At 70.7% G+C, this 115343-nt stretch carries 101 protein-coding genes, 2 tRNA genes and 3 pseudogenes (1 of these 106 running past the window's edge); 80 read left to right on the forward strand and 26 right to left on the reverse strand.

The window, feature by feature from the left end; all coding sequences use genetic code 11:
• The 5 genes and pseudogenes from IE263_RS18215 to IE263_RS18230 all read left to right on the forward strand — a co-directional run.
• Positions 1-585 (forward strand): polymorphic toxin type 27 domain-containing protein (locus IE263_RS18215; RefSeq protein WP_229911038.1); only part of this gene is annotated, 585 nt, incomplete at its 5' end.
• A gap of 13 nt (positions 586-598) precedes the next feature.
• Entirely contained in the window at positions 599-1348 is a 750-nt protein-coding gene (locus IE263_RS48605; protein ID WP_229911039.1) for a DUF6193 family natural product biosynthesis protein, read from the forward strand.
• Between the two features lie 48 nt (positions 1349-1396).
• Positions 1397-1601 (forward strand): annotated as a pseudogene (locus IE263_RS48610) (SurA N-terminal domain-containing protein); the annotation flags it as partial.
• 113 nt (positions 1602-1714) lie between these two features.
• Complete coding sequence (locus IE263_RS50025; RefSeq protein ID WP_189938303.1) at positions 1715-2425, forward strand: polymorphic toxin-type HINT domain-containing protein; 711 nt, start codon at positions 1715-1717, stop codon at positions 2423-2425.
• Positions 2397-2876, forward strand: coding sequence for a DUF4265 domain-containing protein (locus IE263_RS18230; RefSeq protein ID WP_189937693.1), 480 nt, complete (start codon positions 2397-2399; stop codon positions 2874-2876). The genes IE263_RS50025 and IE263_RS18230 overlap by 29 nt, the downstream gene beginning before the upstream one ends.
• Before the next feature lie 114 nt (positions 2877-2990).
• Here IE263_RS18230 and IE263_RS18235 read toward each other — a convergent pair whose 3' ends face one another.
• Entirely contained in the window at positions 2991-3608 is a 618-nt protein-coding gene (locus tag IE263_RS18235; protein ID WP_229911040.1) for a HEAT repeat domain-containing protein, read from the reverse strand.
• A gap of 366 nt (positions 3609-3974) precedes the next feature.
• Between IE263_RS18235 and IE263_RS18240 the strand changes: the two genes are divergently transcribed.
• The 4 genes from IE263_RS18240 (at position 3975) to IE263_RS18250 (ending at position 6394) form a co-directional block, all read left to right on the forward strand.
• Entirely contained in the window at positions 3975-5252 is a 1278-nt protein-coding gene (locus tag IE263_RS18240; RefSeq protein WP_229911041.1) for a Hint domain-containing protein, read from the forward strand.
• Positions 5252-5761 (forward strand): hypothetical protein, encoded by a 510-nt coding sequence (locus IE263_RS48615; protein WP_229911042.1) that lies wholly within the window; start codon positions 5252-5254, stop codon positions 5759-5761. The genes IE263_RS18240 and IE263_RS48615 overlap by 1 nt, the downstream gene beginning before the upstream one ends.
• A complete protein-coding gene (locus IE263_RS49520) occupies positions 5758-6117 on the forward strand; it encodes a barstar family protein (protein WP_308430624.1) in 360 nt (119 codons plus the stop codon). Before IE263_RS48615 ends, IE263_RS49520 begins: the two co-directional genes overlap by 4 nt.
• Before the next feature lie 121 nt (positions 6118-6238).
• Complete coding sequence (locus IE263_RS18250) at positions 6239-6394, forward strand: hypothetical protein (RefSeq protein WP_189937697.1); 156 nt, start codon at positions 6239-6241, stop codon at positions 6392-6394.
• Positions 6395-6663: 269 nt separating this feature from the next.
• Here the strand turns inward: IE263_RS18250 and IE263_RS18255 are convergent.
• Positions 6664-6786: pseudogene (locus tag IE263_RS18255) on the reverse strand (IS5/IS1182 family transposase); the annotation flags it as partial.
• Between the two features lie 217 nt (positions 6787-7003).
• Here IE263_RS18255 and IE263_RS18260 point away from each other — a divergent pair.
• Positions 7004-8128 carry an SMI1/KNR4 family protein gene (locus IE263_RS18260; RefSeq protein ID WP_189937699.1) on the forward strand — a complete coding sequence of 375 codons (1125 nt, stop codon included), beginning with the start codon at positions 7004-7006 and terminating at the stop codon, positions 8126-8128.
• 1037 nt (positions 8129-9165) lie between these two features.
• On the opposite strand, the gene IE263_RS18265 is transcribed toward IE263_RS18260, so the two are convergent.
• Entirely contained in the window at positions 9166-9345 is a 180-nt protein-coding gene (locus IE263_RS18265) for a DUF397 domain-containing protein (protein ID WP_189937701.1), read from the reverse strand.
• Positions 9346-9355: 10 nt separating this feature from the next.
• Entirely contained in the window at positions 9356-10207 is an 852-nt protein-coding gene (locus IE263_RS18270; RefSeq protein WP_189937703.1) for a helix-turn-helix domain-containing protein, read from the reverse strand.
• A 193-nt stretch (positions 10208-10400) separates the two neighbouring features.
• Here IE263_RS18270 and IE263_RS18275 point away from each other — a divergent pair, with 193 nt between their 5' ends.
• The 9 genes from IE263_RS18275 (at position 10401) to IE263_RS18315 (ending at position 21379) form a co-directional block, all read left to right on the forward strand.
• A complete protein-coding gene (locus tag IE263_RS18275; protein WP_189937705.1) occupies positions 10401-10883 on the forward strand; it encodes an ATP-binding protein in 483 nt (160 codons plus the stop codon).
• Positions 10884-11017: 134 nt separating this feature from the next.
• Entirely contained in the window at positions 11018-11575 is a 558-nt protein-coding gene (locus tag IE263_RS18280) for a Uma2 family endonuclease (RefSeq protein WP_229911043.1), read from the forward strand.
• 207 nt (positions 11576-11782) lie between these two features.
• A complete protein-coding gene (gene rplU / locus IE263_RS18285) occupies positions 11783-12103 on the forward strand; it encodes a 50S ribosomal protein L21 (protein ID WP_004931419.1) in 321 nt (106 codons plus the stop codon).
• A gap of 14 nt (positions 12104-12117) precedes the next feature.
• Positions 12118-12372, forward strand: a complete 255-nt coding sequence (gene rpmA, locus IE263_RS18290) for a 50S ribosomal protein L27 (RefSeq protein ID WP_189937709.1) — start codon at positions 12118-12120, stop codon at positions 12370-12372.
• A gap of 151 nt (positions 12373-12523) precedes the next feature.
• On the forward strand, positions 12524-13969 hold the full coding sequence (obgE, locus tag IE263_RS18295; protein WP_189937711.1) for a GTPase ObgE: 1446 nt from the start codon (positions 12524-12526) through the stop codon (positions 13967-13969).
• 162 nt (positions 13970-14131) lie between these two features.
• Positions 14132-15694: an alkaline phosphatase D family protein gene (locus IE263_RS18300; protein ID WP_189937713.1), complete on the forward strand. Its 1563-nt coding sequence runs from the start codon at positions 14132-14134 to the stop codon at positions 15692-15694.
• A gap of 474 nt (positions 15695-16168) precedes the next feature.
• On the forward strand, positions 16169-17668 hold the full coding sequence (locus tag IE263_RS18305) for a bifunctional cytidylyltransferase/SDR family oxidoreductase (protein ID WP_189937715.1): 1500 nt from the start codon (positions 16169-16171) through the stop codon (positions 17666-17668).
• Between the two features lie 178 nt (positions 17669-17846).
• Complete coding sequence (locus IE263_RS18310; protein ID WP_189937716.1) at positions 17847-19919, forward strand: hypothetical protein; 2073 nt, start codon at positions 17847-17849, stop codon at positions 19917-19919.
• A gap of 239 nt (positions 19920-20158) precedes the next feature.
• Positions 20159-21379, forward strand: a complete 1221-nt coding sequence (locus IE263_RS18315) for a glycosyltransferase family 2 protein (protein ID WP_189937718.1) — start codon at positions 20159-20161, stop codon at positions 21377-21379.
• A 203-nt stretch (positions 21380-21582) separates the two neighbouring features.
• Here IE263_RS18315 and IE263_RS18320 read toward each other — a convergent pair whose 3' ends face one another.
• Entirely contained in the window at positions 21583-22974 is a 1392-nt protein-coding gene (locus IE263_RS18320) for a polysaccharide pyruvyl transferase family protein (RefSeq protein ID WP_189937720.1), read from the reverse strand.
• Between the two features lie 238 nt (positions 22975-23212).
• Between IE263_RS18320 and proB the strand changes: the two genes are divergently transcribed.
• The 5 genes from proB (at position 23213) to IE263_RS18345 (ending at position 28438) form a co-directional block, all read left to right on the forward strand.
• The gene (proB, locus tag IE263_RS18325; protein ID WP_189938309.1) at positions 23213-24319 is read left to right on the forward strand and encodes a glutamate 5-kinase; all 1107 of its coding nucleotides are present in this window, start codon (positions 23213-23215) and stop codon (positions 24317-24319) included.
• A gap of 297 nt (positions 24320-24616) precedes the next feature.
• A complete protein-coding gene (locus IE263_RS18330) occupies positions 24617-25144 on the forward strand; it encodes a DUF8830 family protein (protein ID WP_189937722.1) in 528 nt (175 codons plus the stop codon).
• Positions 25145-25239: 95 nt separating this feature from the next.
• Complete coding sequence (locus IE263_RS18335; RefSeq protein ID WP_189937724.1) at positions 25240-26526, forward strand: glutamate-5-semialdehyde dehydrogenase; 1287 nt, start codon at positions 25240-25242, stop codon at positions 26524-26526.
• 122 nt (positions 26527-26648) lie between these two features.
• A complete protein-coding gene (locus IE263_RS18340; protein ID WP_444545098.1) occupies positions 26649-27233 on the forward strand; it encodes an SCO2584 family spore wall biosynthesis protein in 585 nt (194 codons plus the stop codon).
• Between the two features lie 134 nt (positions 27234-27367).
• A complete protein-coding gene (locus IE263_RS18345) occupies positions 27368-28438 on the forward strand; it encodes an SCO2583 family membrane protein (protein WP_189937727.1) in 1071 nt (356 codons plus the stop codon).
• 122 nt (positions 28439-28560) lie between these two features.
• Here the strand turns inward: IE263_RS18345 and IE263_RS18350 are convergent, their stop codons facing one another.
• Positions 28561-29655 (reverse strand): M48 family metallopeptidase, encoded by a 1095-nt coding sequence (locus tag IE263_RS18350; protein ID WP_189937729.1) that lies wholly within the window; start codon positions 29653-29655, stop codon positions 28561-28563.
• A gap of 142 nt (positions 29656-29797) precedes the next feature.
• Between IE263_RS18350 and IE263_RS18355 the strand changes: the two genes are divergently transcribed.
• From IE263_RS18355 to IE263_RS18385, 7 genes are all read left to right on the forward strand, one after another.
• Entirely contained in the window at positions 29798-29959 is a 162-nt protein-coding gene (locus IE263_RS18355; RefSeq protein ID WP_189937731.1) for a hypothetical protein, read from the forward strand.
• 149 nt (positions 29960-30108) lie between these two features.
• A complete protein-coding gene (locus IE263_RS18360; RefSeq protein ID WP_189937733.1) occupies positions 30109-30273 on the forward strand; it encodes a hypothetical protein in 165 nt (54 codons plus the stop codon).
• A 79-nt stretch (positions 30274-30352) separates the two neighbouring features.
• A complete protein-coding gene (gene nadD, locus IE263_RS18365; RefSeq protein WP_189937735.1) occupies positions 30353-30979 on the forward strand; it encodes a nicotinate-nucleotide adenylyltransferase in 627 nt (208 codons plus the stop codon).
• A 16-nt stretch (positions 30980-30995) separates the two neighbouring features.
• Entirely contained in the window at positions 30996-32729 is a 1734-nt protein-coding gene (locus IE263_RS18370; protein ID WP_189937737.1) for an LCP family protein, read from the forward strand.
• A 100-nt stretch (positions 32730-32829) separates the two neighbouring features.
• A complete protein-coding gene (gene rsfS, locus IE263_RS18375) occupies positions 32830-33273 on the forward strand; it encodes a ribosome silencing factor (protein ID WP_189937746.1) in 444 nt (147 codons plus the stop codon).
• Complete coding sequence (locus IE263_RS18380; RefSeq protein WP_189937748.1) at positions 33270-33959, forward strand: histidine phosphatase family protein; 690 nt, start codon at positions 33270-33272, stop codon at positions 33957-33959. The genes rsfS and IE263_RS18380 overlap by 4 nt, the downstream gene beginning before the upstream one ends.
• A 119-nt stretch (positions 33960-34078) precedes the next feature.
• Positions 34079-34151 (forward strand) — tRNA-Ala (locus IE263_RS18385).
• Between the two features lie 70 nt (positions 34152-34221).
• Here the strand turns inward: IE263_RS18385 and IE263_RS18390 are convergent.
• On the reverse strand, positions 34222-35103 hold the full coding sequence (locus IE263_RS18390; RefSeq protein ID WP_189937750.1) for a helix-turn-helix transcriptional regulator: 882 nt from the start codon (positions 35101-35103) through the stop codon (positions 34222-34224).
• A 223-nt stretch (positions 35104-35326) separates the two neighbouring features.
• On the opposite strand from IE263_RS18390, the gene IE263_RS18395 reads away from it, so the two are divergent.
• The 3 genes from IE263_RS18395 to IE263_RS18405 all read left to right on the forward strand — a co-directional run bounded on the left by IE263_RS18395 (position 35327) and on the right by IE263_RS18405 (position 37388).
• The gene (locus tag IE263_RS18395) at positions 35327-36691 is read left to right on the forward strand and encodes an MFS transporter (RefSeq protein ID WP_189937753.1); all 1365 of its coding nucleotides are present in this window, start codon (positions 35327-35329) and stop codon (positions 36689-36691) included.
• A 246-nt stretch (positions 36692-36937) separates the two neighbouring features.
• Positions 36938-37171: a hypothetical protein gene (locus IE263_RS18400; protein ID WP_003976229.1), complete on the forward strand. Its 234-nt coding sequence runs from the start codon at positions 36938-36940 to the stop codon at positions 37169-37171.
• A 144-nt stretch (positions 37172-37315) separates the two neighbouring features.
• Positions 37316-37388 (forward strand) — tRNA-Ala (locus tag IE263_RS18405).
• A gap of 134 nt (positions 37389-37522) precedes the next feature.
• Here the strand turns inward: IE263_RS18405 and IE263_RS18410 are convergent.
• The gene (locus IE263_RS18410; protein ID WP_189937755.1) at positions 37523-39133 is read right to left on the reverse strand and encodes an NADH-quinone oxidoreductase subunit NuoF family protein; all 1611 of its coding nucleotides are present in this window, start codon (positions 39131-39133) and stop codon (positions 37523-37525) included.
• Positions 39130-40422 (reverse strand): ferric reductase-like transmembrane domain-containing protein, encoded by a 1293-nt coding sequence (locus IE263_RS18415; protein WP_373312004.1) that lies wholly within the window; start codon positions 40420-40422, stop codon positions 39130-39132. The genes IE263_RS18410 and IE263_RS18415 overlap by 4 nt, the downstream gene beginning before the upstream one ends.
• A 504-nt stretch (positions 40423-40926) precedes the next feature.
• Between IE263_RS18415 and leuS the strand changes: the two genes are divergently transcribed.
• The 9 genes and pseudogenes from leuS to IE263_RS18460 all read left to right on the forward strand — a co-directional run.
• Positions 40927-43800 carry a leucine--tRNA ligase gene (gene leuS, locus IE263_RS18420; protein ID WP_189937764.1) on the forward strand — a complete coding sequence of 958 codons (2874 nt, stop codon included), beginning with the start codon at positions 40927-40929 and terminating at the stop codon, positions 43798-43800.
• A 164-nt stretch (positions 43801-43964) separates the two neighbouring features.
• Positions 43965-44699 (forward strand): hypothetical protein, encoded by a 735-nt coding sequence (locus IE263_RS18425; protein WP_189937767.1) that lies wholly within the window; start codon positions 43965-43967, stop codon positions 44697-44699.
• A gap of 84 nt (positions 44700-44783) precedes the next feature.
• Positions 44784-45629 carry a DegV family protein gene (locus IE263_RS18430; RefSeq protein ID WP_189937768.1) on the forward strand — a complete coding sequence of 282 codons (846 nt, stop codon included), beginning with the start codon at positions 44784-44786 and terminating at the stop codon, positions 45627-45629.
• A 142-nt stretch (positions 45630-45771) separates the two neighbouring features.
• Positions 45772-46890: a ComEA family DNA-binding protein gene (locus IE263_RS18435; RefSeq protein ID WP_189937770.1), complete on the forward strand. Its 1119-nt coding sequence runs from the start codon at positions 45772-45774 to the stop codon at positions 46888-46890.
• Positions 46887-49589: a ComEC/Rec2 family competence protein gene (locus IE263_RS18440; RefSeq protein WP_189937771.1), complete on the forward strand. Its 2703-nt coding sequence runs from the start codon at positions 46887-46889 to the stop codon at positions 49587-49589. The genes IE263_RS18435 and IE263_RS18440 overlap by 4 nt, the downstream gene beginning before the upstream one ends.
• Before the next feature lie 4 nt (positions 49590-49593).
• On the forward strand, positions 49594-50490 hold the full coding sequence (locus tag IE263_RS18445; protein ID WP_189937772.1) for an arylamine N-acetyltransferase family protein: 897 nt from the start codon (positions 49594-49596) through the stop codon (positions 50488-50490).
• 58 nt (positions 50491-50548) lie between these two features.
• Positions 50549-50794, forward strand: a complete 246-nt coding sequence (locus IE263_RS18450; protein WP_189937774.1) for a hypothetical protein — start codon at positions 50549-50551, stop codon at positions 50792-50794.
• Positions 50795-51142: 348 nt separating this feature from the next.
• Positions 51143-52129, forward strand: a complete 987-nt coding sequence (gene holA / locus IE263_RS18455) for a DNA polymerase III subunit delta (protein WP_189937775.1) — start codon at positions 51143-51145, stop codon at positions 52127-52129.
• Between the two features lie 63 nt (positions 52130-52192).
• A pseudogene (locus IE263_RS18460) lies at positions 52193-52498 on the forward strand (nuclear transport factor 2 family protein); the annotation flags it as partial.
• Positions 52499-52719: 221 nt separating this feature from the next.
• On the opposite strand, the gene rpsT reads toward IE263_RS18460, so the two are convergent.
• On the reverse strand, positions 52720-52986 hold the full coding sequence (gene rpsT, locus IE263_RS18465) for a 30S ribosomal protein S20 (RefSeq protein ID WP_189937777.1): 267 nt from the start codon (positions 52984-52986) through the stop codon (positions 52720-52722).
• 221 nt (positions 52987-53207) lie between these two features.
• Here rpsT and lepA point away from each other — a divergent pair, with 221 nt between their 5' ends.
• Positions 53208-55076, forward strand: a complete 1869-nt coding sequence (gene lepA / locus IE263_RS18470; RefSeq protein ID WP_189937779.1) for a translation elongation factor 4 — start codon at positions 53208-53210, stop codon at positions 55074-55076.
• Between the two features lie 199 nt (positions 55077-55275).
• On the forward strand, positions 55276-57150 hold the full coding sequence (locus IE263_RS18475; RefSeq protein WP_189937781.1) for an AMP-dependent synthetase/ligase: 1875 nt from the start codon (positions 55276-55278) through the stop codon (positions 57148-57150).
• Positions 57151-57248: 98 nt separating this feature from the next.
• Here the strand turns inward: IE263_RS18475 and IE263_RS18480 are convergent, their stop codons facing one another.
• Positions 57249-57704, reverse strand: coding sequence for a response regulator (locus IE263_RS18480; protein WP_189937783.1), 456 nt, complete (start codon positions 57702-57704; stop codon positions 57249-57251).
• Positions 57694-61755, reverse strand: coding sequence for a HAMP domain-containing protein (locus tag IE263_RS18485; RefSeq protein WP_229911063.1), 4062 nt, complete (start codon positions 61753-61755; stop codon positions 57694-57696). Before IE263_RS18485 ends, IE263_RS18480 begins: the two co-directional genes overlap by 11 nt.
• Positions 61756-62042: 287 nt before the next feature.
• Here IE263_RS18485 and IE263_RS18490 point away from each other — a divergent pair, with 287 nt between their 5' ends.
• From IE263_RS18490 to IE263_RS18500, 3 genes are all read left to right on the forward strand, one after another.
• Complete coding sequence (locus IE263_RS18490; protein WP_189937787.1) at positions 62043-63983, forward strand: SpoIIE family protein phosphatase; 1941 nt, start codon at positions 62043-62045, stop codon at positions 63981-63983.
• Positions 63984-64068: 85 nt separating this feature from the next.
• Complete coding sequence (gene hemW, locus IE263_RS18495; RefSeq protein WP_189937789.1) at positions 64069-65301, forward strand: radical SAM family heme chaperone HemW; 1233 nt, start codon at positions 64069-64071, stop codon at positions 65299-65301.
• 67 nt (positions 65302-65368) lie between these two features.
• The gene (locus IE263_RS18500) at positions 65369-65938 is read left to right on the forward strand and encodes a Uma2 family endonuclease (protein ID WP_229911044.1); all 570 of its coding nucleotides are present in this window, start codon (positions 65369-65371) and stop codon (positions 65936-65938) included.
• On the opposite strand, the gene IE263_RS18505 is transcribed toward IE263_RS18500, so the two are convergent.
• Both IE263_RS18505 and IE263_RS18510 read right to left on the reverse strand, forming a co-directional pair.
• Entirely contained in the window at positions 65916-66731 is an 816-nt protein-coding gene (locus IE263_RS18505; protein WP_189937791.1) for a DUF3097 domain-containing protein, read from the reverse strand. The genes IE263_RS18500 and IE263_RS18505 overlap by 23 nt on opposite strands.
• A 31-nt stretch (positions 66732-66762) precedes the next feature.
• Positions 66763-67506, reverse strand: a complete 744-nt coding sequence (locus IE263_RS18510) for an MBL fold metallo-hydrolase (protein ID WP_189937793.1) — start codon at positions 67504-67506, stop codon at positions 66763-66765.
• A gap of 163 nt (positions 67507-67669) precedes the next feature.
• Here IE263_RS18510 and hrcA point away from each other — a divergent pair, with 163 nt between their 5' ends.
• From hrcA to IE263_RS18560, 10 genes are all read left to right on the forward strand, one after another.
• Positions 67670-68686 (forward strand): heat-inducible transcriptional repressor HrcA, encoded by a 1017-nt coding sequence (gene hrcA, locus IE263_RS18515; RefSeq protein WP_189937794.1) that lies wholly within the window; start codon positions 67670-67672, stop codon positions 68684-68686.
• On the forward strand, positions 68687-69823 hold the full coding sequence (gene dnaJ / locus IE263_RS18520) for a molecular chaperone DnaJ (protein ID WP_189937796.1): 1137 nt from the start codon (positions 68687-68689) through the stop codon (positions 69821-69823). It abuts the gene before it with no gap.
• Between the two features lie 136 nt (positions 69824-69959).
• Positions 69960-71096 (forward strand): nitronate monooxygenase, encoded by a 1137-nt coding sequence (locus IE263_RS18525; RefSeq protein ID WP_189937798.1) that lies wholly within the window; start codon positions 69960-69962, stop codon positions 71094-71096.
• Positions 71093-71839 (forward strand): 16S rRNA (uracil(1498)-N(3))-methyltransferase, encoded by a 747-nt coding sequence (locus tag IE263_RS18530; RefSeq protein WP_189937800.1) that lies wholly within the window; start codon positions 71093-71095, stop codon positions 71837-71839. The genes IE263_RS18525 and IE263_RS18530 overlap by 4 nt, the downstream gene beginning before the upstream one ends.
• Positions 71840-71878: 39 nt before the next feature.
• Positions 71879-72271, forward strand: coding sequence for a VOC family protein (locus tag IE263_RS18535; RefSeq protein ID WP_189937803.1), 393 nt, complete (start codon positions 71879-71881; stop codon positions 72269-72271).
• 244 nt (positions 72272-72515) lie between these two features.
• The gene (locus tag IE263_RS18540) at positions 72516-72941 is read left to right on the forward strand and encodes a hypothetical protein (protein WP_373312005.1); all 426 of its coding nucleotides are present in this window, start codon (positions 72516-72518) and stop codon (positions 72939-72941) included.
• 61 nt (positions 72942-73002) lie between these two features.
• On the forward strand, positions 73003-76203 hold the full coding sequence (locus IE263_RS18545) for a S41 family peptidase (RefSeq protein ID WP_189937806.1): 3201 nt from the start codon (positions 73003-73005) through the stop codon (positions 76201-76203).
• A 139-nt stretch (positions 76204-76342) separates the two neighbouring features.
• The gene (locus IE263_RS18550) at positions 76343-76696 is read left to right on the forward strand and encodes a histidine triad nucleotide-binding protein (RefSeq protein WP_189937807.1); all 354 of its coding nucleotides are present in this window, start codon (positions 76343-76345) and stop codon (positions 76694-76696) included.
• 6 nt (positions 76697-76702) lie between these two features.
• On the forward strand, positions 76703-77635 hold the full coding sequence (locus IE263_RS18555) for a ribonuclease Z (protein ID WP_189937808.1): 933 nt from the start codon (positions 76703-76705) through the stop codon (positions 77633-77635).
• A gap of 20 nt (positions 77636-77655) precedes the next feature.
• Positions 77656-78651: an adenosine deaminase gene (locus tag IE263_RS18560; protein WP_189937809.1), complete on the forward strand. Its 996-nt coding sequence runs from the start codon at positions 77656-77658 to the stop codon at positions 78649-78651.
• Here IE263_RS18560 and IE263_RS18565 read toward each other — a convergent pair whose 3' ends face one another.
• Positions 78652-79716, reverse strand: coding sequence for a heme/hemin ABC transporter substrate-binding protein (locus tag IE263_RS18565; RefSeq protein WP_189937810.1), 1065 nt, complete (start codon positions 79714-79716; stop codon positions 78652-78654).
• Between the two features lie 84 nt (positions 79717-79800).
• On the opposite strand from IE263_RS18565, the gene IE263_RS18570 reads away from it, so the two are divergent.
• The 4 genes from IE263_RS18570 (at position 79801) to IE263_RS48625 (ending at position 85032) form a co-directional block, all read left to right on the forward strand.
• Complete coding sequence (locus IE263_RS18570) at positions 79801-80577, forward strand: hypothetical protein (protein ID WP_229911045.1); 777 nt, start codon at positions 79801-79803, stop codon at positions 80575-80577.
• 45 nt (positions 80578-80622) lie between these two features.
• Positions 80623-81564 carry an HtaA domain-containing protein gene (locus tag IE263_RS18575; RefSeq protein ID WP_189937811.1) on the forward strand — a complete coding sequence of 314 codons (942 nt, stop codon included), beginning with the start codon at positions 80623-80625 and terminating at the stop codon, positions 81562-81564.
• A 193-nt stretch (positions 81565-81757) separates the two neighbouring features.
• Positions 81758-82294 carry a hypothetical protein gene (locus IE263_RS18580; protein WP_189937812.1) on the forward strand — a complete coding sequence of 179 codons (537 nt, stop codon included), beginning with the start codon at positions 81758-81760 and terminating at the stop codon, positions 82292-82294.
• An 86-nt stretch (positions 82295-82380) separates the two neighbouring features.
• Positions 82381-85032, forward strand: a complete 2652-nt coding sequence (locus IE263_RS48625; protein WP_229911046.1) for an immunoglobulin domain-containing protein — start codon at positions 82381-82383, stop codon at positions 85030-85032.
• Between the two features lie 86 nt (positions 85033-85118).
• On the opposite strand, the gene IE263_RS18590 is transcribed toward IE263_RS48625, so the two are convergent.
• The gene (locus tag IE263_RS18590; RefSeq protein ID WP_189937818.1) at positions 85119-86468 is read right to left on the reverse strand and encodes an MFS transporter; all 1350 of its coding nucleotides are present in this window, start codon (positions 86466-86468) and stop codon (positions 85119-85121) included.
• Positions 86469-86770: 302 nt separating this feature from the next.
• Here IE263_RS18590 and IE263_RS18595 point away from each other — a divergent pair, with 302 nt between their 5' ends.
• The 10 genes from IE263_RS18595 (at position 86771) to IE263_RS18640 (ending at position 96663) form a co-directional block, all read left to right on the forward strand.
• Positions 86771-88072 (forward strand): glucarate dehydratase family protein, encoded by a 1302-nt coding sequence (locus tag IE263_RS18595; protein ID WP_189937820.1) that lies wholly within the window; start codon positions 86771-86773, stop codon positions 88070-88072.
• A 293-nt stretch (positions 88073-88365) separates the two neighbouring features.
• Entirely contained in the window at positions 88366-89496 is a 1131-nt protein-coding gene (locus IE263_RS18600) for a carbohydrate kinase family protein (protein ID WP_189937822.1), read from the forward strand.
• Between the two features lie 136 nt (positions 89497-89632).
• Entirely contained in the window at positions 89633-90700 is a 1068-nt protein-coding gene (locus tag IE263_RS18605; RefSeq protein ID WP_189937823.1) for a PhoH family protein, read from the forward strand.
• Positions 90701-90712: 12 nt separating this feature from the next.
• Positions 90713-91210 (forward strand): rRNA maturation RNase YbeY, encoded by a 498-nt coding sequence (gene ybeY / locus IE263_RS18610; protein ID WP_189937825.1) that lies wholly within the window; start codon positions 90713-90715, stop codon positions 91208-91210.
• Positions 91207-92502: a hemolysin family protein gene (locus IE263_RS18615; RefSeq protein ID WP_189937828.1), complete on the forward strand. Its 1296-nt coding sequence runs from the start codon at positions 91207-91209 to the stop codon at positions 92500-92502. Before ybeY ends, IE263_RS18615 begins: the two co-directional genes overlap by 4 nt.
• On the forward strand, positions 92499-92858 hold the full coding sequence (locus IE263_RS18620; protein ID WP_189937830.1) for an MmcQ/YjbR family DNA-binding protein: 360 nt from the start codon (positions 92499-92501) through the stop codon (positions 92856-92858). The genes IE263_RS18615 and IE263_RS18620 overlap by 4 nt, the downstream gene beginning before the upstream one ends.
• 36 nt (positions 92859-92894) lie before the next feature.
• A complete protein-coding gene (locus tag IE263_RS18625) occupies positions 92895-93248 on the forward strand; it encodes a cytidine deaminase-like protein (protein ID WP_189937832.1) in 354 nt (117 codons plus the stop codon).
• Between the two features lie 281 nt (positions 93249-93529).
• The gene (locus IE263_RS18630) at positions 93530-94006 is read left to right on the forward strand and encodes a hypothetical protein (RefSeq protein ID WP_189937834.1); all 477 of its coding nucleotides are present in this window, start codon (positions 93530-93532) and stop codon (positions 94004-94006) included.
• Between the two features lie 160 nt (positions 94007-94166).
• Complete coding sequence (locus IE263_RS18635) at positions 94167-95495, forward strand: WxL domain-containing protein (protein ID WP_189937836.1); 1329 nt, start codon at positions 94167-94169, stop codon at positions 95493-95495.
• A 97-nt stretch (positions 95496-95592) separates the two neighbouring features.
• A complete protein-coding gene (locus IE263_RS18640) occupies positions 95593-96663 on the forward strand; it encodes a WxL protein peptidoglycan domain-containing protein (RefSeq protein ID WP_189937837.1) in 1071 nt (356 codons plus the stop codon).
• Here IE263_RS18640 and IE263_RS18645 read toward each other — a convergent pair.
• Both IE263_RS18645 and IE263_RS18650 read right to left on the reverse strand, forming a co-directional pair.
• Positions 96660-96998, reverse strand: coding sequence for a P-II family nitrogen regulator (locus tag IE263_RS18645; protein WP_133926381.1), 339 nt, complete (start codon positions 96996-96998; stop codon positions 96660-96662). The genes IE263_RS18640 and IE263_RS18645 overlap by 4 nt on opposite strands.
• On the reverse strand, positions 96995-98308 hold the full coding sequence (locus IE263_RS18650) for an ammonium transporter (protein ID WP_189937839.1): 1314 nt from the start codon (positions 98306-98308) through the stop codon (positions 96995-96997). Before IE263_RS18650 ends, IE263_RS18645 begins: the two co-directional genes overlap by 4 nt.
• A gap of 173 nt (positions 98309-98481) precedes the next feature.
• On the opposite strand from IE263_RS18650, the gene era reads away from it, so the two are divergent.
• Positions 98482-99435: a GTPase Era gene (gene era, locus IE263_RS18655; RefSeq protein WP_189937841.1), complete on the forward strand. Its 954-nt coding sequence runs from the start codon at positions 98482-98484 to the stop codon at positions 99433-99435.
• Between the two features lie 44 nt (positions 99436-99479).
• On the opposite strand, the gene IE263_RS18660 is transcribed toward era, so the two are convergent.
• A complete protein-coding gene (locus IE263_RS18660) occupies positions 99480-99986 on the reverse strand; it encodes a hypothetical protein (protein ID WP_189937842.1) in 507 nt (168 codons plus the stop codon).
• Between the two features lie 8 nt (positions 99987-99994).
• Positions 99995-100858: a helix-turn-helix transcriptional regulator gene (locus tag IE263_RS18665; RefSeq protein ID WP_189937844.1), complete on the reverse strand. Its 864-nt coding sequence runs from the start codon at positions 100856-100858 to the stop codon at positions 99995-99997.
• A 128-nt stretch (positions 100859-100986) separates the two neighbouring features.
• Here IE263_RS18665 and IE263_RS18670 point away from each other — a divergent pair, with 128 nt between their 5' ends.
• Positions 100987-101841: an NAD-dependent epimerase/dehydratase family protein gene (locus IE263_RS18670; protein WP_189937846.1), complete on the forward strand. Its 855-nt coding sequence runs from the start codon at positions 100987-100989 to the stop codon at positions 101839-101841.
• A gap of 17 nt (positions 101842-101858) precedes the next feature.
• On the opposite strand, the gene IE263_RS18675 is transcribed toward IE263_RS18670, so the two are convergent.
• From IE263_RS18675 to IE263_RS18690, 4 genes are all read right to left on the reverse strand, one after another.
• The gene (locus IE263_RS18675; protein WP_189937848.1) at positions 101859-103115 is read right to left on the reverse strand and encodes an MFS transporter; all 1257 of its coding nucleotides are present in this window, start codon (positions 103113-103115) and stop codon (positions 101859-101861) included.
• Complete coding sequence (locus IE263_RS18680; RefSeq protein ID WP_373312007.1) at positions 103112-104446, reverse strand: GH1 family beta-glucosidase; 1335 nt, start codon at positions 104444-104446, stop codon at positions 103112-103114. Before IE263_RS18680 ends, IE263_RS18675 begins: the two co-directional genes overlap by 4 nt.
• A gap of 82 nt (positions 104447-104528) precedes the next feature.
• The gene (locus tag IE263_RS18685) at positions 104529-104795 is read right to left on the reverse strand and encodes a protealysin inhibitor emfourin (protein WP_189937852.1); all 267 of its coding nucleotides are present in this window, start codon (positions 104793-104795) and stop codon (positions 104529-104531) included.
• A 20-nt stretch (positions 104796-104815) separates the two neighbouring features.
• On the reverse strand, positions 104816-105886 hold the full coding sequence (locus IE263_RS18690; protein WP_189937854.1) for a M4 family metallopeptidase: 1071 nt from the start codon (positions 105884-105886) through the stop codon (positions 104816-104818).
• Between the two features lie 319 nt (positions 105887-106205).
• Here IE263_RS18690 and leuA point away from each other — a divergent pair, with 319 nt between their 5' ends.
• The 6 genes from leuA (at position 106206) to IE263_RS18720 (ending at position 114164) form a co-directional block, all read left to right on the forward strand.
• Positions 106206-107927, forward strand: a complete 1722-nt coding sequence (leuA, locus tag IE263_RS18695) for a 2-isopropylmalate synthase (RefSeq protein WP_189937856.1) — start codon at positions 106206-106208, stop codon at positions 107925-107927.
• A 184-nt stretch (positions 107928-108111) separates the two neighbouring features.
• Positions 108112-108807 (forward strand): TerB family tellurite resistance protein, encoded by a 696-nt coding sequence (locus IE263_RS18700; protein ID WP_189937858.1) that lies wholly within the window; start codon positions 108112-108114, stop codon positions 108805-108807.
• 154 nt (positions 108808-108961) lie between these two features.
• A complete protein-coding gene (locus IE263_RS18705) occupies positions 108962-111031 on the forward strand; it encodes an MMPL family transporter (protein WP_189937860.1) in 2070 nt (689 codons plus the stop codon).
• A gap of 46 nt (positions 111032-111077) precedes the next feature.
• Positions 111078-112265, forward strand: coding sequence for a sensor histidine kinase (locus tag IE263_RS18710; protein WP_189937862.1), 1188 nt, complete (start codon positions 111078-111080; stop codon positions 112263-112265).
• Between the two features lie 16 nt (positions 112266-112281).
• A complete protein-coding gene (locus tag IE263_RS18715) occupies positions 112282-112953 on the forward strand; it encodes a response regulator (protein WP_189937864.1) in 672 nt (223 codons plus the stop codon).
• 26 nt (positions 112954-112979) lie between these two features.
• On the forward strand, positions 112980-114164 hold the full coding sequence (locus tag IE263_RS18720) for a sialidase family protein (RefSeq protein WP_189937866.1): 1185 nt from the start codon (positions 112980-112982) through the stop codon (positions 114162-114164).
• A 43-nt stretch (positions 114165-114207) separates the two neighbouring features.
• Here the strand turns inward: IE263_RS18720 and IE263_RS18725 are convergent, their stop codons facing one another.
• Together IE263_RS18725 and IE263_RS18730 are read right to left on the reverse strand one after the other, a co-directional pair.
• The gene (locus IE263_RS18725; RefSeq protein ID WP_189937868.1) at positions 114208-115134 is read right to left on the reverse strand and encodes a dihydrodipicolinate synthase family protein; all 927 of its coding nucleotides are present in this window, start codon (positions 115132-115134) and stop codon (positions 114208-114210) included.
• Positions 115135-115191: 57 nt separating this feature from the next.
• On the reverse strand, positions 115192-115343 hold the 3' portion of the coding sequence (locus IE263_RS18730) for a hypothetical protein (protein ID WP_189937870.1). 787 nt of this gene lie beyond the right edge of the window; only the last 152 of its 939 coding nucleotides appear in the window; its start codon lies off the right edge, out of view; it ends in the stop codon at positions 115192-115194.

Raw genomic sequence — 115343 nt, forward strand, 5'->3', positions numbered from 1 at the left:
CCCGGCCAGTGGCTCCAGACGGGCTCCGGTACGTGGGTGCAGGTCGACGCGGTCAGCGCCTGGACGCAACAGGCAGCCGTCTACAACCTCACCGTTGACACGGCGCACACGTACTACGTGGCGGCGGGGAACGCGCCTGTCCTGGTCCACAACTGCGATCATGTCGTCCTCGGAGTCGGCAAGCACTCTGACGCGCTGGCAAGGAAGATCGGGGGCCGGACGTTCAACAAGGGCTTCAACCCGGACAACGACTACGACAAGCCGCATCCGGACGGTGACGGCGCCCCGGAGTGGATGGTCGGAGTCAGCAACGCCATCAGGGACAAGAACACGCGCCTGTCGATCTCACTGGACGGTATCGACGGAGCCGAGAGCGGAGACCATGCGCTGTCGATGCTGCTGGAGCGAGGAATCCCGACCTTCCGCAAGGGTTGGAAAGAGGGAGTGAAGAGCGGGTATCAGACGGCCTGGGAGATCGGCAACGTGAGAATGGCAGTTATAACGGGGCAGCGGAAATACGACTCGATCGAGTGGTACTGGAAGGGGAGGAGCTATACCCCCACTCGCCCCGACTGGGCTGACTGACAAGGAGTGTGTGATGGCTGACCGTCGGGCCGAGGGTGCTCCGGCACCAACCGCGATTGACCGAACCCACTACCCTGATGTCGCCGTGGCTGGCGGTCTTGTTCCGGCGCTGCGGCAAGCGGCATCCAGGCAGGGGATTGACATCGGACCTCTGGTCGCTGGCGATGGGCGTGGTGCCCTGATTCGGGCCAAGGCGGTGACGCAACGGGGTGTCTTTCTTGTTTCCGCCGACTCCACCGAGGAGCGAATGTTCGACATCACCATTTGGGCACCCGGTGTCCACCTGGGGACGGGCGGTTCCGGAGACCTGGACGCGGTAGCCGTTGCGGTGCACGACTGGAACTCGGGAAGATCGGTGGGAGAGATGAGTGGTGCCTGGCCGTTCATCGAATTCGACCGGCTTGCGGAGGCCCATCTGGAGGGGCACGCGGTTGCCACTGCGTGGAAGTTGATGCGTGAGCGCGACCCGGGAGTCCGGCTTGCCGACCCGGAGCTGACCGAGGCTGCCTACGCCGAGCCCCGGCTGCGGCAACTGTTCCCTTTCCCCAGCCATGGCTGGCTCCATTTCAGCCGGGCCACGCGCGACCCGTTCACCAACGATCTGCCCATGATCGGCCCCTTGGAGCACGGTTGGCGCGTGTACGCTCCGGACGCCTCCACCCTCGGCGACGTGAGAACGGCGGCAGAGGCGGCAGCGCTTGCGGCGGCACACCTGCCTGACGGCTGCGGTCCGGCGTTCGAGGGGCGCCTACCACAGGAGTGACGTACGACAGGCGAAGTGGGCTGAGGGGCGTACCGCCCTTCACTGCCTTTGCATCGCCGCCGTCGCGCCGTGCTCGCCGTCGCCGCCGCGGCGGCGCCCCTGCTCGCCGCCTGCGGGAACGAGCCGCATCCAGGCGCCGCGGCCGTGGTCGGCGGAACCGGATATCGAGGTGGCCGCGCTGCAGCCTGAGGTGAAGGATGTGCGTGCTGCTCAGGCCTCGCAACAGTTCGCGAAGCTGACCCAGAACACGGGCAGCTGAGCCGGGACAAGTGATCCTCGACCGGGTCCCGTGCTGATGGCCGCAGGCAGCGGCAAACCCATTGAGAGGGTCGAGGAAGGCGACGAGGTCAGAAGGTCACCGACACGATCGAGGGCAAGGGCGAGAAGAAGCTCGTCAAGCTCACGGTCGACACGGACGGCGACCAGGGCGAGGCCACCGACACCATCACCGCGACCGCCGGCCATCCCTTCTGGGTCCCGGACCTGAAGAAGTGGCTCAAGGCGGGTGAACTGAAGCCCGGCCAGTGGCTCCAGACCGGCTCCGGGACGTGGGTGCAGGTCGACGCGGTCAGCGCGTGGACGCAGCAGGCGGCTGTCTACAACCTCACCGTCGACACGGCGCACACGTACTATGTGGAAGCCGGGGACACCTTCGTCCTGGTCCACAACTCCAGTCCGACCAGTGGTACCCCGGCATGCGGCACGCAGCTGCCGTTGTTCATCCTTCGCGATGGCGAGATCGCCTCGCCCGCGCAAATGGCGGCGAGTTCGGGCGGGCCCACTGCCGGTAAGCGAGTTCCCTCGTCCATCCGCAATCAAATGGTCCGGAAGGCGCAGGCGGAGAACGACAGTGTTCTCACGTGCTGGAGGTGTGGCCAGACAACGAAGAATCCCGCCAATGTGCAAATAGGGCATGTCAACGTCCCGCGCTCCAAGGGCGGAAACCTGACGGAGGGAAATCTCTGCATCGAGGGCATGGCCTGCAATGGAAGCGCGCAGGATCGAGGTGCGCCTTCGGTGGGAATGTCGTGCGCTGAGAGAGGAAGCTGTGGAGCCCCGAGAGGAAGATCCGATTAACGGGCGATGTGACACTCTTCTCCTGGATGTCGAGTCCGATGACGGAGTGAAGGCCCAGGAGAGGGTGAAGGTGATGCCACTGGGAGATGACCGGTACAAGGTCTTGCTGTCTCCGGGATTTTTTCAGGGCATTGCTGCCGGCGATGAGATCAAGCTCGCGCACGAGCCCCCGCGAGTTGACATCCTTGCGCGAGGTGGAAACGTTTGCGTGCAGTGTTTCCACCAAAGCGTTTCAATGGAAGCGCTCGACGAACTCAAGCGCGGAATCTCGCAACTCGGTGGTCGAGTTGACGGCGAGCTTGAGAACCTCGTTGTATTGACGATCCCGGTCTCTGCAGGATTCGAAGCCATCGAATCAGTCATGGCAAATTTGCCGGATCAGGGAGTCGAGTGGATGTATGGAAACGTCTACGACCCCGACAGCGGCGAACCGCTTGGATGGTGGGAATAGGGATATTTCTGTTTGTCGTCGGCCATCGGTTCCGAGTAGTACTTATTTCCGATACAGTCGGGCGCCCGGCGCTTTGCCTACGTGGAGCAAATGCGATTTCAAGGCTGAGGAATGCTACAGCGGGCGATACGTCCGGTATTTGCCCTTCAGAGACGAGGCGGCGGCCTCAGCGATGTCGGGGCGGGGGCCTGCGGCGCAGTTCTCGAGGAAAGCGCGTACGCGGTTCCCCGGCCATCCGGCGGCAGCCGCGGCCGGCCAGAAGCGCAAGCCGTCGTGGGCATCGAGCGGGATGAGGAAGTCGAGGATGTGGTCGATGGTCGCGGGGTCGGGAACCGCGCGTTGCATGGCGACGGCGCGCAGGGCGCCGTCAGCGAGTGAAGGGTTCCCGCTGTCGAGGCACCATCGCAGTGGGACGGCAATGCCCTCTACTGGCGCGCGTAGCCGAACGATCGCGTCTCCCACGGCAGTGTGGACCATGGGGACTTCAGTCCGATGCTGGGTGAGTTCGCTCAGGTACGGGACCGCCGGTTGGTAGCCGCATGCCCCGATGGCCATGATGAGCTGATACTGCGTTTCCCAGGCCCCAAGATCTTGCATCTCCCGCTGGAGCGCACGTAGCAGAGGTGAGCCGGCGGCCTCGTCGGCGAGCGCGCGCAAGCGCTTCGCAGCCGTGCGGCGTTTGGCAGCAGAGCTCGCGTCCAGTTGGGTAACCGCCTCGTCCAGTGTCAGCATCCGCAGTCCTCCCGATCTCGATCGGCAGAGTAACGTCCCAGTTCGATATTGGTCAGGTTCCACCCCTCCAAGAAACGTGCGGCGACAGTGAGGCAGGAGTGCTGGCGGCCGGCAGTGCTTCGATGTCGATACCAATGAAGATTTCTCTGATTCTTTGGTAGGTCGTCAACTGCAGGCCGCGTGCGAGGAATACGGTGACCAACCGCTGTCGGCTCTACGCGGGTTCATGGCGGAATGGACTTGGGATGGTCGCCCACGGAGCGGCTGGAGAACAGATCCCGTCTCAATCTCGCCGAAGGCCCTGGCCGCCGACGTTGGCATCGGTTCCGTTGCTCGGCGTGACGAAGGGCAGTCCTGGACGGAGGCGTGCGCTTCGAGGTGGCCCCGCACGTCGTGCAGGTCGGCAGCGCCGTGGAGACCGTCTCCGAGGCGGTGGACCGGGGTGCGCTCTGGGAAGGCGTCAAGACAGTCGGCAACGTCGTCGGCGAGGTCACCGGCTTCAACGACATCAAGAACTGCGTCACCAAGGGCGACATGGAGGCCTGCGCCTGGGCGGCGGCCACGGTCGGCGGAGTCCTGCTCGGCGGCGCCGGCGCGGCGGCCGTGCGGGCGGCGAAGGCCGGCCGGATGGCGGCGAAGGCGGCCAAGTACGCGGACGACATCGCCAAGGCGGCGGAGAAGACCGAGGACATCGCCGACAAGATCGAGACCGCGGTCGAGTGCACGAGCACGGCGATGGACGTGGCCTCGATGACATCCGCCAACAGTTTCGTGCCGGGCACGGAAGTCGTCATGGCCGACGGCAGCCACAAGCCCATCGAACAGGTCGAGGAAGGCGACGAGGTCCTCGCCACCGACCCGACGACGGGCAAGACGTCCAAGCAGAAGGTCACCGACACGATCGAGGGCAAGGGCGAGAAGAAGCTCGTCAAGCTCACGGTCGACACGGACGGCGACCAGGGCGAGGCCACCGACACCATCACTGCGACCGCCGGCCACCCCTTCTGGGTCCCCGACCTGAAGAAGTGGCTCAAGGCCGGCGAACTCAAGCCCGGCCAGTGGCTCCAGACCGGCTCCGGCACGTGGGTCCAGGTCGACGCGGTCAGCGCCTGGACACAGCAGGCAGCCGTCTACAACCTCACCGTCGACACCGCGCACACGTACTACGTGGCGGCGGGCGAGACGTCCACCCTCGTCCACAACTGCGCCGCGGGCAAGGGCACCCGAGGCAACAAGGGCAAGTTCCAGCCCACGATCACGGTTCACCGGGCCCAGGGCAACTGGAACATGGACGACCGCATATCGGAAGCCACCGGCCTGCGGTACGAGGCGGCAGACAGGGCGACGGGCAAGGCGAAGTCCCGTACCTACACGGCCGCCGTGCACAAGAAGACGGGGGACATCGCGGTGGGTTGCTCGGGCAACGGCAGCTGCGCCGAGCCGAACATCCTCGACCACACAGGCTGGGATGCGGACGACGTCATCTTCACCAGGGCGATCCGACGGGAGGACTTCGACGACGGGAACGGCAAGATTCTTCAGGAGAAGGAGATCTGCACGACCTGCCAGGGCAACTATCCCCCGGAGAACTTCGTCCACAGTGTCATCTACGACCCTGAAGGACCATGGATGATCGGGAAGTGATGAGGGCATCGATCCTGGAACTGCGACGCCACGACTGGTCCGCACTGCGCTGCGGCTGCGGGCAGTCGGGTGCGCATCTGACGGAGGCCTTCAGGAGGCTGCTGGACGCCCGGAGCACGCAGGAGACGATCGGGCACACGCTGGAGAACCACCTCGAGGTGCAGAGCATGCTCTTCGAGGTGGCCCCCCATGCCGTTCCGGTGATGCTCACGGCGCTGGGCGAGGACCTGCATGACTCTGTCAGGAGACACTTCCTGGGGATGCTGGAGTACCTCGTGACAGGGGAGTCGCATCGAAGCGAGATCGAGGCCGGTCGCCCCGATCTGGAGGAGCAGTGCGTTGCCGCGGTGCGCGAGGGCATCTTGGTGCTGTACACCGAGGCCGTGTCCGGGGACGCCGAGGCTGCGTTCGACATCCTGGAGTTCGTGGACGAGGACGAGGACCGGCTGGAGTACTACCGACAGGCGCTCTCCCGGAGGGACGGGAAGGCCGGCAAGGGGCAAGGGTGACGGGAACGCGCCCAGACGCAGCTGCTGGCAGGAGCCCGCAAACCGGGCTTGTACTGCATGCGTTTGAGGCGTGTGCGGGTCGGCGTGGCCAGTTCATCGATGCTGCACGGACAGACGGGCGCTTGGTCGGGGACCTCCGGGACTTTCTTTGCGTCATCGGAGAGGCGGTCAACGGTCCCGGCGGATACTTCGGCCGGAGTCTCAGTGCCTTGGCCGACTGCTTGGGCGGAGACTTCGGAGCTACCGCTCCCTTCACCCTCAACTGGCGGTACTCGTCCGAGTCACGTGAGCGTCTGAAAGGGGACTTCGGGAGGGTCATGGACGTTCTGAGCCGCTGCGACGTCCGGCTTCTCTAGCCCCGTCCGCGTGAGTGAGGTCGCTGCCGGACACAGGGAGATCATGAGGACGTCACTGCTTGAGCTCGCACGCCATGACAGGGCAGCACTCCGCTGCGGCTGCGGGCAGTCGGGTGCGCACTTGACAGAGACGTTCGCCAAGCTGCTGGGCGCCCGGAGCGCGCAGGAGACGATTGGGCACCTGCTGGACAACCATCTTGAAGTGCAGAGCTTCGTTGACGCGGACAAGGACCGGCTGGAGTGCTACCGGTCCGCCCTTGCCGCGCGTCTTGGGTGAGGGATGAGGAAGACCTCGGTCCAAGTGTCTCCGCATCAGTGGCCGTGAAGTGGTTCTCCGAGGAAGTCTGTCCGATCGGCCCCTATGCGGTCGAATCGATCCCGGCACAGAGGTCGACGCCGTCAGCGCCTGGACACAACAGGCGGCGGTCTACAACCTCACCGTCGACACAGCGCACACGTAATACGACGTTGTTCCTCTTGGCCCGCTGACCACCGTCGGAGTCTGCTCAATGGGCTATGAACGCGCTCTGTCTGCGTGGCGTGCACTACGAAAACGATCGCCGCCAGCGTCTCCCGGTCGCCGGCACGACGCCGGCCACCTCCCTGCGGGCGCCGGATGACCGTCTCCGGAACCACCCGCCTGAACAGTTCCCACAACTCGTCAGGCACCGTAGGGCAGAACTGGACACGTCGACGCCCGACGGGTAGATAAGCATGCGAAGCCTCTGGTGGATGACGGTTCTCTTGGTCGAAAACCCATCTACCAGGGGCTTCACCACATTGTCAGCCCAACCACCCTGTCACTGTGGCAGGTTGGAAGAAGCTCATGTGCTTTCCCGCACTCCCGGTCAACACCCGTTCGCTCCCGGTAAAGGTCTATAGACCCGTGAATGCTTCAGACCCGCACGTCAACGCCTTCGCCGAGATCTTCGGCGATCCGCCGGCCGACTACGCCGTACCTGTCGACTGGGCGGCAGTCGAGTCCTGGTTGGGGACGAGCCTGCCCGCCGACTACAAGGCCATCGCCGCCGCGTACGGCCCACTCGACATTGGCGCCTGGCTCTGGCTTCACACGCCATGCGTGAACCGCGGCTGGTTCGACTATGGGGCCTGGGTCCAGCAGAGTCGGCGTGACGCCCCCGGCGGCCTTCCCTTCGGCGCCACCCGTACCGCCGATACCCTCTACTGGGACACCACAGCATCCGACGACCCCGACCAGTGGCCGGTCGTCATGCACTGTCAGGACGACGAGAACGCGGGCCGCGACCCCTGGCGGCGCTTCGCGACCCCGCTCGTGCCGACGCTGGCCCGGCTCGTGGCCGACGGCATGCGCCCGGTGGCCGCCCGAAGTGGCATGCAAACCGACCTGGAGCACACCCCGTGGACACCGCCGCCTCGGCGGCCGGAGCCAACTGCTCAGCAGCGGGCGGCGCTCACCACAGGCAGCGGGCTGGAGACTTTGATCGCACTCGTTCCGCCGCCGGAGACACCCGCGCTCGGTAAGCACAACTGGGACTGGCTGTACGAACGGCTGGGTACACGTCTGCCCGGCGAGTACGTACGACTGATGGAGCGGTACGGGGCCGGCACCTGGTGCGGCTGGCTGCGCTTCAGCATCCCCTTCGGCGAGGACCAGTACGCGCTCACACCGTGGGCCGAGTGGTACGCGGAGACCTACCAGGAGCAGCGAGCCGAGTTCCCTGAGTATCATCCCCTGGCTGTCTATCCCGAGCCCGGGGGATTCCTGCCCTTCGCCGACTCCATCGACGGCGACCAACTGTGCTGGCTGACCGAAGGTGCCACGCCGGACGACTGGCCATTGATCGTTGTACCGCGCCATGCCGACCAAGGCCCACCGCTCAACACCGACCTCACCAAAACCCTGCTGGAGTGGCTGCGCGGCCGGTTCGCGACCGAGGGCCTACCCCGGCTCGGACGCCGCGACGAGGACCCCCTCGACTACCTCGAATTCGAGCCCTACGACGCAGAACCAGCCGCTGATGACCAATGATTCAGCGCCGCATCGGTCGAGTTGCGGGATCTGAGGTGTTCCATCATCCGCCTCACCACCCTGGTTCAGGCCGTCCTCACTTGCGTCTGACCAGGTCAGACCAAGGATGAAAAACGATGAGTGAGTCGCTGAGGCGCTGCGGGCCCACGGTGCTCAGTGCGCTCAGCGTTGCCGGGTGGACAGCGGGGCGCCAAATCGCCACTGCGGATTGGACACGGCACTGACAGCGGCGGGGTTCGAGCTCAACGGCGCGGCGCCGGGGATCTGGGCGGAGTTCGGCGGGCTGAGGATCGTGAGCTCCCCGGCTCGCGTCCCCGGCTCGTCACTACACATAGACCCCGTTGACGCCTGCATCGACGCAGTCGCAGAAGCCTCCAGGCTGCGACGTAGATACGCAGAGAATTACAGCCCTCTGGCATGTGGTCGGTCCAGTACAGGTCATACATCGCAGCAAGCGGGCGCGTCATTGCCGTAGGGCCGAATGTCCTCTGGCACCTGGGTGCAACCTTCGCAGAAGCGCTGGTTTACGTAGTGGATGGCGACGGTGGTGCCGATCGTACGGAGCGGGCAGACTGGCTCGCCAACCGTCTGTGAGTCAGTCCCTCGCCTACTGTCTGTAGGCGCTCACCCACGAGTGCGGTGATCTCGCTGTGGCTGGTGTGCTTACGCGTCGGAGCCGTCCTGGACAGGCCCGTTCACCGGGCTGAGCCCGCAGCTGTACGGAGCTTCCCTCGTGCCCACGGGAGGCCGGTCAGGGAGGCGGTGGCGGAAGCTGGCCGACGGAGACCGTCAGCGGCCAGGCCTGGCGACGAATAGACCGTTCTGCCCAGCGCACGAGCGGCTCTCGCTTTCGAGGGAATACTCACCTGGCCTTTGACGCCGTTGGCCGGTGCAGAAGCGTCATTCGCTCCACATCGCGCAGATCTGCCGTCTGGGGCCGCTGATGCATGTGTAATCTGGCAGGAGTTGGTCGGGCCGATCTCCGCAGCACTTCGGAGAAAGCCTCAATGGTGTGACGACGATTGAGGCTTCCGTCCTTAAGCCGGTATCTTCAATGCAGCTATGAGGGCGGCGAGCGGCCCGTCGCCGGTGGTGAGAATGGTTTCCGGGTCATCGCTTTCACGAAGGAAGATCGTTCCGTCGGAGGCGGTGGCGAGGTAGACACAGGCGGAGCCTTCTTCACTGTAGGAGGACTTCTGCCAGTTCTGGTCGGTCACGATTCGTCCCTCAGATATCTAGAGCGATGCGGCGGATGAGGTCGCGGGAGGCGTCCAGCTTCAAAGCGACTGCCTCCATACGGTCCAGCACGAGGCGATACTTCTCCAATTGCCCGGCGGCGTCGACGAGTTCACTACCGTGAGCGGTGTCCACCTCCACGGTGTCGAGTGCTGGCACAGGACCGTGGAAGTAGTCAACGGCGTGGCCTGTGGTGGGAAACGACGTGCCGTTGAACGGGATGATGCGGAGCGTGATGTTGGCCTGCTCGCTGACCTCGGCCAGGTGGTTGAGCTGGGTCTTGGCCACCTCGCGTCCGCCGAACTGCATCCGCAGAGCGGCCTCGTGAACGATCGCCGTGTACGGCGGTGGCTGCTCGCGGAAAAGGATGGCTTGGCGCTTGATGCGGTGGGAGATGCGGTACTCGATCTCATGCGGGCGCAGCGCCGGAACCGCCTCGCGGAACAGTGCGCGGGCGTGTTCTGGTGTTTGGAGCAGGCCGGGGATGTTGATGACCTGAGTGACCCGCAGGGCGGTGGCGTGGTGTTCCAGCTCCGCCAGGTCCAGGAGCCGGGGCGGCAGAGTGTCGCGGTACTCCTCCCACCAGCCGCGTGTGCGGTCCGCCGCCATGCCGGCAAGCGCGTCGACCAGGGGTTGGTCCGTGCAGCCGTAGATGTGCGCCAGTGTGCGCACGCGTTCCGCGCTGACGCCGAAGCGGTTGGCCTCGATGTTGCTGATCTGTGCCTGAGTGGTGCCCAGGGAGCGGGCGGCCTGGGCAGCGGTCATGCCCGCGCGTTCCCTCAGACGGCGCAGCTCGATGCCGATGCGGAGACGGCGTGCGGTGGGGACGTTTCGCGGTGCCATGTCGCTCCATTTCGTACACCTGGTGCGGCTGTCACTCACACGAGGTGAATCCCTGAAGCTTTTGCTGATGTGTGCAAAACCTTCAGGGATTGCAGTCTACGGTGAAGACCAAGCCGCTCACAGCCCCACCGATAAGCCGGAAGCCCTGGCCGGGCCATCGAGCGAACCAAGTCCCCCACCGCAGGAGGCGTTCATGGTCACCGTATCCCCGTCGGAGTGCGAAGGGGTTCCAACTTGGGCGTACGCCCTCCAACTGCCCCACGACCCGCGGGCCGCGCGCATTGCCCGGATCACCGTCCGTGCCGTTCTCGCCGGACACGGCATGGCTCAACTCCAGGACACCGCCGAACTCCTGGCGACCGAGCTGGTCACCAACGCGTACCGGTACTCCAGTGGCCCCGCCGCCCTCCGTCTGCGCGGCCTCGGCGGCAGCCGGCTGCGGGTGAGCGTCTGGGACACCAACCCCTACGTCCCGCCTCCCTTCGACAGGCGGTCCGGGCCCGCCGTCAGCCCCGTACCGGCCGAGGCCGACGGTGGACGCGGGCTGTTCCTCGTATGTCATTACGCGGAGGCCTGGGGTGGTTATGCGCTCGGCGACGACCTTTTCGGGCGGGGCGGGAAGCTGCTGTGGTGTGAGGTTGGGGTACCCGCCGCGCATCGGGCGGCTGCGGCGTGAGCGGGGCGGCTGTCACCGGCCGGCGCTATCGTGGATCAGGCGACACGCTCTGTAACCACTGGAGGATCGTGGTGACCATCATGACCGACCGCCCTCCGGCCATAGACGCACCTCGGACGGGGTCATTCGAGGAGATGCTCCGCATCGTCGAGGAGCTGGACACACCTGCCGGCTACAAGGCCGAGCTCATCCGGGGGAAGATCGTCGTGTCGCCGTGGTCGAAGTTGCGCTACTTGCGTCCCATGCGAAGGCTGCGTGCGCAGGTGGAGGCTCACGCGCCCGACGGGCACATCACGGAGACCTCGCCCTTCCTCTTCGTCTTCCCGCCCTCCGAGCGCGGCTACGGGCCCGACCTCTTCGTCGCCGACGAATCCGCCTTCGACGCCGACGGCCGCCACGCCGACGGTGCCGCCCTCTCCCTCGTCGCCGAGCTGACCTCGGACTCCACCAAGGACGTCGACTGGCTCGACAAGATGGAGACGTACGGGCGGATCGTGCCCGTGTACCTCCTGCTCGACATGCGGGTGGGGGAGATCAACGTTCTCTGGGACCCGTCTCCCAAGGGGTACCGGTCCCGGACCAATGTTCCCTTCGGGCGGCCCGTGCGCATCCCCGCCCCGTTCGACTTCGACCTCGACACGTCCGGGTTCGCCGTCCCGGAGGACGAGAGCGCCGCGGACGAGCAGAGGTGAGGGACGGGGAGGGGTCCGGCCCGGTTTGACCCCCGGAGGGGCGCCCCCGTAACCTTGACCGTCGGCGTGTCCAGAGACGTGCCACATCCCCGTAAACCTCTTCCTCCCGGGTACCGGTCCTTCGGTGGCCGGGAGAGGCCATCCGTGTTCATGCCCGGGTGGCTGGACTGCGGGGGTGCCGTTCCCGAGCGAGAGAGTGAGATCCGCGTGTACGCCATCGTGCGCAGCGGTGGTCGCCAGCACAAGGTTGCTGTCGGCGACATCGTTGAGGTTGACAAGATTTCCACCGCCAAGGTTGGCGACACGGTCGAGCTCTCGACCCTGCTCGTTGTCGACGGCGACGCTGTGACCAGCGACCCGTGGGTGCTGGCCGGCATCAAGGTCCAGGCCGAGGTCGTGGACCACCACAAGGGCCAGAAGATCGACATTCTGCGCTACAAGAACAAGACCGGCTACCGCCGTCGTCAGGGCCACCGCCAGCAGTACACGGCGATCAAGGTCACTGAGATCCCCGCGGCTGCGAAGTAAGGGACTGAGGAGACATGGCACACAAGAAGGGCGCATCGTCCACCCGGAACGGTCGCGACTCCAACGCCCAGCGGCTCGGCGTGAAGCGCTTCGGCGGTCAGGTCGTCAACGCGGGTGAGATCCTGGTCCGTCAGCGCGGCACCCACTTCCACCCGGGCTCCGGCGTGGGCCGCGGCGGCGACGACACGCTGTTCGCGCTGCAGGCCGGTGCGGTGGAGTTCGGTACCCACCGTGGCCGCAAGGTCGTGAACATCGTTCCGGTCGCCTGACCCGAGCGAGTCGTTCGATCTTTTCGCGAGGCGGACCTCACTTCCCGTACGGGAAGGCGGGTCCGCCTTTCGCTTGTTGACCAAGCAGTAACCGAGCAATACCCGTACTCCCCCGGTCTTCGGCCGGGGGGACCCCCAGGAGGCACCCACCATGACCACCTTCGTGGACCGCGTCGAACTCCACGTCGCCGCGGGTAACGGAGGTCACGGCTGTGCCTCCGTCCACCGTGAGAAGTTCAAGCCGCTGGGAGGCCCCGACGGGGGCAACGGCGGGCGCGGCGGGGACGTGATCCTCACCGTCGACCAGTCGATCACCACGCTGCTCGACTACCACCACTCCCCGCACCGCAAGGCCACCAACGGCAAGCCCGGCGAGGGCGGCAACCGGTCCGGCAAGGACGGTCAGGACCTCGTCCTGCCCGTGCCGGACGGCACCGTCGTCCTCGACAAGGCGGGCAATGTGCTGGCCGACCTCGTCGGACACGGCACCTCCTTCGTCGCCGCCCAGGGCGGTCGCGGCGGCCTCGGCAACGCCGCGCTCGCCTCCGCCCGCCGCAAGGCGCCCGGGTTCGCGCTGCTCGGTGAGCCGGGGGACCTGCGGGACGTCGTCCTGGAGCTGAAGACCGTCGCCGACGTGGCGCTGGTCGGCTACCCGAGCGCGGGGAAGTCCTCCCTCATCTCGGTGCTCTCCGCCGCCAAGCCGAAGATCGCCGACTATCCCTTCACCACCCTCGTGCCCAACCTGGGTGTGGTCACCGCCGGGTCGACCGTCTACACCATCGCCGACGTCCCCGGTCTCATCCCGGGCGCCAGCCAGGGCAAGGGGCTCGGCCTCGAGTTCCTGCGGCACGTCGAGCGGTGCAGCGTCCTCGTGCATGTACTGGACACGGCCACGCTGGAGTCCGACCGCGACCCCGTCTCCGACCTCGACGTCATCGAGGAGGAGCTCAAGCAGTACGGCGGGCTCGACAACCGTCCGCGCATCGTCGTCCTGAACAAGATCGACGTACCGGACGGCAAGGACCTGGCGGAGATGGTGCGGCCGGATCTGGAGGCGCGTGGTTACCGCGTCTTCGAGGTGTCCGCCGTCGCGCACATGGGGCTCAAGGAGCTGTCCTTCGCGCTCGCCGACCTCGTCGCCAAGGCGCGGGCCGCCAAGCCGAAGGAGGAGGCGACCCGGATCGTCATCCGGCCCAAGGCCGTGGACGACGCCGGCTTCACCGTCACCCGCGAGGAGATCGGCGGCGAGCCGCTGTTCCGTGTGCGGGGCGAGAAGCCCGAACGCTGGGTGCGGCAGACCGACTTCAACAACGACGAGGCCGTCGGCTATCTCGCCGACCGGCTCAACCGCCTCGGTGTCGAAGAGGAGTTGATGAAGGCGGGCGCCCGGTCCGGTGACGGTGTCGCCATCGGGCCCGAGGACAACGCCGTCGTCTTCGACTGGGAGCCGACCGTGACCGCCGGTGCCGAGATGCTCGGCCGCCGCGGTGAGGACCACCGCTTCGAGGCCCCGCGGCCCGCCGCCCAGCGCCGGCGTGACCGCCAGGCCGAACGGGACGAGGCGGCCCAGGAGTTCGAGGGCTTCGAGCCCTTCTGAGTCGACCGACACCCCTCAGACCCGTTGCGGCACGCCCCGCAACGGGTCTCTCTTTGTCCCCCTGCTTGTCATGCACGCGAGCTGTTGCGTTCAGCCCGCTGACCAGGTGGCCATGCCACCTTCCTTGTGTCCAAGGCCTCGGCGACACAAGGGAGTTCACGGATGGCCACGGCTCCGAAGGGCACCACTTCCCCTGACCGCCGCCGCTTTCTGACCGCCGGTGCCGCCGTCGTGGGCGCCGCCGCCTCCGCCCAGCTGTGGGTGCCCAGCACCGCACGGGCCGCCGGGACCGCGCTGCCCTCCGGGGTGTTCAGCCTCGGCGTCGCCTCCGGGGACCCGCTGCCCGACGGCGTCGTCCTGTGGACCCGGCTCGCCCCGAAGCCGCTGAGTGGCGGCGGTATGCCCAACCAGGTGGTGCAGGTCGAGTGGGAGATCTCGCCCGACGAGCGGTTCCGCAGCGGGGTCCGCCGGGGTGTCGCCCCGGCCCGGCCCGAGTACGGGCACAGCGTTCACGTGGACGTACGCGGGCTGCGCCCGGGCCGTACCTACTGGTACCGCTTCCGCGCCGGCGGGCAGCTGTCCCGCGTCGGCCGGACCCGGACCGCGCCCCCGCCGCTCAGCTCCGGCGGCCCGCTGCGCCTGGCGCTCGCCTCCTGCCAGAACTGGCAGCAGGGCTACTTCACTCCGTACGCCGACATGTACGCGCAGGATCCCGACGTTGTCCTGTTCGTGGGGGACTACATCTACGAGTCCTCGCCCTCCGCCACCGCCCTGCGCAAGCACGAGGGGAGCGGGGAGCCGTACAGCCTCGTCCAGTACCGCAACCGGCACGCGCAGTACCGCACCGACCCCGACCTGCAGCGGATGCATGCGCACGCGCCCTGGGTGGTCACCTTCGACGACCACGAGGTCGACAACGACTTCGCCGGGGAGATCCCGCAGGATCCCTCCAAGCAGTCGCACGACGCGTTCGTGGCCCGGCTGACGGCGGCCTACCAGGCGTACTACGAGCACATGCCGGTCCGGGCGACCGCCATTCCCAACGGGCCGCACATCCGCATGTACCGGCGCTTCCAGTTCGGCCGGCTGGCCCGGCTCAACGTGCTGGACACCCGGCAGTACCGCAGCGACCAGGCCACCAGCCAGGCGGGCGCCCAGAACCCCGCGCTCACCATGCTCGGCGCCGAGCAGAAGCAGTGGCTGCTCGACTCGCTGCACGGGTCCACCGCCCGCTGGAACCTCGTCGCCTCGCAGATCATGATGGCCGAGACCGACCTGCTGGCCGGCCCGGGCAAGCAGTGGTTCTACGACGCCTGGGACGGCTACCAGGTCGAACGCAACGCCCTGCTGGGGGAGTTCGCGAAGGTCCGCAACCCCGTCGTGCTCACCGGCGACCGGCACCTCACCATGATCAGCGACCTGAAGCGGGACTTCGCCGACCCGTCCTCCGCGGTCGTCGGCGCCGAGTTCGTCGGCACGTCCATCTCCAGCAACGGAGACCAGGACCAGGCCGCCTTCCACGCGCAGTGGGACCCGCTGAAGGCCGACAACCCGCACTGGAAGCTCATCGACGCCCACCGCGGCTACCACCTCTTCGACGTGCGCCACGACGCCGTCGACGCGCAGGTCCGCGTCGTGGACACCGTGCTCAAGCCGAAGGCGACGGCCCGCACGCTGGCCAGGCTGCGGGTGACGGACGGCAAGCCGGGCGTTCGGCGCGTCTGACGGAAAACGACGGGAGAACGACAAGAGAACGCTGGAGAACGCGGGAGAACGCGAGAGAACGACGGGAGGACCCTGGGACTCATCAAGTCCCAGGGTCCTCTCAGCGCCACCTCAGGAAATGCACGTAATCCTGATGCGTAATTGTGTGGTAATGGCCTCGCGCATATGAAGAACGCGTGCATCCCCGCGTCGCGGGACGTGAAGATCCTCACTCCCCGGCGGCGCTCGCCGCAGCTCCGACGCCCCTGCGCTGCTTTCCCGTCACTCTCGGCAATCCCATACACCCTGTGGAGTTACTCACAGGATTTAGCGAGAGCATCCGAGGAAGGTTCACCCCGTGTCTCGCAATCAGCAGCAGCGCAAGGTGAATGGCAGGTAGCGCGCACATATGCACTGAAGGGCGCTCACCTTGCATCGCGGTTACCGCAAGTGGGACCATTTCCTCGTTCCCTGTCGCCCCAAGGTAGGTCACCTGTGTCCCAGCACATAGCCAAGCCCCGTACCACCGCAGTGATCCTGGCCGGTGGCACCGGTCAGCGGGTGGGTCTGTCGATCCCCAAGCAGTTGCTGAAGATCGCCGGCAAGGCAGTCATCGAGCACACCCTGACCACCTTCGAGAAGGCCGACTCCGTCGACGACGTCATCGTGCTGATGGCGCCCGGCTATGTGCCGGACGTCGAGAAGATCGTCGCCAAGGCCGGGTTCAGGAAAGTATCGCGGATCATCGAGGGCGGCTCCACTCGGAACGAGACCACCGAGCGCGCCATCGCCGCCCTGGGCGAGGGCCTGGCCGAGGGCGAGGACCTCAACGTCCTCTTCCACGACGCCGTACGCCCCCTGCTCTCGCAGCGCGTCATCGACGACTGTGTGGCCGCGCTGGAGCGTTACCAGGCCGTCGACGTCGCCATCCCCTCCGCGGACACCATCATCGTCACGCGCACGCACGGCGAGGACGGCGAGTTCATCACCGAGATCCCGGACCGCTCCCGGCTGCGCCGCGGACAGACCCCGCAGGCGTTCAAGCTGTCGACGATCCGCCGGGCGTACGAGGTGGCCGCGGGCGACCCCAACTTCCAGGCCACGGACGACTGCACGGTCGTGCTGCGCTACCTGCCGGACGTGCCGATCCACGTCGTCGCGGGTGACGAGTACAACATGAAGGTGACGCAGCCGGTCGACGTCTTCATCGCCGACAAGCTCTTCCAGCTGGGCTCCACCGCCGCACCCGAGCAGGTCGGCGAGGACGCCTACCGCGACCTGCTCACCGGCAGGACCCTGGTGGTCTTCGGCGGTTCGTACGGCATCGGCAAGGACATCGCCGAACTCGCCGAGTCCTACGGCGCGAAGGTCTACGCCCTCGGCCGCTCCACCACCGGCACGCACGTCGAGAACCCGGAGGAGGTCGACGACGCGCTCTCCAAGGCGTACTCCGAGACCGGCCGGATCGACTACGTCGTCAACACCGCGGGCGTGCTGCGCATCGGCAAGCTCGCCGAGACCGACAACGCGACCATCGAGGAAGCGCTGAAGGTCAACTACCTGGCCCCCGTGCAGATCGCCCGTTCGGCCTACAAGTACCTCGCCGAGACCAAGGGGCAGCTGCTGCTGTACACCTCCAGCAGCTACACCCGCGGCCGCGCCGAGTACAGCCTCTACTCCTCGACCAAGGCCGCCATGGTGAACCTCACCCAGGCCCTGTCCGACGAGTGGGCCGGCGACGGCATCCGGGTCAACTGCATCAATCCGGAGCGCACGGCGACGCCGATGCGCACCAAGGCCTTCGGCCAGGAGCCCGCGGGCAGCCTGCTGTCCTCCGAGGCGGTCGCCCGCACCTCCCTCGACGTGCTGCTGTCCGAACTGACCGGGCACGTCATCGACGTCCGTCAGCAGGACCCGACGGCCGACGCCAGCCGCGCCTCCGGATTCGAGCAGGCTCTGGCCGGCGTGCTCGACCGTCAGGACGGCGTGGCATAATCACCCGCAAATAGCCATTGGTATTCAGGCCTCTGTGGCTCCAAGTTTACGGAGTATTCACAGAGGCCTGAATCCGTAAAATTCCCGAAACTTCCCACAAGGGATTTTTCTGGATTTTCCGGACTTTCCGGCTGCTAAGACCTTTATGACCGGCAACCCTCCCAGAGCAGGTTCCTCCGTGATAAGCACCGCTATTCGCGTCGCCCGGGTGGGCAGCGCGGCCGAGCTGGCCGCGGCGGCCCTCATGACGCTGGGCTACCCCGGCCTCATGCTGGCCGCGCTCGTCCCGAGCGTCCCCGCCTTCGCCGCCGCGGCCGCCGTGACCTACCTTGCGGACCTCTATCTCCACCGCAAGGGCAGCTACCTCATCAGCCTCCTGGGCAAGGTGAGAGCCGGTCTGTCGATGCGCTTCCTGCTCCGGGAGCTGCTGCTGATCCTGCTGCTGGCCAGACTCGGCCTCTCACAGGAGCCGGTCTTCTACGCGGCGATCGCCTGCTTCACGATCTTCTTCGGCCTGCAGGCCCCGCACGGCGCGCTGGTGACCCTCATCGGCAACCGCCGTCAGATGCCGGTCGTCACCCGCAACGTCGACCTGGTCTCCCGGCTGCCCATCCCGGACGCCCCGCCGCGCCGCCTGCTGAGCCGGGCCGGTGTGAAGATGCTCCACCTGGACCTCGCGGCCGTCGTGGGCCTGCTCGTCTGCGCCCTCGCGGACCTGGACCTCGCCGGCTTCGTCGGCGTCGGCGTCACCCTGGGCCTGGGCGTGCTGTACGTCGTCGCGCTGGCGCCGTACCTGCGGGCCAAGCGGATCCCGCCGAAGGCCGACAAGGTCCTGAAGACCGTCAGCGCCTGGCTGCGCGAGTACCGTCCGGAGACGGTGCTGTACTTCTCCGGCTCCGCCGACTCCGCGTACCAGGTCAACATGTGGCTGGAGACCATGGAGCAGCTGGACTCCCGTCCGCTGATCATCCTGCGCGAGCGCTACATCCTGGAGAAGATGGCGCCCACCACGGTGCCCGTCATCTGCGTGCCCGGCGGGGTGCACCTGATGAACATGGACCTGTCCATGGTGCGGGTCACGTTGTACCCGGCGAACGTCGGCAAGAACATCCACATGCTGCGCGTCCCCACCATGAAGCACGTCTTCATCGGCCACGGCGACAGCGACAAGCTCGCCAGCGTCAACCCGTTCAGCAAGGTCTACGACGAGGTGTGGACCGCCGGACGCGCGGGCCGCGACCGCTACGCCATCGCCGACGTCGGCATCCGCGACGAGGACATCGTCGAGGTCGGCCGCCCGCAGCTCGCGCCGATCAAGCCCGGGCAGGGCGCGCCCAAGGACAGGATCCCGACGATCCTGTACGCGCCCACCTGGGAGGGCTGGGACGACAACCCGGGCAACACCTCGCTCCTGCTGGCCGGCGAGAACATCGTGAAGAAGCTGGTCGCGGCCGAGCCCCCGGTCCGCGTCCTGTACAAGCCGCACCCCTTCACCGGCACCCGCAGCGCCAAGGCCGGCGCCGCGCACCGCCGGATCACCGCCCTCATCAAGAAGGCCGCCGCCGAGCGCGCAGCCGACTCCCGCTTCACCGCGGACCCGGCCGCCCAGGCCAAGGCCAAGGCCGAGCTGACCCGTCTCAAGGCCCGCCTGGACGCGCTGTCCCTCGCCTTCGACGAGAAGGCCGACGAGGCCGTGACCAGCCGCGACGGCCTGGTCGACATGCGCAAGCACGAGGAGGCCGCCCGGCTGCGCGCCGAGTGGAACGACGCCTACTGGCGTTCCTTCCCCTCCTTCCAGCACCGCGTCATCACGGGCTCCGAACCGCGCCTGTACGACTGCTTCAACGCCTCCGAGGCGATGGTCTCCGACATCTCCAGCGTCGTCTCCGACTTCATCGCCAGCGGCAAGCCGTACGCCGTCACGGACTCGGCGGAGCTGGGCGTGGAGGAGTTCAAGCGGCAGAACACCGCCGTGCGTGCCGCCGTGATCCTCAGCAACAGCGCCGCCGAGCTCGACCAGCTGCTGGACGCCGTGCGCGACCCGGCCGCCGATCCGCTGGCCGAGGACCGCAAGGAGCTCAAGGAGTACCTGCTCGGCCCCGACAAGCCGACCTCCATCGAGCAGTTCAACACCGCGGTCGCCGACCTCGCACTGAAGGCCGAGGCCCGCAACGTCGGCCAGGCCTCCCGGGGCGCCCTGGCGGTCGACGGGACGGAACTGGCGGAAGCGGAAGACGTGACGACGGCGTGACGACGGCCTGATGCCGCCCGGCACAGCACGGGCGTGACCCCCGCAGCTACGCCGTCCGGCTCGGCCCCTCGGCTCGGCTCCCGGAGAGAGATCTCCGGGAGCCGAGCCGTTTCCGTTGCTTGTGATGCGGCACACATGCACGAAGGGCGGTAACGGAGGCAACCCCTTTCTGTAATCCTCCGTCTATCGGAACGTCAGACCATTGACGCGTGGGGAAACGTGCGTTACGAGGGGGAAGAGTGACCCTGGCGGAGCCTGATGTCAGCGTGATCATCGGGGCCTACGAAGCGATGCCGTATCTGGTCGAGTGCCTGGCATCGGTCGAGGCGCAGTCGATGGACCCGGCGCGTATCGAGGTCATCGCGGTGAACGACGGCTCCCGGGACGGCACCGGGGACTGCCTGGACGAGTTCGCCGCCCGCGCCCCCATGCCGGTCACGGTCATCCACCAGGAGAACTCCGGCGGCCCCAGCGGCCCGCGCAACGTCGGCCTGGCCAAGGCCACCGGCCGCTACGTCTTCTTCCTCGACGCCGACGACCGGCTCGGCCCCGAGGCCCTCGAACGCATGGTCGCCATGGCCGACAAGAACGGCACGGACGTGGTCCTCGGCCGCGTCGAGGGCATCAACCGCAAGCCGCCCCAGTCGATGTGGGGCAAGACCCTCGACCGTACGGACGTCTTCTCCTCCAACATCAAGTTCACGCTCAGCGCGCAGAAGCTGTTCCGCCGCGCGCTGCTGGAGCGGCACGGCATGCGCTTCGACGAGTCCCTGTGGACCGGCGAGGACGCGCTGTTCACGATGGAGGCGTATCTGCGGGCCGACGGCGTCTCCGTCCTCGCCGACTACACCTGCTACTACCTGGTGGGCCGTACCGACGGCAAGCACGTGACGAAGAGCGGCAGTTACACCCTGCGCTTCGACTCCGCACGCGCCCTGATGGAACTGCTCGCGCGGATGCTCCCGCCCGGCGCCAAGCGGGACGTCCTCATGGTCCGCCCCTTCCTGGTCACGGTCCTCCCGCAGTTCGGCCCGGTGTTCCTCCGCAACGACGAGGAGATCCGGCGCACCAAGATGGAGCTGGCCAAGCCGCTGATGGACGCCTACTGGAACGAGGGCGTCGCCCACCGCCTCCGCGTCCACGAACGCCTGCGGCTGCACCTGGTGGCCCAGCAGCGCCCCGATCTCCTCGCGGACGTCATCGAGTTCATCAAGGCCAAGACCGCGCCCACCCCCGTCCTGGAGAAGCGCGGCACCCGCCTCTACCTCGCCTACCCCCACTTCCGCTCCAAGCCGGCCGGCATACCCGACCGCGTCTACCTCGCCGAACCCCGCGAAGCCAAGGCCTACCCGGGCTGGCGCCAGGGCTCGACCGAGTCCTTCCTACGACGCGCGACGCGCAAGATACGCCGGACGCTCTCACAGCGCAGGACGACACCGAGAAGCGCGACGGCGGCGTGAGGTGGCGGGCCGGGGCCGCGAGGCCGACCGGCGGCGTGAGCTGACCGACCCGGGCGTGAGACCGGCATGAGCTGACTGACAAAGGGGCGCGGGACTGTATCGATGTGCGGCTCCGCCGCGCGGGCGCGACCAGCCACCCACAACCCGCACCCGGCGACGAACAGCACCCCCTACGGCGCCGCCCCACACCCGCCCGGCGGAGCCTACTTCTTCAGCGCCCGCCGCAGCGGACCCCCCACCACACGCCGGGCCCGCCGATAGATCGACGGAGTCGGCAACGCCGCCTTGGCGGCCGCGGCCTTCGCCACCACCCTGGACTTGGCCAAGTCCCGCTTCAACTGCGCGTTGTGGTTGTCCAGCTCGACGATGCGCTGCTGCAGCCACCCGAACCGGCTCGTCAGGGAGGCCAGATCGACGTCGTTCCACGGCCGCACGCCCGCCGGGAACGACAGCGACCGCAGCTTCTTCTCGAAGGCCTCGCCGCCGTCGCCGTGCGTGAACGTGTTCTCCAGACCGTTCTTGTCCAGGAACGCCGTGAAACGGTCGAAGCGCTCGCGGTGGTTGCCGCTCAGCGCGCTGAAGTCGGCCTCCTCGTACAACTCGGCCGGGTCGAGCTCCGCGGGCACCTCGCTCAGCAACCGGTGCGGGATCTCGAAGTAGCGGCACAGCTCCAGCGTGCGCGAGTCGAAGGCCAGCACGGTCGCGGGCGTTCCCGCCAGCAGCGCCGCGATGTTGCCGTGGATGCGTGAGCCGAACGAGTAGTCGAAGTCCCGCAGGTCGTCGATCCAGGTGACCGGATCGATGTACACGCGGACCTTGTCCTCCCGGTACATCGGGTGGTCGGGGTGGGTCGGCATCTCGGTGATCTTGCCGGCCGGGGAGTCCACGTCCCGCCAGTGCAGCTGCTTGGCGTCGGTGAGGTTCTGGCCGATGTAGCGCAGGTGCGGGTACTGCGCGTGGGCCCGGGTGATGATCTTGTGCAGGCCGCCGCCGCGCACGGCGGTGTGCGAGCCGTTCACCGCGACCCGCGACTGCGGCGTCAGCGCCGCCGCCCGCTTCTCGATGGTGAGCTTGTCGCCGTACATGAACATCGACGGGCAGCCGATGACCTCGACGTCCCGGAAGCCCATGTCGTTGAGGTACTTCTCGGTGAACTCGCCGCGCACGCCGATGGACGCGCTGTGCTCCAGCACCGCCGCGCAGAAGGCGCGCACGCTGGGCTCCATGGGCTTCAGCCGCGCCGGGTCGTAGGTCACCCCGGTCTGCGCGCCGACACCCAGCACCACCACCGGGATCTTCAGCTTGCCGATCAGCCGGGTCAGCCGCTGCAGCGCCGCCTCGAACGACGGCCGGAAGGCGTTGGCGAGCGGGACGACGAAGGCGTCGTACTCCTCGTTGATCCGCCCGGCCGCGGAGACGTCGGTCCGCATGCCGTTCGAGTCGACCTCGGCGTCCGGCGTGGTGAGGATCTTGTGCGCGGCGTCGCTGAAGATCAGGTTGCCGGAATTGGTGGCGATCACGTCGCGGTGGAGGGCTTCCTCGACGGGGATGACGTCGAAGGGGCTCTTCCCCGATCTGAGGAGTATGCGCTTCACAGAGCGAACCTTAAGTGACACAAACTTCAAAATAAATTTTGACTCTCTTCAAGTTCCATGTGAAACCGGCACAACCTTTTTGCCGTATGCAAACGGTCAGCAAACAGCTACGCCGTGTGACTGTCCGGGGACTGAAACCCTCGCGCGGCCTGCGCCCCCGTTCGCGTAGATTGCCTGGTGGGGAGTTCGTGACCTACCTGAGGGGACGAAGAACAAGGTGGCAGGGGCAAGGCAGGCCGTGCGCGAGGCCCGCAGGATCGTCGTCAAGGTGGGTTCTTCGTCACTGACCACCGCCGCGGGCGGCCTGGACGCCGACCGGGTCGACGCGCTCGTCGACGTCCTCGCCAAGAGCCGCAGCGGGGGAGAGAAGGAGATCGTCCTGGTCTCCTCCGGTGCCATCGCCGCCGGCCTCGCCCCCCTGGGCCTGCGCCGCCGCCCCAAGGACCTCGCCCGCCAGCAGGCCGCCGCCAGCGTCGGGCAGGGCCTGCTCGTGGCCCGCTACACCGCCTCCTTCGCCCGCTACGGCGTCCGCGTCGGCCAGGTGCTCCTGACGTCCGACGACATGAGCCGCCGCGCCCACCACCGCAACGCCTCCCGCACCCTCGACAAGCTGCTGGCGATGGGTGCCTTTCCGATCGTGAACGAGAACGACACCGTCGCCACCGACGAGATCCGCTTCGGCGACAACGACCGGCTCGCCGCCCTAGTCGCCCATCTGGTCCATGCCGACCTGCTCGTGCTGCTGTCCGACGTCGACGGCGTCTACGACGGCGACCCCAGCAAGCCGGGGACCTCGCGGATCGCGGAAGTGCGGAGTCCCGAGGATCTCGCGCACGTCGAGATCGGCAGCGCCGGCAAGGCGGGCGTCGGCACCGGCGGCATGGTCACCAAGGTCGAGGCCGCCCGGATCGCGGCCGCAGCCGGCATCCCCGTGGTCCTCACCAGCGCCGTCCACGCAGCCGACGCCCTCTCCGGCGGCGACACCGGCACCTACTTCCACGCCACCGGCAAGCGCTCCGCCGACCGCCTGCTGTGGCTCCAGCACGCGTCCACCCCGCAGGGCTCGCTCACCCTGGACGACGGGGCGGTCCACGCGGTCGTCGAGCGCCGCAAGTCGCTGCTGCCGGCCGGCATCGCCGGAGTCGAGGGCGAGTTCAGCGCGGGCGACCCCGTCGAGCTGCGCGACGGCCAGGGGCGCGCGGTGGCCCGGGGCCTCGTCAACTTCGACGCCAAGGAGATCCCCCAGCTGATCGGGCGGTCCACCCGCGAACTGGCGCGGGAGCTGGGCGCCGAGTACGAGCGGGAGGTTGTCCACCGGGACGATCTGGTGATCCTGCACCCCTAGGTCCAGGGCTCCTGCACCCCTTAGGTCCAGGGCTCCTGCAGCCCTGGGACCAGTGCTTGCGCCCCTGGGGCCAGCGCTCCTGCAGCCCTTGGCAGCGCTCCTGCAGCCCTGGGGGCCAGTGCTCCTGCACCCCTGGGTCCGGTCGAACGACCGCTCCCGGACGGGCTCGAACGTGCCGTACCGGTGGGGGACGTTCCGTGAAACCGCCCCACGGAGCCGTGCGGCCTGCTCAACTTTGTCCTTGGGACACATCCCGCAGGAGACATTCCGCACGAGCGCTGCGTAAAGGAGGCCGTCGTGAGACGAGTGCGCCCTGGGGTGGCAGCGGCCCGTGGGAGTACCGGCGGGACCGGCGAGGCGTCCTCGGCCGGCAAGGCCTCCTCACGCGCGGCCGGCGAGGAGCGCGCCCTGACCAGCGTGGCGGCCGGCGACCAGTACCGGGGACCCGAGAGCGACGGAACGGAGCAGACGCGGCCCGAGGACCTGCCCCGTCTGTGGCACGTCACCCTGAGCGTCTCGGGCGAGGACGCCGATCTGAAGGAGCTGCGGCGCGCCCTCGAACAGCTCGCCCACGACCACCCCTTCCTCCTGACCAGCCGCTACGCCGTCGACCACGCGGAGATCCGCTACTGGGAGGAGGCCCGCGACCTGCACGACGCGGCCGCCGTCGCCCTGCGCCTGTGGGGCGAGCACCGCCAGACGGCCGGGCTGCCGCCCTGGGAGATCGTCGGTCTGGAGGTCATCGACCGCCAGACCTACCACCAGCGCATCGCCGAGGGCCACGGCCCGCGGCCCGCGACCCCTGTCGGAGTTCACCCCTTTTGACCGGCCCGGCGCAGCGCCCCGGATGCGTCTCGGCACGCGTCTCGGGGTGTGGAACGAGCGGTGGACGGGCCGGTCCGGCGCACTACCCTTCCCGTATGACCACGCTCTCGCCGTACGACGCCCTCTCCCCGGTCACCCAGGCCGCCTACCGTGCCAAGGCGGCCGCCGCCGACCTCGCGCCGCTGCCCCGGGCCGCCAAGGACGACGCGCTGCTCGCCATCGCGGACGCGCTGGAGGTCCGTACGAGTGAGATCGTCGAGGCCAACGCCAAGGACATCGCCAAGGCTCGTGAGGCCGGTACCAGCGAGGCGATCGTCGACCGGCTGACCCTGACCCCGGAGCGGGTGCGGGCCATCGCCTCCGACGTACGGGACGTCGTCGCGCTGCCCGACCCCGTCGGCGAGGTCGTGCGCGGCTCGACCCTGCCCAACGGCATCGATCTGCGCCAGGTCCGCGTCCCGCTCGGCGTGGTCGGCATCATCTACGAGGCCCGCCCGAACGTGACGGTGGACGCGGCGGCGTTGTGCCTGAAGTCCGGCAACGCGGTGCTGCTGCGCGGCTCGGCCTCCGCCTACGAGTCGAACACCGCACTCGTCCGGGTGATCCGCGACGCCGTCGGCGGCGCCGGGCTGCCCGCCGACGCCGTGCAGCTCGTGCCGGGGGAGAGCCGGGAGAGCGTGCGCGAGCTGATGCGCGCCCGTGGCCTCGTCGACGTCCTGATCCCGCGCGGCGGCGCCTCTCTCATCCAGACGATCGTCGCCGAGTCCACCGTCCCGGTGATCGAGACCGGCACCGGCAACTGCCACGTCTACGTCGACGCCCACGCGGACCTCGACACGGCGATCGAGATCCTGATCAACTCCAAGGCCCAGCGGGTCAGCGTCTGCAACGCCGCCGAGACCCTCCTGGTCCACCAGGACATCGCCCCCGAGTTCCTGCCCCGCGCCCTCGACGCGCTCGCGGACGCCGGGGTCACCGTCCACGCCGACGAGCGGGTGCTGGCGTACGCCAAGGACTCCAAGGCGACCGTCGTCGAGGCCACGCCCGAGGACTGGGAGACCGAGTACCTCTCCTACGACATCGCCGCCGCCGTCGTGGACTCGCTGGACAAGGCCGTCGAGCACATCCGACTGTGGACCTCCGGCCACACCGAGGCCATCGTCACCACCTCCCAGCAGGCCGCCCGCCGCTTCACCCAGCTGGTCGACTCCACCACGGTCGCCGTCAACGCCTCCACCCGCTTCACGGACGGCGGCCAGTTCGGCTTCGGCGCGGAGATCGGCATCTCCACCCAGAAGCTGCACGCCCGCGGCCCCATGGGCCTGCCGGAACTGACCAGCACGAAGTACATCGTCACGGGCGACGGGCACGTACGGCGCTGACGGAGGCCGCCGGGGCCGTGCGGCGCCCCTGTGCGGGCGGGGCGCCGTGAGAGGCGTCTCATCAGGCGGATGAATTTCCATACCGTCTGCCCAAATTGACCCCCCAGGTCTACTCTGGATCCGTGCCGGAGGACGTGGGGGGCACGCCGTTCCCTGACGGCTGGGAGCCCGACGACGACCACGACCGCGGGGTGTCGGACGAAGAGTTCGCCTCCGTGGTCTTCGACGAGGCCTTCGTACAGGCGGCTCCGGTGCACGAGCCGACCGCCGTCGAACGCCTCCTGGCCGCCGCGCAGGCGAGAGCCGAGGCCTCCGAGGCCGAAGCACGCCGCGCCCGCGCCCGCGGCGACCACTACGACGATCCGTACAGTCCCGACGGCCCCGGCGATTTCGGCCATGATCCGGACTACGACGAGCTGGACGACGCCGACGACCCCGACGCCTGGGACCGCCGCTACGCCACCTTCGGGACGTACGGCAAGCAGGTCCGCTGGCACCGTCCCGTCGCCTGGCTGCTCGCCCTCGTGATGGGCGTCGGCATGGTCGCGCTGGCCTTCGCCGCGGTCTACCGGGGCGCCTCCTCCAGCAGCCGGGAGCAGGTGCCTTCCCCTGCCTCGACCGGGCTGGAACAGGGGGCCGTACCGGTTCCTTCCGCCTCCACCGACTCCTCCCGGCCACCCGTCTCGGCGGTCCCGCGCACACCCTGATCATCCGCGTCAGGGGTGGTCGGGGAGCGGGCTCCGAAGCGGCCGGAAACGGGCCGTCCGGTCGATGAGAAGCTGTCAGAACTTGTCGTGTAGCAGGGCGTTTACCCGAGCTCCGCGCGACCTACTCTGAAAGTATGGGCGGGCCCGGAGACCCACCGGAGGGGACACCCGAGGGAGCTCCCGGTGGAGGAGAGGACGAGTACCGATCCGTCGTCTTCGACGAATCGTTCGTTCGTGCTGCCCGCCTCCAGGAGTACTCCGCCGAGGAGCGCATCGCCGACCACGCCCCCGCCGTCCGCCGCCGCCCGCCCCTGCGCAGGGGCCTTTCCCGGCAGGCGCTCGTCCTGGTCGTCCTGATCGCCCTGGCCTTCGGCACCGCGATCTACATGGGTGTCCGCCACCCGTACCAGAACCCGTCCGCCCGTCGGCCCGCGGAACCCCTGCGGATGACCGTCATCCCGCTCGCCCCACAGGGCGCCGTGCCCGGCGCCGCCGACCCCGAGTACCTGTACGCGCACAGCCCGGCCGCGCAGTTCCGCATCGGCGCCGAGGGCGTCCCGCTGCCGGCCTCCCGTCGCACGGCGCACTTCTCCGACAGCCAGGTCGTCACCGCCCTGACCACCGCCAAGGACTACATCGTGCGCTCCTCCCTCTACCCGGAGGTGCTCACCGGGCAGCAGGTGCGGCCCGTGCGGGTGCTGATCGGCCCCGACCAGCTCGACCAGTTCGACGAGAGCTTCACTCACCCGGCCCCGGACGGGCGGCACGCGCCGACCGGATGGCTGGTCCGCTTCGACCCCGCCCGGGCCGAGCTGGCCGACCGCAAGATCCGCGTCCAGGGCACGCTCCAGGCCGCCGAGGCCGACTCCGCCACCCTCGAGGTCACCGCCGATCACACCTTCGTGTACGCCCTGCGACCGGCCGGCGCCGACGCGAAGACGCCGGCCTCGCTGTTCACCGTCCGCCGTGAGCTGCAGTTCCGCTTCGACCGCGACGACCTGCGGCTGCGCCAGACGCAGCTGATCGTCTCCTATGTCCAGGCCGGCCCGCTGTCCTGTGGCGAGGACTCCACGAACCATCTGCGCCCCCTGCTCGCCGGCCAGACCGCCAAGGAGGGTGGCCCGGCCGGCACGGACCCGTACGCGACGGGTGGGGCGACCGCGCTGTGCGGATCGCTGGCGGGGAGCGCGCAGCCGAAGGTGTGAGCTGAGCCGAACGGCCAGTCGTCCGCACGGTCAGTTGTCCGTCCGCACGGTCAGTTGTCCGTCCGCACGGTCAGTCATCCGTCCGCACGGCCGGTCGTCCGTGCGGTCAGATGTCCGTGCGGTCAGTCGTCGTCGCGCGGGGGTGCGTCCGTCGGACGGTCCTGCGGCGGCGCGGAGCCGGTGAAGCCGTCGAAGCCGCGGCGGACCCGGCCGCCCAGATTGCCCGCCCCGCCCGCTATGTCGCTGACCAGCTTCATCAGCGGGTCCTTGGAGCTCTTGACGTGGTCGGCGTAGTGCGCCGCCGACTCGCGGAAGGAGTCGGTGACCGAGGTCTCCTTGTCCTCGGTGCGCCGCGGGTAGTGACCGTCCATGATCCGCTGGTAGTCGCGGGACTCGGACCACTTCTTCAGCTCGGCCGCGCGCACGGTGGTGAAGGGGTGGGAGCGGGGCAGCACGTTGAGGATCTTCAGGACGGAGTCGCGCAGGTCGCCGCCGGCCTCGTACTCCTCGGCCTGCTGGAGGAACGCGTCCACGTTCATCTCGTGCAGGTGGTTGCCGCCGGCGATCTTCATCAGGCCACGCATCGAGGCCTGGAGGTCCTGGCCCACGAGCAGCCCGGCGCGGTCGGCGGACAGCTCCGACTTGCGGAACCACTCGCGCAGGGCGGTCACGATCGCCATGATCGCGAGGTTGCCGAGGGGGATCCAGGCGACCCGGAGAGCGAGGTTGGTCAGGAACAGCAGAATCGTGCGGTACACGGCGTGGCCGGACAGCGCGTGGCCCACCTCGTGCCCGATGACCGCCCGCATCTCCTCCTCGTCGAGCAGCTCGACGAGGCCCGTGGTGACGACGATGATCGGCTCGTCCAGGCCGATGCACATCGCGTTGGGCTGCGGGTCCTGGTTGACGTACATCGGCGGGACCTTCTCCAGGTCCAGGATGTAACAGGCGTCGCGCAGCATGTCGTTCAGATGCGCGAACTGCTGATCCGAGACGCGCACCGAGTCGGACAGGAACAGCAGCCTCAGGCTCCGCTCGGGCAACAGCCCGCTCAGCGCCTTGAAGACGGTGTCGAAGCCGCTCAGCTTGCGCAGAGCGACAAGTGCGGAACGGTCCGCCGGGTGCTCGTACGCACGCGAGGAGATCGCCGGGAAGCGCCTGCGCTGCCTGCTCGGCACGTTCTCGTGACCGGTCTGCTCGTGGCCGTCGTCGGACATGTCTTCCCCCATGTGCGTGTGTGTGGCCCTCGTATGTCTGGTCCCTTTGCGGACCTTTGTGCAGCCCTTTGCGCCCCCGAAGCGGGGCCCAGCCTAGGCGGAGTTACGGTGGACGGGCACCACACCGAAGGAGTCCCGCGCCATGGAGCACAACCCCGCGGCAGCCTGGTTCACCCAGGCCGCCGGCGCCGCCCAGCAGCAAGGGGCGGGGAACCTGCTCCGGATCGTCCTGATCGTGATGATCCTGGGCTGCGTACTGACCGCCTGGTTCCTGCTGCGGGGCTACAAGCGGAAGGACGACTGAGGGCGCGGGAAGGTTCCCGGGGCGGATGGGGACCGTCGTGAGGCCGCACCGGTCTGCCCAACGGTGGAGTCGGCGTGATGGGCGGCGAGGCGCCCGCTTACGATGGGCCGACATCTTTATCCCGCCCACACCGGATAGGTCCTGCCGAGATGAGCTTCCACAGCGCCGCTGCCCAGTTGGTCACCCTCGCCGCCGAGGGCGAGGAGCACGGTGGCAACCACGAGAGCCTGAGCCCCCTGGTGACCGGTGGTGGCGCGTTCCTGATCCTGATGCTCCTGCTGTGGATCACGACCCGTTTCAACCGCGACCGCTGAGGCACGCCATGTTCATACCGGGGCACTCCAGGCATCGGCCGGCCGGTGCCCTCAGGCCGGGCCGGTAGGGTCTGCACGCATGGGAGAGCAGGACATGCCTACCGGCCCGTCGAACCCGGGCAAGCGCCGCCTCGGCGTCATGGGCGGAACGTTCGATCCGATCCACCACGGGCACCTCGTGGCGGCCAGTGAGGTCGCCGCGCAGTTCCACCTGGACGAGGTCGTGTTCGTCCCCACCGGTGAGCCGTGGCAGAAGAGCCACCGCCGGGTCTCTCCGGCCGAGGACCGCTACCTGATGACGGTCATCGCGACCGCCGAGAACCCGCAGTTCTCGGTCAGCCGCATCGACATCGACCGCGGCGGCCCCACCTACACCGTGGACACCCTGCGCGACCTGCGGGCCCTCAACCCCGACACCGACCTCTTCTTCATCACCGGCGCCGACGCCCTCGGCCAGATCCTCACCTGGCGGGACAGCGAGGAACTGTTCTCCCTCGCTCACTTCATCGGGGTCACCCGTCCGGGACATCACCTCAACGACCCCGGCCTCCCCGAGGGCGGCGTCTCCCTGGTCGAGGTCCCCGCCCTGGCCATCTCCTCCACAGACTGCCGCGCGAGAGTCGCCAAGGGCGACCCCATCTGGTATCTGGTGCCGGACGGAGTCGTGCGCTACATCGACAAGCGCGAGCTGTACCGCGGCGAGTGAGCCGAGAGGGGTACCGGTGAACGACCGATACGACGCGGGCTACGGGGAGACCTCGTACGAACTCGTCGGTTACGACGAGTACGGGCAGCCGATGTACCGGCAGGTCCCGTCCCAGCAGATCCCGCAGCAGGCCTACGACCCGTACGGGCAGCAACAGGGCTACGGCTACGACCCCTATGCCCAGGGCGGGCAGCAGCAGACGCCCGCCTACGACCCGTACGACACCGGTCAGCAAGCGCCCACCGCGGCCTACGACACCGGCCGGCAGGCCCCGGTCCACGACCCCTACGGCACCGGCACCTACGCCCAGCAGGAAGGCGCCGGTACCGCGGCCCCGTACGACCCCTACGGGCAGACCGCCACCAGCGGGCAGCAGCCCCGCGTCGCCGAACAGACCGCGTACATCCCGCAACAGGCCGGACCGCCGGAGGCCGACGAGGAGACGGAAGCCCCTGCGCGGCCCCAACGCGACTACCATACCGAGCAGTTCGCGTTCGTCGAGGAGCCCGACGCGGACTCCGAGGACGTCATCGACTGGCTGAACTTCACCGAGAACCGCACCGAGCGCCGCGAGGAGGCCAAGCGCCGCGCCCGCAGCCGCCTCGTCGCCCTGGTCGTCGTCCTCGCCCTGACCGCGGTCGGCGGAGTGGGCTACCTCTGGTACGCCGGGAAGCTGCCCGGGCTGTCCTCGTCCGACGAGTCCAAGGCCGGCACCACGACGGCCAGTGCCGCCCAGAAGCGTGACGTGATCGTCGTCCACCTGCACGACACCGCGCAGGGCGGCACCTCCACCGTGCTGCTCGTCGACAACACCACCACCAAGCAGGGCACCACCGTCCTGCTGCCCAACTCCCTCGTCGTCACCACCGACGACGGCACCACGACCACCCTCGCCAAGTCCGTCGACGAGGACGGCTCCGAAGGCACCCGCCAGGCGCTGGACACCGTCCTCGGCACCGACATCGAGGGCACCTGGCGGCTGGACACCCCCTACCTGCAGAACCTCGTCGACCTCGTCGGCAACATCGAGGTCGACACCGACACCGCGGTCCCCGACCCGGACGCCAAGAAGAAGGGCCAGGCCCCCCTCGTCAACAAGGGCGAGGACCAGACCCTCAGCGGCAAGATGGCCGTCGCCTACGCCACCTACCGCGCCGAGGGCGAGGCCCAGAACGCCCAGCTGGAGCGGTTCGGCCAGGTCATGCAGGGCGTGCTGCGCAAGGTGTCCTCCGACGCCCAGGGCGCCACGGTCACCGTCCAGACCCTGGCCCAGATCCTCGACCCCTCGCTGACCGAGAAGGACCTCGGCGCCTTCCTCGCCAAGCTCGCCGACCTCGCCAAGGGCGGCGACTACAAGACCGCCCTGCTGCCCGTCCAGGCCGACGGCACGCTCAGCGCCGAGGCCGGCGCGAGCGTGGTCAAGGACGTCCTCGGCGGCACCGCGAAGAGCCCCGACAAGGACGCGGTCGTCAGCGTCTCCGTCCAGAACGCCAGCGGCACCAAGGCCAACACCGAGGACGCGCGCGTGGTGCTCCTCAACGGCGGTTTCACCTTCCTGGAGGCCGGCACGCCGTCCGGTACGCAGTCCACCTCCAAGGTGCTCTACGCGGACGCCGCCGAGAAGGAGAACGCCACCGAGGTCGCCAAGACCCTGGGCCTGCCCACCAGCGCCGTGAAGAAGGGCACGGTCACCGCCAACGCGGACGTGGCGGTCGTCCTGGGCCAGGACTACGAGCCCTCCACGTCCTAGACACAGCCGCACCACCGGCGTGATCGCCCCATCACATGGGGTGCCGTCGGCGGTCCGTGAGACCCTTGAGGGCAAACGACCGCCGACGGAAAGCCATGTAGTGACCGCCACCGACCGCTCTCTCGAGCTCATCAACACCGCCGCCCAGGCGGCCGCCGACAAGCTCGCGCACGACATCATCGCCTACGACGTCAGCGATGTGCTGTCGATCACGGACGCCTTCCTGCTGGCCTCCGCCCCCAGTGACCGCCAGGTCAAGTCGATCGTCGACGAGATCGAGGAGCGCCTCCTCAAGGAGCTCGGCGCCAAGCCGGTACGCCGCGAGGGCGACCGCGAGGCCCGCTGGGTCCTGCTCGACTACGTCGACATCGTCGTGCACGTCCAGCACAGCGAGGAGCGCGTCTTCTACGCCCTCGAGCGGCTGTGGAAGGACTGCCCCGAGCTGGATCTGCCCGAGGACGCCAAGGCGACCCGCGGCAAGGCCGAGGAGCACGCCAAGCTGCAGGCCGCCCAGGACGCGGCCGAGCCGGGCGGTGAGTGGTGACGACCACACCGGGTGCCGAGGCCGCCTCCTCGGCGGCCGGCCGCACGCCGAGCCGCGGCCGCCGCGTCATCCTCTGGCGGCACGGTCAGACCTCCTGGAACGTGGAGCGCCGCTTCCAGGGCACCACGGACGTCCAGCTCACCGAGACCGGCGTGGCCCAGGCCCGCCGCGCCGCCCGGCTGCTCGCCTCCCTCGGGCCCGACGCGATCGTCGCCTCGGACCTGTCGCGGGCCGCGCACACGGCCGCCGAGCTCGCCGCGCTCACCGGCCTGGACGTCACCCACGACGAGGCCCTGCGCGAGACGTACGCGGGCGTGTGGCAGGGGCTGACGCACGAGGAGATCGTCGCCCGGTACGGCGACGAGTACACCGCGTGGAAGCGCGGCGAGCCGGTCCGCCGCGGCGGCGGCGAACTGGAGACCGAGGTCGCCGACCGCGCCGCCCCCGTCGTGCTGCGGCACGCCGAGAAGCTGCCCGAGAACGGCACGCTCGTCGTCGTCAGCCACGGCGGAACGATCCGCACCACCATCGGCCGTCTCCTCGGCCTGGAGGCCCACAACTGGGAGAGCCTCGGTGGCCTCTCCAACTGCTGCTGGTCCGTCCTCGGCGAGGGCGCCCGCGGCTGGCGCCTCCTCGAGCACAACGCCGGCACCCTGCCGGAGCCGGTGCTCGGCGACGACGACTGAGCGTCCCGGGGCGGCCCGGGACCCGGATTTCACTTTCTGGCAGGCCGCAGGCTAAAGTTCTTCTTGTTCGCCCCGCCGAGCGGGGCGAAACACCACACGGTTCCACCGCGTGGGTACAAGGGGCTATAGCTCAGTTGGTAGAGCGCCTGCATGGCATGCAGGAGGTCAGGAGTTCAATTCTCCTTAGCTCCACTGATCGACACTCTGTGGAGTTGTCAAAGATCGGTTGTAGAAGATCCCGTCCCTCTGGGGGCGGGATTTTTCATTGCCTGCGCAGCAGCGCCGCGCGCCGCGCCGTCTCCTCGTCGTCCGGCGTGTAGACCACGATCCGGCACTCCGGCATCCCGTTGACCGACAGCGACACGGACGTCATCCGCAGCTCGCCCACCGTCGCGTGCCGGAAGACCTTCACGCGACGTCCCGGCTCCGCCACGTCACCGGTCTCCCACAGCCGCGCGAACTGCTCGCTCGCCGCGGACAGCCCGCGTATGAAGTCCTCCCACACGGGCTCCCCGGCATGCAGCCCGTACGCCGCGCGCAGGGTCGCCACCATCACCGGCAGCTCCGTCTCCCGGAACAGCAGCGGGCAGTCCTCCTCGTCCGCCGTGAACAGCGCCCACAGCGCGTTGGCCGGCGCCCGGAAGGAGGCCTTCGAGGGGGTCATGAAGAGGTCGCGGTAGACGGCGTTGGCGGCCAGGATGTCGTAACGCGAGTTGTAGACCACCGCCGGACGGGGCACGAGCGCGTCGATGATGCCCTGGATCTCCGGTCCCACGCTCTGCACCAGGGCCTCCGGCTCGGGCGCGTACGGCACCTCCGCCAGGTGGTACAGGTGCTCCCGCTCCGGCGGGTCGAGCCGCAGCGTGCGCGCCACGGCGTCCAGGACCTGCGCCGAGGCGTTGATCGGCCGGCCCTGCTCCAGCCATGTGTACCAGGTCACGCCCACGCCCGAGAGCTGGGCGACCTCCTCGCGCCGCAGCCCGGGCGTCCGCCGTCGCAGCCCCGGCGGCATTCCGACGTCGGCCGGTGTCACCCGCGCCCGCCTGCTGCGCAGAAAGGCGGCCAGCTCCGGCCGGCGTCGCTGTGCCGCCTCCGTCCTCGTCCCCGCCGCTGTCCCCGTCCTCGACGCTGTGCTCGTCCCCATCGTCACGTCCCCCATGGTCGATCCCCCACCCGTCCCCTGCCAGGTGCTGTCAGTACCAGCATCGGCGGGCTCTCGGCACCCGTACCGAAGCCTCGTCAGGCTCGACGGCATGACGACAACACCCCGGACAAGCCCAGATCCCGCCGCCGTACCGCCCGTTCCAACTCCTGCTGCCAGTAAAGACCCTGGCACTGACAATCGGCCTCGCCGGCTGCTCGCGGTCGTGCTCGCCGCCCAGTTCATGGCACTGCTCGACGTCTTCATCGTGAACGTCGCGGCGCCCACGATCGGTTCCGACCTGCACGCCTCCGGCGCCGACCTCCAACTGGTGGTCGCCGGCTACGCCATCACGTACTCCGTGCTGCTGATCACCGGCGCACGGCTCGGCGACCGGTTCGGCCACGGCCGGGTCCACCTTGTCGGGCTCACCCTCTTCACGGCCGCCTCGCTCGCCTGCGGGCTGGCGCAGGGCAGCACCGAGCTGATCGTGTTCCGGCTGGTGCAGGGCGCCGGGTCGGCGGTGATGATCCCTCAGGTGCTGAGCCTGATCCAGCGCACGTTCACCGGTGAGGCCAGGGTGCGGGCGCTCGGCGCGTACGCGGCGGTCCTCGCCGTCGGCGCGGCGGCCGGGCAGGTGGTCGGCGGTGTTCTGGTCAGCGCCGACCTGCTGGGCAGCGGCTGGCGGCCGGTGTTCCTGGTGAACGTACCCGTGGGCCTCGTCCTGCTGGCCGTCGGTCGGCGCGTCCTGCCGCGCGGTGGCGGGAGGGAGCAGGGGAGCGCAGGCGGCCTGGACGGACCCGGCCTGGTCCTGCTCGGGGCGGCCGTCTCCCTGATCACGGTGCCGCTCGTGCTCGGCCAGGAGGAGGACTGGCCGCTGTGGTCCTGGCTGTCGCTGGCGGTCGGCGCGCTGCTGTTCGCCCTGTTCTGCGGCTACGAGGCCCGCCTGGCCCGCCGTGGCGGCGCCCCGCTGATCGCACCCCGTGTGCTGCGTCACCCCGGCATGGGACTCGCCGTCCTGCGGATCACGGCCGTCATGGCGGTCAACGGCGGTTTCCTGTTCGTGCTCACGCTGCACATCCAGGGCGGCCTCGGCTACAGCGCACTGCGCGCCGGCCTCACCTTCGCGCCGAGCACGGTCGTCTTCGGCGTGGTCGGACTGACCTGGCGCACCTGGCCCGCCGCCTGGCAACGGGCGCTGGCCCCGGCCGGATTCGTGCTCACCGCGCTGTCCGTGGCCGGAGTGGGGCTCGCGTTCAGGGGCGGCGACGAGGGCGGCGCCTGGGCGTACGGCGCGTACGCGGGCGTGGGCGCCGGGCTCGCGCTCGCCTTCAGTCCGACGCTCACCCGGGCCCTGGCCGCCGTACGCCCCCAGGACGCGGCGGATGCCAGTGGGCTGCTCGCCACCGTCACCCAGCTCGGGCAGCTGATCGGTGTGGCAGTCTTCGGCACACTGTTCTTGAACCGGCTTGAGTCACTTGGGGCCCCGGAGGCGTATACCTCTTCGGAAGCGCTTCTCACATGCATGTTCGCGCTCGCTGCGACAGCCGCGCTGGGTGCCGTGTCCGGACTGGTACTAAGGCGTCGCTGACCGTATTGGCCCGGCCGTGGCAGAATCAAACGGCCGGAAGGGGGCGCGGCCCGACGGGAGGGAGTAGCGATGCCTGCGAGCATCCTCGGAGAGGTCGGTCACCTCTCCGAAGCAGCGATGACACGGGGACCGGCCACCCGGCTCAGCTGCCCTTCCTGCGGTTCCGCGTTCGTGGCCCAAGTTCTCGGGGACAACGGCGGGATCTCCTACGTGTGCACGGCCTGCGGCCACAGCTGGAGCTGATCGATGGGTGCACACAGGCGAAAGTGTGACTGGTGCGGCAGCGGTACGCCGATCGTCCGCGACATGGAGCCGGTCAACCCCGACTACCAGTACTGGTGCGAGGAATGCGCGCGGGCGCTGATCATAAAGGGCGACCCGATCGAGACGTACCGGGAACTGGAGGGGGAGCCGATCTACGGCCGGCTCCTCGAGGAGCACTGCACGCTCAAGAGGTTCTATTCGTTCGTGACGGCTTGACCTGGTCGGGACCTGACTTTCGCTCCCAAAGCGGACAGAACGGAAACGATTTGGTGGTCCACCCCCTGGACCGTGTAATGTTGGCGTCGCCGCCAGGGAAACCAAACGGCGCGGTCAATATGCGGCTCCGCCGCGTGGCCACAAGGGGCTATAGCTCAGTTGGTAGAGCGCCTGCATGGCATGCAGGAGGTCAGGAGTTCAATTCTCCTTAGCTCCACAGCAGATCCCGCCGGATCGGATTCGATCCGGCGGGATCTTTTTCGTGTTCATACGCAGTCGAGTGACCGGGAATGCACAAGGGGCCGCCTGGAACAGGCGGCCCCTGACGTCGTCCGGTCGCGTCGTGCCGGCTCAGCGGCCGAGCGCGCGGCGGCCGCGGCCCTGGGAGAGGACCGGGAGGTTGCGGGAGGGCGCCTGGCCGCGCGTGTCCTCCTCGATGCGCAGGGCCAGGGCCGGGCAGCGGCGCACGGCGCGCAGGGCCTTCGCCTCCGCGTAACGCGGCACCTTCGCCTGCGCCACGGTGGGGAAGCCGTCGGCGCCGAGCTGGAAGACCTCCGGGAGGATGTCCGCGCACAGGCCGTGGCCGCGGCACAGCGTCCAGTCCACGAAGATCTTCTGACGGCTGTCACCGGTGTCTGCGGGCTCGCCACCGCCCGAGATGCCCGCCGGGCCCATGCCGCCCTCGAAGAGCGGCAGAACGCCCTCCACGGGCCGTCCGCAGCCGTTGCCGAGGACGTGCGCCGCCAGGTCGTCCGTGAACGCCTTGATCGTCGACTCCAGGAACATCGCGGAGCCGTCCGGGTGCGAGCAGGCGCCGCGTCGCTTCACGTTCTTGGCGACCTGCTTGAGCGCCTCCAGGGCGGCCGGGCCACCGCCGTTGAGGATGTCCTCCATGCCGCGCGCCGCGGCCGGCAGACCGAGGTAGCAGGGACCGCACTGTCCCGCGCTCTCCTCCGCCAGCCACTGGGCCACGCGCAGCGACTCGCCCAGCGGGCAGGTCTCCTGACTGATCGGCAGGATCGCGCCGGCGCCGAGCGCTCCGCCCACCGCGTCCAGGGAGTTGCGGGAGACGACCGCCTCGTTGACGGTCGCCGCGTCGATCCACTTGCCGTGGTAGCCGCCGGTCAGCACGCCCTGCGGGACCGGCGGGGCGCCGGCCAGCTGGAGGACGTAGCGCAGCGGGACGCCCGTGGGGACCTCGATCACCATCGGGCGGGCGACGGCGCCGGAGACCGTCAGCATGACGGTGCCGGGCTCGTCGTACAGGCCGGTGTTGCCGTAGCGCTCCGGGCCGATGCGGGCGGCGATGGCCAGTTGGGCGAAGGTCTCGGCGTTGGACAGCAGGGTCGGCGCGCCGCCGACGCCGTTCTGGGAGGCGCTGGTCTTGCGGCCGGGCGGGATCGCCGGGCCGCCGTCGATGGAGCGGATCAGCGACGCGGCGGCGCCGGTGACCATGCGGATCGGGTTGCGCTGGACGAACGCCTTCAGCGCGGAGCGGCGGCCGTTGCTCAGCCCGCGCTCGGCCAGCGCGGCCTCCATGGAGCGCTCCGTCGACTCCCGGGTGACCCCCACCACGAGCGTGCGGGCACCCAGCGCCTCCGCGACCAGCAGCGCGCCGTCCAGGATGAGGTGCGGGGCACGGTTGATCATCACCGTGTCCTTGCGGCAGGCCGGTTCGTCCTCGCTGCCGTTGATGACGACGACCGGCCGTACGCCGCGCTTGATCGCCGCGTCGGCGACCGAGCGGAGCTTCTTGTGGAACGGGAAGCCCGCGCCGCCGCGGCCCTTGAGGTTGATGCGTTCGGAGAGCTGCGCGAGCTTCTCCCCGCCCATCGGCTCAAGGGGCCCATGCACCTTCAGGTGCATGGGCAGGTCGAGTCTCTCCACAAGGTCGAAGCCCGACGTGAGCTGCGGAAGGCCGACCACGCGGACTTCTGGGACGTCGGGCAGGGCCTCGTTCACCTATAGCCTCCGGAAGGCGTGTTCCAAGGTTCGCCCGAACCCGGCGCGTCGAAGGACGCGTCGGGAGATGGTTCATTGGCGGGACCGCTGTTGTACGTGTCGTTCGAGTTGTACGTGCCGTACGGGGTGTTCGTCTCACCGGTGTCGTACACATCACTCCCGCCGTACCCGCCGGTGCCCGAATTGCCATAGACCGGGATGTTGAATCCCGTGTCCTGAAGCGGGTCGTAGGCCGACGGAGGCGCCTCGCCGACCGGCGGCGGGGACGGGATCGGCCAGTTGCCCGAGGTGCTGCCGCCGCTGTCGACGCGCGGTATCGCCTCCGTGGCCTGCATGTCGAACGGCAGGTCCATGCGCGCGGTCTGGTCGGCCGCGAACGGCTGCTGCGCGCGCGGGGGCGTCGAGACGGCGCGGTAGGCGGCCGCGAAGCCGTTCCCGGGCTCCGGCGTGGCGGGGGTGTCGAACAAGGAGGACGACGACGGTGACGGCGGCGTCATGCGCGTGGAGCTCATCGTGTCGGACGACGACGAGCGGCCTTCGTAGCCGGGGAGCGCCGAGGAGCCGCCGCCGGCGCCTCGGGAGGAGGCCTCCGCCACGCGCGCGCGGCTCTCTTCGAGCGCGTCGCGGCCCGCCGGCTCCTCGGTGCCCAGGATCGCGGCGATCCGGTCGGCGAGCTGGCGCTTGACCGGGCGCGGGGCGGCGCGCAGGGCGAGGGCGGCCATGACCATGAGCAGGCAGAGTGCGTACATGTACGTGAAAATGGGGGCCTTCACCGGGCGCCCCGCGTACAGGCCGTGAATCAGCGCGGCGCACCAGGCCGGGTAGGCCAGCATGTGCATCATCCGCCAGCGTGCCGCGACCGGCGCCGGGGAGGCGAACTGGTTGCGCAGCGCGCCGGTGATACCCACGAAGATCATGAGCTGTCCGGCCAGGGTGCCGAAGCCGATGAGGGACGCGGTGCCCTGGATCTCGTCGCCGCCTGCGAACACCAGCCCGAAGGGGATGAGCACGGCGATCCAGCCGACGTGGTCGAGCGCCAGCTTGACTCCGATGTGCAGCAGGAGAAACGCGATCGAGCCCACGGCGGTCACCCGGTGGACGCCCTGCGCGATGATCCGCTGGCGGGTGTCGAGGATCATCCGGTCCTGGGCGACGAGTCCCCAGATCACGGAGCAGGTGAGCAGGACGAGCGACACCACGCCCGCCCCGAAGTTGAGGAAGTCCTGGAGCCAGAAGCCTCCGTACACCACGACCAGGGGGATGGCCAGCAGAAAGACAGCCGTCGCCACCCCATAGGCCGACCGGCCCGGTTTGGGGAGCGAAGCGTTACTACGACGAGGGTTCATGGTGGCAACTCCGAGCAGTTCGGGAAAGGCGGTCCCGCTGCCGCACTCTAAGTGGCTCCATACCGACGGGTACGCCGTTTGAGTTATTGCGTTGTTATCTACGGGCCGCGAGGGGATCGCGATGTCCCTTAGTGGCCGTTACGCCAGGTAATGATTGAATTTCGTTCAGCCTTTCGGGGTCTTCACACCTTTGGGGTACGCAGCCGGATGCGCCGTTGTTCATCGGGGCCCCCTCCAGAAGCCCGTCGCGGCGTCCTCCGGCGCTGCTGTACCCTGGCGCCATGCGTGCCGTACGCCTTCTGCTTAGCGGGCCGCGCTGATCAGTCCCGAACGCCGGTGAACCGGGCGGTTCGGAATCGGCGCGGCGTCCCCTCCTGTGCGAGGGGATTTTTCGTTTCCCGAGTGTGACAGCCGCTGGCAGAGACGATCGATGGAGCTTTGAGGATCATGAGCGAGACGAACCCCGCTGCCGCCGCCGAGGTGGCCGCGCCGCACCGCTACACGGCCGCCATGGCAGCCGAGATCGAGGCACGCTGGCAGGACGTTTGGGACGCCGACGGCACCTACGCGGCGCCGAACCCGAAGGGTGACCTGGCGGGCGACGCCGAGGTCGTCGCGCGGCCCAAGAAGTTCATCATGGACATGTTCCCGTATCCCTCCGGTGCGGGTCTGCACGTCGGCCACCCCCTGGGCTACATCGCCACCGACGTCGTCGCTCGCTACCAGCGGATGACCGGCCACAACGTCCTGCACACCCTGGGCTTCGACGCCTTCGGCCTGCCCGCCGAGCAGCACGCCGTGGCCACGGGCGAGCACCCCCGGATCACCACCGAAGCGGCCATCAACAACATGAAGTCCCAGCTGCGCCGGCTGGGTCTGGGCCACGACAAGCGCCGGTCGTTCGCCACGATCGACCCGGACTACTACAAGTGGACCCAGTGGATCTTCCTGCAGATCTTCAACTCCTGGTACGACGACGAGGCGAAGAAGGCCCGCCCGATCTCCGAGCTGATCGCCCGGTTCGAGTCCGGTGAGCGCGCCGTACCGGGCCACACGCGCGCGTGGAGCGAGCTGACCGCCGCCGAGCGCGCCGACGTCCTGGGCGAGTTCCGCCTGGCCTACGCCTCCGACGCGCCGGTCAACTGGTGCCCCGGCCTGGGCACCGTGCTGGCCAACGAGGAGGTCACCGCCGACGGCCGCTCCGAGCGCGGCAACTACCCGGTCTTCAAGGCCAAGCTGCGCCAGTGGAACATGCGCATCACCGCCTACGCCGACCGGCTGCTGGAGGACCTGGACGCGCTGGACTGGCCCGAGGCCATCAAGCTGCAGCAGCGCAACTGGATCGGCCGCTCCGAGGGCGCCCGCGTCGACTTCCCGATCGACGGCGAGCGCATCACCGTCTTCACCACGCGCCCGGACACCCTGTTCGGCGCGACCTACATGGTGCTGGCGCCCGAGCACCCGATGGTCGAGAAGTTCACCCCGGACACCTGGCCCGAGGGCACCCACGACGTGTGGACCGGCGGCCACGCGAGCCCGGCCGAGGCCGTCGCCGCGTACCGCGCGCAGGCCGCCTCCAAGTCCGACGTAGAGCGCCAGGCCGAGGCCAAGGACAAGACCGGTGTCTTCATCGGCGCGTACGCGACCAACCCGGTCAACGGCGAGCAGATCCCCGTCTTCATCGCCGACTACGTGCTGATGGGCTACGGCACCGGCGCGATCATGGCTGTGCCGGCGGGTGACCAGCGCGACTTCGAGTTCGCGCGCGCCTTCGAGCTGCCGATCCACTGCATCGTCGAGCCGACCGACGGCCGGGGGACGGACACCTCGACCTGGGAGAACGCCTTCGCGTCGTACGAGGCGAAGATCATCAACTCCTCGAACGACGAGATCTCCCTGGACGGCCTGGGCGTCGTCGAGGCCAAGGCGCGCATCACCGAGTGGCTGGAGTCCCAGGGCATCGGCGAGGGCACCGTCAACTTCCGCCTGCGTGACTGGCTGTTCAGCCGCCAGCGCTACTGGGGCGAGCCCTTCCCGATCGTCTACGACGAGGACGGCATCGCCCACCCGCTGCCCGAGTCGATGCTGCCGCTGGAGCTGCCGGAGGTCGAGGACTACTCGCCGCGCACCTTCGACCCGGACGACGCCGACACCCAGCCCGAGACGCCGCTGTCGCGCAACGAGGACTGGGTCAACGTCACCCTGGACCTGGGTGACGGACCGAAGCGGTACCGCCGCGAGACCAACACCATGCCCAACTGGGCCGGTTCCTGCTGGTACGAGCTGCGCTACCTGGACCCGCACAACAGCGAGAAACTGGTCGACCGCGAGATCGAGCAGTACTGGATGGGCCCGCGCGAGGGCCAGCCGCACGGCGGCGTCGACCTGTACGTCGGCGGCGCCGAGCACGCCGTGCTGCACCTGCTGTACGCGCGGTTCTGGTCCAAGGTCCTGTACGACCTGGGGCACGTCTCGTCCGCCGAGCCGTTCCACAAGCTGTTCAACCAGGGCATGATCCAGGCCTACGTCTACCGCGACAGCCGTGGCATCGCGGTGCCGGCCGCCGAGGTGGAGGAGCGCGACGACGCCTACTACTACCAGGGCGAGAAGGTCTCCCGGCTGCTGGGCAAGATGGGCAAGTCCCTGAAGAACGCGGTCACTCCGGACGAGATCTGTGCCGAGTACGGCGCCGACACGCTGCGCCTGTACGAGATGGCCATGGGCCCGCTGGACGTGTCCCGGCCGTGGGACACGCGCGCGGTGGTCGGCCAGTTCCGCCTGCTGCAGCGGCTGTGGCGCAACGTCGTCGACGAGAACACCGGCGAGGTCACCGTCGTCGACACCGAGCCCGACGAGGAGACGCTGCGGGCGCTGCACAAGGCGATCGACGGTGTCCGCGGGGACCTGGAGGGGATGCGGTTCAACACCGCCATCGCCAAGATCACCGAGCTGAACAACCACCTGACCAAGGTGGGCGGTGCGGTGCCGCGCTCCGTCGCCGAGTCCCTGGTGCTGCTGGTCGCGCCGCTGGCCCCGCACATCGCCGAGGAGCTGTGGCGCCGGCTGGGCCACACCGACTCGGTCGTCCACCGGGACTTCCCGGTCGCCGACCCGGCGTACGTCGTGGACGAGACAGTGACCTGCGTCGTGCAGATCAAGGGCAAGGTCAAGGCGCGCCTGGAGGTGTCGCCGGCCATCTCCGACGACGAGCTGGAGAAGGTGGCGCTGGCTGACGAGAACGTCGTCAATGCCCTGGGCGGAGCGGGGATTCGCAAGGTGATCGTGCGGGCGCCGAAGCTGGTGAACATCGTTCCGGCGTGACGCCGCGGGGCTGGCGCGGGGCGGCACATGAGGCCGTGAGCACGGCTCCGGGAGGTCCCCTACGGGCAGGTTCGGGGTTTTTCTGGAACCCCGGACCTGCCCGATGCGTTTACCGTTGAAGAGCGGCGCGTGGTGTGCCGGGACCGCCTTCGGAGGAGAAGTTCGTGGAAGCAGTGATCGCAGTATTCGCTCTGCTCTTCGTGCTCTTCCTGGCGCTCGGTGCCTACGCCACGGTGAAGGCCGTCGGCGCCGCCAAGCGGGGCGTGGACCGCACCCTGAGCACCGCCCGCCGTACGGTCGAGGACCACACGCTGCGGGCCAAGTCCTTCGCCCAGCTCGGACCGGCCGGCGAGCTCGCCCAGCTCCGCCTCAAGCTGCGCACCTCGATGCGGGCCACCCAGGACGCGCTGCACGCGGGCGTGGCCGAGGACGAGTCCCTCAAGGAGTCCCTCAGCCTCTTCCAGCGCCTCAGCGCACACGGACACGAGCTGGACGGGGAGCTCAAGCGTCTGGAGTCCGAGCCCGACCGGGCCGCGCTCGCCGAGCGGCTGCCGTCGCTCCGGGAGCGCACCGAGCGCATCACGGCGTCGGCGGACTCGCTGCGCTGGGCGGCCCGGGACCGGGCCCGCCGCTTCGCGGACGACGACTTGGACACCCTCAGCGCCCAGATCGACGTCGAGGCGGGCGCCCTGCGCCACTGGACCACCTCGGACCCCGCACAGACCCCGCCGCCGTGGCCCGAGGCACCCGCCGCCGACAGCGCGGCCGGACAGCAGACCTGGCCGGAGAGGCCCGGCTCGCGCGCCGCGGAACAGCCGACACGGCCCGCCATCACCCCGTCAGGGCCGCGGCCCACCTACCCCTGGCAGAAGAAGCCCCGGCCCGAGAGCACCACCTGACGTCCTCAGCGATGCGGGTCGGGGCGGGCCGCCCGGGAGGGGCCGGTCTGCCGCCCGGGCACTACGCCAGGTAACCTCCAGCTCATGTCCCGCCATGTCGCGATCGTCACGGATTCAACGGCCTACCTGCCGCAGCGGACGATGGAGCGCCACGGCATCACCGCGGTGCCCCTGACCGTCGTCCTCGGCGACCAGGCACTCGACGAGGGCACCGAGATCTCGACCCGCTCCCTCGCGCAGGCACTGCAGAAGCGACGCTCCGTCACCACCTCGCGCCCCAGCCCCCAGCTGTTCGCGGAGACCTATCGCAAGGTCGCCGAGTCCGGCGCCACCGGCATCGTCTCCCTCCATCTCTCCGCCGAGTTGTCGGGCACGTACGACGCGGCGGTCGTCGCGGCGCGTGAAGCACCGGTGCCGGTGCGGGTGGTGGACACCGGCATGGTCGCGATGGCGCTCGGTTTCTGCGCGCTGGCGGCGGCGGAGGCCGCGGAGACGGGCGGCACGGTGGACGAGGCGGTCACGGCCGCGGAGAAGCGGGCCTCCGGCACCTCGGCCTACTTCTACGTCGACACCCTCGACTATCTGCGCCGCGGCGGCCGGATCGGTGCCGCGCAGGCCCTGTTGGGCTCGGCGCTCGCGGTGAAACCGCTGCTCCAGCTCGACGGGGGGCGCATCGAGCCCCTGGAGAAGGTGCGGACGGCGTCGAAGGCGATCGCCCGTCTGGAGGAGCTGGTCGCCGACCGGGCCGGCAGTGCGCCGGTCGACATCGCCGTCCATCATCTTGCCGCCCCCGACCGGGCATCGGCTCTGGCGGAGCGGCTGCGGGCTCGGGTGCTGGGTCTTGGCGAGCTGCATGTGAGCGAGGTCGGCGCGGTGATCGGGGCGCATACCGGGCCCGGGTTGTTGGGGGCTGTCGTTTCGGCGCGGTGAGCGTGCGAGGCGCGGTGAGCGTCCGAGGGCGGTAAGCCTCTGAGTCACTCGTGTGGGTGGCGGAGTTGTCCACAACCGGGCTGCCGTCCACGGAAATCGAGCAAGATCATCGCGGTGCTGCGAGGTGGCCGATCCTCGTGGCATGGCACTTCGATCACGCTCACGTACGACGACCGCGACCAGTGGACCCGGGCGAGGACCTGGCTCCGACGGACGGATCCGACACCGACGGCCTCCTGCCCGTGGCCGGGTGAGGAACCGTCATGCCTCGGCGGAGGAACTGCGCCGACGGGCAGAGGTGCTGTTCGGCGAACAGGGTGGGGAGCGGGAGGAGTTGGGGATGGGACCACCGCCGGGAGGCGGCGGTGTCGGTCGCGAGGACGAGGCCGCGGCCGTTGAGGTGGATGAGCCGGGCGCCAGGGTCGGTGGGCCGTCTTCCGGGGTCGGTGGGCCGCCTGCCGACGGGGGCGGTGAGTCGTCTGCCGGGGTCGGCGGGCCGTCCGCCGCCGGGGTGGACGAGGCCGGTGCGAGGGCCGCTCGTGGCGCGGGGGACCGGTGGGAGCGGGCCGGGCTCGCACTGCGGGAGCGGATGCCGGTCTGGATGCAGGCGCGCTGTGGGCTGGAGCGCAGGAGTGTGCTCGCGCTCGCCGTCGTCGTGGTCGCCGTCGCGGCCTTCGCCGTGCAGCACTTCTGGGCCGGGCGGACCCAGTCCGTACAGGCGCCGGAGGTGGTGCGGGCGGCGGCTCCGTACGAGCTGGACGAGCGGGGCGGACCGGCCGGGCCCGCCACTCCGGCCGGAGCGACGGGAACCGCGGCCACGCCGGCTGCCGAGATCGTGGTGGACGTCAGCGGCAAGGTCCGGAAACCCGGGATCCACCGGCTTCCCGCCGGTTCCCGTGTGGTCGACGCGCTGAGCGCGGCCGGTGGGGTGAAGCCGGGTACGAACACCGACGGCCTCAATCGTGCTCGGTTTCTCGTGGATGGGGAGCAGGTCGTCGTCGGCGGGCCCGTGGTCGGCGGGGCCGCGGGGGCGCCTCCTGCCAGCGGCGCGGTGGGAGGCGCGCCGGCGGCTCCTGTCTCCCTCAACACGGCCACCGTGGAGCAACTCGACACGCTTCCGGGCGTGGGGCCCGTGCTGGCGCAGCACATCGTCGACTACCGGACGCAGCACGGTGGTTTCCGCTCGGTGGACGAGCTGCGTGAGGTGAACGGCATCGGCGAGAGGCGCTTTGCCGATCTGCGGAATCTGGTGCGGCCATGAGGGGCGACGACGGCGCCTCGCCGGCGTACTCGGGGTCCGGCGGTGGAGGCGCGGGCGGAGGCGGTGCGGGCGGAGGCGGTGCGGGTGGCTCCGGCCCTCGCTCCCGGCAAGCCGTGCACATCGCCTCCGGCCGGCGGCTGGGGGACGCGCACCCGCGCCAGGAAGGACCGGTGGACCTGCGGCTCGTGCCACCCGCGCTCGCGGCCTGGGCGACGGCGGCGCTGGCGCTGGACGCGTCGCCGTGGGTGGTGGGTGGCATCGTGCTCGTCTGTGCGCCGGCCGCTGGGGTCCTGCTGGGCCTGCGGTGGCGTGGTGGACGGGGTGAACGGGAGTCGGGAGCGCGGGGGCAGGAGCCTTCGGGAAGGCGGGGTGAGCGGCCTTCGGGAGGGCGGGGTGCGGAGGCTTCAGGCGCCCGGGGCGGCCGGCCGTGGGCGACCGTGGCCGCGGTGCTGCTCTGTGTCGCCGGGGCCGCCGCGTCGGCCGGGCTGCACGGGGCCGATCTGCGCCGAGGGCCGGTGCCGGAGCTGGCGCGGCAGTACGCCACCGTCACCGCCGAGGTGGAGATCACCTCCGATCCGCGGCTTGCCCGGCCTCGGGTGCGAGGGGACCGCATGACCCCGGACGCCGTGCTGATCGACGCGGAGGTGCACGGTGTGGAGACGCCGACCGGGACGGCGGTGGCGACACGGACGCCGGTGCTGGCGGTCGTGGCCTTCGGGGAGGGCTCGGGTGGGGGACAGCCGGGATCGGCTCGCCGCCCGGCGGAGGCTTCATGGCTCGGGCTGCTGCCGTCCACCCGGGTGCGGGTGACCGGGCGGCTCGCCCCCGCGCTGACGGGTGGGGACCGGATCGCGGCCGTGCTGCGGGTGCGGGACCCGGCGGGGCCGGCGGTCGTGCGGGAGCCGTCGGCGGCCCAGCGGTTCGCGGGACGGTTGCGGGCGGGGCTGCGGGCGGCCACCGACGGGCTGCCCGCGGACGCGCGGGCGCTGCTGCCGGGACTGGTCGTCGGGGACACCTCACGGATCACGCCCGAGCTGGACGAGGCCTTCAAGGAGACGGACCTCGCCCACACGCTGGCCGTGTCCGGCAGCAACCTCACGATCATGCTCGCCCTGCTGCTGGGACCGCCGGCTCTGGCCCAGCAGGTCGAGCGTCGGGGCCTGGCGCCTCGCCTGGGGATCCCCCTCCGGGGGACCGCGCTGCTCGGCGGAGTGCTCACGCTCGGGTTCGTCGTGGTGTGCCGGCCCGATCCGAGTGTGCTGCGGGCCGCGGCCTGCGGGGCCGTCGTGCTGCTCGCCCTCGCGACCGGCCGCCGCAGATCCCTGATTCCGGCGCTCGCGACGGCGGTCCTGCTGCTGGTGCTGTACGACCCGTGGCTGGCCCGGAGTTACGGGTTCCTGTTGTCCGTGCTGGCCACGGGGGCGCTGTTGACGCTGGCGCCGCGCTGGAGTGCCGCGCTGCGGCGGCGCCGGGTGCCGCCGCGACTCGCGGAGGCGCTGGCGGCCGCGGGGGCCGCGCAGGCCCTGTGTGCGCCGGTCGTGGCGGTGCTGTCGGCGCGGGTGAGTCTGGTGGCGGTGCCGTGCAACCTTCTCGTGGAGTTCGCGGTGGCGCCGGCCACGGTGCTGGGTTTCGCGGCGCTGGCGACGGCACCGGTGGCGATGCCGGTGGCTGAGGCGCTGGCGTGGTGCGCGAGTTGGCCCGCCGGGTGGATCGCGGGTGTCGCGCGGACCGGGGCGGCGCTGCCCGGTGCGGGGGTGGACTGGCCGGGCAGTTGGGGCGGGGCGCTGCTGCTCGCCCTCGCCACGGCCGGGGTGGTGCTGCTCGGGCGGCGGGTGCTGAGGCATCCGTGGCTGTGCGCGGCCTGCGGGGCGATGCTGCTGCTCGTCGTGGTGCAGCCGCCGCCGCTGACCCGGGTCGTCACGGGCTGGCCGCCGCCGGGCTGGCGGCTCGCGATGTGCGACGTGGGGCAGGGCGACGCGACGGTGCTCGCGGCGGGTGAGGGCACCGGCGTGGTGGTGGACGCCGGACCGGATCCGGCACTGGTCGACCGGTGTCTGCGCACGCTCGGCATCACGAGGATCCCGCTCGTCGTGCTGACCCACTTCCACGCCGACCACGTGGCGGGACTGCCGGGGGTGCTGCGGGGACGGGCGGTGGGCGCGATCGAGACGACGGGGTTCGAGGAACCGGTGGACCAGGTGGAGTTCGTACGGAGGGAGGCGGAGGCCCGGCGGGTTCCCGTCGTGCGGGCCGTGGCGGGGGAACGGCGGCGGGTCGGTGGGCTCGAGTGGGAGGTGCTGTGGCCGCCGGCCCGTCCGGTACCTGCGCCGGAGGGGCCGAACGACGCGAGCGTGACGCTGCTGGTGCGGTCGGGCGGGCTGCGGATGCTGCTGCTCGGGGACCTCGAACCCCCGGCGCAGCAGGCGCTGTCGCGGTCGCCGGCGGCCGCGCTGCTCGGCGGGGTGGACGTGCTGAAGGTGGCTCACCATGGGTCGGCCTACCAGGACCCGGACCTCATACGTGCGGTGGCGCCGCGGCTGGCGCTGATCTCGTGCAGCGAGGACAACCCGTACGGGCATCCGGCGCCCAGTACGGTCGCGGCGTTGCGCGCCATGGGCGCGGTGGTGATGCGGACCGACCTGGACGGGGCATTGGCGGTCGCCGGTACGGGCACGGAGCTGCGGGTGGCGGGAGACTGAAGGCATGGACTCCTCACAAGTCGACCCCTCGCCGCTCGATGCCCGTCTGCTGGATGCCTATCTGCACCGGCTCGGGGTCGCGTATCCGGCGTGGCCCACCGTCGACGTCCTGCGGGAGCTGCATCTGCGGCACCTGCAGACCGTCCCCTTCGAGAATCTGTCGATCCACCTCGGCGAGGAGATCGTGCTGGAGGAGCAGCGGCTGGTCGAGAAGGTGGTCGAGGCTCGGAGGGGAGGGTTCTGTTACGAGCTGAACGGGGCGTTCGGGGCGCTGCTGCGGACACTGGGGTTCGATGTGACGCTGCTCGCGGGGCGGGTGTACGGAGAGAAGGGGCGGCTCGGGATCCCGTACGACCATCTCGCGCTGCTGGTGCGGACGGTGGACGCGGGGGAGTGGCTGGCCGACGTCGGGTTCGGGGCGCACAGCCACTACCCGCTCCAGTGGGAGTACCGGGGTGAACAGAGGGATCCCGGGGGTCTGTTCCGGATCGTCGAGGCCGGGCCGGACGCGGCCGGGGTGAAGGGCGGGGCGGGGCGGATCACCGGGACGGAACCGGGGGCGGGGGCGGCGGGGGCCGCCGACCTGGACGTCATGCGGAACGGTGTCCGCGAGTACCGGCTGGAGGTGCGGCCCCGGGCGCTGGGCGACTTCCTGGCCGGGGCGTGGTGGCACCAGACCTCGCCGGAGTCCCACTTCACGAAGTCCCTGGTCTGTTCGCGGGTCACGGAGGACGGAGGGCGGATCACGCTCAGCGGGCGCCGGTTGAAGGTGACGGGTGCCGACGGGGGGAGAGAGGAACGGGAGTTGGCGGGGGACGAGGAGGTGTTGGCGGTGTATCGGGAGCGGTTCGGGATCGAGTTGGAGAGGGTGCCGGTGGTGCGGGGGGCCGGGACGGCGTAGGGGCCGCTCCGTACGCCCGGCCGGGGACGGGTGGCGGAGGGTGCCGGAAAATGGCCGCGTGAGCGATGTGAGACATGTGCTGGTGCTGCCCGACCGCGACGCTGCCGAGGAGGTGGTCGAGGCCCTCGGGGAGCGGTTCGGGGTGCGGGAGGAGCCGCAGGTCGTCCGGGACGCGTTGGCCGGGGAGGACGATGCGGAGGATGCGCAGTGGCTGGTGGTGTTGCGGGACGAGGAGGGGCGGCTTGATCCCGGGGAGTTGGATGCGTTTGCAGGGGAGTGGGAGGGGTGGTGGGAGGAGCCGTAGGGCGGCTCTGTGTGGTGCGTGAAGGTCGCCTCGGTGGGGAGTGGTCCTGCGCTGGTGCTGGGGTGGGTTGCGCAGCCCGGCGCTTGCGGGGTGCCGCTGCGCCCACCCGTGCCGCCCCAGCGGCACGACTGCCCGCAGCTGCGGACGGCGGTGTGCCGAGCGAGGTGGGGTGGGTGGTGTGGCCTGGCGGTGTGCTTGCTCGCAGCTGGGGATGGCGGTGTGCTGAGGGAGGTGGGTGGGGTCGTGCGGTCCCGGCGGCACGATTGCTCGCAGCTGGGGATGGCGGTGCGCCGAGTAGACGGCGGGACGTCGGTCGTGTTGTCAGTGGGCCGTGCCATGCTTGGGGCGATGGCCAGGAAGACTGCAAATGACGACCCTCTTGCTGCGGTGACGCTTGCCGTGGGGCAGGAGGACCTTCTGCTCGACCGTGCCGTGCAGGAGGTGGTGGCTGCCGCGAGGGCCGCCGACGCCGACACGGACGTACGTGACCTGACCCCGGAGCAGCTCCAGCCCGGCACGCTGGCCGAGTTGACCAGCCCCTCGCTCTTCGCGGAGCGCAAGGTCGTGGTCGTACGCAATGCGCAGGATCTGTCGGCCGACACGATCAAGGACGTGAAGGGATATCTCTCGGCGCCGGCCGAGGAGATCACGCTGGTGCTGCTGCACGCGGGCGGGGCCAAGGGCAAGGGGCTGCTGGATGCCGCGCGCAAGGCCGGGGCGCGGGAGGTGGCCTGTCCGAAGATGACCAAGCCGGCGGACCGGCTGGCCTTCGTGAGACAGGAGTTCCGGGCGACCGGGCGGTCCGCCACGCCCGAGGCCTGTCAGGCGCTCGTCGATGCCATCGGCAGTGATCTGCGGGAGCTGGCGTCCGCCGTGTCCCAGCTGGTCGCCGATGTCGAGGGGACCATCGACGAGGCCGTCGTGGGGCGGTACTACACGGGGCGGGCCGAGGCGTCGAGCTTCACCGTGGCCGACCGGGCCGTGGAGGGGCGGGCCGCCGAGGCGCTGGAGGCGCTGCGCTGGTCGCTGGCCACCGGCGTCGCGCCCGTGATGATCACCAGTGCCCTCGCCCAGGGCGTACGGGCGATCGGCAAGCTGTCCTCCGCGCGCGGGGGCCGGCCGGCCGATCTCGCGCGGGAGCTGGGCATGCCGCCGTGGAAGATCGACCGGGTGCGCCAGCAGATGCGGGGCTGGACACCGGACGGGGTGGCCGTCGCCCTGCGGGCCGTGGCCGAGGCCGACGCGGGTGTGAAGGGCGGCGGGGACGATCCCGAGTACGCCCTGGAGAAGGCCGTGGTGGCCATCGCGCGGGCGGCTCGGTCCAGGGGACGGTAGTCAGCACCGAAGGCGCCCACCACGGCCGCCACCTCAGATCCGCCACCTCAGGCTGATGACCGGGACTGTACACACCATGTACCGGGCTCCCACCCCCTGTCGGGGGACTTCAAGGGGATCGACTCGATCATCAACGACTACTACACCCGGCTCTCCTCGGAGACCGACGGGTCGTTCCGGGTCGAGCTGCGCAACGTGTTCGTCGACGGCCGAGGGCACGCCGTCTCCGTGCACCGTTTCACCGCCGACCGGGGCAGCAAGCACATCGACGAGAACGGAGGCATCGTCTTCCGGATCGTCGGAGACAAGATCAGCGACCTCGACGAGTGCCTCGAGGACATCGACAAGAGCAACGACTTCTGGTCCTGATCAGCGGTGGGCCGCTCAGGCACGCCGAAGGCCCCGGTGACCGCCCTGGGGAAGGGCTGGGCACCGAGGCCTTCGGTTCAAGCGGGTGAGCTCATACCCGCGTGGCGAACGCAGGCCGCGTATGAGCTCGTGGGGCCGGTCGGGAGCGGATGAGAGAGGGCCCGCCCTGGGTCCTTCCGGCGCGTCGGATCCCGGGGGATCCGGTCAGATCAAGAAGAGGTTCAGCCCTTGAGGGATGCGACCTTGGAAGCAAGCGCCGACTTCTTGTTGGCGGCCTGGTTCTTGTGGATGACACCCTTGGAGACGGCCTTGTCGAGCTGACGCGCGGCAGCGCGCTGCAGCTCGGTGGCCTTCTCGAGGTCACCCGCGGCGGCGGCCTCACGGGCCTTGCGGATCGCGGTCTTCAGGGAGGACTTGACGGCCTTGTTGCGCAGCCGAGCCTTCTCGTTGGTCTTGATCCGCTTGATCTGGGACTTGATGTTCGCCACGAAAGAGCCTTTGCAGGTTCTGGTACGAGGCCGCACGGGACCCGTACCGGTGATTTCTTGAAGAAGTGCCTCGCGCTGAGAGGGCATGAGGCACAGCCACCCAGGCTACCAGTGGCCCGGTCAGTGGCCCAAACCGGTCCCCGGTCGCCGCCCGTGGGACCATGGAACCTACGTATCGATCCGACCCGAGGCATAAGGCGCCTCAAGAGACAGGACCCTGCGTGCCCGCGACCCCTAACAATGTGCCCGAGCCGAGCCGTACCGACCCGGCTCTGATCCGCAATTTCTGCATCATCGCGCACATCGACCACGGCAAGTCCACGCTCGCCGACCGGATGCTCCAGCTGACCGGTGTGGTCGAGCAGCGGCAGATGCGTGCTCAGTACCTCGACCGCATGGACATCGAGCGTGAGCGTGGTATCACGATCAAGTCCCAGGCGGTGCGTCTGCCGTGGGCTCCCACCCAGGACCCGGGGAACACGCACATCCTCAACATGATCGACACCCCGGGGCACGTCGACTTCACCTACGAGGTCTCGCGGTCGCTCGCCGCCTGCGAGGGGACCATCCTCCTCGTCGACGCCGCCCAGGGCATCGAGGCCCAGACCCTCGCCAACCTCTACCTGGCGATGGAGAACGACCTCACGATCATCCCCGTACTCAACAAGATCGACCTGCCGGCCGCGCAGCCGGAGAAGTTCGCCGAGGAGCTGGCGAACCTCGTCGGGTGCGAGCCGGACGACGTGCTGCGGGTCTCCGCCAAGACCGGTGTCGGCGTCGACGCGCTGCTGGACAAGGTCGTACGGGAGATCCCGGCACCGGTCGGCGTCAAGGACGCGCCCGCGCGCGCGATGATCTTCGACTCCGTGTACGACTCCTACCGGGGCGTGGTCACGTACGTCCGTGTCATCGACGGGCAGCTCAACAAGCGTGAGCGCATCAAGATGATGTCCACGGGCGCCACCCACGAACTGCTGGAGATCGGCACCAACTCGCCCGAGATGCTGTCGGCCGACGGCCTCGGTGTCGGTGAGGTGGGGTACCTCATCACCGGGGTGAAGGACGTCCGTCAGTCCAAGGTCGGTGACACCGTCACCAGCCAGGCGAAGGGCGCCACCGAGGCGCTCGGCGGGTACAAGGACCCGAAGCCGATGGTCTTCTCCGGTCTGTATCCGCTGGACGGCTCCGACTACCCGGAGCTGCGCGAGGCCCTGGACAAGCTGCAGCTCAACGACGCCGCGCTCGTCTACGAGCCGGAGACCTCCGCCGCCCTCGGCTTCGGCTTCCGCGTCGGCTTCCTCGGCCTGCTCCACCTCGACGTGATCCGCGAGCGGCTGGAGCGCGAGTTCGGCCTCGACCTGATCGCCACCGCGCCCAACGTGGTGTACCGCGTGGTCATGGAGGACCGCAGCGAGCACATCGTCACCAACCCGAGCGAGTTCCCTGAGGGGAAGATCAGTGAGGTGTACGAGCCGGTCGTGCGCGCCACCATCCTGGCGCCGACCGAGTTCATCGGATCGATCATGGAGCTGTGCCAGACCCGGCGCGGCACCCTGCTCGGCATGGACTACCTCTCCGAGGACCGGGTCGAGATCCGCTACACCCTCCCGCTCGCCGAGATCGTCTTCGACTTCTTCGACCAGCTGAAGTCGAAGACGCGTGGTTATGCGTCCCTGGACTACGAGCCCACCGGCGAGCAGACCTCCAGCCTGGTCAAGGTCGACATCCTGCTGCACGGCGACAAGGTGGACGCCTTCTCGGCGATCACCCACAAGGACGCCGCCTACGCCTATGGTGTGCGGCTCGTCGCCAAGCTGCGCGAGCTCATCCCGCGACAGGCCTTCGAGGTGCCGATCCAGGCCGCCATCGGCTCCCGGGTGATCGCCCGTGAGACCATCCGCGCCATCCGCAAGGACGTCCTCGCCAAGTGCTACGGCGGCGACATCTCCCGTAAGCGCAAGCTGCTGGAGAAGCAGAAGGAAGGCAAGAAGCGGATGAAGATGGTGGGCTCCGTGGAGGTTCCGCAGGAGGCCTTCATCGCCGTGCTGAGCAGCGACGACAGCGGAAGCTCGGCCAAGGGCAAGAAGTAAGCGCGTTCGCGCCGGTTCACGGGCCCGTCGCGCTGTTGCGCGGCGGGCCCGCTGCCTGTGGTCTGTAGAAAGTGACAGTACGTGACCCCTTACGCGCCGGGCGGTCGCCCTTTACTCTGATCCCTGCTCGATAGTTACTCGCGAGTTAAACAACAGCCGCACTGAGCCAGCCGCATCGTCGCGGGCCCCGGAGGATGTCGTGAGCGACACACAGACACTGATCGAGAACCGCCCGCCGTCCGTCGCGGGCCTCTTCCTGGAGCGCGTGTCGGCCACGCCGGACGGGGAGGCGTACCGCTACCCCGTGCCGGCCGCGTCCGGTCAGGGTCCGGACGACTGGAAGTCGCTGAGCTGGGCGCAGACCGCCGACCGGGTCTACGCCATCGCGGCCGGTCTGATCGAACTGGGCGTGCAGCCCGAGCAGCGCGTGGCGCTCGCCTCCGCCACCCGGATCGAGTGGATCCTCGCCGACCTCGGCATCATGTGCGCCGGCGCGGCGACGACGACGGTCTACCCGCAGACCAACGCCGACGAGTCGGCGTACATCCTCTCCGACTCCGAGAGCCGGGTGCTGATCGCGGAGGACGCGGCCCAGCTCGCCAAGGCGGTGGAGAAGCGCGCCGAGCTGCCCGACCTCACCCACGTCGTCGTCATCGACCCGGCCGGTGTGGAGACCGCCGACTGGATCCTCACCCTCGACGAGCTGGAGAAGCGCGGTGCCGCCCGTCTGGAGCAGGATCCCGAGCTGATCAAGAAGCGGGTCGGCGCGATCACCAAGGACCAGCTCGCCACGCTCATCTACACCTCCGGCACCACCGGCCGTCCCAAGGGTGTGCGCCTCCCGCACGACAACTGGTCGTACATGGCGAAGGCGATCGCCGCGACCGGGCTGATCAGCGGCGAGGACGTGCAGTACCTGTGGCTGCCGCTCGCGCACGTCTTCGGCAAGGTGCTGACCTCCGGGCAGATCGAGGTCGGCCACGTCACCGCCGTCGACGGCCGCGTCGACAAGATCATCGAGAACCTGCCGGTCGTCCAGCCGACGTACATGGCGGCCGTGCCGCGCATCTTCGAGAAGGTCTACAACGGCATCGCGAACAAGGCCCGGGCGGGCGGCGGCGCCAAGTACAAGATCTTCCAGTGGGCCGCGGAGGTCGCCCGCGAGTACGCCAAGGTCGCGCAGGACAACTTCCGGCGCACCGGGACGGCCTCCGTGCCGTTCGGGCTCGGCGCCAAGCACAAGGTCGCCGACGCGCTCGTGTACGCGAAGATCCGTGAGGCGTTCGGCGGCAACCTGCGGGCGTGCGTCTCCGGGTCCGTGGCGCTCGCCCCCGAGATCGGCTTCTTCTTCTCCGGCGCCGGCATCCACATCCTGGAGGGCTACGGCCTCACGGAGTCCTCCGCGGCCTCCTTCGTCAACCCCGGCGAGGCCTACCGCACCGGCACGGTCGGCAAGCCGCTGCCCGGCACCGAGGTGCGCATCGCCGAGGACGGCGAGATCCTGCTGCGCGGCCCCGGCATCATGGAGGGCTACCACAAGCTGCCCGAGAAGACCGCCGAGGTGCTGGAGCCGGACGGCTGGTTCCACACCGGCGACATCGGCGAACTGTCCCCCGACGGCTACCTGCGCATCACCGACCGCAAGAAGGACCTCTTCAAGACCTCCGGCGGCAAGTACATCGCGCCCACCGAGGTCGAGGGCCAGTTCAAGTCCGTGTGCCCCTACGTCTCCAACATCCTCGTCCACGGCGCCGACCGGAACTTCTGCACCGCGCTCATCGCCCTCGACGAGGCGTCCATCCTGGGGTGGGCCGAGGAGAACGGCCTGGGTGGCAAGTCGTACGCGGAGGTGGTCGCCGCTCCGGCGACCGTCTCCCTCATCGAGGGGTACGTCGAGCAGCTCAACTCCGGGCTCCAGCGGTGGCAGACGATCAAGAAGTTCCGGTTGCTTCCCCGGGATCTGGATGTGGAGCACGGGGAGATCACGCCGAGTCTGAAGTTGAAGCGGCCGGTTGTGGAGCGGGAGTACCAGCACTTGCTGGATGAGATGTACGAAGGGACTCGCGAGAAGTAGGGGGCGGCGGGGGACTCGCGGCGGCTGCGGGTTTCTTGTGGCTGGTCGCTCCCCATCGCGGCGGAGCCGCATATCGACGCAGCCCCGCGCCCCTCTCGTTACTTCACTTCCCCTTTGCTTATCAGTTGACGGAGTTGCCTCACCTCGGTGCGCAGCTCGTCCAACTCCAGGAACACCCTCACCTTCGCCCTCAGCACCCACGGGTCGAAGGGCTTGGTGAGGTAGTCCGCCGCGCCCGTCGCATAGCCGCGGAACGCGTAGCCGGAGTCGTCCTCCGCGCCGGTCAGGAAGATGATCGGGACGTGCTTCGTCTGGTCGAGGCGTTTGATGTTGGCGGCTGTCTCGAAGCCGTCCATGCCCGGCATGCGGACGTCGAGGAGGACGAGGGCGATGCGGCGGCGCAGGAGGACCTTCAGGGCCTCCTCGCCCGAACGTGCCCGTACGAGCGGCTGGTTGAGGGAGGCGAGGACGGCCTCCAGGGCGATCAGGTTGTCCTCCATGTCGTCGACCAGGAGGATCGCGGCACGCTGGTCGGACATGGCGTCAGCCCTCATGGTGACCGTCCTGCTCGGTCGGTATTCGGTCGGCGGGTTCCTCGCCCTCCGCGCCCTCGGGGTCGAGGAGCGCGCAGACGACCGTCAGCAGCCGGTCGACGTCCACCGGCTTGGGCACGTAGTCGTTGGCGCCGCGGGCGATGGACTTCTCGCGGTCGCCGGGCATCGCCTTGGCGGTGAGGGCGACGATGGGCAGGCCCGCCCAGCGGGGGGTGTGGCGGATCACGGCGATCGTCTCGTAGCCGTCCATCTCCGGCATCATGATGTCCATCAGGACGAGTTCGACGTCCGGGTTGCGCTCCAGCGTCTCGATGCCCTCGCGGCCGTTCTCGGCGTAGAGGACGGGCATGCCGACGCGGCCCAGCACATGGGTGAGCGCGAAGACGTTGCGGATGTCGTCGTCGACGATCAGCACCCGGCGTCCGGGCAGGACCTGACCGGCGCGGCCCGCCCGCCACGCCTCCAGCTTGGTCGGGGCCGGCCATGTGTCGTCGTTGTCGTGTCCGGCGGTGAGGGGTTCGGCGGGCGGCGCCGACGTAGGCTGCGGTTCCGCGGCGGCGGCCGCGTGGCCGGGGCTGACGACCGGGACGTAGAGGGTGAAGGTGGAGCCCCTGCCCGGTTCGCTCTCCGCGACGATACGGCCGCCCAGCAGGCCCGCGATCTCGCGGCTGATGGACAGGCCCAGTCCCGTGCCGCCGTACTTGCGGTTCGTCGTGCCGTCGGCCTGCTGGAACGCCTCGAAGATCACCGGGAGTTTCTCGGGGGCGATGCCGATGCCGGTGTCGGACACCGCGAACGCGATCACCTCGTCGCTGCCCTGGACTCCCCCACTCTCGGCTTCGCTCGAGCGGGGGGACCCCCATCGGTGCTCGGGGTCCTGCACGCGGTTCACGCGCAGCTCCACCCGGCCGCTCGCGGTGAACTTGATCGCGTTGGAGAGCAGGTTGCGCAGGATCTGCTGGAGGCGTTGCTCGTCCGAGTACATCTCGCGCGGTACGTCCTCCCCGACCGTCACCTCGAAGGCGAGCCCTCGGTCCAGGGTGAGCGGGCGGAAGGTCGCGTGGACGTAGTCGAGCAGTTTGATGAGCGGCAGGCGTTTCGGGCGTACGTCCATCCGGCCCGCCTCGATCTTCGACAGGTCCAGGATGTCGTTGATCAGCTGGAGGAGGTCGGAGCCCGAGCGATGGATCGTCGTCGCGAACTGCACTTCCTGGTCGGAGAGATGGCCGTCCGGGTTGTCCGAGAGGAGACGGGCCAGGATCAGCAGGGAGTTCAGGGGTGTGCGCAGCTCGTGCGACATGTTGGCCAGGAACTCCGACTTGTACTGGGAGCTGGTGGCCAACAGGGCGGCCTTCTCCTCCAGTTCGGCGTTCGAGTGCTGCAGCTCCGCCTGCTGCTTCTGGAGTTCGTCCGAGCGTTCCTGGAGCTGCATCGCCAGGCGCTGGGACTCGCCGAGCAGGGACTCCGTACGGGAGTTGGCGATGATCGTGTTGATCGCGACACCGATGGTGTTGACGAACTGGTCGAAGAAGGCCAGGTGCACATCGGAGAAGCGGGAGAAGGACGCCAGCTCGATGACGCCGAGGAGCTTGTCCTCGAAGAGGATCGGGATGATGACGATGGTGGTCGGGGAGGCCTCGCCGAGACCGCTGTTGATCTTGATGTAGTCGGGTGGGGCCCCCTCCACCAGGATCCGCTTCTTCTCCCGGGCCGCCTGGTGGACGAGGCCGTGCACGGGCAGGCCGCCCGTCTCGACGGTGGCGCCCTCCGCCGAGCCGTAGCCGGCGATGAAGGCGAGGCCCTTGGCGGGGACCGTGCTGCGGACGGCCGGGTCCTCCTCCGGGTCGGCCAGGTAGAAGGCGCCGTACTGCGCGTTCACCAGCGGGGTCAGCTCCCGCAGGATCAGGTCGGCGACCTCCATCAGGTCCCGGTGGCCCTGCATCAGCGCGGCCAGGCGGGCCAGGTTGGACTCCAGCCAGTCCTTGGCGCGGGTCGTCTCGCGCAGGTTGGCCACCATCAGGTTGATGTTGTCCTTCAGCTCGGCGACCTCGCCCCGCGTCTCCACGGTGATGGAGCGGGACATGTCGCCCTGGGCCACCGCGGAGGCCACCTCGGCGATGGCGCGGACCTGGGTGGTCAGGTTCGAGGCCAGCTCGTTCACGTTCGTCGTCAGGCGCTTCCAGGTGCCGTACACGCCCTCCACCCGTGCCTGGCCGCCCAGTTGGCCCTCGGAGCCCACCTCGCGGGCCACGCGGGTGACCTCGGAGGCGAAGGAGGACAGCGTGTCGACCATCGTGTTGATGGTGGTCTTCAGCTCCAGGATCTCGCCGCGCGCGTCCACGTCGATCTTCCGCGACAGGTCGCCCTGGGCGACGGCGGTGGCCACCTGCGCGATGTTGCGGACCTGCGAAGTGAGGTTGTCCGCCATGTAGTTGACGTTGTCCGTCAGGTCCCGCCACACCCCCGAGACGCCCAGCACCTGGGCCCGTCCGCCGAGCCGGCCGTCGGTGCCGACCTCGCGGGCCACGCGGGTCACCTCGTCGGCGAAGGCACGCAGCTGCTCCACCATCGTGTTGACGGTGTCCTTCAGCTCCAGGATCTCCCCGCGGGCGTCGACGGTGATCTTCTTCGAGAGGTCGCCGTTCGCCACCGCCGTCGTCACCTGGGCGATGTTCCGCACCTGTGACGTCAGGTTCAGCGCCATGAAGTTGACGTTGTCGGTGAGGTCCTTCCAGACGCCGGAGACGCCCCGGACCTGCGCCTGCCCGCCGAGGTTGCCCTCGGTGCCGACCTCGCGGGCCACCCGGGTGACCTCGTCGGCGAAGGCGGACAGCTGGTCCACCATCGTGTTGATCGTCGACTTCAGCTCCAGGATCTCGCCCTTCGCCTCCACCGTGATCTTCTTGCCGAGGTCGCCCTGGGCGACGGCGGTGGACACGAGCGCGATGTTGCGGACCTGCGACGTCAGGTTGTCGGCCATGAAGTTGACGTTGTCCGTCAGGTCCTTCCACACGCCGCTGACGCCCCGGACCTGGGCCCGCCCGCCGAGGTTGCCCTCGGTGCCGACCTCGCGGGCCACCCGGGTGACCTCGTCGGCGAAGGCGGACAGCTGGTCCACCATCGTGTTGATCGTCGACTTCAGCTCCAGGATCTCGCCCTGCGCGTCCACCGTGATCTTCTGGCTCAGGTCGCCGTTGGCGACGGCGGTCGTCACCTGGGCGATGTTGCGGACCTGCGAAGTGAGGTTCGACGCCATGAAGTTGACGTTGTCGGTGAGGTCCTTCCAGACGCCGGAGACGCCCCGGACCTGCGCCCGGCCGCCCAACTGGCCCTCGGTGCCGACCTCGCGGGCCACCCGGGTGACCTCGTCCGCGAAGGCCGAGAGCTGGTCGACCATCGTGTTCACGGTCAGCTTCAGTTCGAGCAGTTCGCCGGTCGCCTCGACGGTCACCGTGCGCGTGAGGTCGCCGCGCGCCACGGCCGTCGTCACCAGGGCGATGTCCCGCACCTGCGCCGTGAGCCGCGAGGCCATCGTGTTGACCGCCTCGGTCACGTCCCGCCAACTGCCCGACAGCCCCTGCACCTTGGCGCGCCCGCCGAGCCGGCCCTCGGTGCCGACCTCCCGCGCCACCCGGGTCACCTCGCCGGTGAACAGGGAGAGTTGGTCCACCATCTTGTTCACGGTCCGGCCCAGACGGCGCAGATCGCCGCGTAACTGCCGGGTGCCGTCGTGCAGATCGACCCGCTGGGTCAGGTCACCGCCGGCCACCGCGTCCAGGACGCGCGTCGCGTTCGCCGCCGGGGCCACCAGGGCGTCCAGCAACTGGTTGACGTCGTCCACCCGCGAGGTCCAGCCGCCCTGGCCCGGGCTCGCCGAGAGCCGCTCGTCGAGGCGGCCGTAGCGGACCAGCTCGCGTTTCACACGGCGGACCTCGGTGTTGAAGTGGAGGCTGCGGTCGAGGATCTGGTTGAAGACCGCGGTCAGTTCGGCCACGATCCCCTCGCCCGTCTCCGGCAGCTTCGTGAAGTCGCCGTCGCGGGCCGAGGTCATCGCGGCGAGCAGCGGGCGGAGCTCGGACGCCCGGATCCCCGTCCCGGTCCCGGTCCGTCCGTCCGCCCGCATCCCGGTGTCGGCTCGCCCGTCTGTTCGGATTCCGGCCTCGGTCTGTCCGTCTGCTCGGATCCCGGTCTCAATCCGTCCGTCTTCGAGCACATGCGAAGCACTGTTCTCACTCATGACGGCCCACTTCGGTAACTCGGCGCTTATGGGCGTGGCCAGTCTGTCACTCTGTCGGCATCGACCGAGGCGTAATCGTCCGACTGCTCGGGGAGCTGTCCATGGGGGCCATTCCGACGCAACGGGAAACCGTGTCCCGTGCCGGTGGTGCGCCCGCGCACGCGGGCGGACACCTGCACCCGCACACCCGCGCGACCCTCGCCGGCAGCTCCCTGGCCCCCGGCTCCGCCCGCGACCTCGTCCGCGCCGCGCTGACGGAGTGGGCCGAACCGGGCCTGCCCGGCACCGAGAACCTCATGGACCTCGCCGAGGACGCGATACTCGTCGTCAGCGAGCTGGTCACCAACGCCGTCGTGCACGCCGGCACCGATGTCGACCTGGTCTGCCGGCTGGAGGAGGAGCCCGAGACCTGCGCTGTCGTCGTGGAGGTCACCGACCACCACCCCTCCCGCGCGCCACGCGACGGCACCCCCGAGACGCCGTACGAGACACCCGAGTACGGCCGCGGTCTGCGGCTGGTCGCGACGCTGGCCGAGGCATGGGGGGTGACGTACCGCAGGGGGACGAAGACGGTGTGGGCGCGGCTGGTGCCCTGCGGGGCGCACGAGGAGGCGCAGCTCCCGGAGCCCTGCGCCGCCGACGGCACTCCCGCCTCCTCCCTCACCTTCGCCGAGGCCCTCGCCCCCGAGCCGCACAGCTCCGTCCGTGACGGGGACTGGCTGGGCCGGGGCGCCCTCTCCTTCCTCGCCGAGGCCTCCGACCTGCTCGCGGGCCAGCTCGACGAGGACCTGGTCGCTGCGCTCACCGGCCAGCTGCTCGTGCCGCGTCTCGCCGACTGGTGCGCGGTGTGGCTGGAGGACGAGCTCAGCGGGCGCTGGGGGGCCGTCCACCAGAGCGCGGGAGGCTGGGGCGGCGGCGGGGGCGGGCCCGGGCCGCGGCTGGCCCGCGTCTGGCACATCAGCGAGAACCACATCGAGGAGCTGCGCCGGGCCCTGGAGAAGGACCCGCCGCACCCGCCCGACGACCTGCGCTCCGGGCCCGCCGCCCATCCCTGGCCCGCCACCGCGCTCGGCCCGCACGGCGCCGCCCTCGCCTACCGGCTGATCGCCGGCGGCCGTCCCCTCGGCACGCTCGTCATCGGGCGAACCGGACTGCTGCGCTTCCCCGACGAGGTCACCGGGCTCGTCGAGGATCTCGGCCGCCGGGTCGCGCTCGCCATCGGCGCGGCCCGCCAGTACGCCCGCCAGGCCACCATCAGCGCCGTCCTGCAGCGTGGACTGCTGCCCGGCGCGGTCGCCGAGATCCCGGGGGTGCGCAGCGCCCTCGTCTACGAGCCACGTGAGCAGGGCGGGCCCAGCGGCGACTTCTACGACCTGTTCCCGGCGGGCGACGGACGCTGGTGCTTCGCGGTGGGCGACGTGCAGGGCAAGGGCCCGGAGGCGGCCGTCGTCATCGGTCTGGCCCGCCCCTGGCTGCGGCTGCTGGCCCGCGAGGGCTACGGCGTCGCCGACGTCCTCGACCGCCTCAACCAGCTCCTCCTCGACGACGCCACCGAGGCCGCCGACGCCGCCGCCCGCGCGTTCGTCGGCCCCGCGGGACCCGGCGACGGCCCGCAGACCCGTTTCCTCTCTCTCCTCTACGGCGAGCTGGCCCCCTTCGCGGGCGGCATCCGCTGCACCCTCGCCTCGGCCGGCCACCCCCTACCGCTGCTGCTCGGCCCCGACGGCGGCGTCACCACGGCCGCGCAGCCCCAGACCCTCCTCGGGGTCATCGAGGACGCCACCTACACCAGCGAGACCCTGGACCTGCGCCCCGGCGACAGCCTCCTGTGCGTCACCGACGGCGTCACCGAGCGGCGCTCGGGCTCCCGCCAGTTCGACGACGGCGACGGCCTCGCCACCGCACTGGCCGGCTGCGCGGGGCTGGACGCGGACCTGATCGCCGAGCGCATCCGGAGGCTGGTGCACGAGTTCGGGGGACAGCCGCCGGAGGACGATCTGGCGCTGCTGGTGCTGCAGGCGGAGTCCCTTCCGGCGCAGTAGGGCTCAGTCCCTTCCGACGCAGCGGAAAGCGCAGGTCACAGCGGAGCCGCAGGGGTGGGTGCGGACGTACGGGACAATGGAACACATGCCTTCCGCACTCCCCGACGGCGAGCCCGTCCCCGCCGACGGTGCGCTGCCCGCGTCCGCGCTCGCCGGGGCCGCCGACCGCCCCCTCGGCTTCTATCTGCACGTCCCCTACTGCGCGACCCGCTGCGGCTACTGCGACTTCAACACCTACACCGCCACGGAACTGCGCGGCACGGGTGGTGTCCTAGCCTCCCGGGACAATTACGCCGACACGCTGATCGACGAGATCCGCCTGGCTCGCAAGGTCCTCGGCGACGACCCGCGCGAGGTCCGCACGGTCTTCGTCGGCGGCGGTACGCCGACCCTGCTGGCGGCCGACGATCTCGTACGGATGCTGGGGGCGATCCGCGACGAGTTCGGGCTGGCGCCGGACGCGGAGATCACGACCGAGGCGAACCCGGAGTCGGTGGACCCGGCGTATCTGGCGACCCTCCGCCAGGGCGGCTTCAACCGGATCTCCTTCGGCATGCAGAGTGCGAAGCAGCATGTGCTGCGCGTGCTGGACCGCACACACACGCCCGGCCGCCCCGAGGCGTGCGTGGCGGAGGCCCGGGCGGCGGGCTTCGAGCATGTGAACCTGGACCTGATCTACGGGACCCCGGGGGAGTCGGACGACGACTGGAGGGCGTCGCTGGAGGCGGCGCTGAGTGCCGGGCCGGATCACATCAGCGCGTACGCCCTGATCGTCGAGGAGGGCACGCAGCTGGCCCGCCGTATCCGGCGGGGTGAGGTCCCGATGACCGACGACGACGTGCACGCGGACCGGTACCTGATCGCGGAATCGGTGCTGTCGGAGGCGGGCTTCGACTGGTACGAGGTCTCGAACTGGGCGACGTCGGAGTCCGCCCGCTGCCTGCACAACGAGCTGTACTGGCGGGGCGCGGACTGGTGGGGCGCGGGGCCGGGAGCGCACTCGCACGTGGGCGGGGTGCGCTGGTGGAACGTCAAGCATCCGGGGGCCTACGCGGCGGCCCTGGCGGCGGGGCGGTCGCCGGGGGCCGGGCGCGAGCTCCTGTCGGAGGAGGACCGCAGGGTGGAGCGGATCCTGTTGGAGCTGCGGCTTCGGGAGGGGGTGCCGTTGTCGTTGCTGCGGGAGGAAGGGCTGGCGGCTTCTCGGCGGGCGCTTTCGGAGGGGCTGTTGCAGGAGGGGCCGTATGCGGAGGGGCGTGCGGCGCTGACCTTGCGGGGGCGGTTGCTGGCGGATGCGGTGGTCAGGGACTTGGTGGACTGATCACTCCGGCGGGTGAATCGGTACCGGAACCCGGTTCGGGTGGCCCCTGAATTCGTACCGTGTCGCTGTGAACGACCTCGCGGTGATCAAGTTCTTTGAGGAGCTCGAACCGCCCGAGAGCGTCAGAGCCGAGCTTCTGCGAGGGGAGATCGTGCTGTCGGGCAGCTCTGATCTGGTGCACAACGGCAACGTGATGGAGGCGGTGGATCAGATCCCCCGCGAGCCTTGGTCCCGGCTCCAGACCCAGTGCGTCGACATGCTCGCCGACGTCAGCGCGCCCGTGCCCGACTTGGTGGTGATCGAGCGCGGGGCTGGTCCGGATCAAGGGACGTACATGCCCGCGGAGGTTGTCACGGCGTTGGTGGAGGTCGTCTCCAAGACCAGCGCGGATCGCGATTACGGGGTCAAGCGCGCGATGTATGCGGCGAGCGGCGTGCCCGTCTACCTGATCATCGACCCGATCATGGCGCACTGCGTTCTGTTCACCGAGCCCGAGGGCACCGGCGAGGAAGCCGAGTACCAGGTGCAACGGACGAGCAAGTTCGGCTGCCCGGTCCCGATGGAGCATCTCGGCATCGAGCTCGACACCACCGGATTCGGCACCTTCAGCAACGTCAAGCCCCACCGCCGGCCGTAACGAAGTCGATCAACTCCTCCACCCGCCCCAACAGCTCCGGCTCCAGGTCCCTGTAAGACCCCACCTGCGCCAGAATCGCCTGCCACACCGCCCCGGTGTTCTCCGACGGCCACCCCAGCGCCCGGCACACCCCCGTCTTCCAGTCCTGTCCCTTCGGCACGCGCGGCCATGCCTCGATGCCCAGGGACGACGGCTTCACCGCCTCCCAGATGTCGATGTACGGGTGGCCCACCACCAGCGCGTGTTCGCTCGTCACCGACTCGGCAATGCGCCACTCCTTGGAACCCGGCACCAGGTGATCCACGAGGACGCCCAGTCTCGCGTCCGGGCCCGGGGCGAAGTCCGCCACGATCGACGGCAGGTCGTCCACGCCCTCCAGGTACTCCACGACCACGCCCTCGATGCGCAGGTCGTCGCCCCAGACCTTCTCGACCAGTTCGGCGTCGTGCCGGCCCTCGACGTAGATGCGGCCGGCGCGGGCCACGCGGGCGCGGGCGCCGGGGACGGCGACCGAACCGGACGCGGTACGGGTGGGTCGTACCGGACCACCCGACGACGCACGGACCAGCGTCACCACCCGGCCCTCCAGAAGGAAACCGCGCGGCTCCAGCGGGAACACGCGGTGCTTGCCGAAGCGGTCCTCCAGGGTGACCGTGCCCGCCTCGCAGCGGATCACCGCGCCGCAGAAACCGGTGCCGGGCTCCTCCACCACCAGGCCGGGCTCCGCCGGGACCTCGGGGACGGGCTTCGGCTTCTTCCACGGAGGGGTCAGGTCGGCGGAGTACTGGCGCATTCGGATGACGATAGGAGAAGCCGGGGCGCGATCACGACGACACGCCGAAACGCGCCGCCAGCGCGTCCCGCTGCGCCCGGACGAACGCCGCGTCCACCACCGCGCCGTGACCGGGCACGTACAGCGCGTCCTCGCCGCCGAAGTCGAGGAGGCGGTCCAGAGCGGCCGGCCAGTGGGACGGTACGGCGTCGGGGCCGGCCTGGGGTTCGCCGGACTCCTCGACCAGGTCGCCGCAGAACACCACCTCCGGTGAGCCGGGGCCTCCGGGGACGAGGACCGCCAGGTCGTGCGCCGTGTGGCCGGGGCCCACGTTCGCCAGCAGGACCTGCCGGCCGTCGCCCAGGTCGAGCGTCCACTCGCCGGACACCAGATGGCGGGGCCGGACGAGCGTGTCCACGGCCTCCGTCGCCGCCGTCTCGTCCAGGCCGTTGCGTACCGCGTCCGCGCGCAGCTCCTCGGCCCCGAGGCCCTTGCGCGTGAGCACCGACTCCGCGCCCACCGCCGCGAACACCTCCGCGCCCGCGAACGCCGCCGCCCCGAAGACATGGTCGAAGTGGGGATGCGTGAGCGCGAGATGGGTCACACGGTGACCCGCCAGCTCCTCCGCCTGCATACGCAGCCGCGCCCCCTCCGCGAGGCTGGAGCCCGCGTCCACCATCAGCGCCGCCTCGTGCCCGACGACCAGCCCGACCGTGCAGTCCCACACCGGCAGGCGGCACCGCCCGACGCCCGTCGCGACCCGTTCCCACCCGAGCTCTTCCCAAGTCACCGTCATACGGCGACGCTAGCGGGACAACCTCCCCGGGCACGGTGCGACGGGACCGACCTTGCCCAGGGCGTGCCCCACGGCCGTACACTGGGCCGGGGACGCTGGCACTCGGAAGTGAAGAGTGCCAGGGCAAGGCGCCAAGGGGACGACTTTCTGGAGGTGTGTGCGCATGCTGAGTGAACGACGGCTCCAGGTACTGCGCGCCATCGTCCAGGACTACGTGGGCACCGAGGAGCCGGTGGGCTCCAAGGCGCTCACCGAGCGGCACAACCTCGGCGTCTCCCCGGCCACGGTCCGTAACGACATGGCGGCCCTCGAGGACGAGGGGTACATCGCCCAGCCGCACACCAGCGCCGGGCGCATCCCCACCGACAAGGGCTACCGGCTGTTCGTCGACAAGCTGGCCGGCGTCAAGCCGATGACGGCCCCCGAGCGGCGGGCCATCCAGAACTTCCTCGACGGCGCCGTCGACCTCGACGACGTCGTGGCGCGGACGGTACGGCTGCTCGCCCAGCTCACCCGGCAGGTCGCCGTCGTGCAGTACCCGTCGCTGACCCGGTCCACCGTGCGGCACGTGGAACTGCTCTCGCTCGCGCCCGCGCGCCTGATGCTCGTGCTGATCACGGACACCGGGCGGGTCGAGCAGCGGATGGTGGACTGCCCGGCGCCGTTCGGCGAGACCTCGCTGGCGGATCTACGCGCGCGGCTGAACAGCCGGGTCGCGGGCCGCCGGTTCACGGACGTGCCGCGTCTGGTGGAGGACCTGCCGGACGCCTTCGAGGCGGAGGACCGCGGCACGGTCTCGACGGTGCTCTCCACCCTGCTGGAGACCCTCGTCGAGGAGAACGAGGAGCGGCTGATGATCGGCGGCACCGCCAATCTCACCCGCTTCGGACATGACTTCCCTCTCACCATCCGGCCCGTCCTGGAGGCCCTGGAGGAGCAGGTCGTGCTCCTCAAGCTCCTGGGCGAGGCGGGGGATTCGGGCATGACCGTGCGCATCGGGCACGAGAACGCCTATGAGGGGCTCAACTCCACTTCCGTGGTGTCGGTCGGCTACGGTTCGGGCGGCGAGGCAGTCGCCAAGCTCGGCGTGGTCGGACCGACCCGCATGGATTACCCGGGAACGATGGGAGCGGTACGCGCAGTGGCACGGTACGTCGGACAGATCCTGGCGGAGTCGTAAGTGGCCACGGACTACTACGCCGTTCTCGGCGTGCGCCGCGACGCGTCGCAGGAAGAGATCAAGAAGGCCTTCCGGCGGCTCGCCCGCGAGCTGCACCCGGACGTCAACCCGGATCCGAAGACCCAGGAGCGGTTCAAGGAGATCAACGCCGCTTACGAGGTGCTGTCGGACCCGCAGAAGAAGCAGGTCTACGACCTCGGCGGTGACCCGCTCTCGCAGGCCGGCGGCGCCGGCGCGGGCGGCTTCGGGGCCGGTGGCTTCGGCAACTTCTCCGACATCATGGACGCCTTCTTCGGTACGGCGTCCCAGCGGGGCCCGCGGTCGCGCACGCGGCGCGGCCAGGACGCGATGATCCGGCTGGAGGTCGAGCTCGACGAGGCGGCCTTCGGCACGACCAAGGACATCCAGGTCGACACGGCGATCGTCTGCGCCACCTGCAGCGGCGAGGGCGCGGCGCCGGGCACCACCGCCCAGACGTGCGACATGTGCCGCGGGCGCGGTGAGGTGTCGCAGGTGACGCGGTCCTTCCTGGGCCAGGTCATGACCTCGCGGCCGTGTCCCCAGTGCCAGGGCTTCGGGACCGTGGTGCCCACGCCGTGCCCGGAGTGCGCGGGCGACGGGCGGGTGCGGTCGCGGCGGACGCTGACCGTGAAGATTCCGGCCGGTGTCGACAACGGCACCCGGATCCAGCTCGCCGGTGAGGGCGAGGTCGGGCCGGGCGGCGGTCCCGCCGGTGACCTGTACGTCGAGATCCATGAGCTGCCGCATCCGATGTTCCAGCGGCGCGGGGACGATCTGCACTGCACGGTCACCCTTCCGATGACCGCGGCGGCGCTCGGTACGAAGGTGCCGCTGGAGACGCTGGACGGGCTGGAGGAGGTCGACATCCGGCCCGGGACGCAGTCCGGTCAGTCGATTCCGCTGCACGGGCGCGGTGTGACGCACCTGCGCGGTGGCGGGCGGGGTGACCTGGTCGTGCATGTCGAGGTCCAGACTCCGACGAAGCTCGACCCCGAGCAGGAGCGACTGCTGCGCGAGCTGGCGAAGCTGCGGGGTGAGGAGCGGCCTCAGGGGCAGTTCCAGCCGGGGCAGCAGGGGCTGTTCTCGCGGCTGAAGGACGCGTTCAACGGGCGTTGACGGGGGTGGCTGTGGGCGGCTGTTCCCGCCCCCGCCGCCCCTACCCGTCCCATCCCCGGAGGGCTGGTTCCACTTGGCGTATGCCAGGGGGACGGCCCGATTCGGACTTGTTCGGAGGACGTGACAACATGCCGTCATGTCCTCCGCGCTGACCGATCTCTTCCCTCACCCGATCGTGCAGGCCCCCATGGCGGGCGGCGTCTCCGTCCCGCGGCTCGCCGCCGCCGTGTCCGAGGCCGGTGGGCTCGGGTTCCTGGCCGCCGGGTACAAGACCGCCGACGGCATGTACCAGGAGATCAAGCAGCTGCGGGGGCTCACCGCCCGGCCCTTCGGGGTGAACCTGTTCATGCCGCAGCCGGAGTACCCCGGTGCAAGCACCGGCTCCACCGGAGCGGCCGGCTCCGCGCCCTTCGATGCCGGGGCCGTCGAGGTGTACGCCCACCAGCTGGCCGGTGAGGCCGCCTGGTACGAGACGGAGCTGGGGGACCCGGACAGCGGCCGGGACGACGGTTACGACGTCAAGCTGGCGGTGCTGCTGGACAACCCGGTACCGGTGGTGTCCTTCCACTTCGGTGTGCCCCAGCGGGACGTGCTGGACGCCCTGCGCCGCGCCGGAACGTTCACGCTCGTCACCGCGACCACCGCCGAGGAGGCCCTCGCCGTGGAGCGCGCGGGCGCGGACGCGGTGATCGTGCAGGGCGTGGAGGCCGGCGGACACCAGGGCACCCACCGGGACATCCCGGAGAACGACGGCTCCGGTATCGGGCTGCTCTCGCTGCTCGCCCAGGTCCGGGAGGCCGTGAGCCTGCCGCTCGTCGCCGCCGGCGGCATCATGCGCGGCAGCCAGATCGCCGCGGTCCTCGCGGCCGGCGCGAGCGCGGCCCAGATGGGCACGGCGTTCCTGGCGACGCCCGAGTCCGGCGCGGCCGCCGTGCACAAGCAGGCGCTGACCGACCCCCTCTTCGTGCGCACCGAGCTGACCCGCGCCTTCTCCGGCCGCCCGGCGCGCGGTCTGGTCAACCGCTTCCTGCGCGAGCACGGCCCGTACGCGCCCGCCGCCTACCCGGAGGTCCACCACCTCACCTCACCGCTGCGCAAGGCCGCCGCCAAGGCGGGTGACGCGCAGGGCATGGCGCTGTGGGCGGGGCAGGGGCACCGGATGGCCCGCGAGCTGCCGGCCGGGCAGCTGGTGGAGGTGCTGGTGGCCGAGGCCGACGCGGCGCGGGCCGCGTTGTCGGGCGGTGGCACCGCCGGCGAGGACGGTGACCGATGACCGCGCCCGTCTTCGTCGTCGAGGAGCTTCCTGCCGGTCGCTCCGAGTTCGTGCTGGACGGGCCCGAGGGACGGCACGCCGTCTCCGTCAAGCGGCTGCGGGCCGGTGAGGCGGTCGTGCTCACCGACGGGGCCGGGCGCTGGGCCGAGGGCGAGGTCGTCGCCGCCGAGGGCAAGGACCGGCTGGTGGTGAGTCTGAAGGATGTGGTGGAGGAACCTGCCGAGTCGCCGCGGATCACCGTCGTGCAGGCCCTGCCCAAGGGCGACCGCGGTGAGCTGGCCGTCGAGACGATGACCGAGACCGGCGTCGACGCGATCGTGCCGTGGGCCGCGTCCCGCTGCGTCACGCAGTGGAAGGGCGAGCGCGGGCTGAAGGCCCTTGCCAAGTGGCGGGCCACCGCCCGCGAGGCCGGCAAGCAGTCCCGCCGGGTCCGCTTTCCCGACGTCGCCGACGCGGCGACCAGCAAGCAGGTCGCGGCACTTCTCGCCCGGGCCGACTTCGCCGCCGTACTCCACGAGGACCGCGACTACGGCAGCGAGCCGCTCGCCACCGCCCAACTCCCCACCGAGGGCGAAATCGTGCTCGTCGTCGGCCCCGAAGGGGGCGTCTCCCCCGACGAGTTGGCGCTCTTCGAGGAGGCCGGCGCCAAGGCGTACCGGCTGGGGCGGAGCGTGCTGCGCACCTCGACCGCCGGGACGGCGGCCGCCGCTCTGATCCTGGGACGGACCGGCCGCTGGTCCTGACCTGACCCGCCCCTGTCCGTCTGCCTTCGGGAGGACACCGTGGAACTCGCCCAAGTGCGGCTGCTGGTCACGGACTTCGCCGCCTGCTACCACTTCTATGCCGATGTCCTCGGCCTCAAGCCACAGTCGGGGGCCGAGCAGGGACCGTACGAGAAGTTCTCTCCCGCGACCGGTTCGGCGGGGATCGCCATCCAGGACCGGGCGATGATGGCGGAGGTGCTCGGGGAAGTGGGCGAGCGGGCCAGCGGCCACCGTTCCCTGGTGGCGCTGCGCGTCGACGACCTGGACGCCCACTGCGCGCAGATCACCGCCCGTGGCGCCACCCTCCTGCACGGCCCCGCCCACCTGACCGACCGCATGCGCGTCGCCCACCTCAAGGACCCGGAGGGCAACCTCGTGGAACTCCAGGAGTGGCTGCTGCTGCGCGGCTGAAGGCTGCCGGGCACGGCTCCCCGCCGTTCAACCCCCCGTTCGGTCACCGTGGAGGGTGGGTGAGGAGTGGCGGTATGTGCCCTACCGCGCCCGCCGGGGCGGTGGCAGGCTGCCTCTCATGGGGGCTTCGAGACGGATTCGGCTCCGGCCGTACGGGATGCGCGCGGTGGCTGTGGCGGGGCTCGCGGCCGTGGCCGTCGGCGGAGTGGTGGCATGTGAGCCGGGTGGAGTCAGTGCCGCGTCCGTGGCGTACACGACCGATCAGACGGCGACGGCCGAGATCGAGCGGCGGGACGTGGACGTGCAGTGGCTGACCTGCACCGCCGACTACGGGGACGACGGGAGCGACGGGAGCAGTGCCGGCGTGGAGACCGTCGCGTCCGTCGACTGCGAGGGGGAGACCGGCGACGGACGGGACATCACGGTCACCGGGCAGGTCACGCGGGCGGTCGACGGCTCGTGTGTGCGGGGGGACCTGAGGGCGGACGTGGGGGACAAGCAGCTCTTCCGGGTGAGCGGGCTCGGGGACTGCGAGTCGGCCACGCCCTCGCCCGTCGAGCCGCCCGGTTCCGGGCAGCCGGCCGAGCCGGGGCGGCCCACGGTCACCGTGACCGTCACCAGGACCGTCTGGTGCCAGGAGACCACGCACTGCGGGGCCGAGGGCAAGTGAGCAGGGCGGGAAGTGATCGAAACCCCTGACCGTGGCGCGTGTCCTTGCCTAGAGTTATCGGGTGACACAGTCCGCTACGCCTGCTGCGTACTTCCGGTTCCCGCACCTGCACGGCGAGTTGGTGGCCTTCACCGCCGAGGACGACGTGTGGCTAGCGCCCCTCGACGGCGGGCGCGCCTGGCGGGTCAGCGCCGACAACGTGCCGGTCTCCCTGCCCCGCATCTCGCCCGACGGCACCACCGTCGCCTGGACCTCCACCCGCGACGGTGCCCCCGAGGTGCATGTCGCCCCCGTCGACGGCGGGCCCACCACCCGGCTGACGTACTGGGGCACTCACCGCACCCAGGTGCACGGCTGGACCCCCGACGGTCACGTCCTCGCCCTCAGCGCCCACGACCAGGCGAGCCTGCGCCGCACCTGGGCCCGTGCCGTCCCGCTCGACGGCGGACCGGCCACCACCCTGCCGTACGGGCCCGTCGGCGCCGTGGCCCACGGCCCGCACACCGTGCTGCTGTCCGCGCCCATGGGGCGCGAGGCCGCGTACTGGAAGCGCTACCGGGGCGGTACGGCGGGCAAGTTGTGGATCGACCGGGAGGGCGGCGGGGACTTCGTGCGGCTGCACGAGGAGCTCGACGGGAACATCGAGTACCCGGTGTGGGTGGGGGAGCGGATCGGATTCCTGTCCGATCACGAGGGCACCGGGGCGCTCTACTCGTCGCTCGCCGATGGCTCCGACCTGCGGCGGCACACTCCGCTCGACGGGTTCTACGCCCGGCAGGCCGCCGGGGACGGCCGGCGGGTCGTGTACGTCTCCGCGGGTGAGCTGTGGATCCTCGACGACCTCGACGGATCCGAGCCGCGCCGGCTCGACGTGCGGCTCGGCGGGCAGCGCACCGACCGGCGGCCGTACCCGGTGACCGCCTCCCGGTGGCTGGGATCCGCCACCCCCGACCACACCGCGCGCGGCAGCGCCGTCGAGGTGCGCGGTGGCGTCCACTGGGTCACCCACCGCTCCGGTCCCGCCCGCGCGCTCGCCGCCGAACCCGGCGTACGGGCCCGGCTGCCGCGCACCTTCCGCACGGAGGGCGAGGAGTGGGTGGTGTGGGTGACGGACGCCGAGGGCGAGGACGCCCTGGAGTTCGCGCCGGCCACCGGACTCGCGCCGGGGGCCACTCCGCGCCGGCTGGCGGCCGGACGGCTCGGCCGGGTGCTGGAGCTCGCCATGGCGCCGGACGGCAGCCGGGCCGCCGTCGCCGCGCACGACGGGCGGCTGCTGCTCGTCGAGCGGGAGACCGGCGAGGTCCGCGAGGTCGACCGCAGCGAGCACGGCGAGGTCTGCGACCTGGTCTTCTCGCCCGACTCCGGCTGGCTGGCCTGGTCGCACCCCGGCCCGCGCCCGCTCAGCCAGCTCAGGCTCGCCAACACCACGGACCTGTCGGTCACCGACGCGACCCCGCTGCGCTTCCGCGACTACGCGCCCGCCTTCACGCTCGACGGCAAGCACCTCGCGTTCCTGTCCACGCGCGCCTTCGACCCGGTCTACGACCAGCACGCCTTCGACCTCTCCTTCGTCGCCGGCGCCCGCCCGCACCTGATCACCCTGGCCGCCACGACGCCCTCGCCGTTCGGCCCCCAGCGGCACGGCCGGCCCTTCGACGCTCCCGACAAGGACGAGACGCCCGACAGCGAGGGCACCCCCGCCACCCGGATCGACCTCGAGGGCCTCGCCGACCGGATCATCCCGTTCCCCGTCGAGGCCGGCCGCTACTCCACACTGCGCGCCGCCAAGGACGGTGTGCTGTGGCTGCGCCACCCGGTGCGCGGGGTCCTCGGCGCCTCCCGCGCCACCCCGGACGACCCCGACCCGCACACCGAGCTGGAGCGCTACGACCTCGCCCAGCACCGCCTCGAACACCTGGCCTCCGACGCCGACGACTTCGACGTCAGCGGCGACGGCAAGCGGCTGCTGCTGTGGACCGACGGCAAGCTCAAGGTCGTCCCCAGCGACCGGCGGGCCTCCGGCGACGAGGACAGCGACACCAACGTCACCGTCGACCTCGGCCGTATCCGCCAGACCGTCGACCCGGCCGCCGAGTGGCGGCAGATGTACGACGAGACCGGCCGCATCATGCGGGACAACTTCTGGCGCCCCGACCTCGGCGGCGTCGACTGGGACGGCGTCCTGGACCGCTACCGGCCCGTCCTCGAGCGGATCGCCACCCACGACGACCTGGTCGACCTCCTGTGGGAGGTACACGGCGAACTGGGTACGTCGCATGCCTACGTCATACCGCGCGGCGGCTACGGCGGCGGCGCCCGGCAGGGTCTCCTCGGCGCCGACATCTCCCGGCACGAGGACGGCAGCTGGCGCATCGACCGGGTCCTGCCGTCGGAGACCTCCGACCCCGACGCCCACTCCCCGCTCGCCGCACCAGGCGTCGCCGTGCTCGCCGGAGACGCGATCGTCGCCGTCGCCGGGCATCCGGTGGACCCGGTCTCCGGGCCCGGGCCGCTGCTCGTCGGTACGGCGGGCAAGGCGGTCGAGCTGACCGTCTCGCCGGCCGGCGGGGGCGAGCCGCGGCACGCCGTGGTCGTCCCGATCGACGACGAGGAGCCGCTGCGCTACCACGCCTGGGTCGCGGACCGCCGGGCCTATGTGCACGAGAAGTCCGGCGGGCGGCTCGGCTATCTGCACGTCCCCGACATGGTCGGCTCCGGCTGGGCGCAGCTGCACCGCGACCTGCGCGTCGAGGTGGCCCGCGAGGGGCTCGTGGTCGACGTGCGGGAGAACCGGGGCGGGCACACCTCCCAGCTGGTCGTGGAGAAGCTGGCGCGACGGATCGTCGGCTGGGACGTGCCGCGCGGGATGCGGCCGTACAGCTACCCGGAGGACGCGCCCCGAGGGCCCGTCGTCGCCGTCGCCGACGAGTTCTCCGGATCCGACGGGGACATCGTCAACGCCGCGATCAAGGCGCTGGGGATCGGGCCGGTGGTCGGGACGCGGACGTGGGGCGGGACCGTCGGGATCGACAGCCGGTACCGGCTGGTGGACGGGACGCTGGTCACCCAGCCGAAGTACGCGATCTGGTTGGAGGGGTACGACTGGGGGGTCGAGAACCACGGGGTCGATCCGGACGTGGAGGTCGTCGCCCGGCCCCAGGATCGCGCGGCGGGGAGGGACGTCCAGCTGGACGAGGCGGTGAGGCTGGCGCTGGCCGCACTGGAGGAGACGCCGGCCAGGACGCCACCGACGTTGCCTTGACCGTCCTCTGGGGGCTGCCGCCCCCAGACCCCTGCTTCGCCCTGAACGGGCCTCGTCCTCAAACGCCGGACGGGCTGGATTCAGTGGACGCTCGCTACGATGCCCCGTAAGAGATCACCAGCGTTGAAGGAGTCACCGCATGTCAGGTGAGCCGCAGGACGACTGCCTGTTCTGCAAGATCGTCGAGGGCCATGTCCCGGCGACGATCGTGCGTGAGACCGAGACGACCCTCGCCTTCCGGGACATCAACCCCCAGGCACCCACCCACATCCTGGTGATCCCCAAGGCGCACCATGTCGATGCCGCCACCCTCGCCGCCGAGGCGCCGCAGCTCGCCGCGGACGTGCTGCGCGAGACGCAGGCGGTCGCCGACGAGGAGAAGCTGGAGAGCTACCGCGTCGTCTTCAACACCGGCAGCGGCGCCGGCCAGACCGTCTGGCACGCCCACGCGCATGTCCTCGGCGGCCGTGGTCTGCACTGGCCCCCCGGGTAAGTCGCCGTGTCCGTCCGTGAACTGGTGGTCCTCGGGACCGCCAGCCAGGTCCCGACCCGGCACCGCAACCACAACGGCTACCTCCTGCGCTGGGACGGCGAGGGCATCCTCTTCGACCCCGGCGAGGGCACGCAGCGTCAGATGCTGCGCGCCGGGGTCTCCGCCCACGACCTCAACCGGATCTGCGTCACGCACTTCCACGGCGACCACTCCCTCGGCCTCGCCGGTGTGATCCAGCGCATCAACCTCGACAAGGTCCCGCACCCGGTCACCGCGCACTACCCGCTCTCCGGCCAGCGCTTCTTCAGCCGCCTGCGGTACGCCACCGCCTACCGCGAGACCGTCGGCATCACCGAGGCCCCGCTCGAGACGGACGGGCCCCTCGCCACGACGGCGTCGTACACGCTGGAAGCGCGGAAGCTCTCCCACCCCGTCGAGTCCTACGGCTACCGCATCGTCGAGCCCGACGGGCGCCGTATGCTGCCCGACCGGCTCGCCGCGCACGGCATCAAGGGGCCGGACGTCGGGCGGATCCAGCGGGAGGGCTCCCTGGGCGACGTCTCCCTCGAGGACGTCAGCGAGGTGCGGCGCGGGCAGCGGTTCGCGTTCGTCATGGACACCCGGCTGTGCGACGGCGTGCACGCGCTGGCGGACGGCTGCGACATGCTCGTCATCGAGTCGACCTTCCTCGACGAGGACGTCGAACTCGCCGTCGAGTACGGACATCTGACGGCCGGTCAGGCGGCGGGTGTCGCGCGGGACGCCGGTGTGCGGCATCTCGTGCTCACCCATTTCAGCCAGCGCTACTCCGAACCCGGGGGCACCGCCCCGACGGAGTCCGGGGGAGAGTTCGAGCGGCAGGCGCGGGCGGCCGGGTTCGAGGGGGAGCTGACGGTGGCGTACGACCTTCTGCGAGTGCCGGTTCCGAAACGGCGGTGAATCACCCGTACGATGCTTTGATGTCCCTCCCCAAAGCTGAACTGCACCTCCACATCGAAGGCACCCTGGAGCCCGAGCTGGCGTTCGAGCTGGCCGCCCGCAATGGGGTGACGCTGCCCTACGCGGACACCGAAGAGCTGCGCAAGGCGTACCAGTTCGAGGACCTGCAGTCCTTCCTGAACCTGTACTACGAGCTGATGGCGGTCCTGCGCACCGAGCGGGACTTCGAGGACCTCGCGAACGCCTATCTCGCGCGGGCCGCCGCGCAGGGCGTGCGGCACGCGGAGATCTTCTTCGATCCGCAGGCCCACCTCGCCCGGGGGATCGGCATGGGCACGGTGGTGGAAGGGCTGTGGCGGGCGCTCGGGCGCAGTGAGGAGCAGCACGGCGTCTCCACCCGGCTGATCCTCTGCTTCCTGCGCGACCAGTCCGCCGAGTCGGCGATGGAGACCCTGGAGGCGGCGCGGCCGTACCTCGACCGGATCATCGGTGTCGGGCTGGACTCCGCCGAGGTCGGGCATCCGCCGGTGAAGTTCCGCGAGGTGTACGAGGCCGCCGCCGCGCTCGGGCTGCGGCGGGTGGCGCACGCCGGAGAGGAGGGGCCGCCGGAGTACATCACCGAGGCTCTCGACCTGCTCGGTGTCGAGCGCGTCGACCACGGGCTGCGGTGCATGGAGGACCCGGCGCTGGTGGAACGGCTGGTGCGGGAGCGGATCCCGCTGACGCTGTGTCCGCTGTCCAACGTCCGGCTGCGCGCCGTCGACGACCTCGCCGGCCATCCGCTGCCCGCGATGCTCGACGCCGGGCTGGTCTGCACGGTCAACTCCGACGACCCGGCCTACTTCGGCGGCTACGTCGGCGACAACTTCGACGCCGTAGGCAAGACCCTGGGGCTGAGCCAGGAGCGGCTGCGCGAGCTCGCCCGCAACTCCTTCGTCGCCTCCTTCCTGGAGGACGACGAGGAGCGGCGGGCGCGGTGCCTCGCCGAGGTCGAGGCCTACGAGTTCCCCTCCTGACTAGGAGGCCTGGTGGATGCGGTCCACCAGGATGTCGATGACGAGCGGTGTGCGCGGGCCGAAGCCGAGGAGTACGCCGTCCTCCATGTCGACGACCCGGCGGTCCAGGCCGGCCGGGGTCTGGGCGATGCCGGGGATCTGGAGGAGGCCGTCGAGACCGCCGACCGACTCCAGGCCCTTGGTCATCATCAGGATGACGTCCGGCTGGGCCTGGGCCAGCGCCTCGGTGGTGATCGGGGTGAAGGGCTTGTCCAGGCCCGCGGCCGTGCCCGCGTCCACCGCGCCGGCCGCCTCCAGCAGCGAGTCGGCGCCGGAGCCCCTGCCGCCGATCAGGTAGACGGCCGCACTGCCGCGCATGTAGAGGAAGGCGACCTTGGGCTTGCTGCCCTTGGGCACCCCGGCGCGGGCCGCCGCCAGCTCGTCGCTCATGCGCTGGTTCAGCGCCTTGCCGGCCTCCGGGACGCCGAGGGCCTCGGCGACGCGGGTGGTGCGGGTGGTGACGTCGGACAGTTTCGTCGCCGGGTCGAGGACGACGACCGGGATGCCCGCGTCCCGGATCTGCTGCACGGCTTCCTTGGGTCCGGTGTCGGTGTCGGCGAGCACCACCGTCGGCCGCAGCGACAGCACGCTCTCCGCGCTCACATCGTGTGCCTTGGTGACCTGGGGCAGCTTCTCGGCCTCCTCGAACGTGGCCGTGATGTCCCGGCCGACGACCCGATCACCGAGCCCGAGCGTGAACACGATCTCCGCCACGCCTCCGTTGAGCGGCAGGATCCGCGAGGCGTCCTTCACGGTCACCTTGCGGCCGTCGGAGGAGTCGACGGTGACCGGCAACTTCGGTGTGGGCGGCTTGCCTTCGAGCGGCACGACCGTGTTCTTCGCGAGCTGCTTCTGGGCGGCGGCGGCCCGCGCGCTCGCGGATGCCGGTGAGGCGTCGGAGGCCGCACCGGTCCCCGTGGCGCTTCCTCCGCAGGCACCTGTCAGCAGGGCGAGGGCCAGACCGAGGGCGGCGAGGCGCCCCCGCGACGGACGTCTGCCGGAGGGGCCTCTTCCGGATGCGCGCATGGCCTTCCTTTCCTCTCGTCTGGCACACGGTGGGAGATTAGTTTAGGTTAGCCTTCCCTTATTTTCGCGTGGTGGGGGTGTTTCATGGCATCGGCAAGTGGCCTGCGTGGCCACGGAGTTGGCTGTTTCCTCGCGGTCGCCTCGGCGTCCGCCTTGCTGCTCCCGGCCTCGCCGGCGGCAGCCGCGGGCGGGTCGGCGACGGGCCCGGAGGGGCAGAAACTCACCGTGTCCAAGTCGTCCGGGCTGACCCCGGCGGGCGAGACGGTCAGCGTGACCGGCTCCGGCTACAACACCGAGAAGGGCGTCTACGTCGCCTTCTGTGTCGACAACGGTGCCGGCAAGACGCCCACGCCCTGCGTCGGCGGCGTCGACATGTCCGGCGAGTCCGGCGCGTCCGTGTGGGTCTCCTCCAACCCGCCCTCCTACGGCGAGGGGCTGGCGAAGCCCTACGGCGGCAGCGCGCACAAGGGCACCTTCAGTGTCCGGATCAAGGTGCGCGCCAAGGACGCCAACACCGACTGCACCGCCGCCGGGGTGACCTGCGCCGTCATCACGCGCAACGACCACACCCGGGGCGGGGACCAGACCCAGACGGTCCGCATTCCCGTGACGTTCGGGGCCGCGGGAGGCGTGTCGAGCGGCTCCGGTCCCGCGTCGGCGACGCCGAGCGCGACCGCCGGGGCGGGCACGACCGGCGGCAGTGGCACCGGTACGACCAAGAGCTCCGACACGGCCGCCGACGGCTCCATGGCGAGCACCGGATCCGACCTCGCGCTGCCCCTCGGGCTCACCGCGGCCGGGCTGGTCGCGGCCGGTTCCGGAACCTGGTTCTGGGCGCGCCGACGCCGTACCGCCGTTTGACCGCCCGAGCTGATGCGACCTCACATCTCAGAGGGAGAACAGAAGATGGCCAAGAAGACGGCTCAGAGACCCGGCGCCGTCGCCCTGGCGGCCGGCGCCCTGTTCGCGCTGTGCTGTCCGGCTGCGGCGGTCGCGCAGGACCGGCCCGAGGGGGAGGCGCTGCCGAGCGAGGTGTCCGGGGGGAATGTGAACTGGTCGGCTTCCGGGGGAGAGTTGACCGGCCGGGGCGTCTCGCTCGGGGTGACCGCGCCCGCCGTACGGGCCGCGGGGGACCGTGCCTCGTTCCCGGCGCTCGGCGGCGGTGCCGACCCCGAAAGCGGCACCGTCGACCTGGAGTTGGGCGGTGCCGCCCGCTTCGACGGCCCGGCGGACCGGCCCCTCGTCCTCGCCGGGCTGAGGCTGGAGCTGGCCGGCGAGGAGGGCGCGCTGTACGCCCGTACGGTCGTCGACGGGCGGGCGGACGAGCTGGCGCTGGCCGAGGTGACGGCCTCCGGTGCCGGGCCCGTCGTACGGACGGGTGGGGTGACCTGGACGGGGCTGCGGGCGTCTCTCACCGAGGAGGGAGCCGCGCTGCTGTCCTCCTGGAGCGGGAGTCCGTTCGTCACGGGGGATGGGCTGGGCGTGCTCGACGTGACCGCGGGGACCGCTGAGGCGGCGCCCGAGACCCCGCGGGCGTCCCCGGGCGGCGAAGAGCAGCCGCAGTCCGTCCGGCAGGAGAAACCCACCGCCGCGGTCGCCCACACCACCCTCACCGCGGGTGCCGAACAGACCGTCACCGGCACGGGTTTCGCCCCCGGCGCCGTCGTGCTCGTCGCCATCGACGGCGACACGCGCTACCAGGCGGTGGCCGACGCCGGGGGCCGTGTCGCGCGGACCTTCCCCGTGTACACCAACGCCGCCGAGGGCGAGCACACGGTGGAACTGACCGCCGTGAGCGGTGAACAGGGGGCCGTGAGCGCCCGGTTCGGGGTCGGGGCCCCGAACTGAGCGGCATGTCAGGCCGTTCGCAGTCGCAGCGAGGAGCGGGCCGTCCGGTCCGCTCCTCGGCATGTCCAACTCCCTTCCGTGCAGCTCAGTTGGGCCTTTCGTAGTCCGTTGACAAATAACGGAAGGTCATATTTAGGTTTGCCTTACCTAAGTCCGGACGTCGCGTCCGGGCTCCCACAGGAAGGTCCTCGCCATGAGAGTCCCCACCCCCCGCACCGTCGCCCGCGCCGGCCTCGCCGTCGCCGCCTCCGCCGCCCTCACCCTGGGCCTGGCCACCTCCGCCTCCGCCGCCACCTCGACCCGCACGATCGTCGACGGCGGCACCACCTACAACCTGTCGGTCACCGCCCCGAGCACGGCCTCCGCCGCCGGCCAGGTCATCAACGTCACCGGCTCCGGCTTCAACACCGGCCAGGGCATCTACGTCGGCCTGTGCGTGGTCGAGGGCAACCAGGGCGACACCAAGCCCACCCCCTGCCTCGGCGGCCAGGACGAGACCGGCTCGACCGGCGCCTCGCACTGGGTCAACAACATCTTCGGCGGGATGTTCGCCAACAGCTCCAAGTTCGGCACCGGCGGCACCTTCAACGTGAACATCTACGTCAAGGCCACCCTCGACGACGGCCGCGTCTGCGGTCAGGACGTCGACTGCGCCGTGGTGACGCGCGCCGACCACTTCGACAGCGGCGACCGCAAGTACGACGTGCACGTCCCGGTCACCTTCCAGTAGCCGCCCGCCGACCGGGCCCTCGCGCGTGTGGGGCCCGGCTCTCGCCACCGCGGTGCCGGGCGCACCCGACCAGTGAGGAACTCCCCATGACAGCAGACGACACCGCGGTCCGGCAGCGGCCGGACCGGCCGGCCGGGCTCCGGCCGCGCGTCTCGGCCGGGCTCCGGCCGAGACGCACGCCGGTGCTGCTCGGTGCCGCCGCCCTGGTGGCCGCCGGGGCCATGGCCGTGACGGTCGGCCCGCCCGCCCAGGCCGCCGACACCCCGAGGACGGCGCTCGGCAAGAACGGCCAGAAGCTCACGGTGTCCGCCTCCGCCCACCTCGACCCCGACGGTGAGAAGCTGCGGGTCACCGGCGAGGGCTACGACGACACCAAGGGCGTCTACGTCGCCGTGTGCAAGGACAACGGCGACAACCGCATCCCCACCCCGTGCCTCGGCGGCGCCGACCAGAGCGGCAGCAGCGGCGCCTCAGTGTGGATCATCCCCCGCAACGCCTCGGACGAGGGCGCCGGCACGGTCGCCGTCCGGTGGGGCGAGGGCGGCGTCTTCGACGTCGAGCTGAACGTCAAGGCCGAGGACGGCGGCCTCGACTGCCTGGAGGTCGCCTGCTCGGTCGTCACCCGCGTCGACCACAACGCACCCGGCGACCGTTCCCAGGACGTCCGCATCCCGCTCGGCTTCGAAGGCCAGGAGCCGGGCGACGGGGAGGACGACGGCGGCGACGGCGTGGACGTCCCGCCGGGCACCGTCAGCTACGTGCAGGCGCAGGAGAAGGAGTTCGCCACCACCGGCGCCGGCCGCCCGCTGGACCTCCTGCTGCACCCCGAATCCAAGAAGCTGTACGTCGGTTCGGACAACATCCCCGACACCTCGGACGTGGCCGAGCAGGGCCTGTACGTCCTGGACGCCGCGAACGGCAAGGCGCTCGGCCACATCGCGCAGGCGCCCGGCGCGAACGGCGCGATGGCCGCCCGCGTGGTCCGCCGGATCGTCGCCCCCCTCCCCGGCGACGGCGTGGTCTTCCACTACCCGCTGCGCGGCATCGGCACCGCCAAGGCCGGCGACACGGTGGCGCAGGGCATCTGGGCCAACGGCACGTCGTACACCGGCGTCGGTCAGGACGCCGACACCTCCACCGTCCTGATCGCAGCCGGCCCCGAGCTGCGCCGTGTCGAGATCGCCACCGGCACCGTGAAGGACACGGTCACCCTCGAGGGCGGCGGCGAGCTCGGCGTCGACGCCGCCCACGGCGCCGCCTGGTCCGTCGGCACCACCGAGGGCAAGCCGGTGCTGCGCCGCGTCGACACCAGGACCTTCGAGGTCACCGCCACGGCCGAACTCCCCGCGGACACCCTCACGTTCGTCGAACCGGACCCGGCCACCGGCAATGTCTGGGTGGGCAGCGGGACCTCCGTGCTCGTCCTCGACAAGGACGCCAAGCGGCTCACCACCGTGACGGGCGCGGACCGCCCCATGGCGGCGGCCTTCGACAAGACCACCGGGCGTGCCTTCGTGCTGCGCGAGGACCTCGACGACGGCAGCACGGACAGGACCGGATCCCTCCAGATCCTCGACAGCGCGACCGGCCGGCCGGCGGCCGCCGCGGTCGCCCTGCCGGGCAGCATCAGGGTGGGCTCCTACGCCGGCCTCGCCGTCACCCCCGGCGCCACGTCCGTCTACCTCACCAGGGCCGCGGAGAGCAAGGTCCTCCGGTACGACCTGCGCATGTCCCCCAAGGTCACGCAGTCCCCCACCGACCAGTCCGTCGCTCCCGGCGACGCGGTCACGTTCGTCGCGGCGGCCGAGGGCACTCCGGCACCGTCCGTGCGCTGGGAGGTCAGCCCGGACGGCGGCCAGACCTGGTCCGCGATCGACGGCGCGACGAAGAACGCGTACTCCTTCACCGCGAGGGCGGCGCACGACGGCTACGCGTACCGTGCCGAGTTCAAGAACTCCGTGGGGACGACCCGCACCTCACCGATCACGCTGACCGTCACCGACGCCGGCGGTACCGGGGGCGGCACCGGCGGCGGCGACGGCGAGGAGGCCGAACCGTCCGGCACGAAGACGGTCACCGGCACCGAGGGCCAGAAGCTCACCGTCACCCCCGTCAACCACCTCGCCACCGAGAACCAGACGCTCAAGATCACCGGTTCCGGCTACGACATGAAGAAGGGCGTCTACGTCGCCCTGTGCGTCGACAACGGCGACGGCGAACTGCCCACCCCCTGCGTCGGCGGCGTCGACATGACCGGCGGCTCGCACAGTTCGGCGTGGATCTCCTCCAACCCGCCGGACTACGGCGAGGACCTGGCGACCCCGTACGGCGCCGGCGGCACCTTCTCGGTGGAGCTGACCGTCGACGCCAAGGACGAGTTCACCGACTGCTTCAAGGCGAAGTGCGTCCTGGCCACCCGCGCCGACCACACCCTCTCCGGCGACCGCTCCCAGGACGTGAAGGTCCCGGTCAGCTTCGTCGGCCAGGACCCGGTGGACACGGACGACGACGGCGGCACGAGCGGCGGTACGACCGGCGGCTCGACCTCCGGCACCACGGGCGGCACGTCCACCACCGGCGGCACGACCGGCGGCAGCACCATGGGCGGTACGTCCACCACCGGCGGCAGCCTCGCCTCCACCGGCGCCACGATCGGCACGGCGGCCGGCGCGGCGCTCCTACTGACGGCAGGCGGCTGGTACGTCCACCGCCGCGCCCGGGCGGCACGCCAGAGCTAGCTCGCGAACCGACCGGCCCCCGTACGGCATCCGCCGACCGGGGGCCGGTCGGTTCGCAGCCGTCGGCAGCCGCCGCCAGGAACGGGTCAGTCGACGGCCCCCGGTGCGGCGACCCCAGCCCGACGCGGCCCCGCCGTGTCGTACGCGCCCTGGGAGGGCACGGCCGGGCCGTCCACCGGGATCTCCACCACCGGCTGCTCCGGGGCGCCCACCCGTGGCACCGCACCGCTCGGCGTACCCGGGGCCGCGGCGACCACGGCGGCCGGGGTGCCGCCCCGCCGCCGGACCGCGCCCGGCAGCAGCGGGCGCCCGCCCACGTGCAGGGCGACGGCGGTCATCGGCACGGCGACGACCAGCAGCCCGGCGCCCAGGACCAGCCCCATCACCGGGAAACCGGCCTGCGCCGACAGCACACTGCCGGTCAGCGGACCCGCCGCCGTCCCCAGCGACGAGGTGGAGCCGACCAGGACCGCCCAGCGGCCGCGCGGGTCGAGTGCGGCGGCCAGGCCGATCAGGTACGACAGCACGATCGGGTACAGCGCGTTCCAGGCGATCTCACCGGCGGCGAAGCTCCCCGGCCCGGTCGCCGACGCGCTCACCACGACGCACCCGGCGATCAGCACGGTCCCGCCACCGATGGGCATCGCCCGCCCCAGCCGCGGCCCCAGCGCGCCCGCGCCCAGGACCCCCAGCAGCCCGGCCCCCAGCGCCACGGCGAACACCGCGCCCACGGCGGCCTCGGTGAGGTGAGCCTGCGTCAGGCCGATCCGCCCGCTGACACCCCAGAGGGAGTTCTGCACGAGGGACCAGCAGGGCATGGCGGCGGCCAGGACCAGCCCGGAGCGCAGATGGGGAAGGCGGGAGCCGGTCGTGTCGCGCCGGGACGACGTCACGGCCGTACGGCCCGGGAGACGTCCCGTCAGCGGCCATACGGCGACCGCGGTCAGCGCGATGGCGGCCAGCGGCTGCCCGTGCCCCGCGCCGAGGTGCGGGACCGTCAGATAGACGGCGCCCGCGAGCGCGGAGACCCCGAGCAGACCGAGCGTGGACGCGCGGTGCGGGTCGGGCTGGGCCGCGATCCGGGTGGCGGCCACCGTCGTGGCCGTACCGGAACCGAAGCCGCCGAGGACCGCGCCCGCGACCACCGCCGGCACGCTCCCGGCGAGGGCGGCCCCGCCGTACCCGAGCACGGCGAGCACCAGTCCGACGCGGGCCAGAGTCCGCGCCCCGATCCGCTCGACCCGCGAGGCCAGGGCGAACCCGGCCGACGCCGAACTCAGCAGCAGCGCACTGCCGACGGCACCGGCCTGGGTGGCGGACAGCGGCAGCCCCGCGTCCAGCCGTCCGACGACGGTCGGCAGCAGATAGGGGGCGAGGTACCCGGCCGTGAAAAGGGCGACGAGGGGCCAGGGCGTGGTGGTGCGGGGGGCGAACACGGGCGTTCCAGGGCGTGCGAAAGGAGCGGCTCAAAAGGGGAGATGGGGCGTCGACCGTCGACGGACAGGAACGCGCGGCCAATTTGTATCAAGCACACGGTTTCGAGCAGAAGCTCGGGTCGGGTGATGTGGATCACTTGGCGTTTACAGCCGCGGAAGCCGGGTAAACGCGGCGGTCAACCCCACCCGCCCCCTCGGCGGGCCGCCACCCCACCCCCACCCCTCACCCGCTATTGACGCGCCTTGTCCGCATACCTAACCTCCATCTACATACATAAACGACGTCTGTGTGGGGAGACGCTGTGGCCCGGACCCGCGACCTGACCATCACCGAGGTGCGGCTGACCCCGATCCTGATCGCCGACCCGCCGCTGCTGAACACCCAGGGCGTGCACCAGCCGTACACCCCCCGGCTGATCGTTGAGGTGGCGACGGCCGACGGAACGACAGGTGTGGGGGAGACCTACGGCGACACCAAGTACCTCGACCTGGCAAGGCCGTTCGCGAACAAACTGGTCGGCCGGCAGGTCAGTGACCTGAACGGACTGTTCACCGTCGCGGACGAGGTCGCCGTGGACGCCTCCCGGGTCTCCGACCAGGTCGACGTGGGCGGCCTGCGCGGCGTCCAAACCGCCGACAAACTGCGCCTGTCCGTCCTCTCCGCCTTCGAGGTCGCCTGCCTCGACGCCCTCGGCAAGGCACTGGGCCTGCCCGTCCACGCCCTGCTCGGTGGCAAGGTGCGCGACGCGGTCGAGTACAGCGCGTACCTCTTCTACAAGTGGGCGGACCACCCCGAGGGCGTGGCCGGCGAGAAGGACGACTGGGGAGCCGCCGTCGACCCGGCCGGAGTCGTCGAGCAGGCCCGGAGGTTCACCGAGCGCCACGGCTTCACCTCCTTCAAGCTCAAGGGCGGCGTCTTCCCGCCGGACGAGGAGATCGCCGCCGTACGCGCCCTGGCCGAGGCGTTCCCCGGCCACCCCCTGCGCCTCGACCCCAACGGCGCCTGGAGCGTGGAGACTTCACTGAAGGTGGCCGAGGAACTCCGCGACGTCCTCGAGTACCTGGAGGACCCGACCCTCGGCACCCCCGGCATGGCCGAGGTCGCCGCCGCCACGGACGTACCACTCGCCACCAACATGTGCGTGACGACGTTCGCCGAGATCAAGGAGGCCTTCACCCGGAACGCCGTCCAGGTCGTCCTCTCCGACCACCACTACTGGGGCGGCCTGCGCAACACCCAGCAACTCGCCGCGATCTGCCGCACCTTCGGCGTCGGGGTCTCCATGCACTCCAACACCCACCTGGGCATCAGCCTCGCCGCCATGACCCACGTCGCGGCCACGGTCCCCGACCTCCACCACGCCTGCGACTCCCACTACCCGTGGCAGTCGGAGGACGTCCTGACCGACCGCCTCACCTTCACCGACGGCAGGATCACCGTGCCGGACACCCCCGGCCTGGGCGTGGAACTCGACCGAGACCGCCTGCAGTTCCTCCACCAGCGCTGGCAGGACGACGACGGCACACTCCGCGACCGGGACGACGAGGCGGCGATGCGAGCAGCCCACCCCGACTGGACCACCCCACAAGTCCCCCGCTGGTGAACCACACAGGACCCGCACCCGCCGGACGGCGGGAGCGGGTCGTGGCGGTGCGGCTGGAGCCCGTCGCTCAGCTCGTCACAGCCAGGTTCAGCCATGGCAGCAGGCAGCCGTACGCCCCACACGCGACCGGCTCGCCGCACCGCCACGACCCCGAGCCACCCCCCGGCAGCAGGCGCACCGGCCACCCACCACCCGCAAGTGCGACCCGCACCCCCGCTTCCGTCACGACGCCCGCGCGTCGTCAGTGACGTGGTGCACACTGGCCAGATCGGCACCACGTCAGGGAGCGCACAGTGACCGCGTCCACCACGTCCACCGGAGAGGGACACCACCGACACCACCGCCACGCCCAGGCAGACCCGCTGGCCGGCCTCCGCACCCCGGACGACCCGCCCTGGGACGTCTACCTCACCGGCACCGTCTTCCTCGACATCATCTTCACCGGCCTCGACTCCGCCCCGGTCCGCGGCACGGAGTCCTGGGCCCGCGGCATGGGCTCCAGCCCCGGCGGCGTGGCCAACATGGCCACCGCCCTCGCCCGCCTCGGCCTGAGGACGTCGCTCGCCGCGGCCTTCGGCGACGACCACTACGGCGAGTACTGCTGGGACGCCCTGGAACAGGGCGAGGGCATCGACCTCACCTCCTCCCGCTCCGTCCCCGGCTGGCACTCCCCGGTCACCGTCTCCATGGCCTACGAGGGCGAGCGCACGATGGTCTCCCACGGTCACGAACCACCCCCGCAGGACACCGCCCCCGACTCCCCGCCCCATGCCCGAGCCGCCGTGGCCTCCCTCACCCCCGGCAGGCGTGCCCCCTGGGTCGCCCAGGCCGCACGCCGCGGCACCCGCGTCTTCGCCGACGTCGGCTGGGACGACACCGGCGCCTGGGACCTGGCCGGCCTGGCCGACCTGGAGCACTGCGAGGCCTTCCTGCCGAACGCGGCGGAGGCGATGCGCTACACCGGCGCCACCTGCCCCCGCGCCGCCGCCCACGCCCTCACCGAGCACGTACCGGTCGCGGTCGTCACCCTCGGTGCCGAGGGCGCCTACGCGGTGGACCGCCGCACGGGCGAGTCCGCCGAGGTTCCGGCCATCGCGGTGGAGGCACTGGACCCCACCGGCGCCGGGGACGTCTTCGTGGCCGGTTTCGTCACCGGCACGCTCGCCGGCTGGCCGCTCGCCGACCGACTCGCCTTCGCCGGCCTGACAGCGGCCCTCTCGGTCCAGGAGTTCGGCGGATCGCTCTCGGCCCCCGGCTGGTCGGAGATCGCGGGCTGGTGGCGCAGGGTGCAGTCCGTCGAGGAACAGGACCCCGAGGCCCTCCGCCGGTACGCGTTCCTGACGGCTCTCCTCCCCACCCAGGAGGTCACACCGTGGCCGCGCCGCAGGGCGGTCCCCACGATCGGCTTCCGCAGGTCGGCGTGAAGGGGAACGCCGGGCACAGGGCGTTCGAAAAGCCCTACGGCGTTGTCAGCCCCCTGGCGTACCCTTGAACTCGCCAGGCCGCCCTCGTGGCAGGCGAGACGCATCCGGGAGGACGTAGAGGCCTTCGGGCCGGCCTATGACTCAGACACCCACAGCTCACACGCCCGCGCAGGGCAAGGCGAGAGCACAGTTCACCGTTCCCGCCCAGCACCCCATGGTCACCGTGCTGGGATCCGGAGACTCTCTCCTGCGCGTGATCGAGACGGCTTTCCCGGCGGCCGACATCCACGTCCGGGGCAATGAGATCAGCGCGGTCGGCGACGCACGGGAGGTCGCCCTCATCCAGCGCCTGTTCGACGAGATGATGCTGGTGCTCCGCACCGGGCAGCCGATGACGGAGGACGCAGTGGAACGCTCGATCGCCATGCTGCGGGCGAGTGAGAACGGGACGAGCGACGGCCAGGAGACCCCGGCCGAGGTACTGACGCAGAACATCCTGTCCTCGCGTGGCCGCACCATCCGCCCCAAGACCCTCAACCAGAAGCGGTACGTCGACGCGATCGACAAGCACACGATCGTCTTCGGTATCGGTCCCGCGGGCACCGGCAAGACCTACCTGGCCATGGCCAAGGCGGTCCAGGCGCTGCAGTCCAAGCAGGTCAACCGCATCATCCTCACCCGTCCGGCGGTCGAGGCGGGCGAGCGCCTGGGCTTCCTCCCGGGCACCCTCTACGAGAAGATCGACCCGTACCTGCGCCCGCTGTACGACGCGCTGCACGACATGCTCGACCCCGACTCGATCCCCCGCCTGATGGCGGCCGGGACGATCGAGGTCGCGCCCCTGGCGTACATGCGTGGCCGCACGCTCAACGACGCCTTCATCATCCTGGACGAGGCCCAGAACACGAGCCCCGAGCAGATGAAGATGTTCCTCACCCGTCTCGGCTTCGACTCGAAGATCGTGATCACGGGTGACGTGACGCAGGTCGACCTGCCGGACGGCACCAAGTCCGGTCTGCGCCAGGTCCAGGACATCCTGGAGGGCGTCGAGGACGTGCACTTCTCCAGGCTGTCGTCGCACGATGTCGTACGGCACAAGCTGGTCGGCCGTATCGTCGACGCGTACGAGAAGTACGACAGCGAGAACGGCACCCAGAACGGCTCCCACAAGGGCCGCGGCAGGGCCGGACACAAGGGGAAGTAGACCAGTACGACCATGTCGATCGACGTCAACAACGAGTCCGGAACCGAGGTCGACGAGCAGGCGATCCTCGACATCGCCCGCTACGCGCTCGCGCGGATGCGCATCCACCCGCTCTCCGAGCTCTCGGTGATCGTCGTGGACGCCGACGCCATGGAGCAGTTGCACATCCAGTGGATGGACCTGCCCGGCCCGACCGATGTCATGTCCTTCCCGATGGACGAGCTGCGTCCGCCGTCGAAGGACGACGACGAGCCCCCGCAGGGGCTGCTCGGCGACATCGTGCTGTGCCCCGAGGTCGCCGAGAAGCAGGGCAGGGAAGCGGACACGCAGCACTCCATGGACGAGGAGCTCCAACTCCTCACCGTCCATGGGGTGCTGCACCTCCTTGGTTACGACCATGAGGAACCCGACGAGAAGGCCGAGATGTTCGGCCTCCAGGCGGCCATCGTGGACGGCTGGCGTGCGGAGAAGGGCCTGACCGGTCCGTCCCCGGCTCCGACCGTCTCATGAGCCTCGGCCTGGTCTCCGGCGCGATCGCCCTGGTCGTCGTGGCGTGGCTCGCCGCCTGCGCCGAGGCGGGCCTCGCGCGCGTCTCCAGCTTCCGCGCCGAGGAGGCCGTACGCTCCGGCCGGCGCGGCAGCGCGAAACTCGCGCAGGTCGCCGCCGACCCCACCCGCTACCTCAACGTGGCGCTGCTGGTCCGCGTCGCCTGTGAGATGGCCGCCGCCGCGCTGGTGACGTACGCCTGTCTGAAGGAGATCGACGGCACCGCCCCGGCGCTGCTGGCCGCGATCGGCGTGATGGTGCTGGTCTCGTACGTCGCCGTGGGCGTCTCCCCGCGCACCATCGGCCGTCAGCACCCGCTGAACACGGCGACGGCCGCCGCGTACGTGCTGCTGCCGCTGGCGCGGATCATGGGCCCGATCCCGTACCTGCTGATCCTCATCGGCAACGCGCTCACCCCCGGCAAGGGCTTCCGGCGCGGCCCCTTCGCCTCCGAGGCGGAGCTGCGGGCGCTGGTCGACCTCGCCGAGAAGGAGTCGCTGATCGAGGACGAGGAGCGCCGCATGGTGCACTCCGTCTTCGAGCTGGGTGACACGCTCGTGCGGGAGGTCATGGTCCCGCGCACCGACCTCGTCGTCATCGAGCGCTACAAGACCATCCGCCAGGCCCTCACCCTCGCGCTGCGCTCGGGCTTCTCGCGCATACCCGTCACCGGGGAGAGCGAGGACGACATCGTCGGGATCGTGTACCTGAAGGACCTGGTCCGCAAGACGCACATCAGCCGGGAGGCGGAGAGCGACCTGGTGTCGACGGCGATGCGGCCCGCCGCCTTCGTGCCCGACACCAAGAACGCCGGCGACCTGCTCCGCGAGATGCAGCAGGAGCGCAACCACGTCGCCGTCGTCATCGACGAGTACGGCGGCACCGCCGGCATCGTCACCATCGAGGACATCCTCGAGGAGATCGTCGGCGAGATCACCGACGAGTACGACCGCGAGCTGCCCCCGGTGGAGGAGCTCGGCGAGGACCGCTACCGGGTCACCGCCCGCCTCGACATCACCGACCTGGGCGAGCTGTACGGCCTGGAGGAGTACGACGACGAGGACGTGGAGACCGTCGGCGGACTGCTTGCCAAGGCACTGGGCCGCGTGCCCATCGCCGGCGCCTCCTCGGTGGTCGAGCTGCCCGACGGACGCGACCTGCGGCTGACCGCCGAGGCCGCCGCCGGCCGCCGGAACAAGATCGTCACGGTGCTGGTGGAGCCCGTGGGCGGGCCGAAGGAGGAGCTGCCGGAGTGACGCCCCAGGAACTGCGCGCCTTCTGCCTGTCCTTCAACGCGGCCGTCGAGGACTTCCCCTTCCGGCCGGAGATCTCCGTCTTCAAGGTGGGCGGCAAGCTCTTCGCCCTGACGACCCTGGACGCCCGCCCCCTGACGGTCAACCTCAAGTGCGACCCCGAGGACGCGGTCCGCCTGCGCTCCGAGCACCCGGGTCTCATCGCCCCCGGCTATCACATGAACAAGCGGCACTGGAACACGGTGACCGTCGACGGGGAACTCCCCGACCGTCTGGTCCGAGAGCTGATCGAGGACTCGTACGACCTGGTCGTCGCCGGCCTGCCCCGCGCGCAGCGACTGCGCCTCGACCGGCCCTGAGGTCCCGCCGGTCCGGCTTCTCCGTATGCTCGGCACATGACCGACAGCAACGCGCTCGACCCCGAGGACCGCAAGATCGTCACCCTGGCCCGTTCCGCGCGGGCCCGTAACGGTGTGCCCGAGGGGGCGGCCGTACGGGACGAGACGGGACGTACGTATGTCGCCGGGACGGTGGATCTGCCGTCGCTGCGGCTGAGCGCGTTGCGGACGGCGGTGGCGATGGCGGTGGCCTCGGGGGCGAAGTCGTTGGAGGCGGCGGCGGTGGTGACGGATGCCGACGCCGTTTCGACCGAGGATCTGGCTGCCGTGCGGGATCTTGGAGGGGCCGGGACCCCGGTGCTGGTGGCTTCGCCGGACGGGACTGTTCGGCTGACCGTTTCCGCCGGCTGAGGTACCAGGGGGCTCCGCCCCCTGGACCCCCGGTTTCCCCGGCCGCCCACCCGTCTCGGCCGGGGTGAGGAGTGACCGGCTCCGAGTTAGGCCGGATTTCAACCTTGCCGTCCCCCGCCCCTCGCCCGTCAATGGACCGTAAGTTCCGACGGACCGTCAGATTCACCCGCCCCCGGGCCCGGTGTCCGCACCCACCCGCCCGGGTTCGGCGGTCCGCCGGCGCACTCCCGTCATCCACCCCCCACATGGATTCCCAGATTCGGGAAGGGAGCCGGAAACCCATGAGAGGCAAGCGAATCGGAACAGGTGCGGCACTGCTGGCCGGGGCCCTCGCGGCCACCGGGCTGGCGTTCGCTCCGTCTGCCGCAGCCGTCGCTCCGACGACGGCGACCGTCACCGCGAACTGCGGTCTGTTCGGCGGCGGAGCCGCCACCCTCACGGCCACCCAGAACGGCACCTCGGCCACCCTCACCCTCAAGTCCACCGCGATCACCGCCCCGATCCCGATCAGCGCGAACAGCATCAACTCAACGCTCACGATGGCGAACTCGACCGGTGCCGCCAGGGTCTTCACCGGCACCGTGAACCCCGCCATGGCCACCGGCGCCCCGATCGTGGTCGGTCCGCTCAGCGGGACCGTGGCCTCCGGTGACAGCCTGGACTTCTACCAGGGCTCCCTGAAGATGGTCGTCTTCGGGATCACCGTCACGTGCACGGCAGCCGCGCCGCAGTCGCCGGGCCCGTTCGTGTTCGACTGAGAAGCGCGTCATGGACCGTCGGGTTCCCCCGCGCGCAGGAACCTGACGGGCCATCAGTTCATCTCGGCGCATCCATTGACTTCTCACGCAATCCGCACATCAATGCCCCCTGTCGGCGCAGAAGAGCCGCTGCGCCCGCACCCTTGAGGAGGGGGCACCCATGGGTTCGACACCCCAGAGATCCCGAAGACGGCGCTGGAGCGCGTTGCTCGGGGCGGCCGCGCTCGCGGTCACCGCGGGCGGGGCGCTGGCGACGCCCGCCGCTGCCGCGTCCGTGGACGTGGACTACCCCACGCACTGCGTGCCGCCGCCCATCGCGGGCATCCCGCCCATCGACGGCACCACCACCGGGAAGATCACGGTGGACAACGCCACCCCGAAGGTCGGCGACACCGTCACCGTGACGTACACGGTGGTCAAGCCCGCCGCGAGCAACCCCACCGACCTGGCCCTGCCGGCCGACATCATGACGCCGACGGGCAAGGTCACCCTCGGCGGCGCGCAGACCGGCAGCGTGACGGTCGCGGGACCGAAGAAGAACGACCCGGTGCCCGGCAAGGGCCCCTTCCCGTCGTTCTCCATGACCGGCACCTTCACGGTCACCGCGCCCGGCGCGATCACCCTCTCGCCCGGCGACTACAACATCCACACCAGCTACATCCTGGAGCTGGACACGCCCTGCACGGTGACCAACCCGCCCGCCCCGGTGTCGGAGACGGTCACCGCGTCCGCCGACCCGCCCGCCAACACCCGTGCCATCTCACTGGGTTCGGCCTCCGGCGCGCCGGGCGCCGCGGTCACCGTCACCGGCAGCGACTTCACGCCGGGCGCGACCGTCACCCTGGCCGGGCGGTCCGGGGCCGCGCAGACCGCGGACACCGCGACCGTGACCGCCGACGCGCAGGGCCGCTTCAGCGGCTCCCTCGTGGTCGGCGACCGCACCACGACCGGTGTCGTGGCGTACGAGGGCAGCGCGTGGAACGCGGAGAAGGGCGCCGGACCCGTCGCGTACGTCGTCGTCGACGACACCCCCGTACCGGACGGGAGTCAGAAGCTGACGACGACCGTGAAGGCGGGCACCCTGTCGATGTCCCAGGCCGGGGACGCCGTCCAGCTGTCGGCGGTCGACTTCGGCACCGGCGGGGCCTCGACCGGGACGCTGAAGACGGTGACCGTCAAGGACTTCCGCGGCGGACCCGCGGGCTGGTCCCTGACCGGCAAGGTCTCCGACTTCACCGGACCCGGCGCCAAGATCCCCGCCGGGAAGCTGAGCTGGACACCCGCCTGCGCCACCAAGGCGGGCAGCCCGAGCACCTGCCGGGCCGGTTCGGCGGGCGTGGTGGGCAGCGCCGGGGCGACCCTGGCCTCCGCCCCCGACGCCACGCTCACCGGCGGCGAGTTCACCGCCGACGCCCAACTCTCCCTCGACGTACCGGCGTTCACGCCTCCGGGCACGTACACCGGCGTCCTGACCCTCACGCTCACCTGAGCGCAGAACCGACTCCACCGGTGGCCGGGCGCCCGCCGCACAGGTCCGCACCCGCCCGACCACCCCACCGTCCGCCGCCCGTGGGGGGTCCGCACCCATGCGCAAGCCGTACGTCCTCCTCCTGCCGCTCCTGTTGACCCTGCTGCTCGCCGCGCCCGCCCGGGCCGCCGACAACGGCAGCTGGTCGGTCCACCCCGTCTCCTCGGCCGTGGCCGCCCGGCCCTACTTCTACGTCACCGCCGATCCCGGACAGACCCTCGAGGACAAGGTCGTCGTCGCCAACAAGACGGACCAGCCCCTCACCTTCCGGCTCTACGCGGCCGACGCCTACAACACCCCACGGGACGGCGGGTTCGCCGTGCGGACGGTGGGGGAGCGGATGCGGGGCGTGGGGGCGTGGGCGAGGCCCGCGAAGGACCGGGTCACCGTGCCCGGCCGTAAGTCGGTCACCGTGCCGTTCGAGATCCGCGTGCCGAAGGACGCCGAACCCGGCGACCACCCGGGAGCGATCGTGGCGCTCGACGAGCGCGTCGAGAAGGGCGGCGACGGGGTCGCGCTCGGGGTGCAGCGGGCGGTCGGCGCCCGTGTCTATCTGCAGGTCAGCGGGCCCACCCTGCCGGCGCTGGCCGTCGAGGACGTCCGCGTCGGGCACGACCAGCCCCTGGTCCCCGGCCTCGGCGACAGCACGGCGACGATCTCCTACACCCTGCACAACACCGGCAACGTCACCCTCGACCCGAAGGTGGAGCTACGGGCGCGCGGGCTGTTCGGCCGTACGCTCCTCGCCCGCGACCTGACCCGGATCCCCTCCGAGCTCCTCCCCGGCCAGCGCGTCCGCCTCACCGAACCCTGGCGGGACGCACCTCAGCTCGACTGGGCGGACGTGAAGCTGACGGCGACGGCCACAGACACCAGGGAGTCGGCAACCGCTTCGTTCGTGGCGGTGCCCTGGCTGGTGGCGGGGGCGCTGGCGTCGGCGTCGGCCGTCGGCGTCTGGCTGCTGGTCAGGCGACGGCGGAGGCGCCCCGAAGGAACGCGCGCCGGAGGGGCGCGCATCATGCGGCTCCGCCGCGATGGGGGTCACCCCGCTCGAGCGGAGCCGAGAGTGGGGGAGCGACCAGCCCCCACACACCCGCACCCGAAAGCCGGCCAGACCGGCGGAGCCTAAAGCGCGTCGGGGCCGCGCTCGCCCGTCCGCACCCGTACGACCGTCTCGACCGGCAGGGCCCACACCTTCCCGTCTCCGATCTTCCCCGTCTGCGCGGCCTTGACGATGGCGTCGATGACGGCGTCCGAGTCCGCGTCCTCGACGACGACCTCGATACGGACCTTGGGGACCAGGTCGACCTGGTACTCGGCGCCGCGGTACACCTCGGTGTGGCCGCGCTGGCGGCCGTAGCCGCTGGCCTCGGTGACGGTCAGACCGTGCACGCCGAGCTCCTGGAGCGCCGTCTTGACCTCGTCGAGGCGGTACGGCTTGACGATCGCGGTGATGAGCTTCATGCCTGGGTCTTGGCCTTCTGCGCGGAGGGGACGGAGTGCGAGGTGACCGGGGCGCCGTGGCCCAGGACGCCGTGATCGTATGCGGTCTCGGCGTGCACCGTAAGGTCCAGGCCGGTGTGCTCCTGCTCCTCGTCCGCCCGGAAGCCCATCGCCTTGTCGAGCAGCTTGCCGATGCCGTACGTCACCAGGAAGGCGTACGCCCCCACGACGACCACGGCCACCAGCTGCTTGCCGAGCTGGGCGAGGCCGCCGCCGTAGAGGAGGCCCTCCGTGCCGCCGGTCATCGACTCGACCGCGAAGACGCCGATGAGGAGGGTGCCGATGACACCGCCGACCAGGTGGACGCCGACGACGTCCAGCGAGTCGTCGTAGTTCAGCTTGAACTTCCAGCCCACGGCGTACGAGCAGACGACGCCGGCGGCGAGGCCGATGACCAGGGCGCCGAGGAGGGAGACCGAGCCGCAGGACGGCGTGATCGCGACCAGGCCCGCCACGGCACCGGACGCGGCGCCCAGCGTGGTCGGGTGGCCGTCGCGCTTCTGCTCGACGAAGAGCCAGCCGAGCAGGCCGGTGCAGCCGGCGGCGAGGGTGTTGAGGAAGGCGGCGGCCGCGAGGCCGTTGGCGCCGAGGGCCGAGCCGGCGTTGAAGCCGAACCAGCCGAACCAGAGGAGACCGGCGCCCAGCATCACCATGGGGAGGTTGTGCGGGCGCATCGCGTCCTTCTTGAAGCCGAGCCGCGGGCCGAGGACCAGGCAGAGTGCCAGGCCGGAGGCGCCCGAGGTGATCTCCACGGGGAGGCCGCCGGCGAAGTCGAGGGCGCCGAGGCGGTTCAGGATCCAGCCGTCCGGGCCCCACACCCAGTGGGCGACCGGAACGTATACGAGCAGCGCCCAGACCGGGACGAAGACCAGCCAGGCCGCGAACTTCGCGCGGTCGGCGATCGCGCCGCTGATCAGGGCCGCCGTGATGATCGCGAAGGTCAGCTGGAAGGTGGCGAAGAGGAGGGTGGGGACCGTGCCCTGGACGCTGTCCGGGCCGAGGCCCGCCATGCCGGCGTGGTCCAGGGTGCCGATGAGGCCGCCGCCGAGGTCGTCGCCGAAGGCGAGGGAGTAGCCGGCGGCCAGCCAGACCACCGTGACCAGGGCGATCGACACGAAGCTCATCATCAGCATGTTGAGGACGCTCTTCGTGCGGACCATGCCGCCGTAGAACAGGGCCAGGCCCGGGGTCATCAGCAGGACGAGGGCGGTGGCGGCGAGCAGCCAGGCGGTGTCGCCGGTGTCGACGTGTGCGGCGGCGAGGGGCGTCACGGTGTCTCCATCGGTCCGGGGGTTCGTCAGAGGGTCACCGGTGTGCGTTTCCGGTTGCGTACGGGTGTGTTTCCGTGACGTTTCGTTGCGTGGAGGTTTCCGAGAGCTCACGGCGCGGGGCGCTGCCGCTCGTGTGTGCGGCGGGGCTTCATGGATCAGGGAGAATGGGGGCCATGAGCGTTCGTAACCAGTCATCCGAGCAGTCGGCCGGGACCCTTTACCGTGCCGGCTTCGCCTGCTTCGTGGGCCGCCCCAACGCGGGCAAGTCCACCCTCACGAACGCTCTGGTCGGGAAGAAGGTGGCGATCACCTCCAACCGGCCGCAGACGACGCGGCACACGGTGCGGGGTATCGTCCACCGGCCCGACGCGCAGCTGATCCTCGTCGACACCCCGGGGCTGCACAAACCGCGGACGCTGCTGGGGGAGCGGCTGAACGACGTCGTGCGGACGACGTGGGCCGAGGTGGACGTCATCGGGTTCTGCCTGCCGGCGAACGAGAAGCTGGGCCCCGGTGACCGGTTCATCGCCAAGGAACTCGCCGGGATCAAGCGGACGCCGAAGGTCGCGGTCGTCACGAAGACCGACCTCGTCGACCCCAAGGCGCTCGCCGAGCAGCTCATCGCGATCGACCAGCTGGGCAAGGAGCTGGGTATCGAGTGGGCCGAGATCGTCCCGGTGTCGGCGGTCGGCGACAAGCAGGTCGAGCTCCTGGCCGACCTGCTGGTCCCGATGCTGCCGGAGGGGCCCGCCCTGTACCCCGAGGGCGACCTGACCGACGAGCCCGAGCAGGTGATGGTCGCCGAGCTGATCCGCGAGGCCGCCCTGGAGGGCGTACGCGACGAACTCCCGCACTCCATCGCGGTGGTCGTCGAGGAGATGCTCCCGCGGGAGGACCGGCCTGCCGACAAGCCGCTCCTCGACATCCACGCGAACATCTACATCGAGCGGCCGAGCCAGAAGGGGATCATCATCGGCCCGAAGGGCCGCCGCCTGAAGGACGTCGGCATCAAGTCCCGCAAGCAGATCGAGGCGCTGCTGGGTACGCCGGTCTTCCTGGACCTGCATGTGAAGGTGGCGAAGGACTGGCAGCGGGACCCCAAGCAGCTACGCAAGCTGGGCTTCTGACACCGCGACGGGTCAGATCGCGCGGGGTGGGGGTGCCGGGGCGGTCAGCTGGCCGGTGGCGGTAAGGGCCAGGCGGGAGAACAGCTGGCCGGAGAATCCGAACAGCAGGGCGATGGCCGGCGCGATGGGGCGCGGGCGCCCCACGAGTTCTCCAGGAACACCTGACCGAGCAGGTTCAGGTCGGGGTCGGCGAGCATACGGACCAGCAGCAGGCCCCCGACCGCGGCCAGCGCACCGCCGACCGGCGCGAGGACGAGCACCCCCCAGGACGACGGACGCTGTGAGCGCATCACCCCGACGACCGGGGACAGAAAGCCGCCCAGCGCCCCCAGCAGTATTGTCTCCCGGTGGTCGAGCACCCTGCCGATCAGCAGGACCGCGCACAGCCCGGTCAGGGCCAGCCACAGGGCGACGCGCTGCTGGTCGTAGTCCCGCTCGGCGGCGCTGTCCTCGAGCTCGTGGACCCGCTGCGCGGCGGCGAGCACGAGCGCCAGGTTCTCGGTCGCGCAGGAGTCCGCGGCGGACTCGGCGGCCCCGGTTCCCCCGGACATCAGCCCCCTCAGTCGCCTCCCCTCTCCGCCCCGCTGGTAGCGAAGTCCTGCAAGCCCACCACCCGCAGCAACTGCAGTCGCTCGTAGGACTCCGTGCCGGGGCGGGCGGTGTGGATGATCAGGAGCTGGTGGTGCTCGTGGCTGAGGAGCACCTCGCAGTCGAGGTCCAGGAGGCCGACCAGCGGGTGCAGGAAGCGTTTTGTCGCCCGGTGGCGCAGGGACACCTCGTGCGCGTCCCACAGGCGGGCGAACTCCTCACTCGCCGCCCGGAGTTCGGCGACCAACGCGGCCGGTTCCGGGTCGTCGGGGCGGGCGGCGGTCACCGCGCGCAGGTTGGCCACGTGAGCGCGGGCGTGGTCCGCGCGGTCCTCCTCCGGGAACAGGCTGCGCGCGGTCGGGTCCAGGAAGTAACGGCGGACCAGATTGCGCTCCTGCCGGGGGTGGGACATCACGTCGAAGGTCAGCACCCTGGCCATCGCGTTCTGCGCCAGGACCTCGCCGCAGTCGGTCACCACCTGCGCCGGTGTGTCGTGCAGGCGGTCCAGGATCAGCATCAGGCCGGGAGGGACGTGCGTCGACGCCGTCTCACGGCGCGGGGGCTCCTCGCCCACCAAGTGGAAGAGGTGGTCGCGTTCGTCGTCGGTGAGGCGCAGGGCGCGGGCCAGCGCCGTCAGCATCTGACGGGAAGGACGCGGGCCACGGGACTGTTCCAGGCGCGTGAAGTAGTCGACCGACATGCCCGCCAGCTGGGCCACCTCCTCGCGGCGCAGTCCGGGTGTGCGGCGGCGGGCGCCCGGTGTCAGGCCCACGTCCGACGGGCTCAGACGGGCCCGGCCACGGCGCAGGAAGTCGGCGAGTTCGGCTCGGTTCACCTCTTCAGGCTGCGGTATCACGCCCGGCTTATCCAGGGACTGCCAGTCCCCTGATCGACGGGTCTCTCCCGGCCGGGCGGGCTCCGTCCGAGGGTGGTGGCACCAGACGGAGAGCAGAGGAGCACATCATGCTGACACTGGTGACGGGTACGACGGGACAGGTCGGCCGGCGTTTCGTACCGAGGCTGCTGGCGCAGACCCGGCCTGGGGAGAAGGTGCGGGTGCTGGTGCGCGACGCGGCAGGCGGGGAGCGGTTCGCGGAACTGGGCGCCGACGTCGTGGTCGGGGACCTGCGGGACGCGGAGACCCTCGGCAAGGCGGTGGCCGGGGTGGACGCGGTGGTGAACGTCGCGGCGTCGTTCCGCGGGGTGCCGGACGAGGAAGCCTGGGCCGTCAACCGGGACGCGGCCGTGGAGTTGGGTCGCGCCGCGCTGGCCTCCGGTGTACGGCGGTTCGTACAGGTCAGCACGGGGTTGGTGTACGGCGTCGGGCGGGGCCGCCCGCTGACCGAGGACGACCCGGTCCAGCCCGGCGGCGCGATGTGGGGCGCCTACGCCGAGTCCAAGGCCGAGGCCGAGCGGGAGCTGCTCGCGCTGGACGGGCTGGACGTGCGGGTCGGGAGGCTCCCCTTCGTCTACGGCGAGGGCGATCCGCACCTTGCCCAGTCCCTGATGTGGGCCCGGAACTGGGCGGCGACCCAGCGGCTGCAGATGGGTCATCACGCGGACGTGGCTCAGGGACTGCTGCGTCTGCTGTACGCGCCGGGCATCGCCGGCCGGATCTACAACATCGCCGACGACGCCCCCGTCACAGCGGTCGAACTGCACCAGCTCAACGGCGTCGAGGTCCCCGCCGAGCTCCACACCCGCACCGATTCCGACCCGTGGTTCGTGATCACCTCCACCGACCGCATCCGCCGGGAGCTCGGCTACCGCCCGCTGTACCCCAGCGTCTACGCGGCCCGGGACGCCGGTGCCCTGTAGGCGCCCGCCCACCCAGCTCATTCCACCCCCCTGATCCGCCCCACCAACACCGCCCCCGCCAACCCGATCACCGCCGCCACCAGGTACAGCACCCGGTAGCCGCCCAGGTGGGCCACGATCGGTGCGGCGAGGGCGGGGGCCGCGACCTGGGGGAGGGCGTTGGCCACGTTGATGACGCCCAGGTCCTTGCCGCGGTCCAGCGCCTTTGGCAGGACGTCTGTCATCAGGGCGAAGTCGACCGAGGTGAAGACGCCGAAGCCCACGCCCAGCACCGCCGCCGCGACGATCGCTCCCGGCCAGGTCTGCCAGGCCGCGAGGCCGGCCGTCGCCACCGCCATCAGCACGCCCGACCAGATCACGAACGGCTTGCGCCGGCCCACCCGGTCGGACCAGATGCCGCCGACCACCACTGTGGCGAGCAGTGTCACGCCGTTCACGGCCGTCAGGATCAGGACGCCCTCGTCGGGGTCGGTGTGGTTCAACTGGTCCCGCAGGTAGTAGAGCAGGTAGAGAAGGACCAGCGCGTTGCTCAGGTTCATCAGGAAGCGGGTGAGCCAGGCCCAGCCCAGGTCGGGGTAGCGGCGTGGGCTCAGCCAGAAGCCGGACAGGAAGGTGCGCCAGGACCAGGCCGGGCGGTCCTGCGGCCCGAGGCGGAGGTCCTTGTACCGGCCCACGTACGGCAGCACGCCCAGCACCGTGAACACCGCGCAGGCCGCATAGCCCGCCCCTACGCCCCCGGCGACCGTCGCCAGCCCCGTACCGCCGACCACGCCCAGGATCTGGGCCGCGCCCAACCAGCCGCCCACCGAGCCCCGTTGGAGGCGCGGGACCCGGTCGGGGACGGCTGCCGTGACCGCCGCGAAGGCCGCGTTGAGGGTCAGCTGGACCAGGCACCAGCCCAGGGCCATCCACCACACGCCGTCCGCCGCTCCCAGCAGCAGCAACGACAGGGCGCCGCCCGCCGCGCCGGCCACGATCCACGGCGTGCGGCGGCCGTGGCGGGACGTAGTCCGGTCGGACAGGGCGCCGAAGAGGGGGTTCGCGGCCAGGGACACCACCGCGCCCACGCCGGTCACCCAGGCCAGCATCGTCTCCTTCGACATGCCGGAGCCGGGTGCGAAGTCCTCGGCCTGGGAGGCCAGCAGGATCTGCAGAGGGCCGTACCAGCCCACCCAGATCGCCCCGTTGGCCAGGGCCAGGGCCGCCGTCCAGCCCCGGCCCATCCGGTCGACCGGCTCGGCCAGGGCGCCGGGAGCAGGGCGCGTTGTCGTCATCTCTGGGCTCGCAGGACGTCCCGCAGCCAGGTGTACGAGGCCTTGGGGGTGCGGGTCAGGGTGTCGTAGTCGACGTGGACCAGGCCGAAGCGGCGCGCGTAGCCTTCCGCCCACTCGAAGTTGTCCAGCAGCGACCACACGAAGTAGCCGCGTACGTCCACGCCCGCCTCCACCGCCCGGTGCAGGGCGCGGAGGTGGCCGTCGAGGTAGGCGATGCGGTTCTGGTCGTCGATGCCCTCGTAGCTGCAGCCGTTCTCGGTGATGACGATCGGGGGGAGGCGGTCGCCGTAGCGGTCCTGGAAGGTGGTCAGCAGTTCCGTCAGGGCCTCTGGGACCACCGGCCAGCCGAAGTCCGTCACCGGGACGTCCTCGATCTGACGGACGGAGAAGGGGAGTTCGGCCGGGATCCGCACACCGCCGAACTCGATCTCCGTGCCCTGCGGGGCGCCGACCCTCGTCGGGGCGTAGTAGTTGACGCCGTACCAGTCGAGGGGTTCCGCGATCACTTTCAGGTCCGCCTGGACGTCTCCGGGCATCAACTCGCCCAGCCCCTCCGGGTATTCGCCCAGCAGGAGCGGCTCCGCGAACAGCCGGTTCAGCAGGACGTCGTAGAAGGCCGCCGCGTCCAGGTCGGCCTGCTCCTGGGAGGCCGGCCAGGTCGGGCCGTGGGAGTTGGCGATGCCGATGTCGCTCGCGCCGGCCGCGCGCAGGGCCCGCACGGCCAGGCCGTGGGCCAGGAGTTGGTGGTGGGCCACCGGGAGCGCGTCGAAGAGCAGCTGCTTTCCGGGGGCGTGGGTGCCCAGCGCGTGGCCCAGCAGGGTGTGTTCGGCGGGCTCGTTGAGGGTGATCCATTTCTTGACGCGGTCGCCCAGGCGGTCCACCACCATCGACACGTATTCGGCGAAGCGGTACGCCGTGTCCCGCTCCAGCCAGTCCAGCCGCGCCGGCAGGTCCCAGTGGAAGAGGGTCGGGACGGGGCGTACGCCGGCCGTCAGCAGTTCGTCCACCAGGCGGTCGTAGAAGTCGAGGCCACCGGGCGAGTTCACCCTCGGCCACGAGATCGAGAAGCGGTACGCGTCCACGCCCAGGCCGGACAGCAGCGCCACGTCCTCGGGGTAGCGGTGGTAGTGGTCGCAGGCCACCGCCGCCGTCGAGTCGTCCTTCACGCGCCCGGGTTCGGCCGTGAAGGTGTCCCACACGGACGGCTCGCGCTCGTCCACCGCCCCTTCGATCTGGTGGGCGGAGGTCGAGACACCCCACAGGAAGCCGGCCGGGAACCGGGGGATCGGGTTCGGCGCACTGCGCTCTTCGCTTGCCATGCGCCGGATCATCCGTACCAGCGGTAACGGAAGTCAACGGGCAGGCGGGAACGTCCTGTTACGGGCCTTCCGGGTACGCCTCACGCCGCCCCTGCTAGGCCCCCTCCTTCAGTACCCGGGAGATCAGCTTCTGCTGTTCCTCCGTGAGTCGGGGATCGGCCGCGTACACCGTCCTGCCGTCCACGGTGATCTGGTAGCTGAAGCCGTCCGGGACCCCGATCGGGGGCACGCCCCGGCCGGCGGCGACCGCCTTCTCGGCCAGGGCGTGCCACTCCTGGGCATCGGGCCGCCCCGAGGTGTCCACCTCGGCGTGCCGCTCGATGCCCGCGAATCCGCCCGTGCGCCTCACCTGAATACGCATGGGACCTGTCTAGTACGGACCTACAGGATCCGCACCCCCACCTGCTCCCACGCCTTCTCCACGGCCTGGAGCTCCTCCCCGCCGTCGCCGAAGCGCTCCCGCGCGGCCCGCACGGTCAGCTTGGCGAAGTCGGTGAAGAGGGCCTTCTCCGAGAGCTCGCCGCCGGTCAGGACGTCGTACCAGATCTGTCCCGCCTTCTCCCAGGCGAAGCCGCCGATGGCGGTGGCGGCCAGGTGGAAGGCGTGGTTGGGGATGCCGGAGTTGATGTGGACGCCGCCGTTGTCGCGGCCGGTGCGGACGTAGTCGTCCATGGTCGCGGGCTGCGGGTCCTTGCCCAGGACGTCGTCGTCGTACGCGGTGCCGGGGGCCTTCATGGAGCGCAGGGCCTGGCCGGTCACGCTCGGCGCGAGGAGGCCGGCGCCGATGAGCCAGTCGGCCTCGGCGGCGGTCTGGCCGAGCGAGTACTGCTTGATGAGCGAGCCGAACACGTCGGACATCGACTCGTTGAGGGCGCCCGGCTGGCCGTAGTAGGTGAGGTTCGCCGTGTACTGGGTGACGCCGTGGGCCAGCTCGTGGCCGATCACGTCGATGGAGTTCGTGAAGTCGACGAAGATCTCGCCGTCGCCGTCGCCGAACACCATCTGCTCGCCGTTCCAGAAGGCGTTGTTGTAGCCCTCGTCGAAGTGGACCGTGGCGTCCAGGGGCAGGCCGTCGCCGTCGATGGAGTGGCGGCCGTAGGCCTTGAGGAAGAGGTCGAAGGTGGCGCCGAGGCCGGAGTAGGCGCGGTTGACCGTGGCGTCCTGGCCGGGGTCCTCGCCCTCGCCGCGGACCTTGGTGCCGGGCAGGTCGGTCCTGTGCTCCGCGTCGTAGATCGTGCGCAGCGGCTGCTCCGACGGTGCCTTCGCCGTCGGGCCGGCCCACAGGCGGAACTCGGTGGTCACCCGGCGCCGGGAGCGCAGCTCGCTGTCGCGCACCAGGGTGCGCTGTGCGGGTCCGGAGAGTGCGGGGTCGTCGTTGCGCGCCAGCCGGTCGAGGACGTGGGGCGGTACGACGGTGCAGAAGACGGGCTCGAAGCCCCCGTGAGTCGTCATGCCCGGCACCCTTGCACTGCGTCACCTCTCTGTCACCACCCGCAACCATGATTGGTGGAAAACGGTGACAAAGGACCCTCGGGCACGTCCGGGAGTGGTATGGCGCACGTTTTGTCCTGTTCGTTCACCCGGTCCCGCATACTGGAACAGGCCCGCGTGCCCGATGCGGCTCGGCTACAGTGCGGAGCACTATGCGTTTCGGGCTGCTTCTCCTTAGCTGCCGCGGCGAGGGCCTGTAGTCGAGGCCGACCCCCTCCCCGCGGAGCTTGGTGTTGCGTCGTCGGCCGTCCTTCCGGACACCCTGAGGAGCCACCGCACCATGGCGAACCGCCAGCAGCCCAGCCAGATGCCGATCCACAAGTACGGACAGTACGAGCAGGTCGGCATCCCCGATCGCACCTGGCCGAACAACCGGATCACCGCCGCTCCCCGCTGGCTCTCCACCGACCTGCGTGACGGCAACCAGGCCCTGATCGACCCGATGTCGCCCGAGCGCAAGCGCCGGATGTTCGACCAGCTGGTCAAGATGGGCTACAAGGAGATCGAGGTCGGCTTCCCCGCCTCCGGCCAGACCGACTTCGACTTCGTGCGCTCGATCATCGAGGAAGAGGGCGCGATCCCGGACGACGTGACGATCTCCGTCCTGACCCAGGCCCGCGAGGACCTGATCGAGCGGACCGTCGAGTCCCTGAAGGGCGCCAAGCGCGCCACCGTCCACCTCTACAACGCCACCGCCCCGGTCTTCCGCCGGGTCGTCTTCCGCGGCTCCAAGGACGAGATCAAGCAGATCGCCGTCGACGGCACGCGTCTGGTGATGGAGTACGCGGAGAAGCTGCTGGGCCCCGAGACCGAGTTCGGCTACCAGTACTCGCCCGAGATCTTCACCGACACCGAGCTGGACTTCGCGCTGGAGGTCTGCGAGGCGGTCATGGACGTCTGGCAGCCCGGTCCGGGCCGCGAGATCATCCTGAACCTGCCGGCGACCGTCGAGCGCTCCACCCCCTCCACCCACGCCGACCGCTTCGAGTGGATGGGCCGCAACCTCTCCCGCCGTGAGTACGTCTGCCTGTCCGTCCACCCCCACAACGACCGCGGTACGGCCGTCGCCGCCGCCGAGCTGGCGCTGATGGCCGGCGCCGACCGCGTCGAGGGCTGCCTGTTCGGGCAGGGCGAGCGCACCGGCAACGTCGACCTGGTCACCCTGGGCATGAACCTGTTCTCCCAGGGCGTCGACCCGCAGATCGACTTCTCCGACATCGACGAGATCCGTCGTACGTGGGAGTACTGCAACCAGATGGAGGTCCACCCGCGCCACCCGTACGTGGGCGACCTGGTCTACACGTCCTTCTCCGGCTCCCACCAGGACGCCATCAAGAAGGGCTTCGACGCGATGGAGGCCGACGCGGCCGCCAAGGGCGTCACCGTCGACGACATCGAGTGGGCGGTGCCGTACCTGCCGATCGACCCGAAGGACGTCGGCCGCTCCTACGAGGCCGTCATCCGCGTCAACTCGCAGTCCGGCAAGGGCGGTATCGCGTACGTCCTGAAGAACGACCACAAGCTGGACCTGCCGCGCCGGATGCAGATCGAGTTCTCGAAGATCATCCAGGCGAAGACGGACGCCGAGGGCGGCGAGGTCACCCCGAAGGACATCTGGGCGACCTTCCAGGACGAGTACCTGCCGAACCCGAACAATCCGTGGGGCCGTATCCAGGTACGCAACAACCAGTCGACCACCGACACCGACGGCGTGGACACCCTCACCGTCGAGGCCGAGGTCGACGGCGTGGAGACCACCCTGGTCGGCACCGGCAACGGCCCGATCTCCGCGTTCTTCCACGCCCTGCAGGGCATCGGCATCGACGCCCGCCTGCTGGACTACACCGAGCACACCATGAGCGAGGGCGCCTCCGCGCAGGCCGCCTCGTACATCGAGTGCGCGATCGGCGACAAGGTCCTGTGGGGCATCGGCATCGACGCGAACACGACGCGTGCGTCGCTGAAGGCGGTCGTGTCCGCCGTCAACCGCGCGGCACGCTGACCACCCTGACCGGGAGTTTCGGGCCCCGGCCGTCGGAAACGGCGGTCGGGGCCCGTCGTTTCTCGGCCATCCGGCCATGGAGGTCACGGAAAGGTCTCGTCCTGGGTGCTGACTCCGGCTCCGGGATGTGGCTAACATCACGCAGACGTGCGGCGATGTTGCCGCGCGGTTACGGAGGTGCGACGTGCTGCCAGGACGGGGACGAGACGGCCGTGCCACCGGGCTTGCCCGCATGCTGGGCACCCGCACCGCATGGACGCCCGTCGGGGACGGTGAGTTCTTCTGCCCCGGCTGCGGCGGCGACCGCAACTACCAGCGACTGACCGGCCAGCGGCGCTTCACCCTGCTCGGCGTGCCCGTGCTGCCGCGCGGCGCGAGCGGACCGGTCGTCGAGTGCGCCGCCTGCCGGCGCCACTTCGGCACCGACGTCCTCGACCACCCCACCACCACCCGCTTCTCCGCGATGCTCCGCGACGCCGTCCACACCGTCGCCCTCGCGGTCCTGTCCGCCGGCGGCACCTGCGCCCGTACGTCCCTGGAGACGGCGGCCGTGGCGGTGCGCGCGGCCGGCTTCCCGGACTGCACGCAGGAGCAGCTCGCCGCCCTCGTCGACGCCCTGGCCGCCGACACCGGCCGCGCCTACGGCGAACCGTGCACCCCCGGGCTGGCCATAGAGCTCCACGAGGCCCTCGACCCGCTCGCCCCGCACCTCGCGCCGGTCGGCCGCGAATCGATCCTGCTGCAGGGCGCCCGCATCGCCCTGGCCGACGGCCCGTACACGCCCGCCGAGCGGGAGGTGCTGGCCACGGTGGGTGCCGCGCTGACGATCTGCGCGGACGACGTGGCCCGGCTGCTGGCGGCGGCGCGGACGCCGTCCTGACCGCGGTCTGAGTACTCCCCGGGGAGTACTCCCCCCTCCCGGCCACCCCGGGCAGTACCCCCCAACTCGCCCTCGCGCGCGACGTTTTCACCCTCCCGCACCGGAAGTCTGGAAGCCGCAACCGGACATCCGTGCCGAAGGGAGGGCCCGATTCATGGGGGCCGGGAAAACGAAGGGCAGGCGCGCCATCCCCTGGGTGGTGCTCGCGCTGTGGGTGGGCGTGCTCGCGATCGCCTCACCGTTCGCCGCGAAACTCGCCGACGTCCAGCACGACCGGATCACCGACTATCTGCCGGCGAGCGCGGACTCCACGAAGGCCGCCGAGCTCCAGGAGCGGCTGCCGGGCGGCGAGACCACCGAGCTGGTGCTGGTCTACCACCGCGACGGCGGGCTGACCGCCGCCGACCGGGCCACGGCGCAGGAACAGGTCACGCGGGTCGCGGGGGAGCACGCGCTGACCGGGCCGCCGCAGGGGATCCCGTCCGAGGACGGCACGACCCTCATGTACCCCGTGGCCAGCAACGAGCCCGGCACCGACGAGGAGAAGCGGGACGCCTTCGTCGACGCCGTACGCCAGGTCGCCCACGGTGAGGGCGGGCTGACGGTCGAGGTGGGCGGAACGGGCGCGCTCGCCACCGACGCGAGCGAGGTCTACAACTCGCTCGGCGGGCCGCTGCTCTACACCACCGTCGCCGTCGTCGCCGTCCTGCTGATCCTCATCTACCGCAGCCCGGTGCTGTGGCTGGTGCCGCTCGTCGTCGCCGGGATCGCCGACTACCTGTCCATGGCCGTGGCCTACGGCCTGAACCAGGCCTTCGGGACCTCGGTGTCCGGACAGAGCTCCGGCATCATGACCATCCTCGTCTTCGGCGCCGGCACCGACTACGCCCTGCTGCTCGTCTCCCGCTACCGCGAGGAACTGCGCCGGATCGAGCGGCCGTACGACGCCATGCGGGCCGCCCTGCGCGGCTGCGGGCCCGCCGTGCTCGCCTCCTCCGGGACAGTCGCCGCCGGACTGCTGTGCCTGCTCGCCGCCGACCTCAACTCCAACCGGGGGATGGGCCCGCTCGGCACCGTCGGCGTGCTGTGCGCGCTCGTCGCCATGCTGACCCTGCTGCCCGCCGTCCTCGTCCTGCTCGGCCGCCGCGTGTTCTGGCCGCTGGTGCCCGCCTACGGCAGCACGCCCAAGGCCCGCCGCTCGCTGTTCGCCGCGATGGGCACCTCCGCGGGCCGGCGCCCGCTGACCGTGCTGGCCGGGGGAGCGGTGCTGCTCGGCGCGCTCGCCCTAGGGGCGCTGAACCTGCCCGGCACGGTCAAGCAGCAGGACACCTTCGTGGACACGCCCGAGTCGGTCGCCGCCATGGAGGTCCTGGCCCGGGCCTACCCGCAGGGCTCCGCGCAGCCCATCGACGTGCTCACCCCGGCCGCCCGCGCCGACGCCACGCTCACCACGATCCAGGGCGTCGACGGCGTCGACAGCGCCCGCAAGGGCCGCACCGGCGAGGGCTGGACCGAGATCTCGGTGACCGCGTCCGCACCGCCCCAGTCGGCGGCCGAGACCGCCACCATCGAACGGCTGCGGGACAGCCTCGACGGCTCCTATGTCGGCGGGGCCAGCGCCCAGCAGATCGACCTGAAGGACACCAACGCCCGGGACCGGCTCATCGTCGTACCGCTCGTGCTGCTGTCGGTGCTGCTGATCCTGGGCGTGCTGCTGCGCTCCCTCGTCGCCCCGCTGCTCCTGACCGCCGCCGTGGTCGCGGTGTGGGGCGCCTCGCTCGGCCTCGGTGGGCTGCTGTTCGAGCCGGTGTTCGGCTTCGAGGGCACGGATCCCGGGCTGGGGCTGCTGACCTTCGTGTTCCTGGTCGCCCTCGGCGTGGACTACGGCATCTTCCTCATGCACCGCATGCGGGAGGAGTCCCTGCGGGGCGCCGAACCGGCCGCCGCCGCGCTCACCGCGCTGCGCACCACCGGCGGGGTCATCGCCTCGGCCGGGCTGGTCCTCGCCGCGACCTTCGCGGTGCTGACGAACATGGGGCTCGTACAGCTCGTCGAGCTGGGCTTCGTCATCGCCGTCGGAGTGCTGCTGGACACCTTCCTGGTCCGCACCTACCTGGTGACCAGCGCGAGCGTGGCGCTGGGACGCCGGGTGTGGTGGCCGGGGCGGCTGGCGCGGGCGCCGGAGCCGGAACCGGCGCGTGAGCGTGAACCGGTCGTCGGCTGACCGGAGGGCGCCCCTCTCCGCCGGAGGGGGCGCCCGCTCGTGCAGGATGGTCGCGGGGAGAGGGGGAGCAGCGGTGGAACGCTGGGTGAGACATCCGTGGGCGGACGTCTGGCTCGCCGCGGGCCTGGCCGTCGTCGACTCCGTGCTCGCGGTGCTCGTCCTCGACGGGCGCCGGCCCGACACGCTCGGCTGGGCGCTGCTGCTCGCCGGACATGTGCCGCTCGTGTGGCGCAGGCGGTACCCGGTGCTCGTCCTGTGCCAGATGGTGGTCCTGATCACGCCCTACCACGCCCTCGACTACAACCACACGGCACCGATCGCCCCCACCCTGCTGGCCCTCTACACGGTCGCGGTGACCAGCCCGGCCCGCCGCACCCTGGTCGTCGGATCCGTCGTCATCGGTGTGACGCTGACCCTCAACGCGCTCACCAACCTCGACGGAATGGTGGAGTTCCTGCGGATCTCCGGCTGGATCTTCGCCGTGCTGCTCTTCGGCGGCTACATCCGCGTCCACCGCGAGAACGTCACCGCCGCCCTGGACCGCGCCGAACGCGCCGAACGCACCCGCGAGGAGGAGGCCCGCCGCCGCGTCGCCGAGGAGCGGCTGCGCATCGCCCGCGACCTGCACGACCTGCTCGCCCACAGCATCACCCTCATCGGAGTGCAGACCTCCGTCGCCGCGCACGTCCTGGCCGCCGACCCCGGGCGCCTCGACCGCGCGGCCGTCGCCCAGGCCCTCGACGACATCGCCGAGACCTGCCGCAGCGCCCGCGGCGAACTCCGGACGACCCTGGAGGTGCTGCGCGACCCCGGCGCGCCCGAGACCCGCGGCCCGCTTCCCGGTCTGCACAGCCTGCCCGACCTCGCCGAGACGGCCCGCGCCACCGGGGCCGAGGTCGAGTTGTCGGTACGGCGGGAAGGCGAGGACACCGTGCCGCCGGCGGTCGGCGCGGCCGCCTACCGGATCGTGCAGGAGGCCCTCACCAACGCCGTACGCCACGGCGGACGGGACGATCTGAGGGTGCGGGTGAGCGTGTACGGCGACGAGGGTGCCCTGCGGGTGACCGTCAGCGACGACGGGGCCGGTGCCGGGGCCGGTGTCGGGACGCCCGGGTTCGGGCTGGTCGGCATGCGGGAGCGGGCGCGCAGCGTGGGCGGCACGCTGGAGGCGGGGCCGCGGGAGGGGGAGGGCTTCGAGGTGTGCGCCGTACTGCCCATGGGGGAGAGACGATGAGGCCGGGGGAGAAACGATGAGTCCGATCCGGGTGCTGCTGGCCGATGATCAGACGCTGGTGCGGGCCGCGTTCGCGATGCTGGTCGAGTCGGCGCCGGACATGGAGGTCGTCGGGCAGGCCGGCACCGGCCGGGAGGCCGTGGAGCTGGCCCGCGACGAGCGTGCGGACCTGGTCGTGATGGACATCCGCATGCCCGACCTCGACGGTATCGAGGCGACCCGGCTGATCGCCGCCGACGAACACCTCGCCGGGGTGAGAGTGCTCGTGCTGACCACCTACGACACCGACGAGAACATCGTCGAGGCGTTGCGCGCGGGCGCCTCCGGCTTCCTGGTGAAGGACACCCGCCCCGCCGACCTCCTCGACGCCATCCGCACGGTCGCCGCCGGCGAGGCGCTGCTGTCGCCGGGTCCGACGGCCCGGCTGATCGCCCGCTTCCTGCGCAGCCCCGCCGCCGCACCGCCCACGACCGGCGGACCCGAGTCCCTGTCCGAACGGGAGCGCGAGGTGCTCGCCCTGGTCGCGCGCGGCCTCACCAACACCGAGATCGCCGAGACCCTGGGCCTGAGCCCGCTCACCGCGAAGACCCACGTCAGCCGCATCATGGGCAAGCTGGGGGCACGGGACCGCGCCCAACTCGTCATCGTGGCGTACGAGTCGGGGCTGGTGACACCGGGGACGATGTGAGCGACCGACACGCCCTGGGGAGAACGATGTCCCACCTGCGCCGCACCCTGCTCGCCACCGCCGTGTTCCTCACGCCGTACACCTGGTCGTCCCGGGCCGCCGCCACGACCCGCTGCACCTTCTCGGTGCCGTACGTCTCCGGGCAGGACGGCTATGCCTCCTTCCGGATCCCGGCCGCCGTCACCACCCGGCAGGGGACGCTCCTCGCGTTCGCCGAGGGGCGGCGGGACGGGCCCGGTGACACCGGGGACATCGACCTCGTGGTGCGCCGTTCCACCGACGGGGGCCGCACCTGGGGTCCGCTGACGGTGGTGGCCGCCGGGGACGGGCACACCCGGGGCAACCCGGCGCCCGTGCTCGACCCGCGCACCGGCGCCGTCGTCCTGGTCAGCTGCTCCAACGACGGTGCCGCCACCGAGGCGCAGATCATGCGCGGGGAGGTCCCGCCCGAGCGGGGCCGCCGGGTGCATGTGCAGCACAGCCGGGACGACGGGCGGCACTTCACCGAGCCCCGGGACATCACGGACGCGGTGAAGCCGCCGTCCTGGCGCTGGTACGCCACCGGCCCCGGGCACGCCGTCGCCCTCACCCGGGGCCCGTGCGCTGGGCGCCTGGTCGTTCCCGCCAACCACTCCGCGTCCCCGCCGGCCGGCTCCCCCGACACCGGCCGGGAGGCCCGCTACTACGGCGCCCACGCCCTGATCAGCGACGACGGCGGCCGTACCTGGCGGCTGGGCTTCGTCGACGCCGGCTACGAGGGCGAGTACAACGCCAACGAGAGCTCCGCCGCCCAACTCCCCGACGGCCGCCTCTACTTCAGCGCCCGAGACGAGAAGGGCCGCGGCGCCGGCCACCGCCTCGACGCCCACTCCTGCGACGGCGCCGAGACCCTCGACCGCCCCTACGCCCCCCAGCGCACCCTCGACGACGTGCCCGTGGTCCAGGGCAGCGTCCTCCAACTCGAGGGATCCGACGCACCGTTGCTGTTCTCCGGGCCCTCCCGACCCACCGCCCGGCAGGCGCCGGCGCTCTGGCGCAGCACGGACGGCGGGGGGAGCTTCACCAGGGCGGTGACGCTGTCGGAGCGGCCGGCCGCGTACTCCGACCTCGTGCAGGTCGACCGGGAGACGGTCGGGGTGCTGTACGAGACGGGGACGGCGGGACCGTACGAGAGGATCGAGTTCCGGCGGCTGCCGGTGGACGGGCTGTAGAGGCCCCGACGGTCCGGAACGGACCCGCCGGGCCGGCGGCGGGTCAGAGGAGCCCGGCCTCGATCAGGAGCTCCTGCACCCGTTCCACCTCCTGCGGCGACAGCGGCACCTGGGGTTCCGCCGTCGCCGGGCAGGCGATCACGCCCTGGAGGTGCAGCGCCGCCTTGAACGCGCCGATCGCCGCCGAGCCGGCGCCCATCCGGGCCGGATCGCCGGCGCGCACGATGCCGAACAGGGCGCACAGCCGCTCCTGTTCGGCCCGCGCGAGCTCCGCCTCACCCGTACGGCAGAGCCGGTCGAGGCGGACGTAGCCGTGCGGGTCGACGTTGCCGAGGCCGGGTACCGCCCCGTGCGCGCCCAGCGCGAGCGCCGCGTCGACGATCAGCTCGGAGCCGGTCAGGACGCTGAAGCCGGGCCGCGCACGGGTTCCGGCGACGACCTCGCGGAAACCGGCCAGGTCGCCGCTGGAGTCCTTCAGCCCGGCCAGCACACCGTCCGCGGCCAGCTCCACGACCACGTCGGCCGGGAGCTTGGTGTGGACGGCGGCGGGCAGGTCGTAGGCCAGGACGGGAACCGGGCTCGCGGCGGCGACCAGACGGTAGTGGCGGGCGATCTCCGCCGGATGGGTGCGGGTGTAGAACGGGGAGATCACCACCACCGCGTCCGCGCCCGCCCCCGTGACGGACGCGACCTGGTCCAGCACCCGGGGCGTCGTCATGTCGATCGCCCCGGCCAGCACCGGGAGCTGCCCGCCGACGTGCGCCACGGTCGTCTCCACGACGAGCCGGCGCTGCCGGTCCGTCAGGAAAGCCGCCTCCGACGTCGTCCCGAGCACGAACAGCCCGTGCACTCCGCCCGCCACCAGGTGGTCGACCAGCCGCAGCAGTGAGGGCACGTCCACCTCCCGGTCCGGTGTCAGGGGCGTGCAGAGAGGCGGGACGACACCGGTCAGCGGGACGGGGAACGGCATGGGAACTCCCTGGCGGCTGTGCGTACGACGACCAGGGAAGTGTCCCCTCGGCAGCCCCTAGGGAAGAGTCTTCTCGTACGTCTGGTCCGTGTCGGAGTCGTACACCAGCTTGCCGGAGGCGTCGTAGCCCTTGATGTGCGGGGCCACGGTGACCTGCTGGTTCAGGACGCCGGCGGCGACGAACCAGCCGTGGTCCAGGGTGGCCGTGG

The sequence above is a fragment of the Streptomyces aurantiogriseus genome (genome assembly GCF_014649375.1).
Classification (GTDB): Bacteria; Actinomycetota; Actinomycetes; order Streptomycetales; family Streptomycetaceae; genus Streptomyces; species Streptomyces aurantiogriseus.

Coding starts and splice junctions, on each gene's coding strand:
- IE263_RS18715 (WP_189937864.1), top strand. CDS start 112,282: ATGAGTCCGATCCGGGTGCTGCTGGCCGATGATCAGACGCTGGTGCGG.
- IE263_RS18280 (WP_229911043.1), top strand. CDS start 11,018: ATGCTCCGCATCGTCGAGGAGCTGGACACACCTGCCGGCTACAAGGCC.
- IE263_RS18570 (WP_229911045.1), top strand. CDS start 79,801: ATGGCATCGGCAAGTGGCCTGCGTGGCCACGGAGTTGGCTGTTTCCTC.
- IE263_RS18350 (WP_189937729.1), bottom strand. CDS start 29,655: ATGTCCGACGACGGCCACGAGCAGACCGGTCACGAGAACGTGCCGAGC.
- IE263_RS18480 (WP_189937783.1), bottom strand. CDS start 57,704: ATGAGGGCTGACGCCATGTCCGACCAGCGTGCCGCGATCCTCCTGGTC.
- IE263_RS48625 (WP_229911046.1), top strand. CDS start 82,381: ATGACAGCAGACGACACCGCGGTCCGGCAGCGGCCGGACCGGCCGGCC.
- IE263_RS18680 (WP_373312007.1), bottom strand. CDS start 104,446: ATGATCCGGCGCATGGCAAGCGAAGAGCGCAGTGCGCCGAACCCGATC.
- IE263_RS18505 (WP_189937791.1), bottom strand. CDS start 66,731: ATGCGCCAGTACTCCGCCGACCTGACCCCTCCGTGGAAGAAGCCGAAG.
- IE263_RS18690 (WP_189937854.1), bottom strand. CDS start 105,886: ATGACGACTCACGGGGGCTTCGAGCCCGTCTTCTGCACCGTCGTACCG.
- IE263_RS18355 (WP_189937731.1), top strand. CDS start 29,798: ATGGAGCACAACCCCGCGGCAGCCTGGTTCACCCAGGCCGCCGGCGCC.
- leuS (WP_189937764.1), top strand. CDS start 40,927: ATGAGCGAGACGAACCCCGCTGCCGCCGCCGAGGTGGCCGCGCCGCAC.
- IE263_RS48605 (WP_229911039.1), top strand. CDS start 599: ATGGCTGACCGTCGGGCCGAGGGTGCTCCGGCACCAACCGCGATTGAC.
- IE263_RS18615 (WP_189937828.1), top strand. CDS start 91,207: ATGAGCCTCGGCCTGGTCTCCGGCGCGATCGCCCTGGTCGTCGTGGCG.
- IE263_RS18645 (WP_133926381.1), bottom strand. CDS start 96,998: ATGAAGCTCATCACCGCGATCGTCAAGCCGTACCGCCTCGACGAGGTC.
- IE263_RS18430 (WP_189937768.1), top strand. CDS start 44,784: ATGTCCCGCCATGTCGCGATCGTCACGGATTCAACGGCCTACCTGCCG.
- IE263_RS18235 (WP_229911040.1), bottom strand. CDS start 3,608: ATGCTGACACTGGACGAGGCGGTTACCCAACTGGACGCGAGCTCTGCT.
- IE263_RS18670 (WP_189937846.1), top strand. CDS start 100,987: ATGCTGACACTGGTGACGGGTACGACGGGACAGGTCGGCCGGCGTTTC.
- hrcA (WP_189937794.1), top strand. CDS start 67,670: ATGCTGAGTGAACGACGGCTCCAGGTACTGCGCGCCATCGTCCAGGAC.
- hemW (WP_189937789.1), top strand. CDS start 64,069: ATGCCTTCCGCACTCCCCGACGGCGAGCCCGTCCCCGCCGACGGTGCG.
- IE263_RS18675 (WP_189937848.1), bottom strand. CDS start 103,115: ATGACGACAACGCGCCCTGCTCCCGGCGCCCTGGCCGAGCCGGTCGAC.
- IE263_RS18550 (WP_189937807.1), top strand. CDS start 76,343: ATGTCAGGTGAGCCGCAGGACGACTGCCTGTTCTGCAAGATCGTCGAG.
- IE263_RS18300 (WP_189937713.1), top strand. CDS start 14,132: ATGGCCACGGCTCCGAAGGGCACCACTTCCCCTGACCGCCGCCGCTTT.
- IE263_RS18400 (WP_003976229.1), top strand. CDS start 36,938: ATGGGTGCACACAGGCGAAAGTGTGACTGGTGCGGCAGCGGTACGCCG.
- IE263_RS18270 (WP_189937703.1), bottom strand. CDS start 10,207: ATGGCACCGCGAAACGTCCCCACCGCACGCCGTCTCCGCATCGGCATC.
- IE263_RS18640 (WP_189937837.1), top strand. CDS start 95,593: ATGCGCAAGCCGTACGTCCTCCTCCTGCCGCTCCTGTTGACCCTGCTG.
- IE263_RS18445 (WP_189937772.1), top strand. CDS start 49,594: ATGGACTCCTCACAAGTCGACCCCTCGCCGCTCGATGCCCGTCTGCTG.
- IE263_RS18485 (WP_229911063.1), bottom strand. CDS start 61,755: ATGACCTCGGCCCGCGACGGCGACTTCACGAAGCTGCCGGAGACGGGC.
- era (WP_189937841.1), top strand. CDS start 98,482: ATGAGCGTTCGTAACCAGTCATCCGAGCAGTCGGCCGGGACCCTTTAC.
- IE263_RS18565 (WP_189937810.1), bottom strand. CDS start 79,716: ATGCGCGCATCCGGAAGAGGCCCCTCCGGCAGACGTCCGTCGCGGGGG.
- IE263_RS18685 (WP_189937852.1), bottom strand. CDS start 104,795: ATGCGTATTCAGGTGAGGCGCACGGGCGGATTCGCGGGCATCGAGCGG.
- IE263_RS18390 (WP_189937750.1), bottom strand. CDS start 35,103: ATGGGGACGAGCACAGCGTCGAGGACGGGGACAGCGGCGGGGACGAGG.
- IE263_RS18660 (WP_189937842.1), bottom strand. CDS start 99,986: ATGTCCGGGGGAACCGGGGCCGCCGAGTCCGCCGCGGACTCCTGCGCG.
- IE263_RS18635 (WP_189937836.1), top strand. CDS start 94,167: ATGGGTTCGACACCCCAGAGATCCCGAAGACGGCGCTGGAGCGCGTTG.
- IE263_RS18440 (WP_189937771.1), top strand. CDS start 46,887: ATGAGGGGCGACGACGGCGCCTCGCCGGCGTACTCGGGGTCCGGCGGT.
- IE263_RS18630 (WP_189937834.1), top strand. CDS start 93,530: ATGAGAGGCAAGCGAATCGGAACAGGTGCGGCACTGCTGGCCGGGGCC.
- IE263_RS18560 (WP_189937809.1), top strand. CDS start 77,656: ATGTCCCTCCCCAAAGCTGAACTGCACCTCCACATCGAAGGCACCCTG.
- obgE (WP_189937711.1), top strand. CDS start 12,524: ATGACCACCTTCGTGGACCGCGTCGAACTCCACGTCGCCGCGGGTAAC.
- IE263_RS18725 (WP_189937868.1), bottom strand. CDS start 115,134: ATGCCGTTCCCCGTCCCGCTGACCGGTGTCGTCCCGCCTCTCTGCACG.
- leuA (WP_189937856.1), top strand. CDS start 106,206: ATGGCGAACCGCCAGCAGCCCAGCCAGATGCCGATCCACAAGTACGGA.
- nadD (WP_189937735.1), top strand. CDS start 30,353: ATGGGAGAGCAGGACATGCCTACCGGCCCGTCGAACCCGGGCAAGCGC.
- IE263_RS18435 (WP_189937770.1), top strand. CDS start 45,772: ATGGCACTTCGATCACGCTCACGTACGACGACCGCGACCAGTGGACCC.
- IE263_RS18625 (WP_189937832.1), top strand. CDS start 92,895: ATGACCGACAGCAACGCGCTCGACCCCGAGGACCGCAAGATCGTCACC.
- IE263_RS18345 (WP_189937727.1), top strand. CDS start 27,368: ATGGGCGGGCCCGGAGACCCACCGGAGGGGACACCCGAGGGAGCTCCC.
- IE263_RS18575 (WP_189937811.1), top strand. CDS start 80,623: ATGGCCAAGAAGACGGCTCAGAGACCCGGCGCCGTCGCCCTGGCGGCC.
- IE263_RS18710 (WP_189937862.1), top strand. CDS start 111,078: ATGGTCGCGGGGAGAGGGGGAGCAGCGGTGGAACGCTGGGTGAGACAT.
- IE263_RS18510 (WP_189937793.1), bottom strand. CDS start 67,506: ATGACGGTGACTTGGGAAGAGCTCGGGTGGGAACGGGTCGCGACGGGC.
- IE263_RS18605 (WP_189937823.1), top strand. CDS start 89,633: ATGACTCAGACACCCACAGCTCACACGCCCGCGCAGGGCAAGGCGAGA.
- holA (WP_189937775.1), top strand. CDS start 51,143: ATGGCCAGGAAGACTGCAAATGACGACCCTCTTGCTGCGGTGACGCTT.
- IE263_RS18490 (WP_189937787.1), top strand. CDS start 62,043: ATGGGGGCCATTCCGACGCAACGGGAAACCGTGTCCCGTGCCGGTGGT.
- IE263_RS18525 (WP_189937798.1), top strand. CDS start 69,960: ATGTCCTCCGCGCTGACCGATCTCTTCCCTCACCCGATCGTGCAGGCC.
- IE263_RS18720 (WP_189937866.1), top strand. CDS start 112,980: ATGTCCCACCTGCGCCGCACCCTGCTCGCCACCGCCGTGTTCCTCACG.
- ybeY (WP_189937825.1), top strand. CDS start 90,713: ATGTCGATCGACGTCAACAACGAGTCCGGAACCGAGGTCGACGAGCAG.
- IE263_RS18530 (WP_189937800.1), top strand. CDS start 71,093: ATGACCGCGCCCGTCTTCGTCGTCGAGGAGCTTCCTGCCGGTCGCTCC.
- IE263_RS18275 (WP_189937705.1), top strand. CDS start 10,401: ATGGTCACCGTATCCCCGTCGGAGTGCGAAGGGGTTCCAACTTGGGCG.
- rpmA (WP_189937709.1), top strand. CDS start 12,118: ATGGCACACAAGAAGGGCGCATCGTCCACCCGGAACGGTCGCGACTCC.
- IE263_RS48615 (WP_229911042.1), top strand. CDS start 5,252: ATGAGGGCATCGATCCTGGAACTGCGACGCCACGACTGGTCCGCACTG.
- IE263_RS18335 (WP_189937724.1), top strand. CDS start 25,240: ATGACCACGCTCTCGCCGTACGACGCCCTCTCCCCGGTCACCCAGGCC.
- IE263_RS18360 (WP_189937733.1), top strand. CDS start 30,109: ATGAGCTTCCACAGCGCCGCTGCCCAGTTGGTCACCCTCGCCGCCGAG.
- IE263_RS18580 (WP_189937812.1), top strand. CDS start 81,758: ATGAGAGTCCCCACCCCCCGCACCGTCGCCCGCGCCGGCCTCGCCGTC.
- IE263_RS18705 (WP_189937860.1), top strand. CDS start 108,962: ATGGGGGCCGGGAAAACGAAGGGCAGGCGCGCCATCCCCTGGGTGGTG.